106 protein-coding genes and 1 pseudogene (1 of these 107 running past the window's edge) are annotated in these 113828 nt (G+C 70.6%); 75 read left to right on the forward strand and 32 right to left on the reverse strand.

What is annotated here, in order from left to right:
- The first annotated feature begins 69 nt into the window (after positions 1-69).
- From BMW85_RS43645 to BMW85_RS43685, 9 genes are all read left to right on the forward strand, one after another.
- Complete coding sequence (locus BMW85_RS43645) at positions 70-1662, forward strand: IS1182 family transposase (RefSeq protein ID WP_091087748.1); 1593 nt, start codon at positions 70-72, stop codon at positions 1660-1662.
- 122 nt (positions 1663-1784) lie between these two features.
- Entirely contained in the window at positions 1785-2546 is a 762-nt protein-coding gene (locus BMW85_RS43650) for an MOSC domain-containing protein (protein ID WP_245775429.1), read from the forward strand.
- 171 nt (positions 2547-2717) lie between these two features.
- Positions 2718-4028, forward strand: a complete 1311-nt coding sequence (locus tag BMW85_RS43655; protein ID WP_091093411.1) for an ammonium transporter — start codon at positions 2718-2720, stop codon at positions 4026-4028.
- A complete protein-coding gene (locus BMW85_RS43660) occupies positions 4025-4363 on the forward strand; it encodes a P-II family nitrogen regulator (protein ID WP_091093413.1) in 339 nt (112 codons plus the stop codon). The genes BMW85_RS43655 and BMW85_RS43660 overlap by 4 nt, the downstream gene beginning before the upstream one ends.
- A 96-nt stretch (positions 4364-4459) precedes the next feature.
- On the forward strand, positions 4460-6685 hold the full coding sequence (locus BMW85_RS43665; RefSeq protein ID WP_091093415.1) for a [protein-PII] uridylyltransferase: 2226 nt from the start codon (positions 4460-4462) through the stop codon (positions 6683-6685).
- Positions 6686-6833: 148 nt separating this feature from the next.
- On the forward strand, positions 6834-9740 hold the full coding sequence (locus tag BMW85_RS43670) for a sensor histidine kinase (RefSeq protein WP_091093416.1): 2907 nt from the start codon (positions 6834-6836) through the stop codon (positions 9738-9740).
- Positions 9741-9761: 21 nt separating this feature from the next.
- On the forward strand, positions 9762-10184 hold the full coding sequence (locus tag BMW85_RS43675; protein WP_020546575.1) for a roadblock/LC7 domain-containing protein: 423 nt from the start codon (positions 9762-9764) through the stop codon (positions 10182-10184).
- A 26-nt stretch (positions 10185-10210) separates the two neighbouring features.
- The gene (locus BMW85_RS43680) at positions 10211-10573 is read left to right on the forward strand and encodes a DUF742 domain-containing protein (protein WP_091093418.1); all 363 of its coding nucleotides are present in this window, start codon (positions 10211-10213) and stop codon (positions 10571-10573) included.
- Positions 10554-11129 (forward strand): GTP-binding protein, encoded by a 576-nt coding sequence (locus BMW85_RS43685; protein ID WP_051112739.1) that lies wholly within the window; start codon positions 10554-10556, stop codon positions 11127-11129. Before BMW85_RS43680 ends, BMW85_RS43685 begins: the two co-directional genes overlap by 20 nt.
- A gap of 10 nt (positions 11130-11139) precedes the next feature.
- Here BMW85_RS43685 and BMW85_RS43690 read toward each other — a convergent pair whose 3' ends face one another.
- Both BMW85_RS43690 and BMW85_RS43695 read right to left on the reverse strand, forming a co-directional pair.
- Entirely contained in the window at positions 11140-11928 is a 789-nt protein-coding gene (locus BMW85_RS43690) for an ABC transporter permease (protein ID WP_091093420.1), read from the reverse strand.
- Positions 11925-12881 carry an ATP-binding cassette domain-containing protein gene (locus tag BMW85_RS43695; protein ID WP_091093422.1) on the reverse strand — a complete coding sequence of 319 codons (957 nt, stop codon included), beginning with the start codon at positions 12879-12881 and terminating at the stop codon, positions 11925-11927. Before BMW85_RS43695 ends, BMW85_RS43690 begins: the two co-directional genes overlap by 4 nt.
- Positions 12882-12959: 78 nt before the next feature.
- Here BMW85_RS43695 and BMW85_RS43700 point away from each other — a divergent pair, with 78 nt between their 5' ends.
- The gene (locus BMW85_RS43700; RefSeq protein WP_091093423.1) at positions 12960-13724 is read left to right on the forward strand and encodes a TetR/AcrR family transcriptional regulator; all 765 of its coding nucleotides are present in this window, start codon (positions 12960-12962) and stop codon (positions 13722-13724) included.
- Here the strand turns inward: BMW85_RS43700 and betA are convergent.
- From betA to BMW85_RS43725, 5 genes are read right to left on the reverse strand one after another with little or no spacing between them, the layout of a single operon-like run.
- Positions 13717-15342 (reverse strand): choline dehydrogenase, encoded by a 1626-nt coding sequence (gene betA / locus BMW85_RS43705; protein WP_091093425.1) that lies wholly within the window; start codon positions 15340-15342, stop codon positions 13717-13719. The two genes, BMW85_RS43700 and betA, sit on opposite strands and share 8 nt — an antisense overlap.
- Positions 15339-16277: an ABC transporter substrate-binding protein gene (locus BMW85_RS43710; RefSeq protein WP_091093426.1), complete on the reverse strand. Its 939-nt coding sequence runs from the start codon at positions 16275-16277 to the stop codon at positions 15339-15341. Before BMW85_RS43710 ends, betA begins: the two co-directional genes overlap by 4 nt.
- A 49-nt stretch (positions 16278-16326) precedes the next feature.
- The gene (locus BMW85_RS43715) at positions 16327-17298 is read right to left on the reverse strand and encodes an ABC transporter substrate-binding protein (protein WP_091093428.1); all 972 of its coding nucleotides are present in this window, start codon (positions 17296-17298) and stop codon (positions 16327-16329) included.
- On the reverse strand, positions 17295-19211 hold the full coding sequence (locus tag BMW85_RS43720; protein WP_091093429.1) for an ABC transporter permease: 1917 nt from the start codon (positions 19209-19211) through the stop codon (positions 17295-17297). Before BMW85_RS43720 ends, BMW85_RS43715 begins: the two co-directional genes overlap by 4 nt.
- The gene (locus tag BMW85_RS43725; protein ID WP_342743506.1) at positions 19208-20188 is read right to left on the reverse strand and encodes a quaternary amine ABC transporter ATP-binding protein; all 981 of its coding nucleotides are present in this window, start codon (positions 20186-20188) and stop codon (positions 19208-19210) included. The genes BMW85_RS43720 and BMW85_RS43725 overlap by 4 nt, the downstream gene beginning before the upstream one ends.
- A 419-nt stretch (positions 20189-20607) precedes the next feature.
- Between BMW85_RS43725 and BMW85_RS43730 the strand changes: the two genes are divergently transcribed.
- The 4 genes from BMW85_RS43730 to BMW85_RS43745 are packed head-to-tail and all read left to right on the forward strand — an operon-like array spanning position 20608 to position 24600.
- Positions 20608-23253, forward strand: a complete 2646-nt coding sequence (locus BMW85_RS43730) for a sensor histidine kinase (RefSeq protein WP_091093433.1) — start codon at positions 20608-20610, stop codon at positions 23251-23253.
- Positions 23250-23669, forward strand: coding sequence for a roadblock/LC7 domain-containing protein (locus tag BMW85_RS43735; protein WP_091093434.1), 420 nt, complete (start codon positions 23250-23252; stop codon positions 23667-23669). Before BMW85_RS43730 ends, BMW85_RS43735 begins: the two co-directional genes overlap by 4 nt.
- 12 nt (positions 23670-23681) lie before the next feature.
- A complete protein-coding gene (locus BMW85_RS43740; RefSeq protein ID WP_091093436.1) occupies positions 23682-24050 on the forward strand; it encodes a DUF742 domain-containing protein in 369 nt (122 codons plus the stop codon).
- Complete coding sequence (locus BMW85_RS43745; protein WP_091093437.1) at positions 24031-24600, forward strand: GTP-binding protein; 570 nt, start codon at positions 24031-24033, stop codon at positions 24598-24600. Before BMW85_RS43740 ends, BMW85_RS43745 begins: the two co-directional genes overlap by 20 nt.
- A 25-nt stretch (positions 24601-24625) precedes the next feature.
- Here BMW85_RS43745 and BMW85_RS43750 read toward each other — a convergent pair whose 3' ends face one another.
- A complete protein-coding gene (locus tag BMW85_RS43750; RefSeq protein ID WP_091093439.1) occupies positions 24626-25588 on the reverse strand; it encodes an SIS domain-containing protein in 963 nt (320 codons plus the stop codon).
- Positions 25585-26613 carry an aminoglycoside phosphotransferase gene (locus BMW85_RS43755; protein ID WP_143082611.1) on the reverse strand — a complete coding sequence of 343 codons (1029 nt, stop codon included), beginning with the start codon at positions 26611-26613 and terminating at the stop codon, positions 25585-25587. The genes BMW85_RS43750 and BMW85_RS43755 overlap by 4 nt, the downstream gene beginning before the upstream one ends.
- Before the next feature lie 252 nt (positions 26614-26865).
- Here BMW85_RS43755 and BMW85_RS43760 point away from each other — a divergent pair, with 252 nt between their 5' ends.
- The 4 genes from BMW85_RS43760 to BMW85_RS43775 are packed head-to-tail and all read left to right on the forward strand — an operon-like array spanning position 26866 to position 30667.
- Positions 26866-27984: a polyamine ABC transporter substrate-binding protein gene (locus tag BMW85_RS43760; RefSeq protein ID WP_091093441.1), complete on the forward strand. Its 1119-nt coding sequence runs from the start codon at positions 26866-26868 to the stop codon at positions 27982-27984.
- An 8-nt stretch (positions 27985-27992) separates the two neighbouring features.
- A complete protein-coding gene (locus BMW85_RS43765; RefSeq protein ID WP_245775430.1) occupies positions 27993-28859 on the forward strand; it encodes an ABC transporter permease in 867 nt (288 codons plus the stop codon).
- Positions 28852-29631 (forward strand): ABC transporter permease, encoded by a 780-nt coding sequence (locus BMW85_RS43770; RefSeq protein WP_091093445.1) that lies wholly within the window; start codon positions 28852-28854, stop codon positions 29629-29631. The genes BMW85_RS43765 and BMW85_RS43770 overlap by 8 nt, the downstream gene beginning before the upstream one ends.
- Positions 29618-30667, forward strand: a complete 1050-nt coding sequence (locus BMW85_RS43775) for an ABC transporter ATP-binding protein (RefSeq protein WP_091093447.1) — start codon at positions 29618-29620, stop codon at positions 30665-30667. The genes BMW85_RS43770 and BMW85_RS43775 overlap by 14 nt, the downstream gene beginning before the upstream one ends.
- Here BMW85_RS43775 and BMW85_RS43780 read toward each other — a convergent pair.
- Positions 30661-31266 carry a TetR/AcrR family transcriptional regulator gene (locus BMW85_RS43780; protein WP_245775431.1) on the reverse strand — a complete coding sequence of 202 codons (606 nt, stop codon included), beginning with the start codon at positions 31264-31266 and terminating at the stop codon, positions 30661-30663. The genes BMW85_RS43775 and BMW85_RS43780 overlap by 7 nt on opposite strands.
- A gap of 130 nt (positions 31267-31396) precedes the next feature.
- Between BMW85_RS43780 and BMW85_RS43785 the strand changes: the two genes are divergently transcribed.
- From BMW85_RS43785 to BMW85_RS43815, 7 genes are all read left to right on the forward strand, one after another.
- The gene (locus BMW85_RS43785) at positions 31397-32671 is read left to right on the forward strand and encodes a nucleotide disphospho-sugar-binding domain-containing protein (protein WP_091093451.1); all 1275 of its coding nucleotides are present in this window, start codon (positions 31397-31399) and stop codon (positions 32669-32671) included.
- Between the two features lie 14 nt (positions 32672-32685).
- Positions 32686-34083, forward strand: coding sequence for an aminobutyraldehyde dehydrogenase (locus tag BMW85_RS43790; protein WP_091093453.1), 1398 nt, complete (start codon positions 32686-32688; stop codon positions 34081-34083).
- Between the two features lie 252 nt (positions 34084-34335).
- A complete protein-coding gene (locus BMW85_RS43795; RefSeq protein ID WP_177241186.1) occupies positions 34336-37608 on the forward strand; it encodes a sensor histidine kinase in 3273 nt (1090 codons plus the stop codon).
- Positions 37605-38027, forward strand: a complete 423-nt coding sequence (locus BMW85_RS43800; protein WP_020546551.1) for a roadblock/LC7 domain-containing protein — start codon at positions 37605-37607, stop codon at positions 38025-38027. The genes BMW85_RS43795 and BMW85_RS43800 overlap by 4 nt, the downstream gene beginning before the upstream one ends.
- A gap of 23 nt (positions 38028-38050) precedes the next feature.
- Positions 38051-38452 (forward strand): DUF742 domain-containing protein, encoded by a 402-nt coding sequence (locus BMW85_RS43805; protein WP_084685891.1) that lies wholly within the window; start codon positions 38051-38053, stop codon positions 38450-38452.
- On the forward strand, positions 38433-39011 hold the full coding sequence (locus BMW85_RS43810; protein ID WP_091093456.1) for a GTP-binding protein: 579 nt from the start codon (positions 38433-38435) through the stop codon (positions 39009-39011). Before BMW85_RS43805 ends, BMW85_RS43810 begins: the two co-directional genes overlap by 20 nt.
- Positions 39012-39080: 69 nt before the next feature.
- Positions 39081-40532 carry a pyridoxal phosphate-dependent decarboxylase family protein gene (locus BMW85_RS43815; RefSeq protein ID WP_177241187.1) on the forward strand — a complete coding sequence of 484 codons (1452 nt, stop codon included), beginning with the start codon at positions 39081-39083 and terminating at the stop codon, positions 40530-40532.
- Here the strand turns inward: BMW85_RS43815 and BMW85_RS43820 are convergent.
- The 6 genes from BMW85_RS43820 to BMW85_RS43845 all read right to left on the reverse strand — a co-directional run bounded on the left by BMW85_RS43820 (position 40507) and on the right by BMW85_RS43845 (position 46081).
- Complete coding sequence (locus BMW85_RS43820; RefSeq protein ID WP_091093457.1) at positions 40507-41235, reverse strand: SAM-dependent methyltransferase; 729 nt, start codon at positions 41233-41235, stop codon at positions 40507-40509. The two genes, BMW85_RS43815 and BMW85_RS43820, sit on opposite strands and share 26 nt — an antisense overlap.
- Positions 41235-42008, reverse strand: coding sequence for an ABC transporter ATP-binding protein (locus BMW85_RS43825; protein WP_218156199.1), 774 nt, complete (start codon positions 42006-42008; stop codon positions 41235-41237). The genes BMW85_RS43820 and BMW85_RS43825 overlap by 1 nt, the downstream gene beginning before the upstream one ends.
- A gap of 145 nt (positions 42009-42153) precedes the next feature.
- Positions 42154-43389: an FAD-dependent monooxygenase gene (locus BMW85_RS43830; protein ID WP_091093583.1), complete on the reverse strand. Its 1236-nt coding sequence runs from the start codon at positions 43387-43389 to the stop codon at positions 42154-42156.
- Positions 43390-43407: 18 nt separating this feature from the next.
- The gene (locus BMW85_RS43835) at positions 43408-44271 is read right to left on the reverse strand and encodes an ABC transporter permease (RefSeq protein ID WP_245775432.1); all 864 of its coding nucleotides are present in this window, start codon (positions 44269-44271) and stop codon (positions 43408-43410) included.
- Positions 44268-45089 (reverse strand): ABC transporter permease, encoded by an 822-nt coding sequence (locus tag BMW85_RS43840; protein WP_091093460.1) that lies wholly within the window; start codon positions 45087-45089, stop codon positions 44268-44270. Before BMW85_RS43840 ends, BMW85_RS43835 begins: the two co-directional genes overlap by 4 nt.
- Positions 45086-46081, reverse strand: coding sequence for an ABC transporter substrate-binding protein (locus BMW85_RS43845; protein WP_091093462.1), 996 nt, complete (start codon positions 46079-46081; stop codon positions 45086-45088). Before BMW85_RS43845 ends, BMW85_RS43840 begins: the two co-directional genes overlap by 4 nt.
- Before the next feature lie 517 nt (positions 46082-46598).
- Between BMW85_RS43845 and BMW85_RS43850 the strand changes: the two genes are divergently transcribed.
- The 4 genes from BMW85_RS43850 to BMW85_RS43865 are packed head-to-tail and all read left to right on the forward strand — an operon-like array spanning position 46599 to position 50931.
- Positions 46599-49517, forward strand: a complete 2919-nt coding sequence (locus BMW85_RS43850; RefSeq protein ID WP_143082612.1) for a sensor histidine kinase — start codon at positions 46599-46601, stop codon at positions 49515-49517.
- Entirely contained in the window at positions 49514-49936 is a 423-nt protein-coding gene (locus tag BMW85_RS43855) for a roadblock/LC7 domain-containing protein (RefSeq protein WP_091093466.1), read from the forward strand. Before BMW85_RS43850 ends, BMW85_RS43855 begins: the two co-directional genes overlap by 4 nt.
- 4 nt (positions 49937-49940) lie before the next feature.
- On the forward strand, positions 49941-50363 hold the full coding sequence (locus BMW85_RS43860) for a DUF742 domain-containing protein (RefSeq protein ID WP_091093467.1): 423 nt from the start codon (positions 49941-49943) through the stop codon (positions 50361-50363).
- Positions 50344-50931 carry a GTP-binding protein gene (locus tag BMW85_RS43865; RefSeq protein WP_091093469.1) on the forward strand — a complete coding sequence of 196 codons (588 nt, stop codon included), beginning with the start codon at positions 50344-50346 and terminating at the stop codon, positions 50929-50931. The genes BMW85_RS43860 and BMW85_RS43865 overlap by 20 nt, the downstream gene beginning before the upstream one ends.
- Positions 50932-51011: 80 nt before the next feature.
- Here BMW85_RS43865 and BMW85_RS43870 read toward each other — a convergent pair whose 3' ends face one another.
- Genes BMW85_RS43870 through BMW85_RS43885 form a run of 4 tightly spaced genes read right to left on the reverse strand, consistent with a single transcriptional unit; the run spans position 51012 to position 54570 of the window.
- Positions 51012-52016 carry a methyltransferase gene (locus tag BMW85_RS43870; RefSeq protein ID WP_091093470.1) on the reverse strand — a complete coding sequence of 335 codons (1005 nt, stop codon included), beginning with the start codon at positions 52014-52016 and terminating at the stop codon, positions 51012-51014.
- A 15-nt stretch (positions 52017-52031) separates the two neighbouring features.
- Positions 52032-52814, reverse strand: a complete 783-nt coding sequence (locus BMW85_RS43875) for an ABC transporter permease (RefSeq protein WP_091093472.1) — start codon at positions 52812-52814, stop codon at positions 52032-52034.
- Positions 52811-53584, reverse strand: a complete 774-nt coding sequence (locus tag BMW85_RS43880; RefSeq protein WP_091093473.1) for an ABC transporter permease — start codon at positions 53582-53584, stop codon at positions 52811-52813. Before BMW85_RS43880 ends, BMW85_RS43875 begins: the two co-directional genes overlap by 4 nt.
- Positions 53581-54570, reverse strand: a complete 990-nt coding sequence (locus BMW85_RS43885; RefSeq protein ID WP_245775433.1) for an ABC transporter substrate-binding protein — start codon at positions 54568-54570, stop codon at positions 53581-53583. Before BMW85_RS43885 ends, BMW85_RS43880 begins: the two co-directional genes overlap by 4 nt.
- 437 nt (positions 54571-55007) lie before the next feature.
- On the opposite strand from BMW85_RS43885, the gene BMW85_RS43890 reads away from it, so the two are divergent.
- From BMW85_RS43890 to BMW85_RS43975, 19 genes are all read left to right on the forward strand, one after another.
- Positions 55008-57971 (forward strand): sensor histidine kinase, encoded by a 2964-nt coding sequence (locus tag BMW85_RS43890; RefSeq protein WP_177241188.1) that lies wholly within the window; start codon positions 55008-55010, stop codon positions 57969-57971.
- On the forward strand, positions 57968-58390 hold the full coding sequence (locus BMW85_RS43895) for a roadblock/LC7 domain-containing protein (RefSeq protein ID WP_020546542.1): 423 nt from the start codon (positions 57968-57970) through the stop codon (positions 58388-58390). Before BMW85_RS43890 ends, BMW85_RS43895 begins: the two co-directional genes overlap by 4 nt.
- A gap of 4 nt (positions 58391-58394) precedes the next feature.
- Complete coding sequence (locus BMW85_RS43900) at positions 58395-58814, forward strand: DUF742 domain-containing protein (RefSeq protein ID WP_091093476.1); 420 nt, start codon at positions 58395-58397, stop codon at positions 58812-58814.
- 7 nt (positions 58815-58821) lie between these two features.
- The gene (locus tag BMW85_RS43905) at positions 58822-59382 is read left to right on the forward strand and encodes a GTP-binding protein (RefSeq protein WP_091093588.1); all 561 of its coding nucleotides are present in this window, start codon (positions 58822-58824) and stop codon (positions 59380-59382) included.
- Between the two features lie 57 nt (positions 59383-59439).
- Entirely contained in the window at positions 59440-60999 is a 1560-nt protein-coding gene (gene ffh / locus BMW85_RS43910) for a signal recognition particle protein (RefSeq protein WP_091093478.1), read from the forward strand.
- A gap of 219 nt (positions 61000-61218) precedes the next feature.
- A complete protein-coding gene (gene rpsP / locus BMW85_RS43915; protein ID WP_091093480.1) occupies positions 61219-61659 on the forward strand; it encodes a 30S ribosomal protein S16 in 441 nt (146 codons plus the stop codon).
- Between the two features lies 1 nt (position 61660).
- Positions 61661-61906 (forward strand): RNA-binding protein, encoded by a 246-nt coding sequence (locus tag BMW85_RS43920; protein WP_043634919.1) that lies wholly within the window; start codon positions 61661-61663, stop codon positions 61904-61906.
- Positions 61907-61975: 69 nt separating this feature from the next.
- A complete protein-coding gene (gene rimM, locus BMW85_RS43925; RefSeq protein WP_091093482.1) occupies positions 61976-62476 on the forward strand; it encodes a ribosome maturation factor RimM in 501 nt (166 codons plus the stop codon).
- Positions 62476-63255 carry a tRNA (guanosine(37)-N1)-methyltransferase TrmD gene (trmD, locus tag BMW85_RS43930; protein ID WP_091093483.1) on the forward strand — a complete coding sequence of 260 codons (780 nt, stop codon included), beginning with the start codon at positions 62476-62478 and terminating at the stop codon, positions 63253-63255. Before rimM ends, trmD begins: the two co-directional genes overlap by 1 nt.
- A gap of 152 nt (positions 63256-63407) precedes the next feature.
- The gene (gene rplS / locus BMW85_RS43935) at positions 63408-63770 is read left to right on the forward strand and encodes a 50S ribosomal protein L19 (RefSeq protein ID WP_091093485.1); all 363 of its coding nucleotides are present in this window, start codon (positions 63408-63410) and stop codon (positions 63768-63770) included.
- A 148-nt stretch (positions 63771-63918) separates the two neighbouring features.
- The gene (gene lepB, locus BMW85_RS43940; RefSeq protein ID WP_177241189.1) at positions 63919-64779 is read left to right on the forward strand and encodes a signal peptidase I; all 861 of its coding nucleotides are present in this window, start codon (positions 63919-63921) and stop codon (positions 64777-64779) included.
- The gene (lepB, locus tag BMW85_RS43945; protein ID WP_091093487.1) at positions 64779-65372 is read left to right on the forward strand and encodes a signal peptidase I; all 594 of its coding nucleotides are present in this window, start codon (positions 64779-64781) and stop codon (positions 65370-65372) included. The genes lepB (BMW85_RS43940) and lepB (BMW85_RS43945) overlap by 1 nt, the downstream gene beginning before the upstream one ends.
- Positions 65373-65423: 51 nt before the next feature.
- A complete protein-coding gene (locus tag BMW85_RS43950; RefSeq protein WP_091093488.1) occupies positions 65424-66092 on the forward strand; it encodes a ribonuclease HII in 669 nt (222 codons plus the stop codon).
- 39 nt (positions 66093-66131) lie between these two features.
- A complete protein-coding gene (locus BMW85_RS43955) occupies positions 66132-66455 on the forward strand; it encodes a DUF2469 domain-containing protein (protein WP_026215037.1) in 324 nt (107 codons plus the stop codon).
- Positions 66456-66600: 145 nt separating this feature from the next.
- The gene (locus BMW85_RS50085) at positions 66601-66744 is read left to right on the forward strand and encodes a hypothetical protein (RefSeq protein WP_177241190.1); all 144 of its coding nucleotides are present in this window, start codon (positions 66601-66603) and stop codon (positions 66742-66744) included.
- A 647-nt stretch (positions 66745-67391) separates the two neighbouring features.
- Positions 67392-67745 carry a YraN family protein gene (locus BMW85_RS43960; RefSeq protein ID WP_091093490.1) on the forward strand — a complete coding sequence of 118 codons (354 nt, stop codon included), beginning with the start codon at positions 67392-67394 and terminating at the stop codon, positions 67743-67745.
- Entirely contained in the window at positions 67745-69283 is a 1539-nt protein-coding gene (locus tag BMW85_RS43965; protein ID WP_091093492.1) for a YifB family Mg chelatase-like AAA ATPase, read from the forward strand. Before BMW85_RS43960 ends, BMW85_RS43965 begins: the two co-directional genes overlap by 1 nt.
- A gap of 593 nt (positions 69284-69876) precedes the next feature.
- Complete coding sequence (gene dprA / locus BMW85_RS43970; RefSeq protein WP_245775434.1) at positions 69877-71181, forward strand: DNA-processing protein DprA; 1305 nt, start codon at positions 69877-69879, stop codon at positions 71179-71181.
- A gap of 428 nt (positions 71182-71609) precedes the next feature.
- Positions 71610-72491, forward strand: coding sequence for a tyrosine recombinase XerC (locus BMW85_RS43975; RefSeq protein ID WP_218156200.1), 882 nt, complete (start codon positions 71610-71612; stop codon positions 72489-72491).
- A gap of 101 nt (positions 72492-72592) precedes the next feature.
- Here BMW85_RS43975 and BMW85_RS52725 read toward each other — a convergent pair whose 3' ends face one another.
- Positions 72593-73558: a M23 family metallopeptidase gene (locus BMW85_RS52725; protein WP_091093494.1), complete on the reverse strand. Its 966-nt coding sequence runs from the start codon at positions 73556-73558 to the stop codon at positions 72593-72595.
- 444 nt (positions 73559-74002) lie between these two features.
- A complete protein-coding gene (locus tag BMW85_RS43985) occupies positions 74003-75358 on the reverse strand; it encodes an MFS transporter (RefSeq protein ID WP_091093495.1) in 1356 nt (451 codons plus the stop codon).
- A gap of 75 nt (positions 75359-75433) precedes the next feature.
- Between BMW85_RS43985 and BMW85_RS43990 the strand changes: the two genes are divergently transcribed.
- The 6 genes from BMW85_RS43990 to BMW85_RS44015 all read left to right on the forward strand — a co-directional run bounded on the left by BMW85_RS43990 (position 75434) and on the right by BMW85_RS44015 (position 81462).
- Positions 75434-76126 (forward strand): ArsR/SmtB family transcription factor, encoded by a 693-nt coding sequence (locus BMW85_RS43990; protein ID WP_091093497.1) that lies wholly within the window; start codon positions 75434-75436, stop codon positions 76124-76126.
- A gap of 410 nt (positions 76127-76536) precedes the next feature.
- Positions 76537-77472 carry a 30S ribosomal protein S2 gene (gene rpsB, locus BMW85_RS43995; RefSeq protein ID WP_091093498.1) on the forward strand — a complete coding sequence of 312 codons (936 nt, stop codon included), beginning with the start codon at positions 76537-76539 and terminating at the stop codon, positions 77470-77472.
- 715 nt (positions 77473-78187) lie between these two features.
- Positions 78188-79021: a translation elongation factor Ts gene (tsf, locus tag BMW85_RS44000; RefSeq protein WP_091093500.1), complete on the forward strand. Its 834-nt coding sequence runs from the start codon at positions 78188-78190 to the stop codon at positions 79019-79021.
- Positions 79022-79187: 166 nt separating this feature from the next.
- The gene (gene pyrH / locus BMW85_RS44005; RefSeq protein ID WP_218156206.1) at positions 79188-79886 is read left to right on the forward strand and encodes a UMP kinase; all 699 of its coding nucleotides are present in this window, start codon (positions 79188-79190) and stop codon (positions 79884-79886) included.
- A gap of 46 nt (positions 79887-79932) precedes the next feature.
- On the forward strand, positions 79933-80490 hold the full coding sequence (gene frr, locus BMW85_RS44010; protein WP_091093501.1) for a ribosome recycling factor: 558 nt from the start codon (positions 79933-79935) through the stop codon (positions 80488-80490).
- Positions 80491-80622: 132 nt separating this feature from the next.
- Complete coding sequence (locus tag BMW85_RS44015) at positions 80623-81462, forward strand: phosphatidate cytidylyltransferase (RefSeq protein ID WP_245775435.1); 840 nt, start codon at positions 80623-80625, stop codon at positions 81460-81462.
- A gap of 12 nt (positions 81463-81474) precedes the next feature.
- Here the strand turns inward: BMW85_RS44015 and BMW85_RS44020 are convergent, their stop codons facing one another.
- Positions 81475-82494 (reverse strand): suppressor of fused domain protein, encoded by a 1020-nt coding sequence (locus BMW85_RS44020; RefSeq protein WP_245775436.1) that lies wholly within the window; start codon positions 82492-82494, stop codon positions 81475-81477.
- Between the two features lie 118 nt (positions 82495-82612).
- Between BMW85_RS44020 and rlmN the strand changes: the two genes are divergently transcribed.
- Positions 82613-83713: a dual-specificity RNA methyltransferase RlmN gene (rlmN, locus tag BMW85_RS44025; RefSeq protein ID WP_091093504.1), complete on the forward strand. Its 1101-nt coding sequence runs from the start codon at positions 82613-82615 to the stop codon at positions 83711-83713.
- A gap of 21 nt (positions 83714-83734) precedes the next feature.
- Here rlmN and BMW85_RS44030 read toward each other — a convergent pair whose 3' ends face one another.
- Both BMW85_RS44030 and BMW85_RS44035 read right to left on the reverse strand, forming a co-directional pair.
- A complete protein-coding gene (locus tag BMW85_RS44030; protein ID WP_091093506.1) occupies positions 83735-84403 on the reverse strand; it encodes a hypothetical protein in 669 nt (222 codons plus the stop codon).
- Entirely contained in the window at positions 84400-85137 is a 738-nt protein-coding gene (locus BMW85_RS44035; RefSeq protein WP_091093507.1) for an ABC transporter ATP-binding protein, read from the reverse strand. The genes BMW85_RS44030 and BMW85_RS44035 overlap by 4 nt, the downstream gene beginning before the upstream one ends.
- Positions 85138-85190: 53 nt before the next feature.
- On the opposite strand from BMW85_RS44035, the gene BMW85_RS50665 reads away from it, so the two are divergent.
- Both BMW85_RS50665 and BMW85_RS44045 read left to right on the forward strand, forming a co-directional pair.
- On the forward strand, positions 85191-85781 hold the full coding sequence (locus tag BMW85_RS50665; protein ID WP_281249694.1) for a DivIVA domain-containing protein: 591 nt from the start codon (positions 85191-85193) through the stop codon (positions 85779-85781).
- Positions 85778-86260: a GNAT family N-acetyltransferase gene (locus tag BMW85_RS44045; RefSeq protein ID WP_091093510.1), complete on the forward strand. Its 483-nt coding sequence runs from the start codon at positions 85778-85780 to the stop codon at positions 86258-86260. The genes BMW85_RS50665 and BMW85_RS44045 overlap by 4 nt, the downstream gene beginning before the upstream one ends.
- Here the strand turns inward: BMW85_RS44045 and BMW85_RS44050 are convergent.
- The 5 genes from BMW85_RS44050 to iolC all read right to left on the reverse strand — a co-directional run bounded on the left by BMW85_RS44050 (position 86257) and on the right by iolC (position 91975).
- Entirely contained in the window at positions 86257-87333 is a 1077-nt protein-coding gene (locus BMW85_RS44050; RefSeq protein ID WP_245775437.1) for an AI-2E family transporter, read from the reverse strand. The two genes, BMW85_RS44045 and BMW85_RS44050, sit on opposite strands and share 4 nt — an antisense overlap.
- A 79-nt stretch (positions 87334-87412) precedes the next feature.
- Positions 87413-89245 (reverse strand): 3D-(3,5/4)-trihydroxycyclohexane-1,2-dione acylhydrolase (decyclizing), encoded by a 1833-nt coding sequence (gene iolD / locus BMW85_RS44055; RefSeq protein WP_177241191.1) that lies wholly within the window; start codon positions 89243-89245, stop codon positions 87413-87415.
- Positions 89242-90081, reverse strand: coding sequence for a 5-deoxy-glucuronate isomerase (gene iolB, locus BMW85_RS44060; protein WP_091093513.1), 840 nt, complete (start codon positions 90079-90081; stop codon positions 89242-89244). Before iolB ends, iolD begins: the two co-directional genes overlap by 4 nt.
- The gene (locus BMW85_RS44065; protein WP_091093515.1) at positions 90078-90974 is read right to left on the reverse strand and encodes a Cgl0159 family (beta/alpha)8-fold protein; all 897 of its coding nucleotides are present in this window, start codon (positions 90972-90974) and stop codon (positions 90078-90080) included. The genes iolB and BMW85_RS44065 overlap by 4 nt, the downstream gene beginning before the upstream one ends.
- 50 nt (positions 90975-91024) lie before the next feature.
- Positions 91025-91975 (reverse strand): 5-dehydro-2-deoxygluconokinase, encoded by a 951-nt coding sequence (gene iolC, locus BMW85_RS44070; protein WP_091093517.1) that lies wholly within the window; start codon positions 91973-91975, stop codon positions 91025-91027.
- Between the two features lie 213 nt (positions 91976-92188).
- On the opposite strand from iolC, the gene BMW85_RS44075 reads away from it, so the two are divergent.
- Genes BMW85_RS44075 through BMW85_RS44120 form a run of 10 tightly spaced genes read left to right on the forward strand, consistent with a single transcriptional unit; the run spans position 92189 to position 103403 of the window.
- Entirely contained in the window at positions 92189-93562 is a 1374-nt protein-coding gene (locus tag BMW85_RS44075; protein WP_245775438.1) for an extracellular solute-binding protein, read from the forward strand.
- Positions 93537-94472: a carbohydrate ABC transporter permease gene (locus BMW85_RS44080; RefSeq protein WP_218156202.1), complete on the forward strand. Its 936-nt coding sequence runs from the start codon at positions 93537-93539 to the stop codon at positions 94470-94472. Before BMW85_RS44075 ends, BMW85_RS44080 begins: the two co-directional genes overlap by 26 nt.
- Positions 94469-95290 carry a carbohydrate ABC transporter permease gene (locus tag BMW85_RS44085; protein ID WP_091093518.1) on the forward strand — a complete coding sequence of 274 codons (822 nt, stop codon included), beginning with the start codon at positions 94469-94471 and terminating at the stop codon, positions 95288-95290. Before BMW85_RS44080 ends, BMW85_RS44085 begins: the two co-directional genes overlap by 4 nt.
- Positions 95290-96357 (forward strand): ABC transporter ATP-binding protein, encoded by a 1068-nt coding sequence (locus tag BMW85_RS44090; protein ID WP_091093520.1) that lies wholly within the window; start codon positions 95290-95292, stop codon positions 96355-96357. The genes BMW85_RS44085 and BMW85_RS44090 overlap by 1 nt, the downstream gene beginning before the upstream one ends.
- Positions 96354-97532 carry a CehA/McbA family metallohydrolase gene (locus BMW85_RS44095; RefSeq protein ID WP_091093521.1) on the forward strand — a complete coding sequence of 393 codons (1179 nt, stop codon included), beginning with the start codon at positions 96354-96356 and terminating at the stop codon, positions 97530-97532. Before BMW85_RS44090 ends, BMW85_RS44095 begins: the two co-directional genes overlap by 4 nt.
- Entirely contained in the window at positions 97523-98422 is a 900-nt protein-coding gene (locus BMW85_RS44100) for a TIM barrel protein (RefSeq protein WP_245775439.1), read from the forward strand. Before BMW85_RS44095 ends, BMW85_RS44100 begins: the two co-directional genes overlap by 10 nt.
- Positions 98419-99492 carry a Gfo/Idh/MocA family protein gene (locus BMW85_RS44105; protein ID WP_091093524.1) on the forward strand — a complete coding sequence of 358 codons (1074 nt, stop codon included), beginning with the start codon at positions 98419-98421 and terminating at the stop codon, positions 99490-99492. The genes BMW85_RS44100 and BMW85_RS44105 overlap by 4 nt, the downstream gene beginning before the upstream one ends.
- Positions 99489-102242, forward strand: coding sequence for a glycoside hydrolase family 38 N-terminal domain-containing protein (locus BMW85_RS44110; RefSeq protein ID WP_091093526.1), 2754 nt, complete (start codon positions 99489-99491; stop codon positions 102240-102242). Before BMW85_RS44105 ends, BMW85_RS44110 begins: the two co-directional genes overlap by 4 nt.
- 35 nt (positions 102243-102277) lie before the next feature.
- Positions 102278-103120, forward strand: coding sequence for a hypothetical protein (locus tag BMW85_RS44115; RefSeq protein ID WP_143082613.1), 843 nt, complete (start codon positions 102278-102280; stop codon positions 103118-103120).
- Between the two features lie 52 nt (positions 103121-103172).
- Positions 103173-103403: a hypothetical protein gene (locus tag BMW85_RS44120; protein WP_143082614.1), complete on the forward strand. Its 231-nt coding sequence runs from the start codon at positions 103173-103175 to the stop codon at positions 103401-103403.
- Here BMW85_RS44120 and BMW85_RS44125 read toward each other — a convergent pair.
- Positions 103400-104884 (reverse strand): PucR family transcriptional regulator, encoded by a 1485-nt coding sequence (locus BMW85_RS44125; RefSeq protein WP_091093531.1) that lies wholly within the window; start codon positions 104882-104884, stop codon positions 103400-103402. The two genes, BMW85_RS44120 and BMW85_RS44125, sit on opposite strands and share 4 nt — an antisense overlap.
- A gap of 69 nt (positions 104885-104953) precedes the next feature.
- Between BMW85_RS44125 and speB the strand changes: the two genes are divergently transcribed.
- From speB to BMW85_RS52415, 3 genes and pseudogenes are all read left to right on the forward strand, one after another.
- A complete protein-coding gene (gene speB / locus BMW85_RS44130; protein ID WP_091093533.1) occupies positions 104954-105892 on the forward strand; it encodes an agmatinase in 939 nt (312 codons plus the stop codon).
- Entirely contained in the window at positions 105889-107415 is a 1527-nt protein-coding gene (locus BMW85_RS44135; RefSeq protein WP_091093535.1) for a purine-cytosine permease family protein, read from the forward strand. The genes speB and BMW85_RS44135 overlap by 4 nt, the downstream gene beginning before the upstream one ends.
- Before the next feature lie 53 nt (positions 107416-107468).
- Positions 107469-107819: pseudogene (locus BMW85_RS52415) on the forward strand (cyclase family protein); the annotation flags it as partial.
- Between the two features lie 246 nt (positions 107820-108065).
- Here BMW85_RS52415 and BMW85_RS44145 read toward each other — a convergent pair.
- Complete coding sequence (locus tag BMW85_RS44145; protein ID WP_091093536.1) at positions 108066-108557, reverse strand: Lrp/AsnC family transcriptional regulator; 492 nt, start codon at positions 108555-108557, stop codon at positions 108066-108068.
- A gap of 200 nt (positions 108558-108757) precedes the next feature.
- Here BMW85_RS44145 and BMW85_RS44150 point away from each other — a divergent pair, with 200 nt between their 5' ends.
- The 5 genes in view from BMW85_RS44150 to BMW85_RS44170 are tightly spaced (at most 9 nt apart) and all read left to right on the forward strand, a layout consistent with a single transcriptional unit that may run on beyond the window.
- Positions 108758-110191, forward strand: coding sequence for a gamma-aminobutyraldehyde dehydrogenase (locus BMW85_RS44150; RefSeq protein ID WP_091093537.1), 1434 nt, complete (start codon positions 108758-108760; stop codon positions 110189-110191).
- A gap of 5 nt (positions 110192-110196) precedes the next feature.
- The gene (locus BMW85_RS44155; RefSeq protein ID WP_091093539.1) at positions 110197-111258 is read left to right on the forward strand and encodes an ABC transporter ATP-binding protein; all 1062 of its coding nucleotides are present in this window, start codon (positions 110197-110199) and stop codon (positions 111256-111258) included.
- A gap of 9 nt (positions 111259-111267) precedes the next feature.
- Entirely contained in the window at positions 111268-112482 is a 1215-nt protein-coding gene (locus BMW85_RS44160; protein ID WP_091093541.1) for an ABC transporter substrate-binding protein, read from the forward strand.
- Between the two features lie 3 nt (positions 112483-112485).
- Positions 112486-113337, forward strand: coding sequence for an ABC transporter permease (locus BMW85_RS44165; RefSeq protein WP_091093543.1), 852 nt, complete (start codon positions 112486-112488; stop codon positions 113335-113337).
- Positions 113334-113828, forward strand: partial view of an ABC transporter permease gene (locus BMW85_RS44170; protein WP_091093544.1) — the 5' portion only. The gene runs 291 nt beyond the window's last position; only the first 495 of its 786 coding nucleotides appear in the window; its start codon is at positions 113334-113336; the stop codon falls past the right edge of the window. The genes BMW85_RS44165 and BMW85_RS44170 overlap by 4 nt, the downstream gene beginning before the upstream one ends.

Here is a 113828-nt window from a genome sequence, read left to right on the forward strand (position 1 = left end):
CTAGGAGTCCTCTGATGATGTTGCTGGTCGGGGTTCCGATCATGTAGGCCGAGGGTCAGGCTGAACAGCATGATGGGGCATCGTCCCGAACAGCCGGTCGGGCCGGATGTATGGAGCACCTGCCGGGAGTTGATCCCGGCAGGCAGTGTCTACGCTTTCCTGGCCGAACATCGCGATGAGTTGTTTCCCGAGGAGATGTTCGCCGATCTGTATGCCGCGACTGATGGGCGGCCGAGCATCCCGCCGCAGGTGCTGGCGTGTGTGCTGGTGTTACAGGTGTTGCTGCACAGTTCCGATCCCGAAGCCGCGCTGGCGGTGCGCTGTGATCTGCGCTGGAAGGCCGCTTGCGGGCTTGGCCTGCAGGATCGGGGCTTCGACCCCTCGCTGCTGGTGTACTTCCGGCAGCGGCTGCGCAAGTCGGGCGACCCGAATCGGATCTTCGCCCGGGTCAGCCGCCTGGCCGCGGACAGCGGGGCGCTGCGGGCGCGGACGAGGCGGGTGCTGGACTCGGCGGTGCTGGACGACGCGGTCGCGACCCAGGACACCATCACCCAGTTGATCGCGGCGATCCGGCGGGTGAGCAGGCAGGTCCCGGGCGCCGCCCCACTGATCGCCGAACGCTGCCACGCCACCGACTACGACCAGGCGGGCAAACCCGTGATCGCCTGGGACGACGCCAAGGCCCGCCAGGAGCTGGTGTCCGGCCTGGTCACCGACGCGCTCACGGTGGTGAGCGCGTTCGAGACGGCCGCGGTGGCGGGCGAGCTGGAGGAGACGGCAGGCCAGGCCCTGGCGCTGCTGGCGCTGGTGGCCGGCCAGGACGTCGAACCGGCCGAAGGTTCCGACGGCACCGACGGGCGCTGGCGCATCGCCCGCAAGGTCGCCACCGACCGGGTCATCTCCACCGTCGACGCCCAGGCCCGGCACGTGCACAAGACCGTGCATCAGCGTCAGGACGGCTACAAGGCGCACGTCGTGATCGAACCCGATACCGGGCTGTTCACCGGTGTCCGGCTGACCATGGCCACCGGCGCCGGCAACCACGAGGCGGTGGTCGGCGTGGACCTGCTGGCCGATCCGGGCGCCGGTACTGCGGTGTTCGAGGTGCTCGGCGACAGCGCTTACGGCACCGGCGACGCCCGCGCCGCGCTGGCCGCCGCCGGGCACACCCTCATCATCAAGCCCGCACCGCTGCGCCCGGCCGTGGCCGGCGGCTACACCCGCGACGACTTCACCGTCGATGAAGCCGCCGGCACGGTCACCTGCCCGGCCGGGGTGAGCCGGCATATCACCCGCACCCGCCACGCGGTCTTCGGCATCGCCTGCCGCACCTGCCCACTGCGCGAACGCTGCACCACCAGCAAGGACGGCCGAACCCTGCGCCTGCACCCACACGACGCGCTGTTACACCAGGCCCGCCAGGAATGGGCCACCGATCCCGACATGAGAGCCATCTACCGGCAGCACCGGCCCATGGTCGAACGCTCCATCGCCTGGCTGGTCGGCGCGGACGGCGGCGCACGCAGGCTCCGCTACCGCGGCGTCTTACGCAACGACCTGTGGCTTCATCTCAGAGTGGCGGCCTTGAACCTGCGCCGCCTGATCAACCTCGGGCTTGCCGGCGTCCAGGGCCGGTGGACCCTGCAGCCCCACACCGGCTGAACCACCGAATGCGGGGCAACGGCTACACGGCCTGTCGTCCAATGCCTCGATCACCCTGCCAGCCCCACCACCTGCTGTCCATCTCCGAACAACATCTTCAGAAGGCTCCTAGGCTGGGTCGCGTGCACATCCAGACATTGCATCGCTATCCGGTCAAATCGCTGCTCGGGGAGGAGCTCGCGGAGAGCGAGGTGACCGAGCGCGGCCTGGCGGGCGACCGGGCGCGGGCGGTGCTCGACGTGGCCACCGGCAAGATCGCCAGCGCCAAGAACCCCCGGCTCTGGCGCGACCTGCTCACCTTGGACGGCGCGGCGCCGCCCGGCGACGAGGAGCTGTCACGGCTGCTCGGGCGCGAGGTGCGGCTGATCGACGTGCCGCCGGAGGGCGCCGAGCTGGAGCGGTCGGTGCCGGAGCGGGTGCTGGCCGAGGGCATCGCGGCGGAGGTGCCGTACACGGTGGGCACGCTGGGCGCGGGCGCGCCCCCCGGCACGTTCTTCGACTTCGCGCCGATCCACCTGATCACGACCGCCGCCCTGGCCAGGATCGGCGCGCTCGGCCCGCGCGGACGGGTCGAGGCCGCCCGCTACCGGCCCAACCTCGTCATCGCGACCGAGGGAGAGGGCTTCCCCGAGAACGACTGGGTGGGCCGGCGGCTGCTTGTCGGCGCGGACGTGGTGCTGGAGGTCATCGTCGCCAGCCCGCGCTGTGCCGTGCCCACGCTGGCGCACGGCGCGCTGGAGCGCGACCCCGACGCGTTGCGCACGGTCGCCAGGCACAACCGGGTGCCGGTGTTCGGCGCGGACCCGCAGCCCTGCGCCGGCGTGTACGCCCGCGTGGCGCACCCCGGCCGGGTCAGGAAGGGCGACCCCGTACGCCTCGGCTGAGCGCCGCGCGCCGCCGATTGCGCATTCCCCATATGCGACAGGTGCGATGTCCGAAACGCAGCGGAAACACCTGTGTGGCGAGTTTCACAGATGTGAAACACACCTGGTCGTGGCACGAAACCCCGGGCGAACACGCTGTGGCCACACGTCACACGTAAGGAGGGTCGCTTCGTGAAGATCGACGGCGGCACTACTGCCTGGATGATCGTCGCCACCGCCATGGTGTTGCTGATGACTCCCGGCCTCGCGTTCTTCTACGGCGGCATGACCAGGGCGAAGAGCGTCCTGAACATGATGATGATGTCGTTCGGCGCCATCATCACGGTGTCCATCACCTGGATGCTGTTCGGTCACTCGCTCGCGTTCACCGACAACCCCAGCTCGGCACTCAACAACTTCGTCGGCGGATTCGACGCACTGGGTCTGCAGAGCCTGGTGGACACCGCCACCAAGGACGACGGCACCGGCATGCCGAGTCTCATCTTCTCCGCCTTCCAGATGACGTTCGCCATCATCACGGTCGCCCTGATCAGCGGTGCGATCGCGGACCGGGCGAAGTTCGGCGCGTGGATCCTGTTCACCGTCGTGTGGGCCACGGTGGTGTACTTCCCGGTGGCGCACTGGGTCTGGGGCACCGGCTGGCTCAACACCATGGGCATCGAGGACTTCGCGGGCGGCACGGTCGTCCACATCAACGCCGGCGCGGCGGCCCTCGCCCTGGCCCTCGTGATCGGCAAGCGGCAGGGCTGGCGCAAGGAGCCGATGCGGCCGCACAACCTCACCCTGGTCCTGCTCGGCGCGGGCCTGCTGTGGTTCGGCTGGTTCGGCTTCAACGCCGGCTCGGAGCTGGCCGTGGACGGCACCGCCGCCCTGGCCTTCCTCAACACGCAGGTCGCCACCGCGGTCGCGGCCGGCGCCTGGCTCGTGGTCGAGAAGCTGCGCGACGGGCACGCCACCAGCCTCGGCGTCGCCTCCGGCGCGGTCGCCGGCCTGGTCGCCATCACCCCGGCCTGCGGTTTCGTGGACCCGTGGGCCGCGATGCTCATCGGCCTGCTGGCCGGCGCGATCTGCGCCTTCGCCGTCGGCCTGAAGTACAAGCTCGGCTACGACGACTCCCTCGACGTGGTCGGCGTCCACCTGGTGGGCGGCGTGATCGGCGCCGTCGCGCTCGGCTTCCTGGCCGCCTACCCCTTCCTCGACCAGCAGAGCGAGGGCCTGTTCTACGGCGGCGGCTTCGGCCAGCTCGGCCTGCAGGTGCTCGGCCCGATCGCCGTCGGCGGCTACTCCTTCGTCCTCACGTGGATCATCGGCAAGATCATTGACAAGACGGTGGGCTTCCGGGTGCCCGCCGAGAACGAGGTCACCGGCATCGACGTCACCACCCACGCCGAGACCGGGTACGACCTCGGCACGGTCTACGCCTCGGGCGTGGCCTCCTCCAACGGTCCCACGGCTCCCGCTCCCAAGAAGGTGGACGCATGAGGCTCATCACCGCGATCATCAAGCCGTTCAAGCTCGACGACGTCAAGGCCGCGCTGGAGCAGTTCGGCGTCAAGGGGATGACGGTCAGCGAGGCCAGCGGCTACGGCCGCCAGCGCGGCCACACCGAGGTCTACCGCGGCGCCGAATACCAGGTCGACCTGGTGCCCAAGGTGCGCCTGGAAGTCCTCACGGAGGAGGACGACGCCGAGGACGTGATCGACGTCATCGTGAAGGCCGCCCACACCGGCAAGATCGGCGACGGCAAGGTCTGGTCCGTGCCCGTGGACACCGTGATCCGCGTACGCACGGGAGAAAGGGGCCCGGAGGCCCTGTGATGTTCCGGCGGAGCTCCGACAACGGCGTCGGAGCGGAACACAGGGTTAGCCGGGCGCAGCCCGGCAGGCGAGGCACTGAGGTGAGGGGGCACTGAGGTGAGGGGAGAGGCCCGTTCGTACGCCGCGGCCCGCAAGGAGCGGACCGCGGACACCGACCGCTGGCTCAAGGATCTCTTCCGCACGGCGAGCGACGGCGACCACGTCTCACTGGTCGCCGTCGGCAGCCTCGGGAGGGGTGAGCCGGCTCCCGGGAGCGACCTCGACCTGGTCCTGCTCCACAACGGCCGCCCGGACGTCGCCAGGATCGCCGACCGGATCTGGTATCCCATCTGGGACTCCTCGATCGGCCTCGACCACTCGGTCCGCACGGTCGAGGAGGCCGTGGCGGTCGCCCGCCAGGACCTCAAGGCCGTGCTCGGCCTCATCCAGGCCCGCCATGTGGCGGGCGATCCCGAGCTGACCAGGAAGGCCAGGGAGGCGGTGCTCGCCGAGTGGCGGGCCGACTCCCGGCGCCGGCTCGGCGAGCTGCGGGAGGCCGCCGACCAGCGCGCCCAGGTCAGCGGCGAGCTGGCCTTCCTGCTCGAACCCGACCTCAAGGACGGCCGCGGCGGGCTCCGCGACGTCCAGGCCATGCAGGCCGTGGCCGCGGCCTGGGTCGCCTCGGCGCCCGGCCCCCGGGCCCGCGAGGCCCACGAGTTCATCCTCGACGTACGCCACGCGCTGCACGTCGTCACCGCCCGCGGCGCCGACCGGCTGGTCCTGCAGGAGCAGGACGCCGTGGCGGGGCTGCTCGGCCTGCTCGACGCCGAGGCGCTCATGCGCCGCCTCGCCGAGGCCGGCCGCACCGTCTCCCACGCCTTCGACGCGACCTGGCGCACGGTTGACAGGCTCCTGTCAGGGCCGGCCCCGCGAGGCCGCCGCCCGCTCGCCGACGGGGTGGTCGAGCACGGCGGCGAGGTCGTGCTCGCGAGGGGCGTCAACCCGCGTACGGACCCCGTCCTCGTGCTGCGCGCGGCCGCCGCCGCGGCCGACGCCGGGCTGCCGATGGCGCCCGCCACGGTGTCCGTCCTGGCCGCTCAGTCGCCTCCGATGCCGGTGCCGTGGCCCGAGGAGGCCCGTGACGCGCTGGTCTCGATCCTCGGCGCGGGCCGCGCCGCCGTGCCCGTCTGGGAGGAGCTGGACCAGGCCGGGATCATTGTCAAGTTGCTTCCTGACTGGGAGCGCGTACGCCACCGCCCGCAGCGCAACCCGATCCACCGTTTCACCGTCGACCGGCACCTCATCGAGGCCGCCGCCAACGCCGCCGGCCACACCCGTGAGGTCGCCCGCCCCGACCTCCTGCTGATCGCGGCGCTCCTGCACGACGTCGGCAAGGGCTGGCCCGGCGACCACTCGGCGACCGGCGAGGTCGTGGTGCGCGACATCGCCACCCGCATCGGCCTGCCGCCGCAGGACGTCGAGACGCTGGCCACCGTCGTACGCCACCACCTGCTGCTGCCCGAGACCGCCACCCGCCGTGATCTCGACGACCCGGTCACCATCGAGAAGGTGGCCGCCACCGTCGGCAGCCGCGAGGTGCTGGACCTGCTGGCCGCGCTCGCCGTGGCCGACGGCAACGCGACCGGCCCGGCGGCCTGGAACTCCTGGAAGGCGGGGCTCGTCGCCGACCTCGTCCGCCGGGTGAGGTCCGTGCTGTCCGGCTCGCCGCCGCCGCATCCGCCCACCCTGTCGGCCGAGCAGGCCGCGCTGGCCCGGCACGGCGGCGGCGCGGTCCGCGTGGCCGGCGGCAACGTCACCGTCGTCGCCCCCGACCGGGTGGGGCTGCTGTGGAGCGCGGCCGGCGTGCTGTCCGCGCACCGGCTCATCGTGCGCTCCGCCTCGTCGGCCTCCGCCGGCTCCACGGCGGTGATCGAGTTCTCCGTGGTCCCCGAGTACGGCTCCCCTCCCGACCCGGCGACCCTGGAGTCCGATCTCCGTCTCGTCCTTGCCGGCCGTCTTGACATCGAGCAGCGGCTGGCGCGGCGGACGCGGGCCGTGCGCCCGCCCCGCGTACCCGTGGCCCCACCTCGGGTGACGCTGGTCGACGACGCCTCCGCGACGGCCACCGTGGTGGAAGTCAGGGCCCATGACAGGCCGGGGCTGCTGTGGCGGATCGGACGGGCGTTCGGGGAGTGCGGTCTTGACGTCCGGGCCGCTCGCGTGGAGACTCTCGGCGCGGAGGCGGTGGACGTCTTCTATGTGGTTGATCGCGCCGGTCGCCCCCTCAGCGACGACGCGCAGCGGGCACAAGTCCGCGATCACGTGCTCGCCGCACTGCGATAACCGGCAGCAAACGGCTGTCGGTCACCACTGTAACGATTGTGTCCGATTTGCCGGTTGTGACACTTGCTCGGATACCTTGTGGACCGGCTTCATGGTTTGGGCGGCTTTGGAGCCATCACCACGGGATGATTGAGGGGTAGCGGAACCAGTGACTACGGGGAACTCCGTCAGCGGCCCAGCCGCGCCGCGCGAGCGCGGCGGACGGTCGCTGTCGCGCTTCACACTGCGCAACTGGCGCGTGCGCTGGCGCCTCACGGCGCTCATCCTGGTCCCGACCGTGGCCGCCGTCGTGCTGGGCGGCTCCCGCGTGGTCGAGTCGGTGCAGAGCATCTCCGACTACGACCGCACGGCCGCCGCCGCCGAACAGGCCGGCCACATCCGCGACCTGCTGCAGGCGGTCGGGCTGGAGCGTGACACCGCGGGCTGGATCGGGGCCAGCCGCTCGATGAAGAAGACGCTCGCCACGCCGCTCGCCCAGCGCAAGGACGTCGTCGACGGACTGGCCGCCCGGGTGCGGACCGACCTCGACGCCATCGACGACTCCTACGGCCCCCGCGCCCTCAGGGCCGCCGACCGGGCCAAGTCCGTGCTCGCCCGCCTGTCCCGCATCCGCGCCGAGGGCCAGACCAACACCGCCGAGTACGACACCCTGACCGACAGCCTCCTCGCCCTGCACGACGAGCTCGGCCTGCTGTCGGACGACTCCCTGACCGTCGGGCAGTTCCGTGCGCTCAGCGCGCTCGCCGCGGCCAAGGAGGAGGTCTCCCGCCAGCGCGTCCAGCTCCTGCAGGCCAGCTACGACACCGCCAAGGTGGACGCCAAGACGGTCGAGCAGTTCATCACCTCCAACGCCCGTCAGCTCAGCGACATCAGCACCGTCGGCGCCGAGGCCGGCCCCGAGGTCGGCCTCGACCTCTCCAAGTCGCTGGCCGCCAAGCCCGAGTACGTCAACGTCCAGCTCACCAAGTCACGCGCGATCACCCTGGCCAGCGGCCGGGCCCCCGGCGTGCGCATCACCGACAACCTGATCTCCGCCCGCGCCAGCCGGCAGGAGTGGTTCGACCAGAACCAGATCGTGATCGACGTCCTGCACGGCGTCGAGAAGGACCTCGCCGACAAGGTCAACCTGCGCAGCCAGGAGCTGCGCAGCTCCGAGACCCGCAACGCGATCATCGCCGCTGTCATGATCGTAGCGCTACTTCTGCTCGTTCTGCTCCTCACCGTCGCGATCGCCCGCTCCATGGTCACCCCGCTGCGCCGGCTGCGCACCGAGGCGCTGGAGATCGCCGGCTTCCGCCTGCCCGACGTGGTGCGCCAGCTCCGCGTCAACGGCGAGGCCCAGGTCGGCGAGGTACGCCCGATCGCCGTCGAGGGCAACGACGAGATCGGCGAGGTGGCCCGCGCCTTCGACCAGGTGCACCGGCAGGCCGTGCGCCTGGCGGGCGAGGAGGCCGAGCTGCGCGGCAACATCAGCTCGATGTTCGTCAACCTCTCGCGCCGCACGCAGACCCTGGTCGAGCGGCAGATCTCGCTCATCGACGGCCTGGAGAAGGGCGAGCAGGACGGCGCCAGGCTGGCCGACCTGTTCAAGCTCGACCACCTCGCCACCCGCATGCGCCGCAACTCCGAGAACCTGCTGGTCCTCGCCGGCCACGAGGCCACCAGGCGGCGCAGCCAGCCGGCCAAGCTGGTCGACGTCGTACGCGCCGCGCTGTCGGAGGTCGAGGGCTACGAGCGGGTCCAGGTGCGGGTGCACCGCGGCACGTCGGTGCTCGGCAGCTGCGCGAACGACCTCGTCCACCTGGTCGCCGAGCTGGTCGAGAACGCCATCCAGTTCTCCCCGAGCAACGCGCCCGTCGTCGTCACCAGCAGCCCCATCGAGGGCGGCGGCGCGCTGCTGTCGGTGAGCGACACCGGCATCAGCATGACCGAGGAGGAGCTGGCCGAGGCCAACCGCCGCCTCGCCGAGCCGCCGGTCGTGGACGTGTCGGTCTCGCGGCGCATGGGCCTGTTCGTGGTCGGCCGCCTGGCGCTGCGCCACGGCATCCGGGTCCAGCTCAGGAAGGGCGACGGCGCCGGGCTCATCGCGATGGTGCTGCTGCCGCCCGCGCTCATCGCCGACGGCCGCGAGCAGCCGCTGCCGCAGCGGCCCGCCTTCGGCGGCGGCACCGCCCCCGCCCCCGCCGGCCAGGGGTTCGGCGGGCGGCACTCGGGACCGGCGGGCTCGGTCCCCAACGGGACGTTCCGGTCGTTCGGCAGCTTCGAGTCCATGGACGTGCCGCGCGGCCCCGCCCGCCCCGGACCCGCCCCCACCGGTCCTGGCGGGTACGACAGCACGCCCGGCACGCCCAGGCACGCGTTCGGCACGTACGGCTCCGACCCCGCCCAGCCGGGCGTGAACGCCTTCACCGCCGACACCGACGGCGGCTCCTACCGTGGCAGGCCGCCCGGGTCCTTCGACTCCGGCTCCTACCCGTCGTACCCGAACGGCGGCTCCCGGCCGGTCAACGGCGCCCACCACGCATCGGGAAATGGTTCGTTCCAGACGCCGCCGCCCCCCGCTTACCCGACCGACGACGTGCGCAGGGCGGACCTCGCGCCGTCGGTGGACGTGTCGCCGATGGAGCCTGACCAGGAGGAATATCTGCCGATCTTCGCGTCGGTCGAATCCGCCTGGTTCCGCCGCCCGCCGGGCGAGCAAACCCCGGCCCAGCCGGAGACGACGGGTGGGGGTGAGGCCACGCCCGCGCAAGCCGTACCCTCTGGGGAGGAATCGTGGCGAACGGCCGCCGACGCCGGTTGGCAGGCGGCGGCCAAGGCCAGCGAGCCCAGCCTCGGCGGCATCACCGCCGCCGGGCTTCCCAAGCGGACCCCCAAGGCCAACCTGGTGCCCGGCACGGCCGCCCAGCCGTCGCCGGCACAGCAGCAGCAGCGGCAGGCCCCCGCGCCGCCTCCGGTCTCCGCGGACCGGATGCGCAGCCGGATGGCCAGCTTCCAGCAGGGTGTGCGACGGGGCCGCCAGGAAGTACGTCGACAGGAGGAACAGAGTGAGTAAGCGTCCCGCCGGGGAGGATGCGTGACTACGCTGAGCCATGAGGCGCACCGCTTCGACTGGCTGATCACCGACTTCGTACGCAACACGCCCGGGGTCGCGCACGCCGTCGTCGTCTCGGCCGACGGCCTGTGCCTGGCGGCCTCCGAGGGGTTCCCGCCGGACCGGGCCGACCAGCTCGCCGCGGTCTCCGCGGGCCTGCTGAGCCTGACCGTGGGCGCCTCCCGGGTGTTCGAGGGCGGCGCGGTGACGCAGACCGTCGTCGAGATGCAGCGCGGTCTGCTGATCGTCATGGCCATCAGCGACGGGTCGGTCCTGACCGTGCTGGCGGGTCCGGATTGTGACATGGGTTTGGTGGCGTATCAGATGACGCTGCTGGTAGACAGGGCGGGACAGGCGCTCACGCCCGCCCTGCGCGCCGAACTGCAGGCAGCCAGGGCGCGGTGATGTGATGGAACTGATAGGAGCGGGCCGTGTACGGCAGTGACGGGATCGGGGAAGAAGAGCCCCTGTTCCGTCCCTACGCGGTGACGGGCGGTCGTTCCGAGCCGCGGTACCACCTCGCGATGGAGACCCTGATCTCCTCGATGTCGATCCCGGACGCCGAGATGGCTCTGCTCACCCCCGAGCAGGAGGCCATCATGCAGCTCTGCAGGACGTTCCGGTCGGTCGCCGAGATCTCGGCCCTGCTCCGCGTCCCGCTGGGCGTGGCGAGGGTGCTCGTGGCGGACATGTCCGACGAAGGGCTTGTCCGCCTGCACCAGCCACGCCTCCAGCAGGGACAGCCAGACCTCAACATGCTCGAAAGGGTGCTCAGTGGACTACGCAGGCTCTAGCCCCGGCCTCACCTCGACGAAGATCGTCGTGGCCGGGGGCTTCGGCGTCGGCAAGACGACGTTCGTGGGGGCGGTGTCCGAGATCCTCCCGCTCACCACGGAAGCGGTCATGACGGACGCGTCCGCGGGCATCGACGACCTGGGGATGACCCCCAACAAGCAGACCACGACCGTGGCGATGGACTTCGGCCGGCTCTCGCTGGACCGGGACCTGATCCTCTACCTGTTCGGCACGCCCGGACAGCACCGGTTCTGGTTCATGTGGGACGACCTGGTGCGCGGCGCCATCGGGGCCGTGGTGCTGGTGGACACCCGCCGGCTGGCCGACAGCTTCCCCGCCATCGACTACTTCGAGGAGGCGAAGCTGCCGTTCGTCATCGGCATCAACGGCTGGGACGGGCAGTTCGTCCACTCCGACCAGGAGGTCAGGGAGGCGCTGGCGCTCTCGCCGCACACGCCGATCGTCCGCACCGACGCCCGCAACCGCGAGTCGGTCAAGGCGACGCTGATCGCGCTCGTCGAGCACGTCGTACGCCTGCGCGCCGCCGTCCACTGAGCCCCCTGAGTCAACGGTCCAGCAGCCGGTAGCGGCGGACCGACAGGACGAAGAACACGGCGGTGATGGCCACGGGCCACGCCACGGCCATGAGCACCGGGTGCCGCGCCACCCAGGAGTCGCCGCCCCAGCCCGGGTTGCCGAAGAGCTGCCGGGCCGCGGCCACGGTGGACGACAGCGGGTTCCACTCGGCGATCGTGCCCAGCCAGCCCGGCATGGTGCCGGGGGCGACGAAGGCGTTCGACAGGAACCCGACCGGGAACTCCAGGGTCTGGACGGCCACCGCCGCGCCCGGCTCGCGCGCCACCAGCCCCAGGTACATCCCGGCCCACAGCAGCGAGAAGCGCAGGAGCAGCAGCAGGCCCACCGCGCCGAGCGCCCCGCCCGCGCTCGCCGGCCGCCAGCCCACGGCGAGCCCGCAGGCCAGCAGGCCGGCGAGGACCAGCGCCGAGTGGAGCAGGTCGGCGACGGCCCGGCCGATCAGCACGGCCGAGGGCGCCATCGGCAGTGAGCGGAACCGGTCCGTGACGCCCTTGGCGGCGTCGGCCGAGACGGCGACCATGGTGGCGCTCAGGCCGAAGAGCATCGTCATGCCGTACATGCCGGGCATGAGGAAGTCGAAGTAGCCGGCTCCCGGCGGCACCCGTACGGCGCCGCCGAACAGGTAGCCGAAGGCCAGCGTGATCATGATCGGGAAGGTGATCCCGAAGACCACGGTCATCGGCTGGTTGCGCCAGTGGATCAGGTCGCGCCGGGCAACGGTCCAGCCGTCGGCCAGCGCCCATCGCAGCGTGGTCACGCGCGCTCCTCTCCGGCGTGCGCCGGGGTTTCGGTGGCGGTCAGGGTCAGGAAGACCTCGTCCAGGGTCGGCCGGCGTACCGTGATGTCCTCGGCCTCGATCCCGGCCGCGGCCAGCGCGGCCGGGACCTCCGTGAGGGCCTTCACCCGGTCGGCCACGGGCGCGGACACGCGGCGGGCGTCGGGGTCGGACTCCACCGGCCCGCCGGCCGCGCGGGCGGCGATCCCCGCGGCCTCGGCCAGCCGCTCGGGGTCGCGGATCACCACGTCCAGCCGGTCGCCGCCGAGCCGGGACTTCAGCTCGTCCGGCGTGCCCTCGGCCACCACCCGGCCCGCGTCCACGACCGCCACGCGGTCGGCGAGCCGGTCGGCCTCCTCCAGGTATTGGGTGGTCAGCAGGACGGTCGTGCCGCCCGCGACCAGCTCGCGCACCGCGCGCCAGATCTCCGTACGGCTGCGCGGGTCGAGGCCCGTCGTCGGCTCGTCGAGGAACAGCACGGGCGGCGCCAGGATCAGGCTCGCGGCGAGGTCGAGCCGCCGGCGCATGCCGCCCGAGTAGTCCTTGGCCGGGCCGTCGTGCCGCAGCCCGAACCGCTCCAGCAGCTCGCCGGCCCGCGCCCGTGCCGCCGCCGCGCCCAGGTGGTGCAGGCGGCCGAACAGCTCCAGGTTCTGGCGGCCGGTCAGCAGCTCGTCCACGGCGGTGTGCTGGCCGACCAGGCCGATGTTGCGGCGCACCTCGCGCGGCCGGCGCACCACGTCGTGCCCGGCCACCTCGGCCCGGCCGCCCGACGGGCGCAGGAGCGTGGTGAGGATGCGCACGGCCGTGGTCTTGCCGGCGCCGTTGGGGCCGAGCAGGCCGCACACCGTTCCCTCGCCCACGTCCAGGTCGAGGCCGTCCAGGGCGGTTTTAGTGCCGTATGTCTTGCGCAACCCGCGTGCGAGCACCGCCGTCATGCGTTCTCCCTCCGAAACGTACGGTGTACCGTACAAGCTACGACTCGGGAAGGCAACCGTACGGTGTACCGTACAAAGGTGACCGTCGAACATCCGGGAAAGGGCGACCCCGCCCGCAGCCTCGCCCTCCTCTGGCGCACCAGCGAGCGGGCCAGCCGCAAGGGAAAGCCGGAGCTGAGCGTCGAGCGCATCGTGCGCGCCGCGATCGAGGTGGCCGACGCCGAGGGGCTGCAGGCGCTGTCCATGCGCCGCGTGGCCGAGCGGCTGGGCGTCGGGACGATGTCGCTCTACACGTACGTGCCGGGCAAGCCGGAGCTGTTCGACGTCATGCTCGACACGGTCTACGGCGAGACCGCCCGCCCCGACGACGTCCCCGGGGGCTGGCGGGGTCGCCTGGAGCAGATCGCCCGCGAGAACCTCGCGCTCTACCTGCGCCACCCGTGGCTGCTGCAGGTGGCCGCGAGCCGCCCGGTGCTCGGCCCCAACGTGACCGCCAAGTACGACTACGAGCTGCGCGCCGTGGACGGCATCGGCCTCAGCGACGTGGAGATGGACGCGGTGATCACCCTGATCACCGGCTTCGTGCACGGCACGGCCAGGGGCGCGGTGGAGGCGGCCCAGGTCGAGAGCCAGACGGGTCTGACCGACGAGCAGTGGTGGGCCGCGCACGCGCCCTTCTTCGCGCGCATCGCCGACACCGAGCGCTGGCCGGTCGCCACCCGCGTCGGCCAGGCCGCCGGCGAGGCCCAGAACGCCGCCTACAGCCCGGAGCACGCCTTCGAGTTCGGCCTGCAGCGGGTGCTGGACGGCATCCAGGCCCTGGTCGAGCGCCGCACTACGTAGCTCTGTAGAACTCCACCGGCTCGGGCGGCAGCGGGGTGTTGCCGAGGATGAGGTCGGCGGACTTCTCGGCGAGCATCATGACCGGCGCATAGATGTTGCCGTTGGTGACGTAGGGCATGGCGGAGGCGTCCACGACGCGCAGCCCGTCCAGGCCGTGCACGCGCATGGTGTCCGGATCGACCACCGACAGCTCGTCGGTGCCCATCCGGCAGGTGCACGACGGGTGGAGCGCGGTCTCGGCGTCCTTGGCCACCCACCTCAGGATGTCCTCGTCGGTCTCGACCTCGGGGCCGGGGGAGATCTCGCCGCCGTTCAGGCCGTCCCAGGCGGGCTGGGACAGGATGGCCCTGGCGTGCCTGACGGCCTCCACCCACTCGCGGCGGTCCTGCTCGGTGGACAGGTAGTTGAAGCGCAGCGCGGGCTTGACCCTCGGGTCCGCCGAGGTGACGCGGACCGAGCCGCGCGCGTCGGAGTACATCGGGCCGATGTGCACCTGGTAGCCGTGCCCGCCGGCCGGGGCCGAGCCGTCGTAGCGGACCGCGAGCGGCAGGAAGTGGAACATCAGGTTGGGGTAGGCCACGTCCTCGTTGGAGCGGATGAAGCCGCCCGCCTCGAAGTGGTTCGTGGCGCCGGGGCCGCGCCGCAGGAACAGCCAGTCGGCGCCGATGAAGGGCCGCCGCCACAGCTGCAGCGACGGCTGCTGCGACACCGGCCGCAGGCAGGCGTGCTGGACGTAGACCTCCAGGTGGTCCTGGAGGTTCTCGCCGACGCCCGGCAGGTCGTGCACCACGTCGATGCCGAGGGGTTCGAGCAGTGCGCGCGGGCCGACGCCCGAGACCTGGAGGAGCTGCGGGGAGTTGATCGCGCCGCCGCACAGGATCACCTCGCCGGCGTCGATGCGCTCGCCCCCGACCTGTACGCCGACCGCGCGGGTGCCCTCGAAGAGCACCCGCTCGACGAAGGCGCGGGTGCGGACCGTGAGGTTGCGGCGGCGGCGCACCGGATGCAGGTAGGCGCGGGCGGCGCTGAGCCGGCGACCGCGGTGCACGTTGCGGTCGAAGGCGGCGAAGCCCTCCTGGCGGTAGCCGTTGACGTCGTCGGTCAGCGGGTGCCCGGCCTGCTGCACGGCGGCGAAGAACGCCTCGAACAGCGGTCCCTCGGCCGGCCCGCGCTCCAGCTTGAGCGGCCCTTCGCCGCCGCGGTAGTCGGTGCCGGGGTCGGCGAGGCAGCTCTCCATGCGCTTGAAGTAGGGCAGGCAGTGGGCGTAGTCCCAGTGCTTCATGCCGGGGTCGGTCGCCCACCGCTCGTAGTCCAGCGGGTTGCCCCGCTGGAAGATCATCCCGTTGATGCTGCTGGAGCCGCCGAGCACCTTGCCCCGCGCGTGGTAGACGCGCCGGTCGTTCAGGTGCGGCTCCGGCTCGGACTCGTACTTCCAGTCGTAGCGGCTGTTGCCGATGGGGAACATCAGCGCGGCCGGCATGTGGATGAAGACGTCCCACAGGCTGTCGGGGCGCCCGGCCTCCAGCACGAGCACTGACGTGGCGGGGTCGGCGCTGAGCCGGTTGGCCAGGGCGCAACCGGCCGAGCCGCCGCCCACGATGACGAAGTCGAACCTCAACGGGGGATCCAGTCCTTCCACACGATCTTGTTCTGCGCCACCCACTCGGCAGCGGCCTGCTCGGCCGTCTTGCTGTCGTTGATCATGGCGCTCGCGACCCGGTTCTGGTCGTCGTTGGTCCAGGTGAAGTTGCGGACCAGCTCGTAGGCCCGGCCGCCCTTCTCGGCGAAGCTCCGGCTGACGATCTTGTCCAGCAGGTAGGGCGGATAGTCGCAGGCGACCCTGGCCGTGTCGGCGTCGCAGCCGACGGCGTACGCGGGCAGCGCGATCTTGACCAGCTTCACCTTCGTGAACAGCCATTGCGGCTCGTAGAAATACATGAGCAGCGGCGTCCGGTTCTTCGTCGCCTCCTGGGCCGCCTTGATCAACGCGTCCTCGCTGCCCGAGTAGACGACCTTGTAATTCAGGCGGAGGTTGCGCACCAGAGCCTCGTCGTTCGTCACGAACGTCGGGTCGCCGTCGAGGATCTGACCGGCGTTTCCGGTTTTTTCGGTCCGGAAGAGGTTCGCGTACTTATTGAGGTTTCGGTAGTCCGTAATGTCGGGATATTTCTTGGCCATCCACTCGGGGACGTACCACCCGATCACTCCTTTGTTGCCGGTGAGCCCGGCCGACAGCGCGACCTTCTTCTGCTCGATGTACTGCTTCTTCAGGTCGGGATGGCCCCAGTTCTCGATGATGACGTCGACCTTGCCGGTCTCGAAATCACGCCAGGACACTTCCTCTTTCATCTTCCGGGTGTTCACCGTGTAGCCCAGCTCGTGCTCCAGCAGGTGGCCGAGCACGGCGGCCTGGGCCTCGTAGCCCACCCAGGCGTGGATGTCGAGGTTGACGGTCTTCTTGGCGCCGGTGGCGGCGCCGGGCTCCTCGCCGGAGCAGGACGTCAGGAGCAGAACGGCCGCGGCCAGCGGCGCGGCGAGCGTCTTCAAGCGCATGAGAGGTCTCCGGGGCCGCGACCCGCCGAGGGGCCGCGGCCTGAAGGGGTCACTTGGGGATCCAGGCCTGCCACTTGGCGGTGTTGGCCTCGACCCACTTCTTGGCTGCCTGCTCGCCGGTCATGCCGTTGTTGGTCATGTCGTTGGCGACGGCGTTCTGGTCGTCGTTCGTCCAGTTGAAGTTCTTGACCAGCTCGTAGGCCTTGCCGCCGGTGTCGGCGAACTTCTTGCTGACGATCTTGTCGAGGTCCATCTCCGGGTAGTCGCAGGCGACCTTCTTCGGGTCGGCGTCGCAGCCCTCGGTGTACGCGGGCAGGTTCACCCGGACGAGCTGGGTCTTGTTGAACAGCCAGTGCGGGTCCCAGAAGTAGAACAGCAGCGCCTTCTGCTGCTCCTGCGCCTGCTGGGCGCCCTTGATCAGGGCCGCCTCACTGCCGCCCACCACGACCTTGAAGTTCAGCTTGAGGTTCTTGATCAGGGCGTCCTCGTTGCTGACGTACGACGGGTCGCCGAACAGCAGCTGGCCCTTGTCGCCGGACTCGGAGGTCTTGAACAGGTCGGCGTACTTGTTGAGGTTCTTGGAGTCGGTGATGTCTGGGTACTTGTCGGCCATCCACTTCGGGATGTACCACCCGATCACGCCCTTGTTGCCGGTGGAGCCGGCCTCGACCGCGACCTTCTTCTCCTCGATGAACGTCTTCTTCAGGTCGGGGTGGCCCCAGTTCTCGATGATGACGTCGACGCTGCCGTTCTCGAAGCCCTCCCAGGCGAGCTGCTCCTTGATCTCGGGCAGCTCCACGGTGTAGCCGAGCTCGTTCTTCAGCAGGTAGGCCACCACGTTGGCGCTGGCCTCGTACCCGACCCATGGGTTGATCGCGATCTTGACGGTGCCCGCCGAGCTGCTGGAGCCGCCCTGCGGGGCGCCGGCCGAGGCGCTGGGGGAAGACTCGACCGTGGCTCCGCCGCACCCCGCGGCGGCCATTCCAAGAGCGAGCAAGCCTGCGAGCAGGCGGATCTTCATGTGCTTTTCCTTCTGTGGGGGGAAGGGCGCCGGTCAGCGCCCTGCGTGATGCGGTCGAGCATGACTCCGAGCAGCACGGTCGCGACGCCGGCCACGAAGCCCAGCCCGAAGTCGGTGCGCTGGGAGAAGCCGACCACCACGTCGTAGCCGAGCGCCCCCGCCCCGACCAGGCCGCCGACGACCACCATGGCCAGCGTCATGACGATGCCCTGGTTGGCGGCCAGCAGGATCGCTCGCCGGGCCATCGGGAGCTGCACCTTCCACAGGAGCTGGCCCGGGGTGGAGCCGGCCGACACGGCGGCCTCGACGACCTCGGCGGGCACGGCCTTGATGCCGTCCTCCACCAGGCGCACGACGGGCGGCACGGCGTAGATGATCGAGGCGAAGATGGCCGTGAACCTGGTGGTCTCGAACAGCGCCAGCGCGGGCAGCAGGTAGACGAAGGCCGGCATGGTCTGGGCGGCGTCCAGCAGCGGGCGCTGGACGGCGGAGTAGCGCGGCGAGCGGGCCGCGGCCACCCCCAGCAGCAGGCCGATCATGAGGGTGATCAGCACCGCGAGCGCCACCGTGGTCATCGTCTGCATGGCGTGCTCCCACGTGCCGAGCAGCGCGATCGCCAGCAGGCAGCCGAGCGCGGTCAGCGCCGCCCGGGGGCCGCTCACCCGCCAGGCCACGGCCAGCACGGTCAGCGCGACCAGCCACCAGGGGGCCGAGGTGAGCAGCGACTCCAGCGGGTTGAGCAGCAGGACGGAGGTCTGGTCCTTGACGAACGTGGTGACCGGATACCAGCTTGTCTCCGCCCACCGTACGACGGCGTTGATCTCGGCCGTGACGTTGAGCGTCCAGCCCTCCGGCCAGGCGCGCGGCAGCACGGGGATCAGCGCGAGACCGGCCGCGGCCAGCGCGCCCGCGGCGGCGAGGTCGAGCCGGCGCGGCCGGGCGTGCGGGCCGCGGCGGGCGAGCGCCGTCGTCATCCGGTCGAGCACGATCGCCATGACGACGACGGCGACACCGGCCGGCAGCATGATGCCGACCTGGGCCCGCGACAGGCCGCGGATGATGTCGCCGCCGAGCCCGGGGGCGGCGATCAGGTTCGCGATGACGACCATGGACAGGGCCATCATGATGGTCTGGTTGACCGCCAGCGCGATCGTGGGCCGGGCCAGCGGCAGGACGACCTTGAACAGCGTCTGGCGGCCGGTGGCGCCGAGCGACCCCGACGCCTCGACCGCCGTGGGGGAGACCTCGGAGACGGCGAGCGCGGTGATGCGGATGGCCGGCGGGATCGCGTAGATCATCGTGGCGATGGCCCCGGCCGGGGCGCCGATGTGGAAGAACAGCGCGAGCGGGGCCAGGTAGGCGAACGTCGGCATGATCTGCATGACGTCCAGCACCGGCGTGACGGCCCGCCGCACCCGCGCGGACCGGCCCGCCCATACGCCGATCGGGACGCCGATCGCCAGCGACAGCAGCACCGCCACCGCGACCAGGGCGAGCGTCTCCACGCTGGACTGCCAGAGGCCGAGCACGCCGAACGCGCTCACGCCCGCCACCGCGAGCAGCGCGATCCGCCAGCCGCCCGCGAGCCAGGCCAGGCCGCCCAGCACGCCGGTCAGGCCGGGCCAGCCGAGCGCCGTCAGCGCCCCGGAGAACAGGTCGTAGAGCGAGCCCACGAAGAGCCGGATGTAGTTGAGGAAGTAGAGGAACAGCGGGCTCTCGTTGCGATGCTCGTCGATCCACTCGCGCAGCTCGGTGACGGCGAGGAACTGCGGGGCCTCCTTGTCGTGCGGCAGCGTGCCCGTGCCGCGGAACACCAGGTAGGCCACGACGATCAGCGCCGCCACGCCGGCCGGTGCCGCCCAGCGGGGGAGCCTGAGCCTGGAGGGCGCGCCGACCGCGGTGGTGCTGCTCATGCCCCCGCCTTGGCCGGCGTGTCCTGGCCGGACAGGAAGGTCAGCAGGTCCACCCGGTCCACGACGCCGGCCAGCTCACCGCCGTCGACGACCCGGATCGGGCGGGCGGAGGCCGAGGCGACGCCGATGGCGTCCTTGACCAGGGTGGTGGCAGGCAGCTCCGGCCCGTCCAGCGCCTCGCCGGGCTCGGGGGAGCGCATGATCCAGCGCAGGGTCAACACGTGGCTGCGCGGCACGTCGCGGACGAAGTCGGCCACGTAGTCGTCGGCGGGCGCGCCCACCAGCTCCTCGGCCGTGCCGAGCTGCACGATCGAGCCGGCCCGCATGATGGCGATCCGCTCGCCCAGCTTGAGCGCCTCGGACAGGTCGTGGGTGATGAACACCATCGTCTTGCCGACCTCGCGGTGCAGGCGGACGACCTCGGCCTGCATGTCGCGCCTGATGAGCGGGTCGAGCGCGCTGAACGGCTCGTCGAACAGCATCACCTGCGGGTCCACCGCGAGCGCCCTGGCCAGGCCGACGCGCTGCTGCATGCCCCCGGAGAGCTGGTCGGGGTAGGCGTCGGCGTAACCGTCGAGGCCGACGAGGGAGAGGATCTCGCCCGCCCGCGCGTGCCGGTCGGCCTTGGGCGTGCCCTGGATCTCCAGGCCGTAGGCGACGTTGTCGACCACCTTGCGGTGCGGCAGCAGGCCGAAGTGCTGGAAGACCATGCTGACCTGGTGGCGGCGGATCTCGCGGAGCCGGGCGGGCGAGGCGCGGCCGACGTCCTCGCCGCCGATCGTGATCGTGCCCGCGGTGGGCTCGATCAGCCGGGTCAGGCACCGGACCAGGGTGGACTTGCCGCTGCCCGACAGGCCCATGACCACGAAGACCTCGCCGGGGCGTACCTCGAAGCTCACGTCCCGTACCGCGGCGGTGCAGCCGGTCTTCTCACGCAGCGCGGCGGGTTCGAGGTGCCGGTCCTCGCTGTCCAGCACTTTCCGCGCCCTGGAGCCGAAGATCTTCCAAAGGCCCCTGACGCTGATTGCCGCGCTGTCGGGAGAATCCCCCACTACTCGCCCTCCTCGTTTGCCGTCGCTCAACATATGGCGTGTTTAATGCCGATCTCAACGGTGTGACCGTCCGGAGACCCGCGTGCTTCCAGGGCGTTATTGCTTTGAAACGTTCAAACCGCCCATTAGGCGACAGTGGGTGGGTCAAAGGTGCATTTCAGGCTGGACCGGTCCGGAACGTGGAGCTCCAGATTTTGTCGCACGTACCACACAGATAGATTTTTGTCGCGATATGTTTGGGTAGCTTACCTGCCACGTGATGTGTTCCAATTACCGGCACTTGCTGATTTCCTCAGGGGACACAGGCCCCCCCTTATACGCCGATTCGGGCGAGGTGCGTTCCGGTGACTACACAGCTGGGCCAGAGGAGGCAGACCGGCGAAGGCAACTGGCGGCTGCGCAACTGGCGGGTACGGGCACGGCTCGTGGCGCTCATCCTCATCCCCACGGCCGCCGCCGTCCTGCTGGGCGGCATCCAGGTGCTGGCATCCACCTCCGCGGCCGGCGACTACGCCAGGACGAACCAGTTCGCCCGGCTGTCGGAGGAACTGGGCGCGCTCACCCACGCCGTCTCCGGCGAACGGGCCAGGATGTCCTGGTACATCGCCCGCAACCGGCCCGCCAGCGTGCTCAGCGACGTCCAGAACCAGATGGACGAGAGCGACCTCGCGGCCAGGGACGTACGCGCCATCGCCCGCGAGCTCCTCGGCGAGGTCACCGGCCGCACCGCCGACCAGCTCGAACAGCTGCTCAACCGGCTCGACGACCTCATCGCGCTGCGCAAGCAGGCCCTGGAGGCCAACCTGCTGCCCGGCCCCGCCGTCGAGCTCTACACCACGGTCATCGACGACCTGCTCGCGACGCACAACGAGCTGATCAAGGGCAGCTCGGACGACGAGCTGTTCCGCCAGACCCGCATGCTCGACGCGCTCGCCCGGGTCAAGGAGAGCGTCGCCTACCAACAGGCCCTGGTGACCGTCGTGCTCACCGAAGGGGCCTTCGACCCCGACCAACTGGAACGTTTCCTCGGCCAGCAGGCCGGCGAGGCCGCCGAGCGCAGGGCCTTCGCCGCCGAGGCCACCGCCGCCGAACGCCGCTTCTTCGACGAGACCGTCAACGGCAACGTCGCCGAGCGCATGTTGTTCCTGCGCGAGCTGGTGCTCATCAGGTCCACGAGCGGCCTGCCGCTCCGCGGCCTGGACCTGTCCAAGAAGGACGACGCCAGGGAGTGGTTCGAGGCGTCGAAGGCCGTCGTGGACGCCATACGCAAGGTCGAGGAGCGCCAGGCCGCCGGCATCCTCGCCCGCAGCGAGCAGCTCAGCGACGCCGAGCGCCGCAGCGCCTACGTCGTCGCGGCCGCCGTGCTCGCCCTGCTGGTGGCCGTGCTGCTGGTCACCACCGGCGTGGCCCGCTCCATGGTGCGGCCGCTGCGCCGGCTGCGCAGCGAGGCCCTGGAGATCGCCGGACACCGGCTGCCCGCCTTCGTCCAGCACCTGCGCGAGTCCAGGGACGGCGCGATCGAGGCCGAGGTCCCGCCCATCGGCATCTTCACCAAGGACGAGGTGGGCGAGCTCGCCCGCGCCTTCGACGAGGTGCACCGCGAGGCCGTACGGCTGGCCGGCGACGAGGCCCGGCTGCGTTCCAACGTCAACGCCATGTTCGTCAACCTGTCGCGGCGCAGCCAGACCCTGGTCGAGCGGCAGCTCACGCTCATCGAGAAGCTGGAGCGCGGCGAGCGCGACGACACCCGGCTGGCCGACCTGTTCAAGCTCGACCACCTCGCCACCCGCATGCGCCGCAACAGCGAGAACCTGCTGGTCCTCGCCGGGCAGGAGGCCGCGCGCAAGTGGAGCGAGCCGGTCGAGATCATGGACATCGTGCGCGCCGCGCTCGGCGAGGTCGAGAGCTACGACCGGGTCAGCATCCAGGTGCAGTCGGACGTCGCCATCGCCGGACAGGCCGTCACCGACGTCGTGCACCTGCTCGCCGAGCTGGTCGAGAACGCGGTGTCGTTCTCGTCCCGCGACACCAAGGTGATCATCTCCAGCAGCCGCATCGACGGCGGCTCGCTGCTGCTGTCGGTCACCGACAACGGCATCAGCATGACCCAGGAGGAGCTGGCCGAGGCCAACCACCGGCTGGCCAACCCGCCCGTCGTGGACGTGTCGGTGTCGCGGCGCATGGGCCTGTTCGTGGTCGGGCGGCTGGCGCTGCGGCACAACATCCGGGTGCAGCTGCGCCGCCAGGACGTCGGCGGGCTGACCGCGATGGTGCTCGTCCCGCCGATGCTGCTCACGGCGGTGAACGGCGCGCTGCCCGGTCACCCGCAGCAGGGGCAGCCGCCGATGGCCGCCATGCCCTCCCGCCCGTCGATGGCGTCGATCCCGCCCGCACCGGCCGCGCCGCCCTCGTCGCCGGCGCCGTGGCAGCCCGCGGCGGCCCCGGCGGCGCCCTTCGCCGGGCATCCGTCGTTCGACGCGGCGCCGGTCGAGTCGTCGTCCTGGTTCAGCTCGCCGCACACCGGCACAGGCAACGGCACAGGCAACGGCACCGGCAACGGCTCGGCGTCGCTGGAGGCGCCGCACGTGACGGGGTCGTACCCGTCGTTCGCCACGCCGCTGCCGTCGTACCCGGCCGAGCCGTCCAAGGACGAGTTCCTGCCGATCTTCGCCTCGGTCGAGGACGAGAGCAGCTGGTTCAGCAAGCCCGCGCCCACCGCCGACCACCGGGAACGCGACCCCGGCTGGTCCTCGCCCGCCGACACCGGCTGGCAGGCCGCCAGCACCGCAGCCGAGCCCGTTCAGGGCGGGACCACGAGCTCCGGCTTGCCGAAGCGCACGCCGAGAGCGAATCTGGTACCGGGCACCGCGAACCCCCAACCGCCGCCCGCTCCCGCTCCTCCGCTGTCCCCCGACCGGTTGCGCAGCAGACTGGCCAGCTACCAGCAGGGCGTGCGCAAGGGCCGGTCCGAGCTTGAGGAGGACTCATGAAGGAGCTGAGTCAAGCTGCCAGGGACATGAACTGGCTGGTGAGCAGCTTCGTCGACGAGGTGCCCGGCGTCGCGCACGCCGTGGTCGTCTCCGCCGACGGCCTGCCCATGGCGTTCTCCCGGGGGTTCCCGAAGGACCGCGCCGACCAGCTCGCCGCCATCGCCGCCGGCCTGGTCAGCCTCACGGCGGGCTCGGCCCGCGTGTTCGAGGGCGGCGGCGTGACCCAGACCCTGGTCGAGATGGAACGCGGCCTGCTGCTGGTCATGTCCATCAGCGACGGCTCGTCGCTGGCGGTGCTGGCCGCGCCCGACTGCGACATGGGGCTGGTGGCTTACCAGATGACGATCCTGGTCGAGCGCGCGGGACAGGTGCTCACGCCCGCGGTGCGGGCGGAGCTGTCCGGGCGTCCGTGGTAGGGGGAGGCGATCGTGGCATCGTGGCACAACGGTGAGGCCGAGCCCGAGCGCAGCTCGCTGGTGCGGATGTACGCTCTCACGGGCGGCCGCACCACCCCGCGCAGCGCTCTGGCGATGGAGGCGCTCGTGTCCTCTGCCACGTCGGCGCAGCTCGGCCCCAGCTATCCCCGCGAACATCGGGCGATCAGCGAGCTGTGCCGCCAGGTAAGATCCGTTGCGGAGATCTCGGCTCTGCTGAGTGTTCCGCTCGGCGTGGCCCGGGTGCTGGTCGCCGACATGGAGGCGGACGGTCTGGTCCGCGTCTACCAGCCGCAGCTTGAGGCGGGCCTGCCGGATCGCGGCCTGCTCGAAAGGGTTCTCAGTGGACTTCGCAGGCTCTGACGCCGGGCTCACCTCGACGAAGATCGTGGTGGCCGGCGGGTTCGGGGTGGGCAAGACCACGTTCGTCGGCGCGGTCTCGGAGATCATGCCGCTCACCACCGAAGCGGTGATGACCGAGGCGTCGCAGGGCATCGACGATCTGGCGCACACCCCTGGCAAGACCACCACCACGGTGGCCATGGACTTCGGCCGGCTCTCGCTGGACCGGGACCTGATCCTCTACCTGTTCGGCACGCCGGGACAGCACCGGTTCTGGTTCATGTGGGACGACCTCGTGCGCGGCGCCATCGGCGCGGTCGTGCTGGTCGACTCGCTGCGCCTGGCCGACGCCTTCCCCGCCGTCGACTACTTCGAGGAGGCGGGGATCCCGTTCGTCGTGGGGCTCAACGGCTGGAACGGCGAGTTCCCGCACGTCGAGCACGAGGTGCGGGAGGCGCTGACGCTCTCGGCGCACGTGCCGATCGTGCGCACCGACGCGCGCGAGCGGCAGGCGGTCAAGAGCACCCTGATCACGCTGGTCGAGCACGCCCTCGCCGCCCGCGCCCGCTGACCATCCCCGCACTACGCCCGCCGTACTATGACTGGGCCGCCCACCAGTAGGCCGCGACCAGCTCGGCCACCAGCGTCTCGGTGAGCAGCGCCACGTCCGGGTCGTCGTCGTGCGCGTAGCGGACGGTGGCCGCGGCGTCCTTGATCTCGGCGCCGACGCTCACCACCGTGGAGCCGCGCTGGCGCACCCAGTCCATGGCCTGCTCGTCGTACCGGGAGCCGGGGAAGAGCAGGGCGCGGTAGTCGAGGGTCTTGGTGAGGTAGACGTCCACGTGCGACCAGTCGCCGCTCTCGCAGGCGTCGGCCGGGCGGCGCGGGCCCTCCCGCAGCATGAGCGCCGACTGCTCGGCCGACGACAGCCGCTCGGCGGGGGCGACCGTGTAGACGCCGTGCGGGCCGTCCAGCAGCTCCATGGTCAGCGGCAGCCATTCGTCCCTGCGGTCGAGCAGGTCGGCGGTGGCCTCGGCGGTGCGGCCGAGCAGCCCGGCCAGGTCCAGAGGCCGCCCGGTGAGCCGGCTCTCCAGCGCCAGCAGCAGCGCCAGGGTGTGCTGGAAGGTGCGGCAGGCCACGCCGCCGCGCTCCTCGCCGGCGTGCATGGGGATGGTCGCGCGGGCCTGCCCGGCGAGGGCGGAGTCCGGCCGGTTGGTGAGGGCCGCGACGAAGGCCGGGCCGCCGGCGTAGCGGTCCACGGCGTCCAGGGTCTCCCTGCTGCCACCGGTGGCCGAGATCGGGATCACCAGGGTGTCCGGCGTGGCCGGGTACGTCGCCGCCGCCGAGGCGTAGTCGGCGTAGGCGTCCACGCCGGCGGCGCGCAGGCGCAGAGCCGCGACCCCGGCCGCGTACCGGGAGCTGCCCATGCCGAGGAACAGCACCCGGCGCGGGTCCGCGGGCAGCTCCGCGAAGGGGTCGGCGGCGGCGAGCGCGGTGGCCAGGTCGGCCAGGGCGGCGGGCTTGGACTCCAGGTCGGACAGGTAGAGCTCGGCATTCACGACGGGTTCTCCTCGGTGTACCAGGTGCGCAGGACGCCCATGGGGGCGTAGCGCCAGCGGGGCAGGTGCCGGGCGGCGTAGATCAGCTCGCGGCACTCCTGCTCGATCTCGAACGGGCGGATCAGGCCCTCGTCCAGCAGGTCGGGTCGGCCGCGCGCGGCCAGGCGGGCGCGGTAGGCGGCGAGCAGGCCCGCGCGGGCGCGACCGGCCCAGTCGGCGGCCCGCTCGGGCGGCGTGCCGCGGCGCTTGATCGCGACCTGGGCCACGTGCTCCAGGCTGGTGGTGAGCTGGGCGACGTCGCGGGCGGCCGGCTGGCAGGGGTCGGCGTCGGTCACCGTGGGGTTGCCGTCGAAGTCGATGACCGCGTAGCCGTCGCGCCACCGGAGTATCTGGCCCACGTGCAGGTCGCCGTGGATGCGGATGAGGGGCGAGGCGATGGGGGCGTCGAGGGGTTCGAGCTCGTGCCTGAGCCGGTCGGCGCGGGCGGCCAGCCACTGCCCGTCCTCGCCGTCGGTGAGCTCCAGCGCCTCGGCCAGCGCTCCCGCGGCCCGTACGGCGGCGGCCGACGGCAGCTCGGCCGCCGCGGCGGTGGGGAGGGTGGACAGGGCGAGGTGCAGGTCGGCGGCCAGGCGGCCGAGGTCGGCGGCGAACGCCGTGTCACCCGCCTCGGCCTCGTCCACGCACCACTCCCAGCCGTCCCTGGCCTCGGGAAGATAGCCGGTGGCGAGGGCGAGCAGGCACTCCCGGCCGTCGACAGGGCCGGTCAGGGCCGCGTAAGGAGGAGCTGTGTCGTTGAACCCGGCCTCAACGAGGTGGGAGAGGATCTCCGGGGTGGGATGGGGCAGCGGTACGGGTGGGGTCAGCCACTTCACGACCACTTTTTCGGCCACCACCACCGAGTAGTTCGTCTGGTCCACGTGGGGGCCGAAGTCCCGTTCACGCGGGACCCCGATGTGCAGACGTGCCGGGTCGTGCGAGAGGGTTGGCAGCGGCAGGAACCTGCGCACGCCGAAAGGCGGCGGCACCTCCCCCTCCAACACCGTGAGAAGCGCGGCGGTGAGCCCGCGGTCTCGTGCGGTAAGTGGTTTCTCACCGAGAGAGACCAACCGCTGCGCTATTGAATCCCAATTCAACTGGTAGACCAAACTTCCAGGTAGCAATGTGGTGAAAAGTCTTGCTCATGTTGATTCGTGCTGCAACACTCCTACCCTGGTCTGCTGTGTCCGGTAAGGTCGCGCGACCCCTCGTACATCGCACATCAAGAAGGAGTAGCGGCCGTGTCCCGTATCCGGTTCACCCGTCGTCTTCCGGCTGCCGTCGCGGCGGCCGGCCTCGCGCTTGCCGTCGCGGCGTGCGGCGGTGAGTCGTCGAACAGCTCAGACGGCGCGACCGCGGCGGCTGCAGAGGAGCTCAAGCCCAACGCCGACCTGTCGAAGCAGTCGCTCCAGGTCACTGTATGGGACGGTTACACCCCGAAGGAGCTGCCCGAGAAGGCCAAGGAGAAGCTCAAGGTCTCCGAGGTCAAGGTGGGCCTGCACGCCACCAACGAGGAGGCGATGGCCAAGCTGACCGCCTCCGGCGACAGCGGCATCGACGTGGCCTTCGTCTCCGGCCAGTACGCCCAGGCGCTCAACGAGCAGGGCCTGCTGGAGCCGATTCACGCCGAGCTGGTCCCCAACCTGGCCAACCTCTACCCGGAGGCCGGCCAGCTCTCCTACGACAAGGGCAACAAGTACTCGGTGCCCTACACCTGGGGCACCACCGGCATCTGCTACCGGACCGACCTGGTGAAGAGCGTGCCCACCAGTTGGAACGATCTCCTCAAGCCCCCGGCCTGGGCCGACAAGAAGGTCACCATGATGACCACCGAGCGCTGGCTGGCCCTGCCCGCGCTCAAGCTCCTCGGCTACTCGGTCAACACCGACAAGGACGAGGAGATCGCCAAGGCCAAGGAGCTGCTGCTGGCCGCCAAGCCGCACTTGCTCGCCTACGACGACACGACGTTCGGCGACAAGCTCGTCTCCGGCGAGGCCGTTATGGTCGAGGCGTGGGACGGCTGGTGCCCGACCACCGAGAAGAACATCAAGTTCGCGGTGCCGAAGGAGGGCAGCGACCTCTGGGTGGACACCATGGTGATCATGAAGTCCTCCAAGAACAAGGAGGCCGCGCACGCCCTGATCAACTACATCCTCGACCCCGAGATCCACAGCTGGGCCGCCGAGAACATCAACTACAAGGTGCCGAACAAGGCCGCCATGGAGCGCGTCAAGGCTCCCGAGGGCTCGCTGCTCGGCATCAAGCCGGCGGAGCTGCTCGACGGTGAGTCGATCATCGACCTCGGCCAGGCGTCCACCAAGTACACCCGGCTTTCCAGCGAAGTCACGGCGCAGTCGTAGTCAGTGCAGTGAAGTCTGAGGCAAAGGCCCGGCCGGCGCCCCGCGTGCGGGGCCGCCGGCTGGGCGCATTCGTTTTCCTGTCACCAGGGCTGACATACCTGGTGGTGCTGCTGCTCGTGCCGCTGGGCCTGGTGCTGAGCTACACGGTCTTCCAGCGCGGGCGCTTCGGCGGCGTGGTGTACGAGTTCACCACCGAGAACTTCACCCGCCTGATCGACCCGCTCTACCTCGGCGTGGTCGGCAACTCCCTGCGCATCGCGGCCCTCACGACGCTGATCGCGCTGCTGATCGGCTATCCGACGGCCTACCTGATCGCGCAGCTTCCCTCCAGGTGGAAGACGCTCGCGCTGGTCGCGGTCGTGCTGCCGTTCTGGACGAACTTCATCATCCGGGTCTACGCCTGGATCATGCTGCTGAGCGGGCCGGGGCTGGTCAACAGCGCGCTCGGCAAGCTCGGGCTGGGGCCGTACGAGCTGCTCTACCACGAGGGGACGATCGTCACCGGGTTGCTGTACTCGTACCTGCCGCTCATGGTGCTGCCGTTGTACTCCGCGATCGAACGGCTGGACCCGCAGCTGCGCGAGGCGTCGGCCAACCTGGGCGCCTCGGCGTTCACCACGTTCCGCAAGGTGACGCTGCCGCTCAGCGTGCCGGGCGTGCTGACCGGCTGCCTGTTCGTGTTCGTGCCGAGCTTCGGCAACTTCGTCATCCCCGAGATGCTCGGCGGCAGCAAGTCGACCATGGTGGGCAACCTCATCCGCGACCAGTTCCTCAAGGCGCGCGACTGGCCGTTCGGCTCGACGCTGGCGCTGGCGCTCATCGCGGTGCTGGTCGCGCTGCTGATCGTGCAGGCATGGGCGGCCCGCCGTGCGTAGGTCCAAGCTGCTCTACGTGCCGTTCTGGGCCACCTACGTCTTCCTCTACCTGCCGATCCTCGTGCTGGTCGTGATGTCGTTCAACTCCGGCGACTCGGCCTACACCTACGAGGGCTTCAGCCTCAAGTGGTACGGCGAGCTGGCCGGCGACGAGCGCATCAGGACCGGCGTGGTCAACACGCTCGTCGTGGCCGCGGGCTCCACCGTCATCGCCACCGTGCTCGGCACCCTGCTCGCGGTCGGCCTGGCCCGCTACACCAGGTCGAAGACGCTCGACGCGCTCGCGCTGATGCCGGCCGTGCTGCCCGACCTGGTGCTCGCCATCGGGCTGCTGGTGTTCTACAGCGCCATCCAGCTCACGCTCGGCCTGTACTCGGTGACGCTCGCGCACGCGCTGTTCTCGATGGCGTTCGTCGCGGCGGTGGTGCGCACCCGGCTCACGGGCGCCGACACCTCGCTGGAGGAGGCCTCGCGCGACCTCGGGGCCGGGCCGGTCGTCACCTTCATGAAGGTCACGCTGCCGCAGCTCACGCCCGGGATCGTGGCCGGGGCGCTGCTGGCGTTCACGTTGTCGCTGGACGAGTTCGTGATCGCCTTCTTCACGATCGGGAACGCCGAGCCGACGCTGCCGATCGTCATCTACTCAATGGTTCGTTTCGGGGTGACCCCGAAGATCAACGCGCTGGCCGCGATCCTGCTCCTGGTGAGTTTCACCGCGGTGATCGCCGGTCAGCGGATGACCAGGATCGGGGAGTCACGTGCTCAAGATTGACGGCGTCAGCCGCAGCTTCGGCAGCGTCACCGCGCTGGACGACGTCTCGCTCCAGATCGAGCAGGGCGAGTTCTTCGCCCTGCTCGGCCCCTCGGGCTGCGGCAAGACCACGCTGCTGCGCATCATCGCCGGGTTCGAGACGCCCGACAGCGGGCGGGTCTCGCTCGACGGCGAGGACCTGCTGTCCAAGGCGCCCAACCGGCGGCCGATCAGCCTCATGTTCCAGTCGTACGCGCTGTTCCCGCACATGACCGTGGCCAAGAACGTGGCCTACGGGCTGGAGCGCGAGCGCCTGCCGCGTCAGGAGATCAAGCAGCGGGTCGGCGAGGTGCTGGAGACGGTCGGGCTGTCGGCGCACGCCGGCCGCAAGCCCGCGCAGCTCTCCGGCGGCCAGCGGCAGCGGGTGGCGCTGGCGCGTTCCATCGTCAAGCGGCCTCGCCTGCTGCTGCTCGACGAGCCGCTGTCGGCCCTGGACAAGAAGGTCCGCGCCGACATGCAGCTCGAACTGAAGCGGCTGCAGCACGAGGTCGGCATCACCTTCGTGGTCGTCACGCACGACCAGGAGGAGGCGATGTCGCTGGCCGACCGCATCGCGGTGTTCGACACGGGCCAGGTGCGCCAGGTGGACGCGCCCGTGACGCTCTACGAGCGGCCGAGTACGCCGTTCGTGGCCGACTTCGTCGGCGCCAACAACCTGTTCCGCGGCCTCGCCACCGGCCTCGACGCGCTGCGCAGCGAGGACTTCGGGATGCTGGCGGGCACCCCGCTGGAGGAGCTGGCGGCGGACACGCCCGCGCTGCTCGCGGTGCGGCCCGAGCGGATCGAGCTGGCCGACGAGAACGCCGTCAGGGGCATGGCGGGCACCGTGGTGGACGTCAGCTTCTACGGCGGCGTCTCGCACGTCTCCGTGGACGTCCCCGGGCACCCCAAGCCCGTCCTGGCGGCCGTTCAGGGGGCCGGGACGGTGAAGCCCGGGGCCGAGGTCAAGGTGCGCTGGAACGCTGAGGACGCCGTCATCATGGCGGATCCTCAGTGAGAAAGATCATTGCCGGTCGCCGCCCGCGCGTACGACAGGATCAGCTCCGCGGCCTCCGCGGGCCCGATCACCGGGTGCCGGGCGGTGATGCGGTAGCCGTAGGCGTCCTCCAGCGCCACCAGGTTGCGCGCGATCGACAGCGAGTCGGCGGCCAGGGTGAAGACGCCCAGCGCCGCCCCGGTGTCGAGGATCGCCTGGTACATCGACACCTGGCGGTCGTAGAGCGAGGTGAGCAGGACGCCGTAGACGCGGTTGCGGCCGGCGGCGCCGCCCAGCTCGTTGAGCAGGCGCACGTCGGGGTCGAGCGGCCCGGTCGGCAGCCCGGAGCGGATCGTGACGACCAGTTTCTCGGCCGGGTCGGTGAAGTCGGCGAGGCGGCGCAGGCGCAGCTCGTAGAAACGTTCCATGCCGGCGTGCTGCGCCTCGACCAGCAACTCGCCGAGGTCGGGGTAGTGGTAGAGCACGGCGCCGGAGGTGAGCCCCGCCTCCTCCGCGACGTGCGAGAGCTGCACGCCGTCGACGCCGTGGCGGATGATGGCTTTGCGCGCCGCCTCGATCAAGTCGATGCGCCGGTCACTCCGGCTTTTACGCTGAGCCACCCTCACCACCTTCACTCGTTGGGCTTCCGTTCAGTTAGCCGTGACCATAGTGCCCGTTACTTGACCATCACGCCAGCCACGTTTTTGAATTAGCCTTCAACTCTCTGAAACCCCCTCTCCCGGAGTTCCGATGTCACTCACGTTCCTGTTCATGCCGGAAAGCGCGTACGGCCCGACCAACAACTCCATCGGGATCGGCGACATTCTGCGCCGTCGTGGCCACCGCGTCGTCTTCGCCGCCGAGTCGTCCTGGAAGGGCAAGCTGGAGGCTCTGGGCTTCGAGGAGGACCTGGTCGACCTCGCCCCGCCGCCCGAGAACCCCGACGAGCAGGACGCCGGACAGTTCTGGAAGGACTTCATCCGCGACACGGCCCCGGAGTACCGCAAGAGCACCAAGGAGCAGCTCGACACGGTCACCAAGCCGATCTGGGGTGAGCTCATCGACGGCGCGAAGTACTGCGAGCCGCAGCTGAAGGCCATCATAGAGCGAGTGAACCCGGACGTGATCATCGAGGACAACGTGATCACCTTCCCGGCGCTCCTGACGACGGGCAAGAAGTTCGTCAGGATCGTCTCCTGCCAGCCGCTGGAGGTGCGCGGCGCCGACGTCCCGCCGGTCTTCTCGGGCCTGCCCGCCGACGACCGCAGCGAGTGGGACGACTTCCGCGCCGAGTACGACCGCACCCACCGCGAGCTGTGGAGCGCCTACAACGAGTGGTGCGTCGAGCAGGGCACGGCCCCGCTGCCCGACCTCGACTTCATCCACGAGGGCGACCTCAACCTCTACGTCTACCCGGAGATCCTCGACTACGTCGACCGCCGCCCGCTGGGCCCGTCGTGGCACCGCCTCGACTCCTCGGTGCGCGAGACCGACGAGGACTTCACGCTGCCCTTCGAGCGCCGTCCGGACGCCGCGCTGATCTACTTCTCGCTCGGCTCGCTCGGCTCGGCCGACGTCGGCCTGATGCAGCGGGTGATCGACGTGCTGGCCACCACGCCGCACCAGTACATCGTCTCCATGGGCCCGCTGCACGAGGAGATCAAGCTCGCCGACAACATGTGGGGCGCGGAGTTCCTGCCACAGACTAAGATCGTCCCTCAGTGCGATCTGGTCATCACGCACGGCGGCAACAACACGACCACCGAGGCTCTGCACTTCGGCAAGCCCATGATCGTGCTGCCGCTGTTCTGGGACCAGTACGACAACGCCCAGCGGGTCTCCGAGCTGGGCTACGGTGTCAGGCTTTCGACCTACACCTTCGAGGACGACGAACTCACGGGGGCGATCGCCCGGCTGCTCGGCGACACCGAGCTGCGGGAGCGGCTCGCCGCCGCGGGCGAGGAGATCCGGCGTCGCGACGGCCTGCGCAAGGCCGCGGACCTGATCGAGCAGCTCGGCCAGTAAGGACATGACCTTCCATGCGTGAACTGATCAACCCCGCCACCGGGCTCCCGTGCGCCGAAATCGCGGACACGCCGGTGGAGGGCGTGGCGCCGGCCGTGACGGCCGCCCGTGCCGCCTACGCCGAGTGGTCCGAGACCACCCCGGCCGAGCGCGCCAGGCTGCTGCTGCGGCTGGCCGACCTCGTCGAGGCCGACGCCGAGGAGCTGACGAGGCTCGAGGTGGAGGAGACCGGCAAGCCCGCGGCGGTCTTCCGCGACGGCGAGCTGCCGTTCGCGGTGGACAACCTGCGCTTCTTCGCCGGGGCCGCCCGCTCGCTGGACGGCTCGGGCGCCGGGGTGTTCAGCTCCGGCTACACCTCGGTCATGCTGCGCCGCCCCGTCGGGGTGGTGGGGTCGATCTCGCCATGGAACTTCCCGTTCATCATGGCCGTGTGGAAGGTCGGGCCCGCGGTGGCCGCGGGCAACGCCGTGGTGATCAAGCCGGCGCCGCAGACGCCGCGCACGACGCTGCGCCTGGCCGAGCTGTTCGCCAAGGCGGGCGCTCCCGAGGGGCTCGTCCAGGCGGTGACCGGCGGCGCCGAGGTCGGCCAGGCGCTGGTCACCGACCCGGGCGTGGACATGGTCAGCGTCACCGGCTCCACGGAGACCGGCCGGGCGGTGATGACCGGCGCGGCGGCCACGCTCAAGCGGGTTCACCTGGAGCTGGGCGGCAAGGCGCCGGCGCTGGTCTTCGCGGACGCCGACCTGGCGGAGATGGCCCACGGCGTGGCGATGGGGGCGACGTACAACACCGGGCAGGACTGCACCGCGGCCACCCGGGTCTACCTCGCCCGCGAGATCTACGACGACGCCGTGGAGGCGCTTCGGGCAACTCTTGCCGAAATCTCCTACGGCGACCCCTGGGACCCGGCCACGGACATCGGCCCGCTGATCTCCGCGGCGCACCGGGAGCGCGTGCACGGCTTCGTGGAGCGTTCCGGCGGCCGGGTGCGGCACGGCGGCGCCGTGCCCGAGGGGCCCGGCTTCTACTACCCGCCCACCCTTGTGACGGATGTCGCACAGGACAGCGAGATGGTCCAGGGCGAGCTTTTCGGTCCGGTGCTCGTGGCGCTGCCGTTCGACGGCGAGGACGAGGCGGTCCGGCTGGCCAACGACACCCGCTACGGGCTCGCCTCGTCGGTGTGGTCGCGGGACGTCTCGCGGGCGCTGCGCGTGGCGCACCGCCTCGACGTGGGGGTGACCTGGGTCAACGATCACCTGCCCATCGCCAGCGAGGCGCCGCACGGCGGGGTGAAGGGCAGCGGGTTCGGCAAGGACATGAGCCAGGAGGCGGTCCTGGAGTATTCGGTGACGCGGCACCTGATGGTGAAGCACGCGGCACCCGCCGAGCGGGATTCGTTCCGGCCCGCTTGAAAACGTGTACGGCGAAATGCACCCTAAAGCTGTGCTTTGGGCGTGTTTGATGGGATATGTCTGGTTGGCCGATCTGGTACGGACTGTGTTCCAATTACCCAGCCGGACGGAATCCCATGCGCCACACGCGTGTCTGATTTCTTTCGAGCACGTACCGGCGAGAGGTTGCGAGAGTCAGTGAGGACGGAAAACCCCAGGCATACGAAGTCGGGGGAGTACACAGGCGGCAGGTTCCGGCTGGCTAACTGGCGTGTGCGCTCCAGGCTGGTCGCTCTGATCCTCATCCCCACGGTCGTGGGCGTGCTCCTCGCCGGCATCCAGCTTGCCGACGCCATCGGGACCAGCGCCGAGTACCGGCGTCTGACCCAGGTCGCCGAGCTGGTCCAGAAGGTCGGCGCGCTCAACCACGAGCTCGCCAAGGAGCGCACACTCACGGCGTGGGCCGTCGCCACGGGCAACCGGGCCGGCCGCACGCTGCAGCTGAAGAACCAGCGCCAGACCACGGACAAGGTCAAGGCGCAGGTGCTCACCGCCGCCAAGGCCATCGACGACTCCCACACCAGCCGCGTCCGCGAGGGTGTGTCGGAGATGTCCCGCTGGCTCGACGGTCTCGACAGCCTCCGGGAGTCGATGGTCGGGAACGTTCCGCCGCAGGCCTCCATCCGGACCTACACCACCATGATCGGCATCTTCTCGTCGATCCAGGCGGGTCTGGCCGACGGCGTCAACGACGACCGCCTCCAGAGGGACATCGCGGCGCTCGGCTCGCTGCAGTCGATGAAGGAGGAGGTCTCGCGCCAGCAGATCATGCTGATCGTGGCGCTGGCCGAGCGGAAGCTGGACGGCGAGGCCCTGACCGAGTTCCTGGGCTCCTGGGACAAGCAGCAGGCCACCCTGGCCTCCTTCGAGGCCGAGGCGTCCGCCGAGGACCTCAAGGCCTACCACCAGAGCGTCAGAGGCCAGCAGATCGACCGCGCCGACTCCATGCGCCAGCGCGCGCTCGCCCAGATGCGCGAGTACAACAAGATCGGCGACCTCGACGTCACCACCCACCGCGACCTGAACAACTGGTACGACAGCACCACGCTGACCGCCAACGCCATGCGCAAGGTCGAGGACAACCTGGCCACGAAGATCGTGACCCGGACCCGTGAGCTGAGCGACGACGAGCAGCGCAACGCCATCATCTCCGGCGCGATGATCCTCGTGCTGCTGCTCCTGGTCCTGGTCATCACCACCCGCGTGGCCGGTTCGCTGGTCCGCCCGCTGCGCAGGCTCCGCGCCGAGGCGCTGCAGGTGGCCACCACCCGGCTGCCCGAGACGGTCCGCGTGCTGCGCGAGTCCGGCGAGGGCGCGCAGGTGCCGGAGGTCCCGTCCATCGGCATCAACACCCGGGACGAGATCGGGGAAGTGGCGCGGGCCTTCGACGAGGTCCACCGCGAGGCGATCCGGCTGGCCGGCGACGAGGCCAAGCTGCGCGCCAACGTCAACTCCATGTTCGTCAACCTCTCCCGCCGCAGCCAGACGCTGGTCGAACGGCAGCTCCAGCTCATCGAAGGTCTGGAGCAGGGCGAGGAGGACGAGCAGCGACTGGCCAACCTGTTCCGCCTCGACCACCTCGCCACCCGCATGCGGCGCAACAGCGAGAACCTCCTGGTCCTCGCCGGCCAGGAGGCCGCGCGCAAGTGGAGCGAGCCGGTGCCGCTGGTCGACATCGCCCGTGCCTCGCTGTCGGAGGTCGAGAACTACGAGCGGGTCCAGATCTCGATCGCGTCCAGCACGCTGATCGTCGGCCCGGCCGTCACCGACGCCGTCCACCTGCTCGCCGAGCTGATCGAGAACGCCATCTCGTTCTCCCCGCGCGAGAGCAAGGTCACCGTGACCAGCACCCCCGCCGAGGGCGGCGTCCTGATCACCATCAACGACCAGGGCATCGGCATGAGCCAGGAGGAGCTGGGCGAGGCCAACTGGCGCCTGGCCAACCCGCCGGTCGTGGACGTGTCGGTGTCGCGGCGCATGGGCCTGTTCGTGGTCGGCCGCCTGGCGCTGCGCCACGGCATCCGGGTCCAGCTCAGCCAGCGCGAGAACGGCGGCCTGAGCGCTCTGGTGATGATGCCCGACATGCTCATCAGCGGCGGCGCCGGGGTGCCCCAGCAGGGCGGCCAGTACGAGGCGTTCACCTCGTTCGACCCGAGCATGTTCAACCAGCCCTCGGCCAACGGCACGCAGTCCGCCGCCAACCAGGTGCTCGACACCGAGTGGCCGGGCTCGCTGCCCGCGCCCGGCAGCACCGGCACGAGCTGGCCGTCCTTCGGCGAGCAGCCGTCGTTCGACCCGTCCGCCTCCGACCAGCCCTCCTTCGACCAGGCGCCGTTCGGCCAGCCCCGCTTCGGCGAGCAGCAGCCGGCCGCCTTCGGCGGCGACCGGCCCGGCCCGTTCGACCACGCGGGCTTCGACCAGCCGCCGGTGGCGACGCCGGGCGGCCCGGGTGTGGACGAGCAGCGCTGGCCGTCGTTCGCCGAGGAGCCTCCGCCCGCCGCGCGGCAGGAGGAGCAGCGCTGGTACTCCGACGAGACCGCCCGCTGGCCGTCGTTCGCCGAGGAGCAGCCTCCCGCGCAGCAGCAGCCGCCGCAGCAGCAGTCGTTCGCCGACAACCGCTGGCCGTCCTTCGCCGAGCAGCCGCCGCCGCTCGCGCCGGGCGACGAGCCGCGCTGGCCGTCCTTCGCGACCGAGCCGCCGAAGGAACAGCCGGACGACGCGTCCCGCTGGACCTCCTTCGCCGACCCGCTGCCGCGCAGGGGCCTGTTCGAGTCGGTCGACCGGCCGCGGCCGGCCTTCGGCCCCGACTACGTCTCGCCCTTCGACGAGGACCCCAAGCCCGCCGACCGCTACGAGCAGAACGGGCACTCCGGCCTCGGGGCCTTCAGCGCCGGCAACTACACCTCCCAGGACATGACCGGCCCGCTGCCGGTCGTGCGCAACTCGCCGCTGGAGGAGCAGAGCGAGGAGTTCCTGCCGATCTTCTCGTCGGTCGGCTCCGACTGGTTCCGCCGGCCCGAGCCCGAGCAGGTCAGGCAGCGCCTCGAACCGGTGGAGGACGAGCCCGAGGTCACCGCCGTGCACCCGGCCATCCCCGCCGACGCCACCGCGCCGCCACCAGCCGCGCCGCCCGCGCCGGCCGCCACGCCGCCGGCCGCGAGCGCGTCCAGGGCGTCGGGGCTGCCGCAGCGCCGGCCTGGCGCGTCGGGGGCGGGCGCGACCTGGTCCTCGCCCGCGGACGCCGGTTTCCAGGCCGCACAGGCCGCCGCGCAGCCGCAGCAGTCCGGTACGACGAGCTCCGGCCTGCCGCGCCGCGTGCCCAAGGCGAACCTGGTGCCCGGCACGGCCAGCCTCGCCGAGCCCCAGCCGACGTCTCCGCCGCCACAGATCTCGCCCGAGCGGTTGCGCAGCCGGCTCTCCAGCTTCCAGCAGGGTGTCCGGCAGGGCCGAGCGTTCACCCGCGGAGAGAATGAGGAGGACAAATGAGAGAGATGAGCCAGGGAGCGCGCGGCATCAGCTGGCTGATCACTGACTTCGTGAACAATGTGCCCGGAGTGGCGCACACGGTCGTGGTCTCGTCGGACGGTCTGCCGCTCGCGTACTCGGAGGGTTTCCCGAAGGACCGGGCCGACCAGCTCGCGGCCGTCGCCTCCGGTGTGATCAGCCTGACTCAGGGCGCCGCCCGGGTCTTCGAGGGCGGTATGGTGACCCAGACCGTCATCGAGATGCAGCGCGGGCTGTTGATGATCATGTCCATCAGTGATGGGTCCTGCTTGGCCGTCCTGGCCGCTCCCGACTGTGACATGGGGCTGGTGGCTTACCAGATGACCCTGCTGGTCGAGCGGGCCGGGCAGGTGCTGACGCCGGCCGTACGCGCTGAACTGCAGGCGGCCCGTCCCCGCTAGCCTGGGGGCGTCGACAGGAGATCATGGTGACAGGTCAGGGTTGGGCTGGTGATAGCACTCCGCCGCATCCGGCGGCGCCACAGTCGCGCAAGAGCTCGTTGGTGCGGCCGTACGCCGTCACCGGCGGGCGCACTGCGCCACGGATGAAGTTCGCCATGGAGGCGTTGGTGTCCTCCGTGACGTCGGAATACCAAGACATTTCCCTACTAAGTCCGGAGTATCAGGCGATCATCCAACTGACTCGTAACGTTCGGTCGGTTGCTGAGATCTCCGCCCTTTTACGCCAGCCCCTTGGAGTGGTCCGGGTGCTGATCGCCGATATGGCGTCGGAGGGCCTGATCCGCGTGCACCAGCCTGCGCTGGAGGCGGGAAAGCCGGACCTCAACTTGCTCGAAAGGGTGCTCAGTGGACTTCGAAGGCTCTAGCCCCGGCCTCACCTCGACGAAGATCGTCGTGGCAGGGGGCTTCGGCGTTGGCAAGACGACGTTCGTGGGTGCGGTCTCGGAGATCCTCCCCCTCACCACGGAAGCCGTCATGACGGACGCGTCCGCCCACGTGGACGACGTCTCGCTGACGCCGAACAAGACGACCACGACCGTGGCGATGGACTTCGGCCGCGTCTCGCTGGACCGTGACCTGATCCTCTATCTGTTCGGCACGCCGGGCCAGCACCGGTTCTGGTTCATGTGGGACGACCTGGTGCGCGGCGCGATCGGCGCGATCGTGCTGGTCGACACCCGCCGCCTGGCCGACAGCTTCCCCGCCATCGACTACTTCGAAGAGGCGAAGCTGCCGTTCGTCATCGGCATCAACGGCTGGGACGGGCAGTTCGCCCACCAGGAGGAGGAGATCCGCGAGGCGCTGTCCATCGGCGGCCGCACCCCGATCGTGCGGCTGGACGCCCGGCAGCGCGAGTCGGTCAAGGCGACCCTGATCACCCTCGTGGAGCACGCCCTGACCCGCCACATGCACGAGCCGGTATAACCCGGCGTCGTGGACGCCGTCCGGGTGTGGATCCCCGGGCGGCGCCCCTGACGATGACAGGATGCCGGCATGCCGCACGCGACCCCGTACCCACTCGAACCCGGCCCCGAGCAGACCCGTGAGATGGGCGAGGCCGCGCTGGCCCTCGTCGAGGACTTCCTGCGCGAGCTGCCGGACCTGCCCGCCCTCGCCGCGACGGACGCCGCCCTGCTCGCCGGCCTGCGGGAGCCGGCCCCCGAGCACGGCAGCCCTCTGCCCGCCCTGCTGCGGACGGTGGCCGCGGCGGCCAGGCAGGGCGGGGCGAGCGCGGGGCCGGGCTACCTGGCGTACGTGCCGGGCGGCGGGCTGTACGCCGCCGCCCTGGCCGACTTCATGGCCGCCGCGCTCAACAAGTACGTGACGGTCTGGGACCTCGCGCCCGCCTGCGCCCAGATGGAGGCCACCGCCGTCCGCTGGCTGGGCGACCTGTTCGGCCATCCGGCCGGGGCGCGCGGCATCCTGACCTCCGGCGGCTCGATGGCCAACTTCTCGGCGATCGTCACGGCGCGCACGGCGCTGCTCGGCGAGCGCTTCCTCGACGGCGTCCTCTACGTCACCGACCAGACGCACGCCTCCTCCGCCAAGGCCGCCCTGCTGGCCGGCTTCCCCAGGGCGAACCTCCGCACCGTGCCCACGCTGCCGTCCCTCGCCATGGACCCGGCCGCGCTGACCGGCCTGATCGCGGCGGACCGGGCGGCGGGCCTGCGCCCGTTCCTCGTGATCGGCAGCGCGGGGACGACGAACACCGGCGCCGTGGACCCTCTGGCGGAGCTGGCCGGCATCGCCGAGGCCGAAGGGCTCTGGTTCCACGTGGACGCCGCCTACGGCGGGCCGTTCCAGCTCACGGCGCGCGGCCGGGCCCTCATGGACGGCATCGAGCGGGCCGACTCGATCACGCTCGACCCGCACAAGGCGATGTTCCTGCCGTACGGCATCGGGGCGCTGCTGGTCAGCGACGGGGCGCGGCTGCGCGCGGCGCACCACCTGGGCGCCGACTACCTCCAGGACCTCGCCGCGGAGGAGGAGATCCCCAACTTCACCGAGTACTCACCCGAGCTCACCCGCGGCTTCCGCGGCCTCCGGCTGTGGCTGCCGGTCAAGCTGCACGGCCTCGCCGCCTTCCGCGAGGCGCTGGACGAGAAGCTGGACCTGGCCTGCGTGGTGCGCGACGCGCTGGTGGAGTCGGGGTTCGAGGTGCCGTGGGAGCCTCGGCTCACCACCGTGGCCTTCCGCTGGGTCCCCGAGCGCGGCGACGCCGACGCCTTCAACGCCCGCCTGCTGCGCCGGATCAACGCCGCCGGGCGGGTGCTGCTGTCGAGCACCACGATCGGCGGCCGGTACATGATCCGGGTGTGCGTCGTGAGCCACCGCACCCACCGCGACCGGATCGACGAGGCCGTCGCCGCCATCCGCACCGCCTGCGCGCGGCTGTGCGAGGAGGAGGACGCCCGCCCGGTCAGGAGCGGCGCAGCAGGAGCGTGACGAAGCCGAGCAGGTCGCGGTAGCCGCCGAGCCACATGTCGCGGTGCTCCCGCGCCGCCCGCAGCGCCTCGTCGCCGTCGGGGCCGGGGTGCTCGGCGGCCCAGCGGGCCAGGCTGCCGGTCCAGGAGAACTCGTAGTCGTCCCATTCGGCCCGGTCACTGACGTGGGCGTGAACGGTGAGCCAGCCGCCCGACTCGGCCTCCGCGATCGTGCCCGCGAGGTCGGGGAAGACGCCGATCTCCGCGGCCAGCTCGGGCGTCGGCGGGCGCTCCCAGAACCCCTCGCCCACCAGCGCCAGCCCGCCGGGGCGGACGAACCGGGCGAGCGCCTCGGTCGTCCCCTTCAGCCCGCCGAAGGCGTGCGTCGAGCCGACGGCGAGCACCAGGTCGTACGGCTCCCCGGCGGGGAAGTCGCCGGCGTCGGCGAGCCGCGCCGTGAACCGGCCGGCCAGGCCGCGGGCCGCGGCGTCGCGCTCGGCGGCGTCCAGGGCGTGCGGGGAGAGGTCCACGCCTTCGGCGACGGCCGACGGCACCAGCTCCAGAACCCGGAGCGCCCACGCGCCCGGCCCGCAGCCGAGGTCGAGGACGCGGGCGCCCTCCGGCAGCGCCGCGCGCCGCACCAGGCGGTCGAGCGAGACGTCGGAGACGGGCGCCGCGACCGGGTGGTCGGTGTGCGCGATGGCGCTGATGAGCTGCCGGTCCATCAGACGACCGCGGCGTGCCCTCGGACCAGGCGGCCCACCTCGGCACGCAGGTGCACGAAGTCGGGGTGCTCGCGGGTGGTGATCTGGTCGCGCGGCTCGGGCAGGTCGACCTTGAGGTCGCCGACGACGTGCGCCGGCGCCTTGGACAGCACCACCACGCGGTCGCCGACGTAGACGCTCTCGTCGATGTCGTGCGTGATGAGCACGATCGTCATCTGGTGGTGGCCGCGCACCTTGAGCACCAGGTCCTCAAGGTCTTCCCTGGTCTGCGCGTCCACCGAGCCGAACGGCTCGTCCATGAGCATGAGCGTCGGCCGGTAGGCGAGCGCCCGCGCGATCGCGACCCGCTGCTGCATGCCGCCCGAGAGCTGGAACGGGTATTTGCGCTCGGCCCCGGACAGACCGACCGACTCCAGCGCCTCCATGGCGGCCTCGCGGCGGGCCTTCTTGTCCATGCCCCTGCGGCGCAGCGGCAGCGCGACGTTGTCGGCGACCGACATCCAGGGGAACAGCGAGCGGCTGTAGTCCTGGAACACCACGGCGAGGTTGTCGGGGGTCTGGCGCACGAGGTTGCCCTCGACCTTGACCTGGCCGCCGGTCGGGCTGATGAGCCCGGCGATCGAGCGCAGCAGCGTGGACTTCCCGCAGCCCGACGGCCCCACGATGCACAGCAGCTCGCCCTCGGCGACGCTCAGGTTGAGACCTTCGATGGCCCGGTGCTCGTTGGGGGTGCCGGCGCCGTACACATGGGAGAGATTGTCTATCTCGAGCAATGTGCTTCCTAGGGGGGCGAGACCGCGGAGGAGGACCGCGACTCCGGAAGGGTCGGAACTCGACTCTAGCGGAGCGGGCAAAGCTGGAGGAGTCGGTCAGGTAAACCTCTTCCGGGCGTGATCTTACTCGGGGAGACCCGGACTGTCATGGCGCACGTACGCTCCACGACTCCCGCTCGTTGAGCGCCCGCACGTCGGCGTCCGAGATGGCCCGCTGCGCCGCCGCCATGGCGGCCAGTTCGGCCTCCGTCAGCACGTCCGCGACGTCGCGGAAGCCGTCAGGCGCCCGCTCGGTCACCAGGGCGATCGTCTCCTCGACGGGCAGCGACCGGTGCGCGCGCACCAGGGCCGAGGTGGGCGGAAGGCGTTCGTCCTCGTACGCGCTCAGCGCCTCGGCCGGATCGTCGTACGAGGCCAGGCACCGGGCCAGCACCCGGGCGTCGAGCACGGCCTGGGAGCCGCCGTTCGAGCCGATCGGGTACATCGGGTGGGCGGCGTCGCCGAGCAGCGTCACCCGTCCCTCGCCCCAGCGCGGCAGCGGCTCCCTGTCGACCATCGGGTATTCGAGGATGCGGACGGTGGCGGCGAGCAGGGCCCGGATGTCGGCGGGGGCGTAGGCCCAGCGCGCGAAGTGCGGCGCCACGTCGGACAGCCGGCCCTCCCGGCTCCAGTCGGCGGCGGCGACCTGGCCGGGCTCGGCCACCTTCACCTCGGCCACCCAGTTGACCAGCCGGGGGTTGGCCGCCGAGATGTGGTAGGTGACGAACTTGCCGGCCGTGTTGGAGCCGCCGACCAGCACCGTCGCGCCGTCGAGTATGGGGTCGGCCTCGGCGACGCCGCGCCACATCCTGATGCCCGCCCACAGCAGCGGATCCCCGGCCGGGTGCAGCCGGGCCCGCACCGCCGACTGCACGCCGTCGGCGCCGACGAGCACGTCCACCCGCTCGCGCAGCACCTGCCCGTCCGCCCGGCGCAGCGTGACGAGCACGCCGTCGCCGTCCTGCGCGCAGTCCTCGAAGCGCACCCCCGTGCGCACCGGGACGCCGCACTCCTCGACCGCGGTGAGCAGCGCGAGCTGCAGCTCGCCGCGGTGGATGCTGTATTGAGGCCACCGGTAGCCGGCCGCGCGCCCGCGCGGCAGCGCCAGGATGACGTTGCCGTGCCGGTCGGCGAAGGTCATGGAGCTGGTCTCGACGCCGAGCGCCGCCAGGCGGCCGGCCAGCCCCAGCTCGGTCAGCTCGCGTACGGCGTGCGGCTGCAGGTTGATGCCGACGCCGAGCGGTCTGATTGTCCGCGCGGCCTCCACGACCACGCATTCCAGCCCGGCCGCGGCCAGGCTCAACGCGGTGGCGAGTCCTCCGACTCCGCCGCCCACGACCATGATCTTCACCGTTGCCCCCTAACCAACGGGCTCCTGCGCCGCGCGGTGCCAGCCGAGCACACGCCGCTCCACGACGAGGAACACCTCGTTCAGCAGATAACCGAGCACCCCGAGCAGCACGATCGCGGCCCACATGGCGGGCAGGTCGAACATCGAGTACGCCTCCGTGAGCTGGAACCCGATCCCGTTGGTGGTGCCCGGCAGCAGCTCGGAGAAGACCATGACGATGAGCGAGAGCGACAGCGCGAGCCGCAGCCCGGCGAACATCTTGGGCAGCGCCGACGGCAGCACCACCAGCCACAGCCGCTCGGCCCGCGAGAGCCGGAACACCTGGCAGGTCTGCAGGTGCAGCGGCTCCACCGCGCGGGCGCCGTCGGCGGTGTTGAGCAGCACCGGCCACACGATGCTGAACATGATGAACGCGAGCTGCATGCGCAGCCCGAACCCGAACACCACCAGGAACACCGTGACCAGCGCGGGCGGCGGCACGGCCCGCAGGAACTGCAGCACCCCGTCGAGGTAGTCGTAGACGCGGGCCGACAGCCCCACCGCCAGCCCCAGCACGACCCCGGCCAGCGCGCCCCCGGCGAACCCGACGGCCATCCTGCCCAGGCTGGGCAGGATGTTCTGGACGGCGACGTCGCTCAGGAACAGCCGCTGCGGCGGCCCCGAGAACCACATCGCCTGCATCCGCGTCACGATCGTGCCGGGCGTGGGGAAGAACGCGCTGCCCGCGACCCTGGTCGCCACCTCCCACAGCAGCACCAGCACGGCGAGCACGAGCCAGCGGAACGCGGTCGTCCGCACGCCTCTCCGCCGGGCGGCGGCCCGGGGCCGCCGGGCGACGCGCGCCGGCGCGGCTACCTCGGCTGTCGCTTTCACGTCTGCTCTCCCAACCGGGCGTGGTGCCAGCGGAACGCGCGCCGCTCGAAGGCGACCAGCAGGGCGTTCACCGCCACGCCGAACAGCCCGACCCAGCACACCCCGGCCAGGATGTCGGTCATGCGGGCGGGCACCGCGATGCCGGCGAAGTAGATGAACACGCCCATGCCCTCGCCCCGGCCGGCCACGATCTCGGTGCTGACGGTCAGGATCAGCGCGATCCCCGCGGCCAGCCGGACGCCGGTCGTGATGAACGGTGCCGAGGAGGGCAGCGAGACGCGCAGCAGCACCGACAGCGGGCCGAAGCCGTACGACCTGAGCGACTCCTTGGCCAGCGGGTCCACGCCCCGGAGGCCGTACATCGTGTTGTAGAGGATCGGCCACAGCGAGGCGTAGACCACCAGCGAGATCCGTAGTTGCAGGCCGGTGCCGATGACGAGGGCCACCAGCGGGATCAGCGCGACCGACGGGATCGGCCGCAGGAACTCCACGACCGAGCGGGTGGCGGCGTCCACGACGGGGACGCTGCCGAGCAGCAGCCCGAGCGGCACCGCGGCGACCGCCGCAAGACCGAGCCCGACGGCCCAGGCGAGCAGGCTGGTCAGGGCGTGCGCGCGGAAGGCGGGATCGAGCGCGAGCGTCCCCATCCGGGCGACGATCTCCGTCGCGGGCGGCAGGAACTCGCGGTCGGCCAGGCCGGTGCGGCTGACCAGCTCGATCAGGGCGGCGAAGGCGAGGGCCCCGACCGCCCGCCGCGACCACCGTACGGTGGCGCGGGCCGGACGGCCGGGGGCCAGGGCGGTGGCGGTCACGCTCACCCGGACGTGGTCGGGGACATGAGCGTCTTGACCTCGATCGCCTTGGTCAGCCAGCGGGCCTCCAGCATCCAGTCGGCCACCCGTTGCAGCCGCACCGGGTTGTCGCTGCTGGAGAAGTAGGGGAAGGTGACCGTGGCCGCGGTGGCCGCGTCGATCTGGGTGAAGGTCGGCAGCACCTTGGAGACGACCTCGCGGTTGTTCTCCATGAGCTTGGCCGCGTTGTGGATGGCCCGTTGGAAGGCCGCCGCGACGTGCGGGTTCTTGTCGTACCACTCCTGGGTGCTGACGTAGCCGGAGATCGGGAACTCGGCGGCGGGGCCGGAGGCCGGGTCGAGGATCTTGCGGGCTCCCATGGTGGAGGTGGCCGCGGTGACCATCGGCTCGCCGAGGTAGGCGGCGTCGATCTGGCCGCCCTTCCACGAGGGCATGATGTTCTGGAACGTCACCTGCACGTACTTGATGGACGCCGGGTCCACGTTGTTGGCCTTGAGCACCTGCGTGAGGGCCAGCTCCTGGAAGTTGTGCAGGACGTTGACGTTGATCGTCTTGCCTTCGAGGTCCTTGGGCGTCTTGATGGGCGAGGTGGGCAGCACCATGATGCTGAGCGAGTCGGGGGCCGCGCGTGAGCCCTCGGCCAGGATGCGCAGCTTGAGCGTGCCCTTGTCCTGGGCCTGGAACATCGACACGTAGTTGCCGAACATCGCGTCGATCTCGCCGTTGAGCATCATGGGGATGGCCTCGGGCGCGGCCTGGACCACCTGCGGGGTGACCTCCAAGCCCTCCTTCTCGAAGAGCCCCTGGTCGATGGCGACGTAGAGGGCGGCGCTGTCGATGGCCGGCAGGGTGGCGACCTTGATCTTGGTCTTCTCCAGGCCGCCACTGGCGGCGGCCGGTGGGGCGCTGGCGGTCGTGCCGCCGCCTGAGCTGCAGGCTGCGGCGAGGGTCAAAGCGAATCCGATGATGGCGGCCCTGGCGGGACGGCCAAGCCTCATGTCAGGGACTCCCTTCAGATGGAGCCAGGGGGGACCGGGCGGCTTTCTGCTGCCGGCGGCTCTTGCGCCTGACGCGCAACAGGGCTCGACCGTAGCACCAAATTAGTGGTCATTATCGAGAAGATAACACTTGTGGTTGCAATGTCTGCTTGCCGCTATATCGTGAAAATTTGACGACCGGTAAGTAACTAGAGGTTTGTCCAGTTTGGGAATGGAGGTGTGAACGAGACCGACGTTACTGGCGTGGCGGTTCTGATGAAACCCCTATGGGTGAGGAAGAGGCCCGTGGGGCGATCTCTTACACCTTGTTTCCGCAGATAGACGGCTGTTTACCGATTCTGGCGTAATTTTCGGACACTCAGGGACAAACTTCTCGATCGAGCACGATCAGTGGTTGGCCACCACCGGCCCATGTGCTCAAATGACGCTTATCTTGACGTACTAAATTGCCCCAACGCGCATTTACCTGCAGGGTCACCGAGAATTCCCCTCCCGGGGCGAGAGGTTGCGAAGGCAAGTGAGAACGCAGAGCGCTGAAGCTTCCGCCGACCGCGAGCCGCACGCGCACCAGAAGCAGCGCCAGAAGCAACGGCCGGCCAAACCCTCCTCACGCAGGTTCGGGCTGGGCAACTGGCACGTGCGGTCGCGCCTCATCGCGCTGATCGTCGTTCCCACGGCCGTGGCCGTGGGGCTCGGCGGGCTCAGCGTGATCACCTCGCTCAACGACGCCAACACCTACCAGACCCTCCGGCAGGTCGCCGAGTTCAGCGAGCAACTCGGGGCCGTCACCCACGAGCTCGCCTTCGAACGCGACGAGACCGCGCTGTTCATCGCCCAGGGCCGGCCAGGCAGCCGCGAGGCGCAGCTCCAGACCACCTACAGCGGCGTGGACGCGCTGATCGACGAGGCCAAGGAGCGGGGACAGGCCATCGCCGACACGCACGGCGACTCCGTGCGACCGGTGCTGCGCCGTCTGGAGGAGATCCCGACGCTGCGCGCCACCGCCGTCAAGGGCAAGATCCAGCCGCTGCCGATGATCGACAAGTACTCCCAGATCATCTCCGCGCTCCTGCAGTTCCACGACCAGGTCGGCCAGGTCGCGGTGGACGACCAGGTCAACCACAGCGCGAGCGCGATGGCCGCCATCGCGAGGGCGAAGGAGCAGGCGTCCAAGCAGCGCGGCATCCTCGCCAGTGCCCTGGACAAGAAGTCCTTCGACAGCGGCGAGCTGGACGCGCTGACCGACGCCAAGGCGCGCGAGGAGAGCGAGGAGACCCTCTTCGCCACGCTGGCCAACCTCGACCAGCTGGAGCTCTACCGCAACATCGTGGTCGGCCGCGACGTGGACCAGACCGACCTGTTCCGGCTGCGCGCCATGGCGCAGGCGTCCGAGGGCAAGGAGCTGAGCATCGGCGCCTCGCCCAGCAGGGACGTCACCACCTGGTTCGACGTCAGCACCGGCAAGATCGACGCCCTGCGTGAGGTGGAGAAGGACCTCGCCTCCTCGGTGATCCTGCGCGCCCGCGGCCTGGAGGAGGGCGCCAACCGCGCGGCGATGATCTCCGGCGGCCTCATCCTGCTCCTGCTGCTCGTCGTGGTGGCGATCATCTCGCTCATCGCCCGCTCGCTCATCCGGCCGCTGCGACGGCTGCGCCGCGAGGCGCTCGACATCGCCGGGCAGCGCCTGCCGGAGACGGTGAAGGCCCTGCGCGAGAGCACCGACGGCAGCCCCGGCCCGGTCGCCCCGATCAGCGTCGACACGCACGACGAGATCGGCGAGGTCGCGCGGGCCTTCGACGAGGTCCACCGCGAGGCGGTCCGCCTGGCCGGCGAGGAGGCCCGGCTGCGCAGCAACGTCAACGCGATGTTCGTGAACCTCTCGCGCCGCAGTCAGACGCTGGTCGAGCGGCAGATCACCTTGATCGACGGTCTGGAGCAGGGCGAGCAGGACGAGCAGCGGCTCGGGAACCTGTTCAAGCTGGACCATCTGGCGACCCGTATGCGGCGCAACAGTGAGAACCTGCTGGTGCTCGCCGGTCAGGAGCCGCCGCGCCGCTGGAGCCAGCCGGTCAAGCTGGTCGACGTGGCCCGCGCCTCCCTGTCGGAGGTCGAGAACTACGAACGGGTCGTGCTCCAGGTGCCCGACGGCGTCTCCGTCGCCGGCCAGGCCGTCAACGACGTCATCCACCTGCTCGCCGAGCTGGTGGAGAACGCGCTGTCGTTCTCGCCGCGCGAGACCCGGGTGACGGTCTCCGGCAGCCGCATCGACGGCGGCGGCGTGATGCTGTCGATCACCGACTCCGGCATCGGCATGACCCAGGACGAGCTGATCCAGGCCAACGACCGGCTGACCGACGCGCCCTCCGTGGACGTGTCGGTCTCCCGGCGGATGGGCCTGTTCGTGGTCGCCCGCCTGGCCCACCGGCACGGCATCCGCGTACAGCTCCGCCCGCACGCCTCCGGCGGGCTGACCGCCATGGTGCTCATCCCCGAGAACATGCTGGGGACCCAGGCCCCGGCGCACGCGGCGGGGATGCCGTCGTTCTCCGGCAACCAGCCGCCGTCGTACAACCCGCCGCCGGCCTTCGACCAGCCGTCCTTCGGCCAGCCCTCCTCGGGGCACCCGTCCTTCGGCCAGCCGTACGAGCGGCCGCCCGCCTTCTCCGGCACGGGCGGCGGGGGAGGGGACGAGCCCTACTCGGGCCCGCACCCGGCCCCGCCCGCCATCGACTGGCCGCAGCCGCCCGCCCAGCTCGGCCCCGGCCACCCGTCCTTCCCCTCCGGCCCTTCGGGCCCCGAGAACAACGGCTGGCCGAACACGCCGGGCTGGCAGCCCGACGCCGCCTCCTGGTCGGCTCCGGAACCGCACGGCTTCGACGCCTCCGACGTCTGGTCCCCGCCCCGGACCTCCGCGTGGAACGGCGGCGGCCTGCCCAGACGGCCCACGCCCCCGCAGCCGCCGCCCGGCGGCTGGAGCGGCGACACGATGCCGCCGCAGCGTCCCGGGTTCGAGTTCACCGACGACTCCGGGGACACCGGCCCCATACCGGCGGTCCCTCCCGCGGCCGGCGGGGACGACTACTTACCGATCTTCGCCGCGGTCGAGTCCGCCTGGTTCGGCCGCGACAAGACGTGGAGCAGCAGCAAGGCGGACGAGGGATGGAACGCTGCGGAGGCCGTGGTGGAACCGGTACGTGACGGATCGACGGCCGCCGGCCTGCCCAAGCGGGTGCCCAAGGCCAACCTGGTGCCCGGCTCGGCGGGCACCACGGCCGCGCCCAAGGGCGTGACGCCGATGCCGTCGGTCTCGCCCGACCGGGTCCGCAACCGCCTGTCCAGCTTCCAGCAGGGTTACCGGGCGGCGCGGGACGACATCACCGAGGGCAAGGCGTTCTCCGCCGGCTCGCGGAACGACGAAAGGGAGGAGGGCGCGTGAACGACCTGAGCCACGCGGCACGCGGGGTGGATTGGTTGATCACCGACTTCGTCAGCACGGTCCCGGGTGTCGCGCACGCGGTGGTCGTCTCCTCGGACGGGTTGCCGCTGGCCGCCTCGTCAGGTTTCCCGGCGGATCGCGCCGACCAGCTGGCGGCGATCGCGTCGGGTCTGGTGAGCCTGACGCAGGGTGCGGCCAGGGTGTTCGAGGGCGGTGCGGTCAACCAGACGATCGTGGAGATGCAGCGCGGGCTGATGCTGATCATGTCGATCAGTGATGGTTCGTGCCTGGCGGTGCTGGCCGCCCCGGACTGTGACATGGGTCTGGTGGCGTACCAGATGACGCTGATGGTCGAGCGCGCGGGCCAGGTGCTGACCCCGGCTGTGCGCGCGGAGCTGCGTGCCAGCCAGACCAGGTGATGGAATGACGGATCCCAGATGGAACAGCGGCGGTTGGGCGCCCGAGTCGCAGCCCCAGTCCCAGCCCCAGCCGCAGCTGAACCCGGACCCCGCGTCGCCCGTCCGCCCCTACGCCGTGACAGGCGGGCGGACGGCGCCGCGGGTCAAGCTGGCGATGGAGGCCCTGGTGTCCTCGGCGACCGCCGAGCACCGGGAGTTCTCGCATATCACGCCGGAGTACCAGGCGATCAGCCAACTGTGCCGGCAGGTCCGGTCCGTCGCGGAGGTCTCCGCCCTTCTCCGGATCCCCCTAGGCGTGGTCCGCGTGCTGATCGCTGACATGGCGGCCGAGGGCCTGGTCCGCGTGCACCAGCCACAGCTGGAGGACGCCGGCCGGCCCGATGTGAACTTGCTCGAAAGGGTGCTCAGTGGACTTCGCAGGCTCTAGCCCCGGACTCACCTCGACGAAGATCGTCGTGGCCGGCGGCTTCGGGGTGGGCAAGACGACGTTCGTCGGCGCGGTGTCGGAGATCATGCCGCTGACCACGGAAGCCGTCATGACCGACGCCTCCGCCGGCATCGACGACCTCGGCATGACCCCGCTGAAGTCGACCACGACCGTGGCCATGGACTTCGGCCGCGTCTCGCTGGATCGCGACCTGATCCTCTACCTGTTCGGCACGCCCGGACAGCACCGGTTCTGGTTCATGTGGGACGACCTCGTACGCGGCGCCATCGGCGCGGTCGTGCTGGTGGACACCCGCCGCCTGGCCGACAGCTTCCCCGCCATCGACTACTTCGAAGAGGCGCAGCTGCCGTTCATCGTGGGCATCAACGGCTGGGACGGACAGTACCCGCACAGCGACGGCGAGGTCCGTGACGCCCTCACCCTGGCCCCGCACATCCCCATGGTGCGGCTCGACGCGCGCAAGAAGGACTCCGTCAAGAACACGCTGATCGAGCTGGTCGAGCACGCCCTCTCGGTACGGATGGCCGTGCCGGGCTGGGGCGGCTGACCCCGCCGCCCCGCTCTCCGTTGCGTCCTGCCGCCGCGACGGAGAGCGGCGGCAGGCGGCAGGCTCGGAGCGGGCATACTTCAGACGGGCAGGGCTTCGATGAGGCTCGCGCCGGAGCCCAGGTCGACGACCTCGGAGAGGGCCAGGCCCGCCCGGCGGAGCAGCGCGGCGTACTCCTCACGGGTACGCTCCGCGCCCCCGTTGAAGATCGCCAGCATCCGCAGGTCGATGTCCTTGCCCAGGTGCGGCGCCGCGTCGTCGGGCAGCACCACCTCCAGCACGAGCACCCGCCCGTCCGGGCTCATGGCGCGCCGGATGTTGCCGAGAATGGTGACGGCGTCGTCGTCGTCCCAGTTGTGCAGGACGCTGGCCAGCAGGTAGACGTCGCCGCCGGCCGGGACCGCGGTGAAGAAGTCGCCGGTGACGACCTCCGTCCGGCCGGCCAGCCCCTCCTCGGCGAAGGTCCGCTCCGCGTGCGCGGTGACGTGCCCGAGGTCGAGCAGGACGCCGCGCATCTGCGGGTTGGCGTGCAGGACCGAGGCCAGGATGTGCCCCTTGCCGCCGGCCACGTCCACCATCGTCGCCTCAGGCGGGAAGGCGTACGCCTTGGCCAGGCCCTCGATGAAGGGCAGGGCCCGGCGCCTCATGTAGTCGTCGAACATGCTGCCGAGCGCCGGATCGGAGCCCAGGCGGTCGTAGAGGTGGCCGTACCGTTTCACGAAGGCCGAGCTGCCCTCGCGGACCGTGGCGGGGAGCAGGCCCATGGCGTACCAGAAGCTCTCCTCGCCGAGCATCCTGATCGACGAGCGGACCGAGTCGGGCACGTCGGAGCGGAGCGCGGTGCCTCGGGGGGCGAGGTCGTAGGCGTCCGGCCCGGCCGGGCGGAGCAGGTCCATGGCGGCCAGCTCGCGCAGGACCCGGCGCAGCGCGGGCGCGTCGGCCTCGCAGCGCCGGGCCAGCTCGGCGGTGCCGAGCGGGCCGTCCGCCAGGTGGTCGGCCACGCCCAGCTCCGCCATGGTGACCAGGGCCGCCAGCCGGGAGATGTCGCCTACGGCTCCCCAGAGAAGCTCGTCGGAATGCGGCATACGTCCTTCCAGATGTCAGGTCGCGTTGCGGGTGGCCTGCCGGTGCCAGACGAGCAGACGCCGCTCGACCAGCACGAACAGGGAGTTCACGAGATAGCCGAGCACGCCGAGCAGCACGATCGCGGCCCACACCCCGGCGCCGTCGAAGCTGCGCTGGGCCTGCAGCAGCTGGTAGCCGATGCCGTCGGTGCTGCCGAACAGCTCCGAGATGACCATGAGGATCAGCGCCAGCGACAGGCTCAGCCGCAGCCCCGCGAAGATCTTCGGCGAGGCCGCGGGCAGCACCACCAGCCGCAGGTACTGCTGCTTGGACAGGTTGAAGACCGTGGCCGTCTCGGTGTAGGTGCGGTCCACCGCACGTACGCCGTCGATCGAGTTGAGCAGCACCGGCCAGATCACGCCGAACACGATCGCCGCCAGCATCATCGGCAGGCTCGCCTGGAACAGCACGATGAAGACCGGCAGCAGCAGCGGCGGCGGGATCGCCCGGCCGAACTCGATCAGCGGGTCCACGTAGTCGGTCGCCGTGCGCGAGCGGCCGAGCAGCACGCCCGCGACGATGCCCAGCAGCGCGGCGATGACCCAGCCGCTGAACATCCGGGCGAGGCTCGGCAGCAGGTTCTCCAGCGCGTCGTCCGTCAGGAAGAGACGGGAGGCCGGGCCGGAGAACCACAGCTCGTACATCCGCACGACGATCGTCGTGGGCGGCGGGAAGTCGGTGTCCTCCACCGCGCGGGCGATGAGCTCCCACGCGACGAGCACGACTGGGATGACCCAGAGCCGGGCGAGTGCCTTCACGACTGCGCTCCCGTCCGCATGCGGTGCCAGTGGAACAGGCGGCGCTCGCCGGCCATCAGCACCAGGTTGGCGGCCACGCCGAACAGCCCGGCCCAGACGGTCGCGGCCATCATGAGGTCCATGCGGTTGCCGCTGCCGGCCTGGATCACGTACACGCCGATGCCGGCGACGCCGCCCGCGACCAGCTCGGCGCTCACGGCGAGGACCAGCGCGATGCCGGCCGCGATGCGCACGCCGGTGGCCATGAACGGGGCCGCGCTCGGCACGCTCACACGCGAGAGCACCGCGAGCGGGCCGAAGCCGAAGCTGCGCAGGGACTCCTTGGCCACCGGGTCCACGTCGTGCATGCCGTAGAGGGTGTTGATGAGGATCGGCCACAGGGAGGCGTACACGATCACCGAGACCTTCATCATCTCGTCCACCGGGATGAGCAGGATGGCGAGCGGGATGATGGCGACCGAGGGGATCGGGCGCAGGAACTCCAGTACGGGCCGGATGGCGCGCTCCACCGGCGGCAACGAGCCCAGCAGCACACCGAGCGGCACCGCGACGCAGATCGCGATCAGCAGGCCGAGCGCCCAGTTGGCGAGGGTCGCCCCGACTCCGGCGAGGAAGTCGGGGTCCGCCAGGAGGCGCCCGGTTTCGAGCAGGATGGTCGACGGGGGAGGGAAGTCCATGTCATCGCCGATGCCGTAGCGGATGACCAGCTCCCCGACGACGAAGAACCCCGCGGCGCCGGCGGCGCCGCGGAGCAGGCGAGCACCGGTCATCCGCTTGAGGCGGGCGCCGCGATCACGGACTTCACGTCGAGCGGGCTCTTGAGGTAGCCGTACTCGAGCATGAGGTCGGCCACCTTCTGGAGGCGGTTCGCGTTGAGCTCACTCGGATAGGTGCCGAGCGTGATCACGGACGCCGTCTTGGCGTCGATCTTGGTGTACTTCGGCAGCATGGCCTCGATCTCCTTGCGGTCGCTGGAGGCGAGCTGCTGGGCCTTGGCGATGGCGCGCTGGAAGGCGGCGAGCGTCTTCGGGTACTTCTGCACCCACTCCTCGCTGGCCATCCAGCCGGCGATCGGCAGGTCCTCGGTCTGGCCGGTGATGGTGTCGGCCAGCTTGCGGAAGCCGTTGGCGCTCTGGTTGGCGGTGATGAACGGCTCGGTGATCCAGCCCGCGTCCGCCTGGCCCGCCTTGATCGCGTTGCCCATCTCGGGGAACGGCTTCTCCGCGAACTTCACGTCGTCCTTGGAGAGACCCGCGACCTTGAGCTGCGTCTCGACCGCGAGAGTGGCGACATTGTTCAGGTTGTTGACGAAAATCGTCTTGCCCTTGAGGTCGGCCACCGTCTTGATGGGCGAGTCGCCCGGCACCATGATGACGAAGCAGTTCGCGCCGGCCTGGTACATGTCGGCGACGAGCTTGATCTTCTTGCCTCCGGCAACGGCCGCGAAGGTCGAGACATAGTTCGTCTGCGAGATGTCGAGCTGGCCGCTCTCGATCATCGGGACGGCCACGGCGCCACCGGTGATCGGCGTGGGCTCGACGGTCAGGCCCTCTTCCTTGAAGAAGCCCTTGGCCTGCGCGATGTAAACCGATACAGGGTCAGGGATCGGAAGAGCACCGACCTTAATGGTGGTTTTCTCCAAGCCCTTGCTGTTGGCTGAGGTGGCGCCGCCGTCGTCGGATCCGCCGCAGCCGGCAAGCGTCAGAGCGACTGTGACGCCGAGTGCGACGGCGTAACAGCGCAGTTTGCGTGTCATGGGGGGGTTCTCCTACCAGGGGGGAAGCTTCTGGAGATCGGCACAGGATACCGGGCGTGAAGCGTAGCGGAAGGGAACGCCGAAGGTCGGCGCAATGCCGCGTATATGCTGTTTATCTGTCAAATAAGACTGTAAACGGCTATAGATGTAAATATGGGGATAAAGACCGTTTATGGGTCGAATGTCCGGATTGATGCGCCGGTTGCGCTCCGTGGTCGAGAGCTTGCCATGTGAACAATGTGTGATCTGGAACGGTTGAAAACTGGCGATACGTTGGCCTAAGTATGAGGTTTGTGCTCAAATTGGGCCTCGAACTTGCCTGCGATCACTCGTCCGAGAGACGAAGCCGCTGAGACCCCCACAAAGCAGGCCATGGCGAGAGGTTGCCACCAGTGAGGACATCAACGACCGAAACCGGTCGTGGTAGGGCCCCGGACGTGCCCGAAAAGCCAGTGGGCGGCGAGGTGCCAGAGGTTCAGCTGCCCAAGTCGGGCAGCCCGCTCGCGCTGCGCAACTGGCGGGTACGAACCCGCCTTATCGCCCTCATCGCCGTCCCCACGCTCGTGGCCGTCGTGCTGGGCGCGCTCCGCGTCACCAGCTCGATCGGCAGCGCCCAGCAGTACCAGGTCGTCGGCGAGGTCAACACGCTCGTCACGCAGGTGGGCGAGCTCGTCCGCGACCTCGGACTCGAGCGCGACCTGGCCAGCCGCTTCGTCGCCTCCGGCCGCTCCGGCGGCGAGAAGGACCGGCTGGCCGGCCAGCAGCGCATCGTCGACGTCAGCGTGGGCCGTGTGCTGTCCAGCGCGAAGACCACCGAGGACTCCCTGTCGGAGATCGGCCGCCGGTCCCTCGACCGCATCACGACCCGGCTCTCCCAGCTCCGCTCGCTGCGTGACACGGCGATCAATTCGCACCTCCCGCCCCTGCCGACGATGGAGAAGTACTCCGAGACCATCGCCGAGCTGCTGCAGCTCTACGACGAGCTGGCCCAGGGCGCCGCGGACGAGCAGCTGATCTCCACCAGCGCCGCCCTGCGCGCCATCGCGCGCGCCGAGGAGGAGGCGTCCAAGCAGCGCGCCCTGCTGGCGATCGCGCTGGAGCGCGGGTCGTTCGAGGAGACCGAGTTCAACGCCTTCCTCGACGCCGGGTCGAAGCGCAACAGCGAGCGGGCGGCCTTCCGCTCCGCCGCCACCCTCCAGCAGCGGCAGATGTTCGACGACACCGTCGCGAACACCAAGATCGGCCGCGCCGAGTTCTACATCGACCGCGCCGTCCTGCTGCACAACAACGCCGTCGGCGTCGCCAGCAGCAACAACGTCACCGGCACCCGCTACCTGCGCCGGCTCGACACCAGCAGCAACGACGACGCCGGCCGCTGGTTCGACTCCATCTCCGACACCGTCGACCGCCTCCACCAGGTGCAGAAGAACCTGGGCGTGCAGGTCGCCACCCGCTCCACCGACGTCGCGAGCGCCGACAGGCAGACCGCCGCGATCAACATCGCGATCGTGGTCGGCCTGCTGATCCTGGTCCTCGTGATCACCGCCATCATGGCGGGCTCGCTGGTCCGGCCGCTGCGCCGGCTGCGCGGCGACGCGCTCAAGATCGCCGGTCAGACCCTGCCCGACCTGGTCCGCCAGCTCCGCGAGACGGACGTCAGCCCCGACAAGCTCCGCGTGCCGCCCATCGAGATCAACTCCAAGGACGAGATCGGTGAAGTGGCGCGGGCCTTCGACGAGGTCCACCGCGAGGCGGTCCGCCTGGCGGGCGAGGAGTCCAAGCTGCGGGCCAACGTCAACGCGATGTTCGTGAACCTGTCCCGCCGCAGTCAGACGCTGGTGGAGCGGCAGATCACCCTGATCGATGGTCTGGAGCAGGGCGAACAGGACGAGCAGCGGCTCGGGAACCTGTTCAAGCTGGACCATCTGGCGACCCGTATGCGGCGCAACAGCGAGAACCTGCTGGTGCTCGCCGGCCAGGAGCCGCCGCGCCGCTGGAGCCAGCCGGTCAAGCTGGTCGACGTCGCCCGCGCCTCTCTCTCCGAGGTCGAGAACTACGAACGGGTCGTGCTGGAGGTGCCCGAGGGCGTCTCCATCGCGGGCCAGGCCGTCAACGACGTCATCCACCTGCTCGCCGAGCTGATCGAGAACGCGCTGTCGTTCTCGCCGCGCGAGACCCGCGTCCCCGTCTCCGGCAGCCGGATCGACGGCGGCGGCATCATGCTCTCGATCAGCGACTCCGGCATCGGCATGACGGGCGAGGAGCTGGCCCAGGCCAACGACCGGCTCACCAACGCCCCCACCGTGGACGTGTCGGTCTCCCGCCGCATGGGCCTGTTCGTGGTCGCCCGCCTGGCCCACCGCCACGGCATCCGCGTGCAGCTGCGCCCGCACGGCTCCGGCGGCCTGACCGCCATGGTCCTCATCCCCGAGTCGCTGCTCGGCGCGCAGGCCCCCTCGTACGCCGGCTCCGCCACGCCCGCCACCGCGGGTGCCGGGCAGCCGTCCCGCGAGGAGGCGTTCCCGTCGCCGCAGCCCGCGGGCGCCGGCTGGCCGGCCTCGTCCTACCAGCTCGGCCCCGGGCATCCTTCGTACCCGTCGTACCCGTCGACGGAGTCCACCGCGGCCGGCTCCCCGTGGGCCTCGGCGCCGCAGTGGCCCTCGGACACCGGCACGGGCAACGGCGCGGGCAACGGCATGGGCGGTGGCGTCGGAGCCGGTGCGGGAAGCGGTTCGGGAGCCGGCACCGGCAACTGGATGGCGAACAACTCCGCGCCCTCCTCGGACGTGTGGGTCTCCTCGCGCGGCCCGGCGACCGGCGAGACCACGGCGCTGCCCCGCCGGGGCGCCGCCCCGCCGCCGGAGGAGCCCTCGCCCTGGACCCGCGCTCCCGCCGAGGAGCCGAGCCCGTGGACCCGCCCCGCCGGGCGGCCGTCCGGCGGTGCCGCGCCGTCCTTCGACTTCCCCGAGACCGAGTCCGCCGCCACGGGTCCCATCCCCGTGGTCAAGCCGGCCACGTCCGGGGACGAGTACCTGCCGATCTTCGCCTCCGTCGAGTCCGCCTGGTTCGACAACGGCGGCGAGGCCAACGCGGCCACCTGGGGCTCCAGCAAGGCCGACGAGGGCTGGAGCGCGGCCAAGGCCGTGGTCGAGCCCGTACGCGACGGGGCGACGGCCGCCGGCCTGCCCAAGCGGGTGCCCAAGGCCAACCTGGTCCCCGGCTCGGCCGACACCGTCTCGGCCCCGAAGGGCGTCGCGCCCATGCCCGCCGTCTCGCCGGACCGGGTGCGCAGCCGCCTGTCCAGCTTCCAGCAGGGCTTCCGGGCCGCACGCGATGACATCAGCGAGGGCAGGACGTACGGGTCCGGCCCCAGGAGTGACAGCAGGGAGGAGGGCGCGTGAACGACCTGAGCCACGCGGCACGCGGGGTGGATTGGTTGATCACCGACTTCGTCAGCACGGTCCCGGGTGTCGCGCACGCGGTGGTCGTCTCCTCGGACGGGTTGCCGCTGGCCGCCTCGTCAGGTTTCCCGGCGGATCGCGCCGACCAGCTGGCGGCGATCGCGTCGGGTCTGGTGAGCCTGACGCAGGGTGCGGCCAGGGTGTTCGAGGGCGGTGCGGTCAACCAGACGATCGTTGAGATGCAGCGCGGGCTGATGCTGATCATGTCGATCAGTGACGGCTCGTGCCTGGCGGTGCTGGCCGCCCCGGACTGCGACATGGGTCTGGTGGCGTACCAGATGACGCTGATGGTCGACCGCGCCGGGCAGGTGCTGACCCCGGCTGTGCGCGCGGAGCTGCGTGCCAGCCAGACCAGGTGATGGAATGACGGATCCCAGATGGAACAGCGGCGGGTGGAACAGCGGCGGCTGGGAGCCCCCGCCGCCGCCTCAGCCCACTGCCGCCGACCCGGCCTCACCGGTACGCCCGTACGCCGTCACCGGCGGGCGGACCGCACCGAAGGTCAAGCTGGCGATGGAGGCCCTGGTGTCCTCGGCGACCGCCGAGCACCGGGAGTTCTCCCACATCACGCCGGAGTACAAGGCGATCAGCCAGCTCTGCCTGCAGGTGAGGTCGGTGGCGGAGGTCTCCGCGCTGCTGCGGATGCCGCTCGGCGTGGCGCGTGTTCTGATCGCTGACATGGCGGCCGAGGGCCTCGTGCGGGTGCACCAGCCGCAGCTCGAGGCGGGTAGGCCGGACGTCAACCTGCTGGAAAGGGTGCTCAGTGGACTTCGCAGGCTCTAGCCCCGGCCTGACCTCGACGAAGATCGTCGTGGCCGGGGGCTTCGGGGTGGGCAAGACGACGTTCGTCGGCGCGGTGTCGGAGATCATGCCGTTGACGACCGAGGCCGTCATGACCGACGCCTCGGCGGGGATCGACGACCTGGGCATGACCCCGCTGAAGTCGACCACGACCGTGGCCATGGACTTCGGCCGTGTCTCGCTGGACCGTGACCTGATCCTCTATCTGTTCGGCACGCCCGGACAGCACCGGTTCTGGTTCATGTGGGACGACCTCGTACGCGGCGCCATCGGCGCGGTCGTGCTGGTGGACACCCGCCGCCTGGCCGACAGCTTCCCCGCCATCGACTACTTCGAAGAGGCGCAGCTGCCGTTCATCGTGGGCATCAACGGCTGGGACGGCCAATACCTCCACAACGACGGCGAGGTCCGCGACGCCCTCACCCTGGCCCCGCACATCCCCATGGTGCGGCTCGACGCGCGCTCGAAGGACTCCGTCAAGGGCGCTCTGATCAACCTCGTCGAGCACGCTCTCACCGTTCGCATGGCCGTGCCAGGCTGGAGCGGCTAGGGAAGCGGATAGGCTGGAGTCTTAGACGTTCATTCGCTTCGAGGACTGGCCAACCACGTGTTCGAGACGCTTTCCGACCGCCTCACATCGGTTTTCTCCTCCCTTCGATCCAAGGGCCGGCTGTCCGATGCCGACATCGACGCCACCACCCGGGAGATCCGCATCGCCCTGCTGGAGGCCGATGTCGCGCTCCCGGTGGTCAAGGCGTTCGTAGCCCAGGTCAAGGAGCGCGCCCGCGGGGCCGAGGTGTCCCAGGCGCTCAACCCGGCGCAGCAGGTCGTCAAGATCGTCAATGACGAGCTGATCGAGATCCTCGGCGGCGAGACCCGCCGGCTCCGCCTCGCCAAGACGCCGCCCACCGTCATCATGCTGGCGGGTCTCCAGGGCGCGGGCAAGACGACCCTGGCGGGCAAGCTGGCCAGGTGGCTGCGCGATCAGGGCCACGTGCCCATGCTGGTCGCCGCCGACCTGCAGCGGCCCAACGCCGTCCAGCAGCTCCAGGTCGTCGGCGAGCGCGCCGGCGTCGCCGTCTACGCGCCCGAGCCGGGCAACGGCGTCGGCGACCCGGTCGGCGTGGCCCGCCACTCGATCGACGAGGCCAAGCGGCTGCAGCACGACATCGTCATCATCGACACGGCCGGCCGCCTCGGCATCGACCAGGAGATGATGAAGCAGGCCGCCGACATCCGCGACGCGGTGCGGCCCGACGAGGTCCTGTTCGTCGTCGACGCCATGATCGGCCAGGACGCCGTCACCACGGCGCAGGCGTTCATGGAGGGCGTCGGCTTCGACGGCGTCGTGCTCACCAAGCTCGACGGCGACGCCCGCGGCGGCGCGGCCCTGTCGGTGCGGCACATCACCGGCCGGCCGATCATGTTCGCCTCCACCGGCGAGAAACTGGAAGACTTCGACGCCTTCCACCCCGACCGGATGGCCTCCCGCATCCTCGACATGGGTGACATCCTCACCCTGATCGAGCAGGCCCAGAAGACGTTCGACGAGGAGCAGGCCGCCAAGATGGCGGGCAAGCTCACCTCGGGCGAGAACTTCACGCTGGAGGACTTCCTCGAGCAGATGATGATGGTCCAGAAGATGGGCCCCATCAAGAACCTGCTCGGCATGATGCCCGGCATGGGCCAGATGCGCGACCAGCTCAACTCCATCGACGACCGCGACCTCGACCGCATCGCCGCGATCATCCGCTCGATGACCCCGGCCGAGCGTCAGGACCCGAAGATCCTCAACGGTTCCCGCCGCGCCCGCATCGCGGCCGGCTCCGGCGTCACGGTCAGCGCGGTCAGCAACCTCGTCACCCGCTTCTTCGAGGCCCAGAAGATGATGAAGCGGGTCGCGGGCGGCATGGGCCTGCCCGGCATGCCGGGCGGCCGGGGCAAGGCGGCCAAGGCACAGAAGAAGAACAAGAAGGGCCGGCGCGTCAGCGGCGACCCGCGCAAGGCGGCGCTGGAGAAGTCGTCGTCGGGCGCGGGTGCTGGCGACGGCCAGGCGCAGCCCAAGCAGGGCGGCATGCTGGGCAACCTGCACGGCAAGCTGCCCCCGGGCATCGAGCTGCCGCCCGGCTTCGACCCGTCCAAGCTGAAGCTGCCCGGCCAGAACTGACACCGGGTCGCCTCGTTGCCGAGGCTTTGCGGGTGTGACTCCGCGGGGTGTCGTGGACAGTGACGGCGATCTGGCACAATTGCATGTTGGAACATCGTGTTCAGGTGGGCGCCCTCTCACCGACCCGCTGATCACGCCTGTCCCTGGAGCGTCGTCCTGTCGTGCCCCACTCGGCGCGGCGCCGCTCACCCACGCTCTAATGCAGGAGAGACCACACCCGTGGCAGTCAAGATCAAGCTCAAGCGGCTCGGCATGATCCGCAACGCTCAATACCGCATCGTCGTCGCCGACAGCCGCACCAAGCGTGACGGCCGGGCGATCGAGGAGATCGGCCTGTACCACCCGAAGGACGACCCTTCGCGCATCGAGATCAACGCCGAGCGTGCGGCCTACTGGCTGGGGGTCGGCGCCCAGCCGACCGAGCCGGTGCTCAAGCTGCTCAAGCTCACCGGTGACTGGCAGAAGTTCAAGGGCGAGCCCGCCCCGGCGCCGCTCAAGGTCGCCGAGCCCAAGCCCGACCGGCACGCCATCTACGAGGCCGCGGCCAAGGAGGCCCTGTCCGGTGGCGACACCGGCACGGCCGCCACCACGCCGCGCAAGTCCAAGAAGAAGGACGAGTCCGAGGCCCCCGCCGAGACCCCGACCGAGGGCGAGGGCTGACGTGCTCGAGGAGGCCCTCGAGCACCTCGTGAAGGGCATCGTCGAACATCCCGACGATGTCCGGGTCCGCGCACGCCGCATCCGCAGCGGGCGCGTCCTGGAGGTCCGGGTGCACCCCGAGGACCTGGGCAAGGTCATCGGACGCGGCGGGCGCACCGCCAAGGCGCTGCGCACGGTCGTCAACGCCCTGGCCGACGGGAAGTACGTGCGGGTCGATCTGCTCGACCTGCACGAGGCAGTCCGTTAGCGTCAGGTTTTCCGCGCCCTCACCGGTTCGCCGCCGGTGGGGGCGCTCCGCGTTAGAAAGGGCACGTTCGTGCAGTTGGTCGTCGGCCGGATAGGCCGTCCGCACGGGGTACGCGGCGAGGTCACCGTAGAGGTGCGCACCGACGAGCCCGAGCGGCGCTTCGCCGTCGGGGCGTCGATCGCCACCGACCCGGCCGGCTCCGGGCCCCTCGTCGTCGCCGGGCGCCGCTGGCACAAGGGCATCCTGCTGGTGATGTTCGAGGGCGTCACGGACCGCGACGTCGCCGAGGACCTCCGGGGCACCATGCTCGTCATCGACTCGGCCGAGGTCGAGCCCACCGGCGACCCCGACGAGTTCCACGACCACCAGCTCATCGGCCTGGCCGTCGAGACGGTCGCCGGCGAGCCCGTGGGTGAGGTGGAGGACGTCCTGCACCACGGCCAGGACCTCCTCGTGGTCCGCCGCGAGGGGCAGGACGAGGCGCTCATCCCGTTCGTCAAGGCCCTGGTGCCCGAGGTCGACCTGGCCGGCGGCCGGCTGGTGGTCGATCCGCCGGAGGGGCTGCTCTGATGCGGCTCGACATCATCTCGATCTTCCCCGAGTACTTCGCGCCGCTCGACGTCTCGCTGATCGGCAAGGCGCGTGAGCGCGGCACTCTCGACGTACGGGTCCACCAGCTGCGCGACTGGACCCACGACGTGCACAAGACCGTGGACGACACGCCCTACGGCGGCGGCCCCGGCATGGTCATGAAGCCCGAGGTGTGGGGCGAGGCGATCGACGCGGTGATCGGTGACGGCGCGCCGCGGCTGGTCGTACCGACGCCGAGCGGGCGGCCGTTCACCCAGGAGCTGGCGCAGGAGCTGGCCGGGGAGCCATGGCTGCTGTTCGCCTGCGGCCGTTACGAGGGCATCGACTCCCGCGTCATGGCCGAGTACGGCGATCGGCTGCGCGTCGACGAGGTCAGCATCGGCGACTACGTGCTGGCCGGCGGCGAGGTCGCGGTGCTGGTCATGGTGGAGGCCGTCGGCCGGCTGCTGCCCGGCGTGCTGGGCAACGCCCAGTCGGCCGTCGACGACTCCTTCGCCCCTGGCTCCATGCGCAACCTCGTCGAGGGCCCCGTCTACACCAAGCCGCCGGTCTGGCGCGGCCACGAGGTGCCGGCCGTGCTGCTGTCCGGGCATCACGGCAAGGTCGCCAGGTGGCGGCGGGACGAGGCGCTGCGGCGTACCGTGCGCAACCGGCCCGACCTCGCGGCGGAGCTCGACCCGGAGACGCTCGACAAGCACGACAGGAAGCTGCTTGAGGAGCTGTCGTTTCGCGCCGAACGGGAAGATGTGGCAAACTGAATCGCTGCCCAACTCAGGTTGGTCGCTAGCGCGTGCCCGGAGTCCGATCCGGGTCCACCGAAGACAGCAGGCGTGTCCGCTTCGCTGCCGCGCTCGTCAGAGCCCGGCCGAGTGGACCTCCGCGTGCCCCCGAACTTTGAGGAATGACTCTCATGCACACGAAGATCCAGGAGCTCGACAAGGCCGGCCTGCGCGACGACGTGCCGAACTTCCGCCCCGGTGACACGCTCGAGGTCCACGTACGCGTCGTCGAGGGCAACCGGTCCCGCATCCAGGTCTTCAAGGGCTTCGTGCTGCGCCGGCAGGGCAGCGGCGCCCGCGAGACCTTCACCGTCCGCAAGGTCAGCTACGGCGTCGGCGTCGAGCGCACCTTCCCGGTGCACAGCCCGGTGATCGAGAAGATCGTGCTCGTCACCCGTGGCGACGTGCGCCGCGCCAAGCTCTACTACATGCGCGACCTGCGCGGCAAGGCCGCCCGCATCCGCGAGAAGCGCGAGACCACGGCCGCCAAGTAAGCGCCCTTCGTCTCTTCCGTGGCCCGTGCCCTTGTGGCACGGGCTTTCGGTTTTTACGGCGGCGTTTCTTTTATGTGGAGCGACCCGTGCGTGGGTGTAACGTCGGTCGAGGCTTGTCGAGCCCGCACATCATCTAGGCTCGTCAGCGATGACTAGCGAGAGCCAGGAGCCCGGCGCGTCGCGCCGCCCTGTCGAGGACGAGGTGGACGTGGTCGCGGAAGAGACGCAGCAATCGGCCAAGGGCGGAAAGAAGGACAAGAAGGGGTCGTTCTGGAAAGAACTTCCCGTTCTGGTAGTAGTGGCCCTGGTGCTCGCCCTGATCATCAAGACGTTCGTGGTGCAGGCGTTCTACATTCCGTCGGAGTCGATGGAGAACACCCTGCTCAAGAACGACCGGGTGCTGGTCAACAAGCTCGTCTACCACACGCGTGACATCGAGCGGGGCGACGTCGTGGTCTTCTCCGGCGTCGACTCCTGGGACGGCGAGTTCCAGATGGAGGAGCCGTCCAACCCGGTCGAGGGGTTCTTCCGGTGGGTCGGCACGGCCTTCGGCATCGTGCCCGGCGAGAAGGACTACATCAAGCGCGTCATCGGCGTCGGCGGCGACCACGTCAAGTGCTGCGACTCCAAGGGCCGCATCACGATCAACGGCACGCCCATCGACGAGGAGAGCTACCTCTACCCGGGCAACGTGCCGTCCGACCGGTTCTTCGACGTCACCGTGCCCCCAGGGCGGCTGTGGGTCATGGGCGACCACCGGTCGGTGTCGCTCGACTCACGCTCCCACACGGGCGACCCCGGCGGCGGCTCCATCCCCGAGAGCCAGGTCATCGGACGGGCCTTCGTCATCGTCTGGCCCTTCGACCGGGCCCGCGTGCTGGAGATCCCCGACACCTTCGCGCAGTCCTCGCTCCAGGCGCTGGGCGGGGCGGTCCCGTTGGTCGCCGGGTTCGGGCTGGCCGTACCCTTGGTCGTGGTCCGTCGGCGCCGGCGCATGAGGACGCGTTGATGGCCGTCACCAAGAAGGCGGAGGGTGTGGGAAAAGAGAAGAAGAAGGGCGGCTTCCGCGAGACGCTGCTGCTGCTGATCCTCGGCGTGGGGATCGCGCTGCTGCTGCAGGCGTTCGTGGTCGGCTCGTTCTACATCCCCTCGCAGTCCATGGAGAACACGCTGCTCATCAACGACCGCGTGTTCGTCAACAAGCTCTCCGGCAAGCCGGAGCGCGGCGACATCGTGGTGTTCAAGGGCTGGAACGGCGAGGACACCATCAAGCGCGTCATCGGCGTCGGCGGCGACCACGTCAAGTGCTGCGACTCCAAGAAGCGCATCACGGTCAACGACACGGCGCTGGACGAGACGTCCTACCTCTATCCCGGCGATTTCGCTTCCGGCGATAAATTCGACGTCACGGTGCCGGCCGGAAAGCTGTGGCTGATGGGCGACCACCGCAGCGCCTCGGCCGACTCGCGGGCCCACATGGAGGAGCCCGGGAAGGGCTTCATCTCGGAGAACGACGTCATCGGCAAGGCCGTGGTGCGCTACTGGCCGCTGTCGCGGGGCTACTTGTTCGCCCGTCCCGACACTTTCGACAAAATCAAGTAGACGGACTTTCGGTCGCGGGTTGCGGCGAATGGGGCGTACGCTGCCTGTGTCATGACAGTTGCGTTCCGCCCTCGACCGAGCGTCGTCCGGCGCGATTCCGGACTCTACGCCTACGAACGGGCACTGGCCCGCCGCGGCCTCACCCCGATCGCCGGCGTCGACGAGGCCGGCCGTGGCGCCTGCGCCGGCCCGCTCGTGGTGGCGGCCGTCGTCCTGCGCAGGCAGATCGACGGCCTCGGCGACTCCAAGCTCCTGACCCCGGCCGTGCGCGAACACCTCTACGAGCGCATCCTGCGCGTCTCCCACGTAGGCGTAGTGATCATCCCGCCGGGGGAGATCGATGCCAAAGGTCTTCACAAGTGCAACGTCTCGGGAATGCGGCGAGCGGTCGCGCAGTTGCCCTGTGACCCGGAGTACATCCTGACGGACGGTTTCCGGGTGCCGGGGCTGCCGGCGCCGTCACTGGCCGTGTGGAAGGGGGACCAGGTGGCCGCGTGCGTGGCGGCCGCGTCCATCGTGGCCAAGGTGACGAGGGACCGGCTGATGGTGACGCTCGACGAGCGCTACCCGCAGTACGGTTTCGCCGAGCACAAGGGGTACGTGACGCCGCGACATCGGCTGGCGCTGTCGGCGTACGGCCCGTGCCCGGACCACCGTTACTCCTTCGTCACGGTGGCCAGGGAGATGGGTGAGAATGAAATGGGGGCCGGGGTTGCCTGAGCAGGCAAACCGGGGGACCGGTACGACAGGAGGACCGCGATGAGCGCAGAGGATCTCGAAAAGTACGAAACCGAGATGGAGCTGCAGCTTTACCGCGAATACCGCGATGTCGTCGGATTGTTCACATATGTTGTGGAGACCGAGCGGCGGTTCTATCTGACCAACTCGGTCGACCTCGACGTCCGCACCGCCGAGAACGGCGACGTGTTCTTCGACGTGAAGATGCAGGACGCCTGGGTGTGGGACATGTATCGGCCGGCGCGGTTCGTGAAGAACGTGCGGGTGGTCACGTTCAAGGATGTGAACGTGGAAGAACTGGCCAAGGCCGATCTCGAGATGCCGAAGGAAGGGTTCTCCGGGTAGCCGGGGCCGATCGGCTGGCCGACTGGTGCGGGGGTGGTGTCCGCCTCGCGCTGTAAGCGTGCATGTGGTTGTCGGCCTCGTCGCGCCCTTGGTCGGCGCTGTTCTGAAGCGGGGGGACGGGACGCCGCCGCACAGTCGGGTCCCGATGCCGACCCTCACCTTCGATCCCGCCCGCGACGTCGCCCTCAATCCCGCCTGCGACGTCGCCCTCGATTCCGCACGCGGCTTCGACCCTGAGTCTGCCCGCGGCTTCGCCCTCGGTCCCGCACGCGACGTCACCTCCGCCTGACGCCACCTATCGCCTTACGTCGCGATGGTACGCGCGTGGGGCTGTCGGCCTCGTCGAAAGCCGATCCGGCACCGGCATCCTTGGTCGGCGGCTCCAATCGGCCTTTGCTTCCGCCTTTGAGCCCTGAACCGGGGTGGTGTCCGCCTCGCGACACCATCGCGGAATCCGTACACCCTTGGGCCCCAGCCCGCGTGTCTCGCGTCGCCTGACTCTCGCGCGCGCCCTCGTTCTCCAGCCCCAGCGTCTCCTGTCGGCGCGCCCTCGAATGCCGCCCGAGCTGTCAGCGCGGCGCGAGCATCCAGGAAGCAGTTCCGTCGCCAGCCCTGTGCATCGCACTTCCAGCGTCGCTTCTGCGCCAGGTCAGCATGCTTGCCGCCCTTTGCTCCCGTCACTACGGCCGTGGAGGCGTGCTCCTGACCGCGCTATGGACCCATCACTCTCGGCCGGTACGGCACGACCCCCCATCCTTCGACCACCCGTCGGCGCAGCAGTCTCCTCGAAGGCCCACTGGCCGCCCCGTCATCCACAGCCAGCAGGACGCTGCACTCTCTATCCCCAGAACCCTGCTCGGCCGCACGACCCCCACCCCGCCTCCGCCAAAGTCGAGCCCGACGCATCCAAGCAACACCCTCGGACGGAGGCACCGCATGGCCAAGAAGGACGAACTCGGCAAACAGGGCGAGCAACTGGCTGCGATCTACCTCGAAGCCAAAGGCATGAGAATCATCGACCGAAATTGGCGCTGCCGCCACGGCGAAATAGACATCCTCGCCGAAGACGGCCCCACGCTCGTCGTCGTCGAGGTCAAGACCCGCTCCAGCCGATCCCACGGCACGGCCCTGGAGTCGGTGGACCGCAGAAAGCTCTCCAAACTCCGCACGCTCGCCGCCAAGTGGCTGTCCGCCCAGGCCCGCGCCTTCGACTCCGTACGAGTGGACGTCATCGCCATAGAACGCTTCGCCGGCGACTTCGCCCTGCGCCACATCCGGGGAGTGATCTGATGGCCGTGGCGCGCACCCGCAGCGTGGCCCTGGTCGGCGTGATGGGCCGTACGGTGGAGATCGAGGCCGACGTGGGCAACGGCCTGGCCGGCATCCACCTGATCGGCCTGCCCGACACGGCGCTGAGCGAGGCCCGTGACCGAGTGAGATCCGCGGTCGTCAACAGCAGATACCCGTGGCCCGACGCCCGCATCATCGTCAGCCTGTTCCCGGCCACTCTCCCCAAACGAGGCTCGCAATTCGATCTCGCCATAGCGATGGCCATCCTGGGAGCCGCGGGCGTGGTTCCGGCCGAGCGCATCGCGGACCCGTTCTTCCTGGGTGAGCTGGGCCTCGACGGCCGCATCAGACCGGTACGCGGCGTCCTGCCCGCCGTCCTCGGCGCCGCGAACCACGGAGACGCCACGATCGTGGTCCCCTCAGCCAACTCCGCGGAGGCGTCCCTGGTCCCTGACGTCAAGGTGATCCCGATGGCGAGCCTGCGCCAACTGGTCGAGTGGCTGCGCCAGGGCCGCGAGGAGGCGCCCGAGCCCGGGCCGGAAGAGTTCACCGAGCCCAGGACTCCGGCCACGAGCCCCGCCCTGGACCTGGCGGACGTCGTCGGCCAGCCGGTAGCCCGCCGCGCTCTCGAAGTGTGCGCCGCGGGCGGCCACAACCTGTGGATGCTCGGTCCGCCGGGCACCGGCAAGACCATGCTGGCCGAACGCCTCCCCACCCTCCTGCCCGACCTGGAGCTCGACCACGCACTGGAGGTGACCGCCATTCACTCGGTCGCGGGCATCCTGCCGCCCAGCGCGCCCATGCTGAGCCGCCCGCCGTTCGTGGCTCCGCACCACACGGCCACCTCTGCAGCGATCATCGGGGGCGGCAGCGCGTTCGTACGTCCCGGAGCGGTCTCCCTGGCCCACAGAGGCGTCCTCTTCATGGACGAGGCTCCCGAATATCCGCGCCATGTCCTCGACGCGCTACGCCAGCCCTTGGAATCCGGCCGCGTCACGGTGTCACGATCGGCCGGCTCGGTCACGTTCCCGGCCCGATTCATGCTCGTCCTGGCGGCGAACCCGTGTCCCTGCTCCCAGAGCGACGACCAAGGCGAGACCTGCAAGTGCTCCCCGACCGCGAGACGCCGCTATCTCGGCAGGCTCTCGGGCCCGCTCCTTGACCGCGTCGACATGAAGGTCACCGTCGCCCGCGCGTCAAGGCGCGAGCTGCTGGCCGACCGCCAGTTCACCGAATCGAGCGCGACGGTGGCCGAACGCGTGCTCGCGGCTCGCGACCGCGCCGCCAAGCGCCTCAGCGGCACCCCTTGGCGTACCAACGCCGAGGTCCCCTCGTCCGTCCTGCACAGCGACTACCGTCCGCCACCCAAGGCGATGAAGCCCATGACCGCCTGCCTGGATTCAGGCACCCTGACCGCCCGTGGCCTCGACCGGGCTGTCCGCGTCTCCTGGACCTTGGCCGACCTGGCCGACAAGGACAGCCCTGGGGAAGACGAAACAACCACCGCCCTCCACTTCTGGCTCGGAGCGACCTCCTGATGCACAACACCTCCTGCACCCCGCCCCGCCCCCTCCACGCGCAGTGGCCCGTGATCGCAGCCCACCCCACCCAGCCGACCGCCTGGCCTCAGGAGACGCTGCCGGTCCGACCGGCCCCTTCCTTCGAGCCACCCACCGTCCGGCGCACGCCGAGCATCCGATCAACATCGTCCGAAAACGCCCGGCCACCAGCTCCACCGGCCGCATCCACATCAGAGCCGGCAAGGCCCTCCCAACAACCGCCTCCCGGTGACGTCACCACGAAGCGCCTCCCACAGAGCACCCACCAGCGCGCACCTGCACCAGCGCCACGGCAGGCATGTGACCCGACACGACCCCTCACGCCAGGAGACCAGCCACCACCAGGGCCGACCCCTGCTCCACCAACGCCCGTTCCGTCGAGCACATCGGCCACATCTCTCACGATTGCCACATCCGGCTCGTCATCCGCCACATCAGCGCTGTCCGCCATATCAGCGCCATCTGCCAGATCCGCGCCGTCGGCTAGATCCGCGCCATGCGCCACATCCGCTCGATCCGAGCACGCAGCTCGCGCCGCGCTGATGCGCGCCGCGGACGTAGGCGACCCAATCATGGGCCGTCTGGTGGCGGGCTACGGAGCGGCCACGGCGGCGGACGCAATCCGCGCCCGCTCCCTCCCGCCCGAGTTCATCGAACAGGAGACGACGGGACGAGACCGCCCCCGTGGCGAGCTGACAGCCCGTCTGAACGCCTGGCACGCCCGCTTGGCTGCCTCCAACCCGGCTGCTGACATCGAGAACGGCGAAAGGGCCGGCGCCCGCCTCATCGTCCCAGGCGACGCCGAATGGCCCACCCAGCTCGACCAACTCGGCCCGAGCCGTCCCCTCGGTCTCTGGCTGCGCGGCGCGGTCGACCTCCGCTTCTCCTGCCTCAAGTCCGTGGCGCTGGTAGGCGCTCGCTCCGCGACCGCGTACGGCATGCACACAGCGGCGGAGTTCGGCGTTGGCCTCGGCGAGTCCGGCTGGACGGTCGTGTCGGGCGGCGCCTTCGGCGTGGACAGCGCCGCGCACAGGGGAGCGCTGACCGCCGGAGCCCCGACCGTCGTCGTGCTGGCTTGCGGTGTCGACATCTGCTACCCCAGCAGTCACGACATCCTGTTCGCCAAAATCAGAGACCAGGGGGTGATCGTGAGCGAATGCCCACCAGGAACGCACCCCACCCGAGCTCGCTTCCTCATCAGAAACCGCCTGATCGCAGCTCTGTCGCGAGGCACCGTGGTGGTGGAAGCCGCCCTGCGCAGCGGCGCCCTCAACACCGCCACCCACGCCCTGACGCTCAACCGGCACCTGGCCGCCGTACCCGGCCCCATCACCTCCCGCCTGTCGGACGGATGCCACCGCCTCCTCCGCGAACGCAAGGCGGTGTGCGTCACCTCCCCTGAAGAGGTCATCGACCTCGTCGGCGTGATGGGCGACGACCTGGTCTCACATCCCCGCACCCCGGCGGTCGCGCGAGACAGGCTCAACGACGTGACAAAGAGGGTGCTGGACGCCGTACCGACTCGAAAAGGCGCTGGTCCGGCTTCGATAGCGGTCGCGGCCGGGGTGGACTTGAGCGTCGCCCTCAGCGCCCTGGGCGGCCTTGCCGCCGCCGGCTACATCGAACGCTCCGCAGGTGGTTGGCGCCTCCGCAAACAAGCGACCTCCTACCGCAAGGCACCTGACTCCGCGGCCCTCGAACCCCCGCACATCGACATCGACGCCGATCCATCCCAGGACCCGCCCTTCCCGGACGAGGACGACCTCGTACGCCGCGAACACAACCTCCCCGCTCCCGACGAGGTTCCTCAGAGTTCCGCACGCCCTGCAAGACAAACGAACCCGAACAACACACAGCTCCACCAAGGAACACTCTGAACGGAAGGTGACCGGCAAGAGTCCGGCCGCCAGCCTGGCCTGGCCACGCGCTGCGTAGCCGACAAGCACGAAACCGTGATCGGGAGCGGAGCAGGAGCAGCCTGAGGCGAGGGACAGCGACATAGGCCACGCCGTCACCATCGACGAGCTGCCAGCTACGAAGGGCCCAGTCCGCGCGGACAGAACAAGTCCGCGCGGCAGGCTGTCCTCCGGCGTCCACCGCAGAGGTATGTGCGGTGGCGGTGGCGAGTGGGTGCGCGGGTGTGCGTTGGTGGGTTGCTGGCTTCGGTCGCCGTCACTGGCCGGGATGTACGTGCGAAGCGGGTGGTGGTGAGGGGAGCTGACGTTGTGGGCGTGTGGCAGGTGGGTTTGGGGGCGGCTTCGGGTGGCACGATCGATTGTGGTTACTGCGGCCGGGAGGGGTGGGTTTGGGGAGGGACGAGGTTCTTGGGGCGTTCGGGCGCTACCTGCGGTTCGAGCGGGATCTTTCGCCGCATACGGTGCGGGCCTATCTGACTGATGTCAGCAGCTTGCTCGATCACCTGACTGGTTCCATTGAGGACCTTGATATCGCGGTGCTGCGGGAGTGGCTGGCCGAACAGCATGATGCTGGGAAAGCGCGCGCGACTTTGGCGCGGCGGGCGGCCTGTGCTCGGACTTTCACCGCCTACTGTCACCGGCAGGGGTGGTTGGACGCGGATCCCGGATTGTTGTTGGGGAGCGCCAAGGCGCCGCGGGACTTGCCGGCGGTGCTCGATCAGGAACAGGCGCAGGAAGTCATGAATTCGGCCCCCGGCGTGGAGCCCAAGGAACTCCGCGATCGGGCGATTCTTGAGCTGTTGTACGCCACTGGTGTCCGGGTGAGTGAGCTGTGCGGGCTCGATGTGGATGACGTGGATCGGGATCGGCACGTTGTTCGCGTCATGGGAAAGGGGCGCAAGGAGCGTTCAGTGCCGTTCGGGTTGCCTGCGCTGCGAGCGCTGGACCAGTGGTGCATTCACGGGCGGGCACTCTGGGTGCGGGCGGGTTCGGGGCCGGCGCTCTTTCTCGGGGTACGGGGAGGGCGCATCGACGCGGGGACGGTTCGGCGGGTGGTGCACGCGGCGTTGGCGCAGGTTGAAGGTGCTCCCGACATGGGACCGCACGGGCTGCGGCACAGCGCGGCTACTCATCTGCTGGAGGGCGGGGCGGATCTGCGAAGTGTGCAGGAGCTCCTTGGGCATGCGTCGTTGAACAGCACACAGATTTATACCCATGTCTCGATCGAGCGGTTGCGGGCGGCGTACAAGCAAGCTCATCCCAGGGCGTGACTGACGCCATCGTTGTGTTGGTGTGGTTCGGACTCGCTGCTTTGAGAATTCAGTGGCGTATGGCGAGTGGGTGTGAGTCGCTTGCGGCCTTACGACGAGGGCTAGGTGGTTGGGCCCTTGCGATGCTTGCTGCTGCCTCTTATTACGGCGGTTGCCTCACTGTTTTTGCGATGCCGGCCACTGGTAGGGCGGGGTGGTCGGCTGTTTGAGGTGCGACGGTGGTGCAGTCCGATGATCAGGAGAAGCGCGGTGAGTATGGCGACGGGCAGTGAGATCGCGGTCGGAGCGGTGGTGGGTGAAGTCGAGTTGCTCAGGAGGTAGTTGTGCGGGCGCATGCCCTCGAGTGGTGGCGGGTGAGGGTGTTTGGATTTGCCGTGCGTTCGAACTCGGGCGAGGGGTTGTGGCGGGGTGGTGCTGAGCCTTTTCGAGGGGGTGATGGCCTGGGACGGTGCGGGCCAGAAAGGGAGGAGGCGAACGGGGGCCTGGCCGAGGAGGAGAAGAGGGTTCAGGTAGCGGGAATCGCGTAGGAGGCCCCAGTGGAGGCAGGACTCAGGGCAGTGCGGGCTGGAGGTTTGGAGGAGGCCCAATTCGGTGCCGGGGGTGACGGGCTGGCCTCGTTTCACGGCGGGGATGACCGGAAGGTACGTGGTCCGCAGGCCGCCCTCATGGTCGATCGTCACCACGCCCTTTCCTCCCACCGGACCGGCGAAGCGGACCGTGCCGGCGCCCGCGGCCAGGACAGGTGTGGAGGGCGGCGCCGCCAGGTCGATGCCGCGATGACCGGCCAGCCAGCGTTCCGGAGGCGGGGTGAAGTGGCGCAGGACGCGAGGGTGGCCGTCCAGGGGCCAGCGCCAGGCCGGAGGTGGAGCCTTGGCCGACGGTGAGGCTCTGGCAGGGGGAGCGGTCAGGGTGATGAGCGTGGTTGCCAGGACCGGGGCTACGAGCGTGGTCGTCAGAAGCAGGGGGAGGAGAGCGGAGATGTTATGGAAGCGCGGAGAGCGGGCTTCGTGCGGGGTGGGGGGAAGGCGGATGGGGGAAGCCTGGTCGCCTTTGGAGTGAGAGCGCATGGCGGGAGTTTCCGCCAGGGGGCGGCGGGGGCGTGGCGGCGAACGGCGTTCTGTGGATGAAGGTGCTCACGGCCCGCCGTGGTTGTGGATGCGGGGCTCGGGTGGTCTGGTGAGCTGGCGGACGGGCGGCTCGCGTCTGGTGCGCTGGTGGATGTGAGACTCGCGTTTGCTGCGCTGGTGGACGTGAGGTTGGCGTTTGCTGCGCTGGTGCGCGTGCGGCTCGCGTCGGCTGCATAGGCCGACGTGGGACTCGTGGTCTGCTGCATCGGTGGATGGGGGCCGTGTCTGCTGCAGGTGTCGGGGCCTTCGGCGTGGACAGCGCCGCACACAGGGGAGCGGTGTGTGGGTTCGCGTCCGCCGGACTGTCGGAGGGAGGTGCTTGGATCTCTGTGGTGGCGGTCGGCGGATCTTCGTTCTCGCGGCCGAGGAGTACGGGGCGGGTGGTCAGGGCCAGAGGTGGCGTTTTGTGGAGATGAGGTGGCGGGTGAGGGCGTGGGGGTCCGGGCTTGGGCTGAGGGCGGGCGTGGGGTGAGGGCGTCCGGGGGTGCGGGGGCGTAGGGGGGAGAGCCAGATCCAGAACGTCGTCAGGGCCATGCCGGCGGCGCACAGCAGGATCACCGGGCGCAGGCCGATGTGGTCGGCGACGACACCGCCCGCCAGGCCGCCCAGCGCCAGGACGCCCTGAACGGCGAAGGTCATGGTGGCGTTCACGCGGCCGCGCAGCTCTTGAGGGGTCTCGCGGAGGGTGATGACGCCCAGGCACGTGGAGAAGGCGACCACGATGCCGCCCGTCATGAGACCGACGATGGTCATCGCGGTGACGTTCCACCAGAGGGGGCCGTTCAGGAGGCCGGCCGTCAGGACCTCGAAGGGGAAGAAGATCACGGTGACGAGCAGGATGCGGTTCTCGCCGTAGCGTTTTGTCAGGCGGGTGGTGAGCCAGGCGCCCACCAGGCCGCCCACGCCGCCCATCGCGATGAGGATGCCGATCAGGCCCTTGGGGATGCCCAGGGTGTTGACCATGTACAGGATGTAGACGGCCACGTACGCCATCGCGAAGAAGTTGATCGTCACACCGGCGCCGAGGAGGGCGCGCAGGGTGGGGTGGGTGAGGACGGAGCGAAGGCCCTCGGTGACGTCGCGCCACATGCCGCGGGAGGGGGCGGGCTCGTTCCGTTCTTCCGTACGGATGGAGCGGAGGAGCAGGGCGGAGGCCAGGAACGACATCGCCTCCGCGAGGACGGCCAGCGGCGCCGTGAAGAACTGGACGAGGAGACCGGCGAGGCTCGGGCCGCCGACCGAGGCCACTGAGTGGCATGCCTGGAGACCGGCCATCGCCTCGACGCGCTGAGTGGGCGGGACGGTTCCGGCGACGTACGAGAAGTTCGCGGACTTGAACAGCACCGCCGCCGTGCCGATGACCAGGGCCACCACGAGGAGCCACGGGACGCTCAGCAGACCGAGGAGCCAGGCCAGCGGGACCGACGCGGCGGCGGCGCAGGCCGCGAGCTCGCAGGCGATCATCAGCGGGCGGTGGCGGACGAGGCGGTCGACGATCGCGCCGGCCTGCAGGCCGAACAGGAGCGCCGGGAGCGGGGCGGCGGCGGTCAGCAGACCCATCTCCGTCGGGCTGGCGGTGAGCAGCGTGACGGCCGTCAGGGGGATGGCCAGCTTGGAGACCTCGGACCCCGTGATCGAGATCGTGCGCGAGGTCCAGAGGAGGCGGTAGTCGCGCTGCCTGCGCAGGGGCGGAGGTGCCGGCAGGGGCGAGGCAGACGCAGTCTGAAGGGTTTGCTTCATATTTATGAAGGTATCCCTTCAGAGTTCTGAAAGCAACGTTTCAGAGTTTGAACGTGGGCCGGGTACCTTGGGCGCATGACTGCGGACTTCGACGGGCTCAGCGACCCCAAAGCGATGAGGGCGCTGGCCCATCCCGCGCGGTTGCAGATCCTCAACCGGCTCGGGGTGGAGGAGAGCGCGACCGCCACCGAGGTGGCGGAGATCGCCGGCATCACGCCCAGCGCCGCGAGCTATCACCTGCGGATGCTGGCCAAGTACGGGTTCGTGGAGGACGCGCCGCCCAGGGGCGACGGGCGGGAGCGGCTGTGGCGGACCGTCGGCAAGCCGCTGAGCGTGGGATTGCTGCCCGAGGACCAACCGGAGGTGCGGGACGCCAAGGTGGCGCTGATGGCGGCGTTCCGGCGGGAGGCGAACCAGGAAGCCGACCGGGCCCTGGCCAGCGTCGAGACGGAGCCGGAGGAATGGCGGGACGCGACGGTGTTTGACCGGACGCGGGTGAAGGTCACCGCCGAGGAGCTGACGGGGCTCTATAAGGCGATCCGGGAGCTGATCGAGCCGTATGCCGTACGGAGGCGGGAGAAAACCGGGGTGCCGGACGGGGCCAGGGCCGCCGAGGTGCAGGTCAACCTGTTCCCCGTGATCACGAGGCCGGTTCCCGGGCTGCCGACTGAGGACCACGGGCTCGCGCAACGCGGCGCTGAGGCGGAACAGGCGGAGAGGGAGGCGAAGGGGGCGAAGGGGGGGAGCGGAGAGGGCTCGCAGGGGTGAGGCGTCTCCGCGTGGGCCCCAGGAAGGTTCCTGGGATGTCGAGGGAAGCCAGGGGAGGTGCAGGGGGTCCGCGGTGAGTCGGGAGGCTTTCCCGGGGAGTGCGGGGAGGGGGCTCTCCGGGGAGTGCGGGGAGAGGGCTCTCCCGGGAGCGAGGGGAGAGGGCTTCCCTCGGAGTGGTGGTGGGCGTTTGACCTCCGGCGGTCAGGCAGGGGCGGTGTGCAAGGTAGACTTTTCGGTGGCCTGTAGCCACAGGCCGACTTCGCATGCCCCATTGCGGACCGCCCCATCGGTCCGGGCCCAGTGCCCGGCTGGAGCGGGTTCGGGGCATCAGGGCGGCAGACAACGCGCTGCCGCGGCACAACCGAGAACCGCGCCCATCCGCAGGGCGCCCAGACCTGGAGGACCAGCAGATGGCCCCCGTCGTCACCATGCGACAGCTGCTCGAAAGCGGCGTTCACTTCGGTCACCAGACCCGGCGCTGGAACCCGAAGATGAAGCGCTTCATCTTCACCGAGCGCAACGGCATCTACATCATCGACCTGCAGAAGTCGCTCTCCTACATCGACCGCGCCTACGACTTCGTCAAGGAGACGGTCGCCCACGGCGGCACGATCCTGTTCATCGGCACGAAGAAGCAGGCTCAGGAGGCCATTTCCGAGCAGGCCGCCCGCGTCGGCATGCCGTATGTCAACCAGCGCTGGCTGGGCGGCATGCTCACCAACTTCTCCACCGTGCACAAGCGGCTGCAGCGTCTGAAGGAGCTCGAGGAGCTCGACTTCGACAACGTCGCCGCGTCGGGGCTCACCAAGAAGGAGCTCCTCATGCGCCGTCGCGAGAAGGACAAGCTCGAGCGCACGCTCGGCGGCATCCGTGACATGGGCCGCGTGCCCAGCGCGGTGTGGGTCGTCGACACCAAGAAGGAGCACATCGCGATCAGCGAGGCCAAGAAGCTTGGCATCCCTGTCGTCGCGATCCTCGACACCAACTGCGACCCCGACGAGGTCGACTACCCGATCCCGGGCAACGACGACGCCATCCGCGCCGTCGGCCTGCTGACCAGGGTCGTCGCCGACGGTGTCGCCGCCGGTCTCATGGCCCGCTCCGGCGCCGCTCGCGGCGACGAGAAGCCCGCTGCCGCCGAGCCGCTGGCCGAGTGGGAGCGTGAGCTCATCGAGCAGGGCACCGGCGCCGCCGAGGCTCCTGCCGCTGAGGCCCCGGCTGCCGAGGCTCCGGCTGCCGAGGCGCCCGCCGCTGAGGCTCCTGCCGCCGAGGAGAGCGCTCCGGCTGCCGAGGAGAGCGCTCCGGCTGCTCCGGCTGCCGAGGGCGACGCCGAGCAGCAGGCCTGACCCGCACGTAACGCACGGCACAGGCGCGAGGCTGGGCACGGGTGTGGATGGTGACGGTCTTCGCCGCCGCCGCTTCGGGGGCGGTGCGGCCGTCGCCTCTCGCTCGGGTGAAGGCCCCGGTCCGGGGTTCGGGCTGAGGCTCGGTGCTCGGGCTCAGGGCCGGTGTTCGGGGTTCGGGCTGAGGCTTGAGGTTCGGGCGAGGGCTCGGGCTTATGGGCTCATGTCGGGGCGCGGGCACGATGGCTTGGGCCAGGGGTGATCCCCGGGCTCGGGTCAGCTGACATCTGAATCACGGTGCACTACCGACCGGCGGTCCGCTGTACGGCGAACCAGGAGCTGCTGGTCCTGCGCAGGCGGCCGGGAGGTCGGCTGGGGCTGCTGACCGGAGCTTCGCAGCCGGGGCTTCCCGGCTGGGGACTAGCGGTCGGGGGTGGGCATGGGGCCAGGGCGGTACGGCGAGGCGAGGCTGGGCAGTATGGCAGCGAAGCAGCCGCGACCAGCTCAGCCCCGACGCCGAACGGCCGGCGCCCACCAGGCCCGGCGTCCGCGCCCGGAGGCCGGACCGGGACGCAAGAGCAGCGCGAAGGCTCCTGTACGGCCCGTACGGCACGCGCCCGCCGTACCGACGACAAAGGGCGGACGGACCGATCTCGGCCCATCCGACCACGATGACGACCACGATGACGACGACGAAATCCCACGAGGAAAAAGAGCAATGGCTTCCGTGAACATGGCCGACGTCAAGCGGCTTCGCGAGATCACCGCTGCCGGCATGATGGACTGCAAGAAGGCGCTTGAGGAGGCCGAGGGCGACTTCGACCGCGCCGTCGAGCTGCTGCGCCTCAAGGGCGCCAAGGACGTGGGCAAGCGTGAGGCCCGCACCGCCTCCAACGGCCTGGTCGCGCTCAAGCAGGACGGCGACTCGGTCGCCGCGCTGCTGGAGCTCAACTGCGAGACCGACTTCGTGGCCAAGGGCGAGCGTTTCCAGGACCTGGCGTCCCAGGTCGTGGCGCACATCCTCGAGACCAAGCCGGCCGACGTGGCCACGCTGCTGGAGTCCTCCTTCGGCGGCAAGCCCGTCAAGCAGCACCTGGACGAGGCCAACGCCGCGCTGGGCGAGAAGATCGAGATTCGCCGTTTCCAGGTTCTCGAGGGCGGCTACATCGGCGCCTACATGCACAAGACCGACCCGGCGCTGCCGCCGGCCGTCGGCGTGCTGGTGCAGCTCGACAAGCCGAACGCCGAGGTCGCCAAGGACATCGCGCAGCACGCCGCGGCGATGGCCCCGCAGTACCTCAAGGCCGACACCGTGCCGTCCGAGGTCGTCGAGAAGGAGCGCAAGCTCTTCGAGGAGATGACCCGCGAGGAGGGCAAGCCCGAGGCCGCCATCGGCAAGATCGTCGACGGCCGCCTCAACGGCTGGTACCGCGACTTCACGCTGCTCCAGCAGGCGTTCGTGAAGGACAACAAGAAGAGCGTCGGCAAGTACGCCGAGGAGAACGGCGTCGAAGTCCTCGCCTTTGTCCGTTTCAAGGTCGGTCAGGCTTAGGCTTAGGCAAGCCACCATCAGGCACGCCACGAAGCCAGGATCGATCCACCGAATGAAGGAGGCCGCCGCCGTGCAGGACCACCGGGAGTCAGCCCACGAATCCACACGGACGGCGGCCGACTCATCTCCACATCCGCCCACCAACCATCTGAGGTGGAAGCGGGTGATGCTGAAGCTGTCGGGCGAGGCGTTCGCCGGCAGCGAGCCGCTGGGCATCGACCCGACGGTCGTCGACCATCTCGCCGACTCGATCGCCGAGGCGGTCAAGGAGGGCGTGCAGGTCGCCGTCGTGGTCGGCGGCGGCAACATGTTCCGCGGCGCCACCCTGTCGCAGGGAGGCATCGACCGCGCCCGCGCCGACTACATGGGCATGCTGGGCACGGTCATCAACTGCCTGGCCCTGCAGGACTTCCTGGAGCGCAGGGGCGTAGAGACCCGCGTGCAGACCGCCATCACGATGCAGCAGGTCGCCGAGCCGTTCCTGCCGCGCCGCGCGATCCGGCACCTGGAGAAGGGCCGCGTCGTGATCTTCGGCGCCGGGCTCGGCTCGCCCTACTTCTCCACCGACACCGCCGCGTCACAGCGCGCCCTGGAGATCGGCGCCGAGGCGCTGCTGAAGGGTACGCAGGTGGACGGCATCTACGACTCCGACCCGCGCAAGAACCCGGACGCGGTCCGGTTCGACCACCTCGACTACGGCGAGGTGCTGCTGCGTGACCTCGCGGTCATGGACGCCACCGCGATCAGCCTGTGCAAGGACAACGACCTGCCGATCGTGGTCTTCGACCTGATGGGCGAGGGCAACATCCTGCGCGCGGTACGCGGTGAGAAAATCGGCACGCTGGTGAGTCCCGCGGGGAAATGACGGAGCGAGCCCGACACCGCCAGCAAGAAGACGACAGGGAGCCGCTGTGATCGACGAAACCCTCCTCGAAGCCGAGGAAAAAATGGACAAGGCCGTCTCGGTCGCGAAGGAGGACTTCGCGACCATCCGGACGGGCCGGGTCACGCCCGCGATGTTCAACAAGATCAGCGCCGAGTACTACGGCACGCCGACGCCGATCCAGCAGCTGGCGTCGTTCCACGTGCCCGAGGCGCGCATGGTGCTCATCCAGCCCTACGACAAGAGCTCGATGGGCGCGATCGAGAAGGCCATCCGTGACTCCGACCTCGGTGTCAACCCCACCGACGACGGCCAGGTCATCCGCGTGACGTTCCCCGAGCTGTCGGAGGAGCGCCGCAAGGAGTACATCAAGGTCGCCAGGAACAAGGGCGAGCAGGCGAAGGTCTCCATCCGCAACATCCGCCGCTCCGCCAAGGACGTCCTGGACAAGCTGGTCAAGGACGGCGAGGCGGGCGAGGACGAGGTCCGGCGCGCCGAGAAGGAGCTGGACGACCTGACCCAGAAGCACGTCGCCAAGATCGACGAGCTGCTCAAGCACAAGGAAGCCGAGCTGCTCGAAGTCTGAGCGGCGCGCCCGGCACGGATCGCCCCCCGGCGACCCGTACGGCGGCCGCCCCCGGGTGGTCCGCCGGGTCAGCGGGTCTTGCCCTACGGCCCTCGCCCCCCGGCGAGGGCCGTGGCCCTATGGAGAGTTGCAGTGGAAGAACGTACGGCCGGCACCAGCCCGAGCGGCGGCAGCCGTACCGGGAGGAACCTGCCCGCCGCGATCGCCGTCGGCGTGATCCTGGGGGCGCTCGTCCTCGGGACGATCTACACGATCAAGGAGCTGTTCCTGCTGGTCGTGGTCGGCGCGGTCGGCGTCGGCGTGCTGGAGCTGGTCAAGGCCTTCGCGCTGCGCGAGATCAAGGTCCCGGCCGTGCCGGTGCTGGCGGGGCTCGTGGCGATGCAGGCGGGCGCCTACTGGGGCGGGCCGGTGTGGTTGCTGGCGGGCTTCGCGGTGTTCGCGTTCGTGCTGCTCACCTGGCGGATGTTCAGTGACGGCACCGACGGCTACGTACGCGACGCGACGGCGTCGGTGTTCACGCTCTTCTATCCGGCGATGCTGGCCGCGTTCGTGCCGCTGCTGCTGCGGGAGGAGGACGGCGCCCACCGGGTGCTGATCTTCATCGCGGTGACCGTGGCCAGCGACATCGGCGGCTACGCCGCGGGCGTGCTGTTCGGCCGGCACCGGATGACGGTCATCAGCCCGAAGAAGACCTGGGAGGGCTTCGCCGGGTCGGTCGTGGCGTGTACGGCGGTCGGTGCGTGGCTGGTGACGTGGCTGCTCGGCGGGGCGCTCTGGCAGGGCGCGCTGATCGGGGCCCTGGGCGCGCTGCTGGCGACGATGGGCGACCTGATCGAGTCGATGATCAAGCGGGATCTCGGCATCAAGGACCTCGGCACGATCCTGCCGGGGCACGGCGGGCTGATGGACCGGCTGGACTCCCTGGTCACGACGCTGGTGCCGGTCTGGCTGCTGCTGACGCTGTTCTTCTGAGCTCCGAAGCCGTCAGTCGTGGGTGTCCAGGGTCTCGGCGGTGACCGGCGTCAGCCAGAGCCACCGGACCGCCTCACCCCCAAACGCGAATCCTGACATGTCGGGCATGTGGGGGGCGTCGGCCAGCATCAGCACCCCCGAGTACCTCGGCCCCAGCGGGAACGTCTCCGGTTCGTGATACCACCTGGCGGTGTGCGCGTGCCCCAGCCAGGTGACCGAGTGCCACGGATACTGCGCCAGCCACACCAGGAGCAGCGCCGCGTCCCTCGGGTCCTCGCGGGTGGCCACGGCCAGCTCGATCCTGGCGTACGCGCCGGGCTTGTCGATCCACTGCTCGACCGTGGGCATGCGCTGGCAGCTCATCCCGACCGTGGACAGCACGCTGTAGTCGCGCTTGCCGTGCGGCGGCCGCTCGGTGATGCCGACCGTGGGCAGCCGCTCGCCGCTCGCGTCCCAGTAGCGTCCGGCCGGGCCGAGCACCCGGTCCAGGTGCCCCATCACGAACTGCTGGAACGACGGCCACGACCCCTCGCTGTGCCGCCAGCGCCAGTACGAGCGGGCGTTGGCGATCCGGGGTTCGAGCCCTTCCAGCGCCTCCGACAGCGTCCAGGCGAACGGCGACTCGCCCACCGCGTCCCGGGCATATCCGGGCATGCCGCGGCTCATGTCGGCCCAGCCGGGGATGACCGCGAGCAGGTCGTCGTCCTCGTACAGCGCGACGCCGTCGCCCTCCTCGAACCACAGCGCGCTGAGCTGCCCCAGCGGGCGGCGGCCCTCCGGGCGCAGCGTGTTGGGCCGGGGCATGAGCGGCGGCAGGCCCGAGTTGATCCTCGCGAGGTCCACGACCGCCGGGGCGGGCCGGTGGTTGGCCAGCCAGACGGCGCCGTGGACGGTGCCGTCGGGCGAGCACAGGTAAGCTACCGAGGCGTCCTCGTCCCGTTCGACGACGAGCGTGCGGCTTCCGTACGGGTTGCCGACGGCGAGAACCACCTCGGCGCCACTCTCCCCGGACGCCGACCGAAAAATCGCCATACGTGTGCACTGTAGATCCGGCGGAGACCATGACGCGAGCCGTACGCTGACCAGGAATGCCACCTCCGTCCCCAACGTTGATTACCCTGGTCCCCATACCCGAAGCAAAGGCAGCAACGTGTCCCAGCCCCCAGGTCAGCTCACCTTTGTCGCGCCGCGACGGGCCAAGCCCGCCCGGCACCTGGCCGACCTGCCGATGCCCGAGCGGCGGGCCGCGGTGACCGAGCTGGGCGAGAAGGCGTTCCGCGCCGACCAGCTCTCGCGCCACTACTTCGAACGGCTCACGACGGACGTCTCCGCGATGACCGACCTGCCCGCCGCCGCCCGCGAGAAGCTGTCCGCGCTGCTGCCGACCCTGCTCACCCCGGTGCGCGAGCTGGCCACCGACGGCGGCACCACCCGCAAGACGCTGTGGCGGCTCTTCGACGGGGCGCTGGTCGAGTCGGTGCTCATGCGCTACCCCGACCGGGTCACGATGTGCGTGTCGTCGCAGGCCGGCTGCGGCATGAACTGCCCGTTCTGCGCCACCGGACAGGCGGGCCTGACCCGCAACATGTCCACCGCCGAGATCGTCGAGCAGGTCGTGGCGGGCGCGCGGGCGCTGGCGGCCGGCGAGGTGCCGGGCGGTCCCGGGCGGGTCAGCAACGTCGTGTTCATGGGCATGGGCGAGCCGCTGGCCAACTACAAGCAGGTGATCGGCGCGGTCCGGCGGCTGGTCGAGCCGGCTCCGCACGGGCTCGGCATCTCGGCGCGCGGCGTGACGGTCTCCACCGTCGGCCTGGTGCCGGCCATCGGCAAGCTCGCCGACGAGGGGCTGCCGGTCACGCTGGCGCTGTCGCTGCACGCGCCCGACGACGAGCTGCGTGACACGCTGGTGCCGATCAACACCCGGTGGAAGGTGGCCGAGGTGCTGGACGCCGCGTGGGCGTACGCGGCGCGGACGAAGCGGCGGGTCTCCATCGAGTACGCGCTGATCAAGGACATCAACGACCAGGAGTGGCGGGCCGACCTGCTCGGCAAGCTGGTCAAGAACAAACTGGTGCACGTCAACCTGATCCCGCTCAACCCGACGCCGGGCTCCAAGTGGACCGCGTCGCGGCCGGAGGACGAGCGGGCGTTCGTGCGGCGGCTGCAGTTCCACGGCGTGCCGGTGACCGTGCGCGACACGCGCGGGCGGGAGATCGACGGCGCCTGCGGCCAGCTCGCCGCGGCCGAATAGCCCGGCGACCGCCCGGGGCTGTCAGTGCCTCAGGCGGCGCCAGGCATACAGCGTCAGGGCGAGCACGCACCACGCGAGCGAGACGGCGGCCAGCTCCGGAAAGCGGGCGACCAGGTCGCCGTCGTTGGCCGCGCGCATCCACACCACCAGCGGCACCGTCAGCCAGTACGCCGGCGAGGCGCTGATCAGCAGCATCAGCAGGAACCCGAGGACCAGCCCCATGATCGACAGGGCGGGCGAGCGGACGACGGCCCGGCTGGTGAGCGCGCCCAGCGCGGTCCCGGTCAGCGCCGCGAGGCCGTGCATCGCCACGCCGGTGGCGAGCACGCCGGGCGAGGGCCGCGCGCTCGTGCCGAGCAGCAGCGCCGCGGCCAGTCCCACGGCGGCGAGCGCCCCGCAGGTCACCAGCGCCGCCACCAGGCCCGCCACCAGCTCCCTGCCCCGCCCGCCCACGGTCACCGCCGACAGCTCGCGCTGCCGGTCGGGCTCGGTGTCCAGCAGGCTCCTCGCGGACCAGGCCAGCACGGGGACGATCAGTACGGCGGCGTCGGCCAGCACGCCCGCCTCCTCGCCGCGCGGCGCCCGGCTGCTGTGCAGGACCGCCAGCAGGGCGAGGGCCAGCAGCAGGCTCTGGAAGACGCGGTGCGAGCGGACGTAGGCGGCCAGCCGGAACACGGTGAGCGCGGTCATCGGGCGGACTCCTCGATCTCGCGGGCCGGGTAGCCCTCGCCGCGCATCCGGGCGAGGAAGCGGGGCAGCTCGCCGGCGGGCACCTGTACGGTCACGGTGACCAGCTCGTCCGGGACCGGCACCGGCGGGGGAGCGGGTGAGGAGGGCTCGTCGAGCCCGCCGTCGGCGACCGTCCAGTGCCGGAGCGCCGGTAACGCGCGCAGGCCGCCCTGGTGGTCGCTGACGACGACGATGCCGCCCCGGCCGGCCACCTCCGTCGCGAGGTCCGGCAGCACCGCGCGGGTGGCGGCGTCGAGGCCGGCGAACGGCTCGTCCATGATCAGCAGCCCGGGGTCGGCCATCAGCGCCTGCGCCAGCCCCACCTTGTGCCCGCCGCCCTTCGACAGCTCGCCGAGCGGGGTGGCCAGCAGGTGCTCCATGTGCAGCCGTTCGGCCCACGGCTCCCATCGGGCCCCGCCGCGCATCCGGGAGACGTGCCGCAGGTAGGCCGCCACCGTGAACGGCTGCCCCGTGGGAAACCGGTCCGGGGCGAACCCGACCACCGCCGGCCGCCCGCCGATCGTCCCCTTCGTGGGCCGGGTCAGACCGGCCAGCAGCCGCAGCAGAGTGGACTTGCCCGCGCCGTTCACGCCGGTCAGCTCGACGATGTCGCCGGGTGCGAGCTCGGCGTCGGCCCCCTGGATGACGAAGGGGTCACGCCGTCGGTAGCGGAAAGAGACCTTGGACAGTCGCATGGTGGCTGTAACGGTATATGTCGGGGTGCCTGGCCGGGATAAAGAGCATCACAATGGAGGCACCCCCAGCACGACTCAAGAGGAGTGTGAGCTTGAACCGCTTTCCGCGCGTCATGGGTATGCGTTCAGGCTATGACCCGGCCGAAGTCGACGCCCTGATCGGCCGCATCGAGGCCACCCTGGGCCGGGGTCCCCGCACGTACGAGCCGATCACCGCCGACGAGGTGCGCTCGGCCACCTTCCGCGCCAAACGCGGCGGCTACCAGGAGACGGCGGTCGACTTCGCCCTGGAGGCGTTCGTGGTGGCGCTGGAGACGCAGGCCAAGTGGCCGGTCCGGCTGGCACTCGCCGAGCCGACCGGCGAGCTGCTGCGCGAGGAGTGGTTCGAGACCCAGGCGGCCCGGGTCGAGCGGGTCGCCTTCCGCTCGGGCCGCATGGGCACCGGCTACAACGAGGACGAGGTGGACGCCTTCCTCGACCGCATCGTGGCCACCCTGCGCGGCACGACCGACTTCCCGGTGACGGCGAAGGAGGTGCGGGAGGCGCGGTTCTCGGCCGTGCTGGTGCGTTCGGGCTACCTCATGGCCGACGTCGACTCCTTCCTCGCCGGCATCGCCGACGTGCTGGAGCAGCGGCGCGCATGAGCCTGTCCGTACGCCCTGCCGGGCCGGCCGACCTGGAGACCGTGTCGGCGGTGCTGCGGGAGAGCTGGGGCGGCACCACGCTCGTCGCCATGGGCCGGGGCGAGCTGGTGGACGCCGCCGCCCAGCCCGCTTTCGTGGCCGAGCTCGACGGCGAGCCGGCCGGCGTCGTCACCTACAGGGAGCGGGACGGCGCGGTGGAGATCATCACGCTCGACGCCGTGCTGCCCGGCAAGGGGGTGGGCCGGGCGCTGCTCGACGCGGTCCGGGCGGCGGCCGTCGAGCGGGGCGCGGCCAGGCTGTGGCTGATCACCACCAACGACAACACCAGAGCTCTGCGCTTCTACCAGCGTTACGGCTTCGACCTCGTGGCCCTGCACCGCGACGGCGTGGAGCGGGCGAGGAGGCTGAAGCCGTCCATCCCGCGCGAGGCCGACGGCATCCCCATCAGGCACGAGCTGGAGCTGGAGCTCCCGCTCTAGGCGCCCTGCGGAGGAGCTTGCGGGGGAGTTCGCGGAGAAGGGCCGGGAGGAGACGGCGGGGGCCGTTCCGGCGGAGCAGGCGGCTCGGCCGGGTGCTCGTCCTGGCGGTGCACCAGCGCCACGAGCACCGAGGTGACCGGCGCGGCGAGGAACGCCCCGACGATCCCGGCGACCACGCTGCCCACCGCGATCGCCACCAGGATGACCGCGCCGGGCAGTTCGAGCGCCTTGCCGTAGATCTGCGGCGCGAGCACGTGCCCTTCGAGCTGCTGCACCGCGATGGTCACCGCGACCACGATGAGCGCCACCAGCCAGCCCTTGGCGACCAGCGCCACCACGGCCGCGAGCAGCCCGGCCAGGAACGCCCCCACCACCGGCAGGAACGCTCCGATGAACGTCAGCACCGCGAGCGGCAGCGCCATCGGCACGCCGAGGATCCACAGCGCGAGGCCGATGAAGAGCCCGTCCACCGCGCCCACGATCGCGATGCCGCGGATGTAGCGGCTGATCACCGAGAAGATCAGCTCGCCGGCCCACATCAGCCGCCCCCTGGCCGTGAGGGGGGCGAGACTCACCAGCCAGCGGAACAGGTGGTCGCCGCTGTGCAGGAAGTACACCGACAGGATCACCGCCAGCACCGCGCCGACCACGATCTCGCCGGCGGTCTTGACCCCGGCCAGCGCGCCGGTGGTGATCGTCCGGCCCTGGCCGGACAGCCAGTCGGTGGCCTGCTTGAGGAGCTGCCGGTCGTTGATGCCGAACCCGGCGAGGAAGGTGTGCAGGTCGTTGAGCACCTTGCCGACGCTGGCCTGCATCTCCGTCACGCTCTCCGCCGTGGGCGGCACGAGCAGCGCGATGAGCGCCGCCGCCATCACCAGCGCGGTGACGAAGACGATCGCGGTGGCGAGGGCGCGGTTGAAGCCGTGCCGCCAGAGCCGGCGGGCGGCCGGCGCGAGCAGCGCCGTCAGGAACACGCCGATGACGACCGAGATCGCGACCGTCGCCACCTTGGTGAGGCAGAAGCCGACCACGGCGATCACGCCGGCCCATCCCAGCAAGCGCCACGGCCTCATCCACTGCTCCCTGATCTGGCCCCCTCAACAGCCCGGAGAGGGGGCCTACCCGGCACCGTGCCGGACAATCCTCAGGGGATCAGGAAGGACCGAGGTGGAGGTGCTGCCCGCGTTTGGCGGCGGCGTACTCGTCCCGGATCTCCTGCGGCGGGCCGACCTGCGCCACGGGCACGTCCCACCACGCCTGCGACGAGGGCACGTCGTCGGCCAGCCGGTCGGTGCGTACGTGGATCACCGTCGTCACGTCGCCCGCCCGCGCCGCGTCGAGCGCCTTGCGCAGGTCGGCGACCGTCTCGGCGCGGACCACGGACGCGCCCAGGCTGGCCGCGTTGGCGGCGAGGTCGACCGGGAGCGGGCCGCCGTCGCGGGCGGTGTAGGCGGTGCCGAGCCGCCGCGCGCCGACGCTCTCCGACAGCCGCCCGATGGAGGCGAAGCCGGAGTTGTCCACGAGCACCACGGTCAGCTTGATCCCCTCGGCCACCGCGGTGACCAGCTCCTGCGCCATCATCAGGTACGACCCGTCGCCGACCAGCACGAACACCTCGCGCTCCGGCGCCGCCAGCTTCACACCGAGCCCGCCGGCGATCTCGTAGCCCATGCACGAGTAGCCGTACTCGACGTGGTAGCTGCCAGGACCGCTCGGCCGCCACAGCTTGTGCAGGTCGCCGGGCATCGAACCGGCCGCGCACACCACCACGCCGTCCTCGCCCGCGGCGGCGTTGACCGCGCCGATCACGGCGGCCTGGGACGGCGGGGTGCCCTCCAGCGCGTACGCCGCGTCCACGGCCGCGTCCCACTCGCGGATCAGCTCGCCCGCCCGCTCGCCGAGCGCGGCCGGGGCGCGCCAGCTCCCCAGCGCGCCGGCCAGGTCCGCCAGGCCCTCGCAGGCGTCGGCGACGAGCTGGAGGCCCGACAGCTTGGCCGCGTCGAAGCCGGTGATGTTGACGTTGACGAAGGCCGCGTCCGGGGCGAAGAGGGTGCGCGAGGCGGTGGTGAAGTCGCTGTAGCGGGTGCCGACGCCGATGATCACGTCCGCCTCGCGGGCCAGCGCGTTGGCCGCCGTGGTGCCGGTCGCGCCGACCGCGCCGAGGGCGAGCGGGTGCCCGTGCGGCAGCGCCCCCTTGCCGGCCTGCGTCTCGGCCACCGGTACGCCGAACCGCTCGGCGAAGGCCCGCAGCTCGTCCGCGGCCTCGCTGTGCAGCACGCCGCCGCCCGCCACGATCAACGGCCGCTCGGCCGCGCGCAGGCGTTCGGCGGCCCGCGCCAGGGCGGCCCGCTCGGGGCGGGGTCGCGGGACGTGCCAGACCCGGCGGGCGAACAGCTCGTCTGGCCAGTCGTACGCCTCGGCCTGCACGTCCTGGGGCAGCGCGAGCGTCACCGCGCCGGTCTCGGCCGGGTCGGTGAGCACCCGCATGGCCGCGAGCAGCGCGGACGGGAGCTGCTCTGGCCGGTTGATCCGGTCCCAGTAGCGGGAGACCGGCCTGAGGCAGTCGTTGACGGACACGTCGTAGGAGCGCTGGTCCTCCAGCTCCTGCAGCAGAGGGCTCGCCACCCGGGTGGCGAAGATGTCGCCGGGCAGCAGCAGCACCGGGAGCCGGTTGATGGTGGCGCCCGCCGCGCCGGTGACCATGTTGGTCGCGCCGGGCCCGATCGAGGTGGTGCAGGCGAGCGTGGCCAGCCGGTTGCTCGCGCGGGCATAGCCGGCCGCCGTGTGCACCATGGCCTGCTCGTTGCGGCTCAGCAGGTAAGGCAACTCGTGGTCGTCCGCGAGGGCCTGCCCGATGCCCGCCACGTTGCCGTGGCCGAAGATGCCCACGCAGCCGGCGAAGAAGCGGCGCTCCACGCCGTCACGCTCGCTCCACTGCCGCGCCAGGAAACGCACGACGGCCTGCGCGACGGTCAACCGGGTCATGAGGTCCTCCCGAAGGGCAGTCTGGGGTCGATGCGCTGCCCCTCCCACGAGGAGCGGATCCAGGCGTGGCGCGGATCGTCGCAGAACGCCATCGACCGCTCCTCGGCCGGACCGGCCAGCACGTTCAGGTAGTAGAGGTCGTAGCCGGGCGCGGCCATGGAGGGGCCGTGGTAGCCGTGGGGGACCAGGACGACGTCGCCGGAGGAGACCTCGGCGAGGGTGTCGATCCGCCCCCCTTCAGAGGAGTAGACCCGCTGGTAGCCGAGCCCTTGGTCGGCGACCTCGAAGTAGTAGATCTCCTCCAGCACGGCCTCACCCGGGTTGGGGGTGTCGTGCTTGTGCGGCGGGTACGACGACCAGTTGCCCGACGGCGTCAGCACCTCCACCGCCATGAGCTTGTGGCAGTCGAAGACGCCGGGTGCGCAGAAGTTGTTGACCTGGCGGCTGGCCTGGCCGGCGCCGCGCAGTTCGACCGGCACCTCGGCCGCCGCGACGTACCGGGCGGGAAGGGCCTCGGTGGCGCGGGCGGAGGGCAGCGCGATCCGCCCCGCCCCCTCGATGGTGACCTCCGTGCCGATCGGCACGTACACGAAGTCGGACGGCCCGTCGAAGACCGAAGGCCGCCCCGCCAGCTCGAACCTGTCGCCGGGCAGGCGCACCGAGCACGAGCCCGCCAGCGGGAGGACCAGCAGCTCCTCCTCGCCGGTGGAGAACGTCACCGGGGCGTCGGTCAGGTCGAGGATCCGCAGGCCGGAGTAGGTCCAGCCGGCCTGGTCCGGGGTGACCTCCACCGACCAGGGGCCGTTCGCGGTCTTGCCGTACGGAAGATGGGTCATGCGCGTGCCTCTCGCACCAGGGCCGCGGCGCCGTCCACCGCGGCGGCCACGTCGTCGTCCGGAGGGTAGAGCAGGGCCCGGCCGACCACGAGCCCGCGTACGCCGGGCAGGCGCAGCGCGCGGTCCCAGTCGGCGAGCGCGGCGTCGATGTCCGGCGGGTCGCCGCCGAGCAGCAGCGCGGGCAGCGTGGTGGCGGCCATCACCCGCTCCATCTCGGCGATCGCGGGGATCTTCAGCCAGGTGTAGGCCGAGGTCGTGCCGAGGGCCTGGGCGATGCTGATCGCCTTGATCACCGCCTCGGGGGACAGGTCGTTGCGCAGGGCTCCCGACTCGGTGCGCAGCGACCAGAACGGCTCCACCATGGCCACCAGCCGGCGCCTGGCCAGCTCGCTCACCGCGCGGGCGCAGGACTCCAGGGTGTTGACGGTGTTGTGGTCGGCGGGGTCGATGCGGCAGAGCATCTTGCCGCCGTCGAGCCGCATGGCGTCGATGGCGCCGGCGTCGAAGCCGGTGAAGCGGTCGTCCAGCTCGAACACCGAGCCCTGGAGGCCGCCCCGGTTCATCGAGCCGAAGGCCAGCTTGCCCTCCAGCGCGCCCAGCAGCAGCAGGTCCTCCAGCACGTCGGGGGCGGCCAGGATGCCGTCCACGCCGGGCCGCGACAGCGCGGTGCGCAGCCGGTCGAGCAGGTCGGCGCGGCTCGCCATGGCCAGCGGGCGGTCGCGTACGGCCAGGGCGCCGCGGGCCGGATGGTCGGCGGCGATGATGAGCAGGCGCTCGTCGTCGCCGGGCAGCCCGCGCCGCCGCCTGCGGGCCGCGGCCTCGGCGATCTCCTCGGGGCGGGTGGCCCGGATGCGGGTGAGCTGCTCGTAACCGCCGACGGCGGGGCCATCCACAGCGGGCCCATTCACGGCGGGCCCATCAACGGCAGGCAGGGTGACGTCGCTCACGAGGTCACCCCGTTCAGCAGCTCCTCCACCTCGGCGGTCGTGGGCATGGCGTCGGCGCAGGCCAGCCGGGCGGCCACGAAGGCGCCCGCGGCGTTGGCGAAGCGGATGGTGCGCTCCAGCGGCCAGTCGTTCAGCAGCCCCAGGCAGAGCGCGCCGCCGAAGGCGTCTCCCGCGCCGATGCCGTTGACCACGCTCACCTCGACCGGCTTGACCAGGCAGCTCTCCTCGCGGGTGCGGGCGTGGACCCCTTCGGGGCCGAGTTTCACGATCGCGACCCGCGCCCCTGCGGCCAGCAGCGCCTCGGCCGCGGCCTCGGGCTCGCGTACGCCGACCGCTGTCTCGACCTCCTCCAGGTTGCCGACGGCGACGTCCGCGTACGGCAGCATGCGCGCCGCCATCGCGCGGGCGGCCTCCCGCGAGGGCCACAGCGAGGCCCGGTAGTCGAGGTCGAACACGGTCCAGCCGTCACTCCGGGCCTCGCGGCGGGCGGCCAGCGCGGCGGCGTGCGCCTCGGCGCTCGGCTCCTTGCTGAGCCCGGTCAGCGAGAACCAGAACATCCGGGCCGCGCCGATCGCCTCCAGGTCGAGGGAGCCGGCGGTGAGGCGCAGGTCGGGTGGATGCTCGCCGCGGTAGAAGTAGATGGGGAAGTGGTCGGGCGGGAAGATCTCGCAGAACGTGACCGGCGTCGGCGCCTCGGGGTAGGTCGCCACATACCTGTCGTCGACGCCGAATCCGCGGATCGCCCGCCGTACGTACTCACCGAAGGGATCGTCGCCCACGCCGGTGATCACCGCGGAGCGCAGCCCGTGGCGGGCGGCCGCGACGGCCACGTTGGTCGGGCTGCCGCCGAGGAACTTGCCGAAAGTCTCGACGTCGGCCAGCCCGACGCCGGTCTGCAGCGGGTAGACGTCGACGCCGCAGCGGCCGATCGTGATCAGGTCGTACAACGCACCTCCTGAAGGGGAGCTTACCTTCGACACTATGGCATATTGTCAGGACATATAGATGTCCGCCACGTTACTCGGCCGGCTACCGGATGCAAGGGTAGGAAGACCGACATATCTCTGAAACATGGCAAGAGCTTTACGTCATCTGCATGTCATGACATATTGGCTTTCGGCCCACCTCCTCAAGGAACGTGTCGGAGGGTTTGCATGGCAATGCGGAAGTTCGCTGTGGTCATAGCCGCGGCCGGCCTCGGGCTCGCCGCCTGCGGCCAGTCCTCGGGTGGCGGCAGCGGCGACACCATAGAGTTGACGATCGCCCAGAACGCCATCGCCGGCGGCAAGAACGCGGCGGCGGCCGGCTTCGTGGCCGACTGGGTGATCCCGAAGTTCGAGGCCGCCCAGAAGGCCAAGGGGAAGGACGTCAAGGTCAAGTTCGTCCCCAGCGGCGTCGACGACGAGCAGTACAAGACCAAGCTCTCCCTGGACCTCAAGTCCGGCAAGGGCGCGGACGTGATCGACATCGACGGCATCTGGGCCGGCGAGTTCGCCCAGGCCGGCTACATCAAGCCGCTGGCCGACGTCGTGGGCCCCGAGGCCGAGAGCTGGGACGGCTGGTCGCAGATCCCGGAGTCGGTGCAGGGGCTGGCCACGTACGAGGGCAAGAAGTACGCCCTGCCGGTCGGCACCGACGGCCGCGTGCTCTACTTCAACAAGACGCTGTTCCAGAAGGCGGGCCTGCCCGCCGACTGGCAGCCGAAGAGCTGGCAGGAGATCCTCGACGCCGGCACCAAGCTCAAGTCCTCCGGCGTGCCGGTGCCGATCCAGATCAACGCCGGCACCGCGATGGGCGAGGCCACCTCGATGCAGGGCGTGCTGCCGCTGCTCGCCGGGGCGGGCGGCCAGGTCGAGCAGGACGGCAAGTGGACCGGCGCCGCGCAGCCGCTCAAGGACGCGCTCGGCCTCTACCAGAAGATCTACGGCGGCGGCCTCGGCGACCCCAAGCTCCAGCAGGAGGCCAAGGGCCGCGACAAGTCGTTCCAGCAGTTCGCCGAGGGCAAGATCGGCATCCTCATGGAGGGCGACTACTTCTGGCGCGGCGTGGTCAACCCGGCCACCGGCGTCGCTCCCATGAAGGACCGCGACCAGAACGTCGGCTACGCGCTGATCCCCGCCATCGAGCCCGGCAAGGGCATCCGCGGCCAGGACTTCGTCAGCATGTCCGGCGGCGCGCTGCGCACGGTCAACCCCAACAGCAAGCATCCGAAGGAAGCCTTCGAGCTGCTGGCCTTCACGCTCTCCCCTGAGGCGCTGAAGGAGGAGACCAAGGACGGCAACGTGCGCATCACCCCGCGCACCGACGTCAACAAGGAGATCCTGGCCGGGCAGCCGCTGCTGACGTTCATCTCGGAGAAGGTGCTGCCGCTGACGGCCTACCGGCCGCCGGTCGCGGTCTACCCGCAGGTGTCGGTGGCGCTCCAGGAGGCCACCGCCGCGGTCGTCGGCGGCACCGCCCCCGACCAGGCGGCGGCCGACTACCAGAAGAAGCTCGAAGGAATCGTCGGTGGCGCAGGCAATATCGCCTCCTGAGGTGATCGACGGCGACCCGTCAGGCCGCCGCGGCGGGTACAGCTCCGACGCGGCGGGCCTCGGCAGGCTGCGCGCGGGGGCCTTCGTGGCCCCCGCACTCCTGCTGATCGCGGCGTTCCTCGTCTTCCCCGCGCTCTGGGTGCTCTACCTGGGGCTGACCAACTACCGTCTCACCGGCGCCGCGGCGGCCGAGCCGCAGTTCGTGGGGCTGGACAACTTCCTGGACGCGGTCGCCAACCCGACGTTCTGGAACTCCACCTGGCTCACCCTGCAGTTCGTGCTCGGCTCGGCCGTCATCGGCCAGGTCGTGCTCGGCTTCACCATCGCCTGGGTGCTGCGCGACCGGCGCGGGCCGCTCAAGCGGCTGGTCGAGGGCCTGGTCATCCTGGCCTGGATCCTGCCGAGCGCCGTGGTGTCGTTCCTGTGGGTGGCGCTGCTCGACCGCGACGGCGGCACGCTCAACGCGCTGCTCGGCATCCCGGGCTTCGCGTGGCTGCTCGACCACCCGATGTTGTCGATCATCATCTTCAACACCTGGCGCGGCACGGCGTTCTCGATGATGTTGTACGGCGCCGCACTCGGCAACGTCCCGCCCTCGCACCTGGAGAGCGCCCGCCTGGCCGGCGCCTCCGGCTGGCAGCAGCTCCGCGACGTGGTCTTCCCGCACATCCGCGGCCACATCCTGACGAACCTGCTGCTGATCAGCCTGTGGACGTTCAACGACTTCAGCCCGTTCCTGCTCACGGCGGGCGGACCCGACGGCCGGTCCGAGGTGCTGGCCGTGCACGTCTACAAGGTCGCGCTGCAGAGCGGCGAGCTGGGCTACGGGGCCGCGGTCTCCACGATCATCCTGCTCATCAACCTGGTCGTGGCGGTGTTCTACCTGCGGCTGCTCAGGAGCAAGAAATGACGCCCCGCTTCGTCCTGGGCCGGATCGGCTTCTACACGCTGATCGCGGTGCTGCTGGCGTTCTTCACGATCCCGCTGCTGTGGCTGGTGACCGCGCCGTTCACCTCCGACCCCACCTACGAGGTGCGGATGCCGGACTTCACCTGGGAGAACTTCCAGGCGGTCCTGGAGCATCCGTACGCGCTGCCGTCGCTGTGGAACTCGCTGGTGCTGTCGGTGGGGACGGCGCTGCTGGTCGTGGTGATGGCGGCGCTGGCGGCGTACGCGCTGAGCCGGGTGCGGCTGCCGGGGCGCGACGCGCTGCTCTACGCGCTGCTGCTGCTGTCGTCGATCATCACCGGGACCGCGGCCATGGTGCCGCTGTTCCAGCTCGCCGTGGAGCTCAACCTCATCGACTCGCAGCTCGGGCTGATCCTCATCCTGACCGGCGGGCTGCTGCCGGCGGCGATCTTCATGCTCAAGGACTTCATGGACTCCACGCCGAAGTCGTACGAGGAGTCCGCGCGGGTCTTCGGCGCCTCGCCGCTGCAGATCGTGCGGCACGTGGTCGTCCCCCTGGTGCGGCCGGGGCTGGCGACCATCGCCGTGTGGTCGATCGCCAACGTGTGGGGGAACTTCCTCATGCCGTACCTGCTGCTGAGCGACGTGGAGAAGCAGCCGGCGGCGGTGATCACGTACACGCTGTACACCGAGGGCGGGCAGGCCAACCTGCGCATGCTGTCCACGTTCGGGCTGCTCTACTCGGTCCCCGTGGTGCTCATGTACCTGTTCGTCAGCAAGAAATACGGCTTCCGCTTCCACGGAGGGATCAAGCGCTAATGGCCGCCATCGAACTACGCGGGCTGACGAAGGTCTACCCGGGCGGAGTGAAAGCGCTCGACGCGCTCGACCTGGTCATCCCCGACGGCGAGTTCTTCGCGCTGCTCGGGCCCTCCGGTTGCGGCAAGACCACGCTGCTGCGCACGATCGCCGGGCTGGAGGCCGCTTCCGGCGGGTCCGTGCTCATCGGCGAGCGCGACGTCACCGGCACCCAGCCGGGCGGGCGCGACGTGGCCATGGTCTTCCAGGACTACGCGCTGTTCCCGCACATGGACGTCACCGACAACATCGCCTACCCGCTGCGGATCAAGAAGGTCGACAAGGCCACGCGCCGCGACAAGGCCGCCGAGGTCGGGGCGCGGCTCGGGCTGGAGCAGCTGATGGACCGGCGGCCCGGCCAGCTCTCCGGCGGCCAGCAGCAGCGGGTCGCGCTGGCGCGGGTCATGGCCACGCAGGCGCAGGCGTTCCTGTTCGACGAGCCGCTGTCCAACCTGGACGCCCGGCTGCGGCTGGAGGCGCGTACGTTCCTGAAGAAGCTGCAGCGCGAGCTCGGCGTCACCACCGTCTTCGTCACCCACGACCAGGCCGAGGCCCTCGCCATGGCCGACCGGATGGCCGTGATGGAAGCGGGACACATCCGGCAGATCGGCACACCGGCCGAGGTGTTCCGGCGGCCCGTCAACACGTTCGTGGCCGGCTTCATCGGCTCCACACCGATGAATCTGCTCGACGGGCTCGTCCGAGGTGACACGCTGGAGGTGGCAGGCTGCAAGGTGGCCGTCCCCGCCCTCGCGGAGGGCCGGCTGAGCGACGGAGAGAAGATCGTGTACGGCGTCCGCCCCGAGTACATGACCTACTCGGACGAGCCCGCGGAGGGCGGAATAGGCGGGAAGGTGGCCATCGTGGAGAACCTCGGCGCCTCCCACCTGGTGACGCTCGACGTCAACGACGTGATCGTGCAGGCCGTCGTGCCCGAGGGCAGCGAGCCCGCCGTCGGCGACGACGGCTACGCCGTGCCCAGGAGCGATCGCGCGCTGGTCTACCGGGACGGGGAGCTGGTGTCATGAGAGGCCACTGGAGTCTGGACGACCGGCTGGAGCGGATCCTGCGCGAGGTGCCCTTCGAGGTCCCGCCCGGCACCGCCGCCGTCACCGTCCGGCTGTCGTACGACCGCGCGCAGGGCGTGCTCGACCTGGGCTGCGGCGCGCCCGACGGCTTCCGCGGCTGGTCGGGCGGCGCGCGCGACACCTACACGATCACCCCGTCGTGGGCCACCCCCGGCTACCTGCCAGGCGAGCCCGAGCCCGGCACCTGGCACGTGTGGCTGCGGCTGCACCGCATCCCGCCGCAGGGCCTCGATTTCACCCTGGAGATCGAGACCTCCGGCACGGTCCCGCCCGAGCCGGTCGTCGAGGAGCCGCCGCACGGCGAGCGCCCGCCGAGGCGCGACATCCCAGGCGTCGACGGCCTGAGCTGGTACGCCGGCGACTTCCACGCCCACACCGTGCACAGCGACGGCGCGCTCAGCATCGCCGAGCTGGCCGAGCTGGCCCACGGGCGCGGGCTCGACTTCCTGGCCGTCACCGACCACAACACCGTGAGCCACCACCCCTGGCTCGCCAAGGTGGGCCGGGGCGTCACGCTCATCCCCGGCCAGGAGGTCACCACCGACCGCGGCCACGCCAACGTCTTCGGCGACGTCGGCTGGGTCGACTTCCGCGAGCCCGCCGACTCCTGGGCCGAGCACGCCGAGCGGGCCGGCGGCATCATGTCGGTCAACCACCCGCTCGGCGGCGACTGCGCCTGGCTGCTGCCGCTCGACGGGCGCACCCGGCACGCCGAGGTGTGGCACTCGGGCTGGTGGGACCGCCGCTGGGGCGCCCCGATCGCCTGGGCGCAGTCCTGGCGCGACGACGTGATCGCGATCGGCGGCAGCGACTTCCACCGCCCCGGCTCCGACGGGCTGCCCGGCGAGCCCACGACCTGGGTGCTGGCCGAGGACCCCGGCACGGTGCTCGACGGGGTGCGCGCCGGGCGCGTGGCGATCTCCGCGGGCCCGGACGCGCCGCTGCTGCTGCGGCTGGGCGACGAACTGCTGGCGCTCGACGCCGACGGGCTGGTCCTGGTCCGGCCCACCGGCGAGCGTCAGGTGATCCGCGGTGACCGGGTGCTGGTGCGCGGCATGGACGGGCCGCACCGGCTGGAGACGTACGAGAACGAGGTGATGGGGCTGTGCCAGTAGTGAAGGTCGCGAACGCGCCGGTGAGCTTCGGGGTGTTCGAGCTGAGCGACGCGCCGCCGCCGCTCGGGCCCGACGCCATGGTCCAGGCGCTGGCCGGGGCCGGGTACGAAGGCATCGACTCCGGGCCGATCGGCTACCTCGGCACCGGCTCCGAGCTGGCCGACCGGCTGGCCGGCAGCGGGCTGCTGCTCGCGGGCGGCTGGGTGGACCTGCGCTACGGCGACGCCGAGGCGTACGCGCGGGGGTTGCCCGCGCTGGAGGCGGCGCTGGACGTCTTCGCCGCCGCGCCCCCCGCGCCCGACGGCTTCGCGCCCCGGCCCACGCTGGCCTGCTCGGGCTCGGCGGAGCGGTTCGCGCGGCCCGGCGGGAGCGTTCCAGGGCTCGCGGCGGGGGAGTGGCCGGCCTACGCCGCCCGCGTGCAGGAGGCCGCCGACCGCTGCCGCGAGCGCGGCCTCGAACCCGCCTTCCACCACCACCTCGGCACCTACGTCGAGACGCCCGACGACGTCGAGCGGCTGCTGGAGCTGACCGACGTCCAGCTCTGCCTGGACACCGGCCACCTGCTGCTGGCCGGCGGCGACCCCGTGACCGCGCTGCGCGCCTGGGCCGGCCGGGTCGGCCACGTGCACATCAAGGACGGCGACACCAAGATCCTGGCCGCCGCCCTCGCCGACGGCGTCGACCTGCGCGAGCTCATGGGCCGCGGCGGCTTCGCGCCGCTCGGCGAGGGCGAGCTCGACCTGCCCGGCGTCGTGCGCACGCTGGACGAGATCGGCTACTCGGGCTGGGTCGTCATCGAGCAGGACACCCTCCCGGGCCGGCGCACCGTCGAGCAGAACATCGCCGACCAGGCCGCCAACCGCCACAAGCTGAAGGAACTGGGACTGTGAGAATCGCGCTCATCGGATGCGGCGCCGTCACGCAGGCGGTGTACGTGCCGCTGCTGTCCAGGCGCCGCGACCTGTTCGAGGTGGCCGCCGTCTGCGACCTGTCGCGCACGCTGGCCGACGCCGTCGGCGACCGGCTCGGCGCGCCCGGCCGCTACACCGCGCTGGAGGACATGCTCGACGCGGGCGGTTTCGAGGCCGTGCTCGTGCTCGCCTCGGGCTCCCACGGCGAGACCGTGCGCCGCGCGCTCGCCGCCGGCTACGCCGTGCTGTGCGAGAAGCCGCTCGCGCTCACCCGCGCCGAGGTGGCCGCGCTGCCCGAGGGGCGGCTCATGGTCGGCTACATGAAGCAGTACGACCCCGCCGTACGCCGGGCCGAGGAGCTGCTGGCCGAGCTGGGCGGCCCCGGAGCGGTGCGCGCCGTCGAGGTGACCGTGCTGCACCCGAGCGCGCAGTCGCAGCTCGCCTTCGCCAACCTCACCCAGGCCCGCGACGTGGACGCCGGCCTGCTCGACTCCCTGCGGGCCGCCGAGCGCGAGCTGGCGATCGCCGCGGTGGGCGAGTCCGAGCCGGTGCGCGACCTGTACGGCATCTCACTCGGCTCGATCTGCCACGACCTGTCGCTGCTGCGCAGGTTCACCGGCTCGCCGGCGGAGATCTCGCACGTCGAGACCTGGGGGCCCGCGCCCGGCTCTGTGGAGATCTCCGGTGCGCTTCCCGTACGGGGCCGCTTCTCCATCCGCTGGCACTACCTGGAGGACTACCCGGCCTACCGGGAGACGGTGGCCGTCCACCACGACGCCGGCACACTGGAGCTGGTCTTCCCCGCGCCCTACCTGATGAACGCCCCCACCACGCTCACCGTCGTGTCGGGAGCCGAGAGCCGCAACGAGTACCGCGACGTCACCGAGGCGTTCGAGGTGCAGCTCGCCGCCTTCCACGCCTTCGTCAACGACGGCAAACCGCCGCTCACCGACGCCGGGGGCGCGCTGGAGGACATCGTCACCGCGCAGCGCATCGCCGCGCGTTACGCCGCGCAGCATGGTCTGCCGATCGGAGGAGAGGCCGCGTGAGCGCGGAGATCGTGCCTACGGAGATCGTCGTCGTCCCGCACACCCATTGGGACCGCGAGTGGTACGAACCGTTCCAGCGGTTCCGGCTGCGCCTGGTGGCGCTGCTGGACGAGGTGCTCGACACGATGGAACGCGAGCCCGGCTACCACTTCACCCTCGACGGCCAGCTCGCCTGCGTGGACGACTACCTGGAGGTGCGGCCGGAGAACCGCGACCGGATCGCCGCCCTGGTCGAGTCGGGACGGCTCGCGATCGGGCCGTGGCAGATCCTGCTGGACGAGTTCCTGTGCTCGGGCGAGAACATCGTCCGCAACCTCGAACTCGGCATGGACCGGGCCGACAAGCTGGGCGGCGCGATGCCGGTCGGCTACCTGCCCGACATGTTCGGCCACACCGCCCAGATGCCGCAGATCCTGCGCAAGGCCGGGCTGCTGCACGCCTGCGTCTACCGGGGCGTGCCGTCCTCCGTCACCACCGACGCCTTCGCCTGGGTCGCCCCCGACGGCACCGCCATCCGCACCCAATACCTCCCGGCCGGCGGCTACGGCAACGGCGCCCACCTGTTCCACGACCCCGACGGGCTGGCCGAGCGGGCGGCGACGTTCGTCACCACCATGCGCCGCTGGCACGGGCCCGAGGGGTCGCTGCTCGCGATGTACGGCACCGACCACTCCGCGCCGGTGCGCGGCCTGCCCGACATGGTGGCCGCGATCGGCGCCCGCATGGACACCCTGTCCGGCTACGTCGGCGCGTACTCCGGCGACGTGACGGGCCTGCCCGCCGTGCCCGGCGAGCTCCGCTCCCACGCCCGCGCCAACATCCTGCCCGGCGTCATCTCCATCCGCCCCCACCTCAAGCAGGCCATGGGCCGCGCCGAGCGCATGGTCGAGCGCTACGCCGAGCCGTTCGCCGCGCTCTGGGGCGGCGAGTGGCCCGGCCGCTTCCTCGACATGGCCTGGTGGCGGCTCGTGGACGCCAGCGGCCACGACTCGGTGACCGGCTGCGGCGTGGACGAGACCGCCCAGCAGGTGGCCGCCCGCATCGCCGAGGCCGAACACCTCGGCCAGGCCGTACGCGACATGGTGACCGCCCGCCTCGCCGCCACCGTGCCCACGGAGGGCACCCTCGTGGTCAACCCCACGCCCGCCGCCCGCACCGGCGTCGTCCTCCTGGACGTCGCCGGCCTTGACCCCCTCATGGACCACTCCGGCGCGGTCGTCCCCGTCCAGCCCCTGGAGTACGCCCCCACGCTCCTGCTCGACGAGGAGATGGACCCCGCCACGGCCCTCACCTTCGTCCACGGCACCGAGCTGTACGGCCAGCACATCACCGGCTGGTCCGTCGAGGACGGCGTACTGACCTTCACCGTGGCCCGCACCACCACGCTCGCCTTCGACGTCGCCGACCTCCGTGACGCCCTCGACGGCGTCACCCGCGTCCGCATCGAGGCCGAGCCCCGCCGCACGGTCGCCGCCCTGGTCCAGGTCCCGCCGCTCGGCCACACCAGCGTGCGCCCCGAGCCGCACGCCCAGGTGTTCACCGCGCCCGCCCCTGGCGACGACGAGGAGACCGGCATCCACGACCCGGCGTGCTGGCTCGCCTCCGACGTCGCCCCCCTCCCCGCGCGCGGCGACGAGGAGATCCTCGACAACGGGCTGCTCCGCGTCACCATCGCCGCCGACGGCACGCTGACGCTCGTCGGCGCGGACGGCACCACCGTCACCGGCGCGGGCCGCATCGTGGACGGCGGCGACGTCGGCGACACCTACAACTACGCGCCGCCCGCTCACGACCTGCTCGTCTCCGAACCGGTCGCGGTCGAGACCGAGCTCATCCACACGGGGCCGCTGGTGGCCGTGGTGGAGGTGCGCAGGACGTACGAGTGGCCGGCCGCGGGCGACGGCATCCCCGAGACCCCCGAGCTCCCGGCCCGGTCGCGGACCTTCCGCCTGGAGCGGACCGTCGTCACCACCCGGGTCGAACTCCGCTCCGGCGAGCCCTTCGTCCGGCTCCGGCTCGACTTCGACAACCGCTGCGACGACCACCGCGTCCGCTTCCACGTGCCCCTGCCGGAGGCGGCCACGGAGTCCCACGCCGAAGGCCAGTTCGCGGTCGTCACCCGCGGGCTGAGCGCCGAGGCCGGCTGCGGCGAGACCCCGCTGCCCACCTTCCCCGCCTCCTCCTGGGTGGCCGCGGGCGGCGCCGCCGTGCTGCTGGAGCACGTCACCGAGTACGAGCTGACCGGTGACGGCGAACTCGCCCTGACCCTGCTCCGCTCGGCCGGCTACCTCTCACGCAACCGCAACGCCCTCCGCCCCGAGCCCGCCGGCCCTCAGCTCCCGACCCCGGCCGCGCAGTCGCGCGGGCTGCGCTCGCTCAACCTCGCGCTGATGCCGTGCGCGTCCTGGCAGCAGGCGCCGCCCGCCGCCGAGGTCTTCCGCCACGACCTGGTGACCGTCGCGGGCACCGGCGAGCCGTCACTGCCGCTGCCGGAGCCGGCGTACGGGCTGTCGGTGACGGGCGAGGGCGTGACCATGACCTCGCTGCGGATGCGCGACGACTGGCACGAGCTGCGCGTCGTCGCCCTCACCCCGGACGCCACCGAGGCGGTCGTCACGGGCGGCCTCACCGAGGCCCGCCACGCCGACCTCCGCGGCCGCCCCGGCGACCCCCTGCCGGTGACCGACGGCACGCTCCGGCTTCCCCTGAACCCCTGGGAGATCGCCACCATCCAGTTTCGCAAACTCTGAGTAACGAATCGAACGCGAGTAGTAATGTTCGCGGCATGGTCACGTCGCAACACGAAGGTCTGACCAAGGTCGCGACCTTTCAACCGGATCACACCCGACATATGCTGCTCGCGCTGTTCGACCTGCCTATCCCGAAGTCGGGCGAGGGCCGCCTCGCCTCGCCCGACCTCTCGGAGGCGGACCCGGCGGTGTGCCGGGCCGACGGCGCCCTGCTCTACGGAGACGGCGAGGACAAGTTCGGCATCGTCATCGAGACGCAGCGCGGCCTCGACAAGGAGAAGCCCTACACCTGGCTGGAGTACATCGCGAACTTCCGCTCCCGCGAGAAGTGCCCGGTGTGCCTGATCGTCATCTGCCCCAAGCGCAATGTCGCGCGCTGGGCGCTGCAGGTCATCGCGACCGGGCACCCCGGCCTCGAACTGACGCCCCTGGTCATCCACTCGGGCAACACGCCCGTCATCACGGACGTCGATTGCGCCAGGGAGAACATCGGGCTGGCGGTCATGTCCGCCGTCATCCAGAGCGAGGATCCCCGCTTCGAGGCCGTCATCTCCGCAGTTGAGAAGGCACTGGACTACCTCGATCCGAAAATCGCCGAGCGGTACGCTCGCTACATCACTGTGTCACTGGAAGGTGACGCACAGAGAGAGTGGGACAGAAGGATGAAGGCGATGACGTATCCGTACATGGGCGAGTACGGCGAGAGCCTGATCGCCAAGGGCAAGGTTGATTCCATCTTCCTGATTCTCGAGGGACGCGGAATTCCGGTGTCCGATGAGGTGCGGGGTCAGATCCTCGCCTGTAGCGACAAGGACACCCTCGACGCCTGGGTGCTGCGGGCGCTCACCATCGAGACGGCAGAGGCCCTCTTTGACTGACTTCGCCACAACCGGAGGGCACGAGCGGGATCAGGGGACGACGTATCCGTACATGGGCGAGTACGCCGAAAGCCTGATCGCCAAGGGAAGGGCCAAGAGCAAGGCCGCGGGGACGGCGAGAGCGATCGTCGTGATGCTTGAGGGGCGCGGGCTTTCGGTGTCCGACGAGGTGCGGAATCGGGTCCTTTCCTGCGAGGATCAGGACACCCTCGACGCCTGGGTGCTGCGGGCGATCACCGTCGAGACGGCGGAGGCACTCTTCGACCGATCTCGCGCGTCCTAGCCGAAGAGGCCGAGTTGGCGGGCGGCGCGGAGGGCGAGCCAGACCTCGGCGAAGGCGCCGCTTGACGACAGGTCGCGGCCGGTGAGCGCGGCGAAGCGGCGCAGCCGGTAGGACAGCGTGTTGGGGTGGATGTGCAGGGCCGCGGCGGCGTCGTCCGTGTGCCGGTTGTGCTCCATCCACACCCGTACGGTCGCCAGCAGGCGCGAGTCGTGGGCGGCGTCGTAGGCCACCACCTCGCCGAGGACGTGGTCCACCAGGGCGCGCAGGGTCGCGGCGTCGTCAGGGAGCCAGCGGCCGGTGGTGTCCTCGCCATAGTGGACCAGGGGCTTGCCGGATTCGGCGGCGTGCGAGGCGGCCCAGACGGCCTCGCGTTGCGGCAGGCGCAGTGACGCGCCGGCCGGGAACGGATGGCTGGCCCCGGCGCGGGCGTCGGGCACGGCGGCGACGGCGGGGCCGGCCGCGGGCGGTCCCAGCACATAGTGGTCGTCGCCGCGGCGCAGCATCAGATGGGGCAGCTCGTCCAGGGCGCGGCGCAGCGCGTCGTCGGGGGCGTCGCGGACGACCAGCAGGACCAGGTCGGCGTCGAGGCCGAGGCGGGTCAGGCGGCGGCGGGCGGCCGGCGGGTCCAGGACGTCCTGGAGCAGCTCGGCCAGCGTCTCGGCGCCCTCGCGGCGGAGCGTCTCGCGTTCGTTGCGGGCCATGGCCACCTGCAGCGCCGCGACCGTGGCGATGTGCTGGACGACGGCGAGCCCGGCCGGGCGGGCGCCCTCGCGTTCGAAGGCGACGAGGAAACCGGCGGGGCCGCCCGGGGCCGAGACCGGCAGGGCGAAGCCGCCGGGGATGGTGGGCGGCGCGTCCGGCTCGGCGGGCAGGACGTCCAGGCTGGGCGGCACCGGCACCCCCTTGAGCAGCGGCCGGCCCTGCGGCGTGCACAGGTGGACGTCGTAGCCGGACAGCCGTTCGAGGCGTTTGAAGAGGGTCGCGGTGTCGAGGTCCTCGGCGGCGAGCCAGCGCAGCGCGCCGAAGACCTGGAGCTGCGCGCCGAGGCGGTGGTTGGCGTCCTCCTGCAGCGCCGCCGCCACCTCCTGCGAGATCGCGATGAACGGCACCGCCAGCGGCACCTCCAGCACCGGGATGCCCCGCTCCTCGGCCGCCTCGAAGAAGGCCGGGTGCAGTGGCGGCACGTGGAGCCCGGCGGACAGGGCGAGGGCCGAGACGCCGGCGTCGTCGAGGCGGCGCAGGTAGGCGCGCTGCCGGGCGGCCGAACGGGGCAGGCCGAGCCCGGTCGTCAGGATGACCTCGGCGCCGAGCAGCCAGGGCGTCGGGTCGTCGAGCTCGCTGACGTGCGCCCACGACACCGACCGCGACAGGCCCGCCTCCCCGGCCAGGAGCCGGAGCTGCAGGGCCGGCGAGCGGAGGAGGTCCTCGACGGTGATCTTGTGGTCCGGGCGTTCAGGGACCGGGCGTTTGTGTTCCGGCACAACACACACCGTAATACTTCGTGGGCACTACAATTGCCGCAGGTCAGAGGCATGACGAACACTGTCGGCATGACTATCGGCCCCGTCGACTCCTCCCGGGTCCCGCGTTTCGCCGGGCCCGCCACCTTCGCCCGCCTGCCCCGCCTCGACCAGGTGGAGCGGGCCGACGTCGCGGTCGTGGGCGTGCCGTTCGACAGCGGCGTGTCCTACCGGCCGGGCGCCAGGTTCGGTCCCGCCGCCGTCCGGGAGGCCTCCCGGCTGCTGCGGCCCTACCACCCGGGGCTCGACGTGTCGCCGTTCGAGCAGGTGCAGGTGGCCGACGCCGGTGACATCGCGGCCAACCCGTTCGACATCGGCGCGGCGATCGAGGCGATCGAGGAGGTGGCGGGCTCGATCGACGCCCGGCTCGTCACCATCGGCGGCGACCACACCATCGCGCTGCCGCTGCTGCGGGCCGCCGCGCGGAAGCACGGCCCGGTCGCGTTGCTGCACTTCGACGCGCATCTCGACACCTGGGACACCTACTTCGGCGCGGAGTACACGCACGGCACGCCGTTCCGGCGGGCCGTGGAGGAGGGGCTGGTCGATACCGAGGCGCTGAGCCACGTCGGCACCCGCGGCCCCCTCTACGGCAAGAAGGACCTCGAGGACGACCGGCGGCTCGGGTTCGGCATCCTGACCGCCGCCGACGTGCTGCGGCGGGGTCTGGACGAGGTCGTCGACGTGCTGCGGCAGCGCATCGGCGAGCGTCCTCTGTACGTCTCGGTCGACATCGACGTGCTCGACCCCGCCCACGCCCCCGGCACCGGCACCCCGGAAGCCGGCGGGCTGACAAGCCGCGAGTTGCTGGAGATCCTGCGCGGACTCGCCGGTTGCGACCTGATCGGGGCCGACGTCGTCGAAGTGGCCCCGGCCTACGACCACGCGGAGATCACCTCGGTCGCCGCCTCCCACGTGGCCTACGACCTCGTCAGCTTGCTGGCGTTGCGGCAGGAGAACCAGACATGAGCAACACCCTCACCGAGATCGAGACCTATGGGGTCGAGCGCATCCCGGACGTCGACCGTACGGCGCGTCCGCTCGACCTGTTCCGGGTGGCCTTCGGCGGCGCGAACACGTTCGCGACCTGCGTGCTGGGGTCCTTCCCCATCCTGTTCGGCCTGTCGTTCTGGCAGGGCCTGGCGGCGACCGTGCTCGGGCTGGTGGTGGGGGCGCTGATCCTGGCGCCGCTGTCGCTGTTCGGGCCGCTCAACGGCACCAACAACGCCGTGTCGTCCTCGGCCCACCTGGGCGTGCACGGGCGGGTCGTGGGCTCGTTCCTGGCGCTGCTGACCGCGATCGCGTTCTTCTCGATCTCGGTGTGGTCGTCGGGGGACGCGCTCGTGGGCGGCGCGCACCGGCTGGTCGGGCTGCCGGACACCGAGGTGTCGTACGCGATCGCGTACGGCATCTTCGCCGCGCTCGTGCTGGTCGTCTGCGTGTACGGCTTCCGCTTCATGCTGTTCGTCAACAAGATCGCGGTCGCGGCGGCGTCGCTGCTGTTCGTGCTGGGGATCTTCGCCTTCGCCGGCGACTTCGACCCGTCCTACCCGGGCACGCTCGCGGCCGGTGACCCGCTGTTCTGGCCGTCGTTCATCGGCGCGGCGCTCATCGTGCTGTCGAACCCGGTCTCCTTCGGCGCCTTCCTCGGCGACTGGTCGCGGTACATCCCGGCGGGCACGCCGCGCCGGAAGGTGATGACGGCCGCGTTCATGTCGCAGATCGCCACGATCCTGCCGTTCTTCTTCGGCCTGTCCACCGCCTCGATCATCGCGTCCAAGGCGGCGCAGTACGTGGACCCGGCCGCCCCCAACTACGTCGGCGGCCTGCTGGCGATCTCGCCCGCGTGGTACTTCATCCCGGTCTGCCTGATCGCGCTCATCGGCGGCATGTCCACGGGCAGCACCTCCCTCTACGGCACCGGCCTGGACTTCTCCAGCGTCTTCCCGCGTTTCAGTCGCGTGAAGGCCACGCTCTTCATCGGTACGCTGTCGATCATGTTCATCTTCGTCGGCCGCTTCGCCGCGAACCTGACGCAGAGCATCTCGACGTTCGCGACACTGATCATCACCTGCACCGCCCCGTGGATGGTGATCATGATGCTCGGCTACGTCACGCGGCGCGGCTGGTACGACCCCGACGCCCTGCAGGTCTTCAACCGGCGCCAGCGCGGCGGCCGCTACTGGTTCACCCACGGCTGGAACTGGCGGGGCATGTCCGCCTGGCTGGCCTCGGCGCTGCTGGCGCTGTCGTTCGTCAACCTGCCGGGGCAGTTCGTCGGCCCGCTCGGTGAGCTGGCCGGCGGCGTGGACATCTCGCTGCCTGTCGGCCTGGCCGTCGCCGCGCTGCTCTACCTGACGCTGCTGACCGCCTTCCCCGAGCCGCGCGAGGTCTACGGGCCGCAGGGACCGCGCCTGGTCCGCGCGGCCGACACCCCGGTGCCGCCGATCGTCGACGTGCGGCCGGCGGCCACGGAGCCGGTCGCCCCGTGACGGAGTTCGACGCTACGGAGCTGGTGGACCTGTCGGTGCCGGTCGAGACCGGGATGCCCGTCTATCCGGGCGACCCCGAGGTCTCGATCGGCCCGGCGCTCACCGTGGCCCGCGACGGCGTCAACGTGCTGGCCGTCCACATGGGTTCCCAGTCGGGCACCCATGTGGACGCGCCGTACCACTTCGGCGACGCGCTGCCCACGCTGGACGACCTGCCGCTGGACCGGTTCGCCGGCCCGGCGACGGTGGTGGACGCCCGGGGCCTCGCGCCCCGGGCGGCCATCGGCGCGGCGGCCTTCCGCGAGGTGCGGGCGGGCACGATCGTGCTGGTCGCCACCGGCTGGTCGGCGCACTGGGGCACCGCCGCCTACCTGGAGCACCCCTACCTGTCGGAGGAGGCGGCGGAGCTGCTGGTGGAGCGGGGCGTCCGGACGGTCGGGATCGACGCGCTGAGCGTGGACCCCACGCCGGCCGCCGACTTCCCCGCCCATCGGGTGCTGTGCGGCGCGCACGCCGTCATCGCCGAGAACCTGACCGGTCTCGGCGGCCTGCTCCGGGCGCAGGAGAGCGGCCGGCCGGTCGAGGTGTCACTGTTCCCGATCCGGCTGGCCGGGGCGGACGGCGCTCCCGTCCGCGGTGGCCCGGCTGGGTCAGCGAGTGCCCCAGGAGTAGGACTGTTTGCGCAGCTTCAGGTACACGAACGACTCCGTGGCCCGTACGGCGGGGATGGCGCGGATCTTGCTGAGGATCTCCAGCAGGTGACCGTCGCCCTCGCACACCACCTCGACGATGACGTCGAACGAGCCCGCGGTGAGCACGACGTAGTCGATCTCGTCGATCGCGGCCAGCTCGTCGGCGACCGAGTCCAGGTCGCCTTCACAGTTGACCCCGATCATCGCCTGCCGGGGGAAGCCCAGGGTGAGGGGGTCGGTCACCGCGACGATCTGCATGACTCCGGCCTCCTGTAACCGCTGCACGCGCTGGCGTACGGCGGCCTCCGAGAGCCCGACTGCCTTGCCGATCGCCGCGTACGGCATCCGCCCGTCCCCTTGGAGCTGCTCGATGATCTGCTTTGACAGCTCGTCGAGCACGACGGGACCCTGGGCCGGATTGCTGCGGCGGACGCGGGGCGGCGACGTCATCGAAGGGAATCCTCCTAGCGGTCCGGCGTTACGGGGGCGTTCCCGCTTGATTGCCGTCCTGGTGCGACATGTTGTCAGTTCCTGGCGGTCTGTCAAGCGAATTCGTAGCAATTTGGTATCTTCACCACGAAATCCCTTGTCCGGATGCTTCCACTCTGTAAGAGTCGCGGCATCTTCAGCCACCTCACGAGGAGGTCACCTTGACCACCCGTCTGCAGAACTTCGTCAACGGGGAGTTCGTGGACGCCAAGAGCGGCCGATTCTCCGACATCATCGATCCCTGCACGGGCGAGGCGTACGTCCAAGCCCCGATCTCCGGCATCGAGGACGTCGACGCCGCCTACGCCGCCGCGTCCGCCGCGTTCGACTCGTGGGGCAGGACCACGCCGGGCGAGCGGGCCAACCTGCTGCTGAAGGTCGCCGACGCCATCGAGGCGCGGGCCGACGAGATCAACGAGGCCGAGTGCCGCAACACCGGCAAGCCGCGCGCCCGCATGGCGGAGGACGAGACCCCGGTCGCCGCCGACCACTTCCGCTTCTTCGCCGGCGCGGCCCGCACGCTGGAGGGCCCGACGGCCGGTGAGTTCCTCGCCGAGCACACGAGCGTCATCCGGCACGAGCCGATCGGCGTCATCGGCCAGGTCACGCCCTGGAACTACCCGATGATGATGGCGGTCTGGAAGATCGCCCCGGCGCTCGCGGCGGGCAACACGATCGTGCTCAAGCCGTCCGACACCACCCCGGTCTCCACGCTCAAGCTCGCCGAGATCCTCGGCGAGGTGCTGCCCGCCGGCGTCTTCAACGTCGTCACCGGCGACCGCGAGACCGGCGCCCTCGTCGTCGGCCACCCGGCCGCGTCCATGGTCGCGATCACCGGCTCGGTCGGCGCGGGCATGTCGGTCGCCAAGAGCGCCGCCGACGACCTCAAGCGGGTGCACCTGGAGCTCGGCGGCAAGGCGCCGGTCGTGGTCTTCGAGGACGTCAAGGACCTCGCCAAGGCCGCCGCCGACATCGCCACGGCCGGCCTCTACAACGCCGGCCAGGACTGCACGGCCGCCTGCCGGGTGCTCGTGCAGGAGAGCGTGCACGACGAGTTCGTGGCCGCGCTGACCGAGGCCGCCGCGGCCACCGTCACCGGCGACCTGTCGAACGAGGACGCGCTCTACGGCCCGGTCAACAACGAGGGCCAGCTCGCCCGCGTCCAGGGCTTCATCGACCGGGTCCCGGCGCACGCCAAGGTGCTCACCGGCGGCCACCGCGTCGGCGACCGGGGCTACTTCTTCGCCCCCACCGTCGTGGACGGTCTCCGTCAGGACGACGAGATGGTGCAGAACGAGGTCTTCGGCCCGGTCATCACCGTCCAGACCTTCACCGACGAGGCCGACGCGCTGGCCAAGGCCAACGACGTCAGGTATGGCCTGAGCGGCTCGGTCTGGACCTCCGACCACGGCCGCGCGATGCGGATGTCCAACCGCCTCGACTTCGGTGTCGTCTGGGTCAACACGCACATCCCGTTCGTCTCCGAGATGCCGCACGGCGGCTTCAAGCACTCCGGCTACGGCAAGGACCTGTCGGTCTTCGGCCTGCACGACTACACGAGGGTCAAGCACGTCATGCACTACATCGGTGAATAGCGCTGATGACCAGCGCCATCGAGCTTGAGGACGTCGTCAAGGAATACCACGCGCACGGCGAGCTCGTCCGTGCCGTCAAGGGCGTCTCGCTGGACATCGAGGAGGGGGAGTTCTTCTCCCTCCTCGGCCCGTCCGGCTGCGGCAAGACCACGACCATGCGGATGATCGCCGGCTTCGAGGCGCCGTCCAAGGGGCTGGTCAAACTGCACGGCCAGGACGTCACGAACGTCCCGCCCAACAAGCGCGACGTCAACATGGTCTTCCAGTCCTACGCGCTCTTCCCGCACATGAGCGTCTGGGACAACGTGGCCTTCGGGCTGAAGCAGCGCAAGACGCCGCAGGAGGAGATCCGGCGGCGGGTCGGCGAGATCCTGGAGATCGTCGACCTGGTCGGCAGGGAGAAGCGCCGGCCGCGCGAGATGTCCGGCGGCCAGCAGCAGCGGGTGGCGCTGGCCAGGGCGCTGGTCAACCGGCCGCGGGCCCTGCTGCTCGACGAGCCGCTCGGCGCGCTCGACCTCAAGCTGCGCCAGGCCATGCAGATCGAGCTCAAGCGCATCCAGCGCGAGGTCGGCATCACGTTCGTGTACGTGACGCACGACCAGAGCGAGGCGCTGACCATGAGCGACCGCATCGCGGTCATGAACGACGGCCTGGTCGAGCAGCTCGGCGGGCCGCGGGAGATCTACGAGCGGCCGGCGACGCCCTTCGTGGCCGGCTTCATCGGGACCTCCAACCTGCTCACCGGGACCGCCAGTGCCGGCGAGCTGAAGATCGGCGACGGTCGCGTGCTGGTGCCCGGCCGGGACGGCGAGGTGACGGTCACCGTACGCCCCGAGAAGATCACCATCGGCACGGACGCCCCGGAGTCGGGCCTCAGCGCGCTGGCCGGCACCGTCTCCGAGGTGGTCTACCTCGGCACCTACAACAGCTACGCCGTACGCCTCGCCGACGGGGCCGAGATGACGGTGTTCCAGCAGAACGCCCACGACGCGACGGCCACGGCGGAGCGGGGCGACTCCGTGTGGCTGTCCTGGCAGGCGCAGCACTCGTACGTGATTGGAAGTTGATAGCAGGCCATGAACCCCCGTCCCCCTCTCCCTCGCCACGGACTGCCGCGCCGTGAGGCGTTCCGGCTCGCGGGCCTGTCGGCCGCCGGTCTCGCGCTCGCCGCCTGCGGCGTGCAGGGCCAGAAGGCCGCGCCGCCCAAGGCCGACGAGGTCCAGGACTTCTGGTCCAAGCAGACCAAGCACGGCAAGGTGGTCTTCGCCAACTGGCCGGAGTACATGCCCGAGGACAAGGGCCCGCTGGAGAAGTTCGCCAAGGACACGGGCATCTCCTACGAGTACAAAGAGGTCATCCAGGAGAACGCGGACTTCTTCGGCAAGGCCGATCCCGTCCTCCGCGCCGGCCAGCCGCTCGGCTACGACGTCGTCGTCATGACCAACGGCATCCAGCTCCAGCACATGATCGAGCTGGGCTACTGCGTGCCGCTCGACCACTCCAAGCTGCCGAACTTCGCGGCCAACGCCGGCCAGAAGTACAAGGAACGCGCCTACGACCCCGGCAACAAGTACACCGTGCCCTACAGCTCGGGCGTGACCGGGATCGCGTACAACACGAAGTACGTCAAGGACGACATCACCAGCATCCAGTCCCTGTTCGACCCGAAGTACAAGGGCCGGGTCGGCATGATGGCCGACGCGCAGGAGATCGGGAACTTCGGGATGTTCGCCCTCGGCATCGACCCGGAGAAGTCGACCGAGGCCGACTGGAAGAAGGCCGGCGAGAAGCTCAAGGAGCAGCGCGACAACGGCCTGGTGCGCAAGTACTACGACCAGAGCTACATCGACGCCGTGGCCAAGGGCGACATCTGGCTGTCCATGGCCTGGTCGGGCGACGTCTTCCAGCGCCAGCTCGCGGGCGAGCCGGTCGCGTTCGTGGTGCCCGAGGAGGGCGGCACGATCTGGACCGACAACATGCTCATCCCCAAGGGCGCCGCCAACCCGCTGGACGCGCTGATGCTGATGGACTACCTCTACCAGCCGGCCGTGGCCGCCGAGCTGGATGAGTTCATCCAGTTCGTCACCCCCGTCCCGGCGGTGCAGGACCTGCTGCGGGAGAAGGCGAAGACCGCCAAGGGCGAGGACAAGAAGGCGCTGGAGCAGATGGCCGACAGCCCGCTCATGTTCCCGACCGAGGCCGACTACGCCCGGCTGCGCGGCTACACGCCGCTCGACAACAAGCAGCAGCAGGTCTTCAACCCGATCTTCCAGTCCGTCACCCAGGCCTAGACGATGCGGCGGCTCACCCCCTACCTGCTGGCGCTGCCGGGCTGGATGTGGCTGGCGATCTTCCTGGTCGTGCCCATGGCGGCCATGGCGTCGGTGTCGCTGCAGACCGGCAACGCCATCGACGGCTACGCGATGACGTTCTCCGTCTCCAACTACACCGACGCGCTCGGTCGCTACAGCACCCAGCTCGTCCGGTCCCTGCTGTACGGCGGGATGGCGACGGTGGCGATGCTGGCCATCGGCTATCCGGTGGCGTACTGGATCGCCTTCAAGGGCGGCCGGCGCAAGTCGGTCTACCTGTTCCTGCTCCTGCTGCCGTTCTTCGTGTCGTTCGTGCTGCGGACGATCTCGTGGAACTTCCTGCTGGCGGACAACGGCATCCTGTTCGGCACGCTGAAGGGCTGGGGGCTGCTGCCCGCCGACTTCCACGTCCTGGCCACCACGTTCGCGGTGGTGGGGGGACTGACCTACAACTGGCTGCCGTTCATGATCCTGCCGATCTACGTGGCCTTGGAGCGCGTGGACCCGCGGGTGGTGGAGGCGGCCCAGGACCTCTACGCCACCCGCGCCGCGGCCTTCCGCCGGGTGGTGCTGCCGCTGTCGCTGCCCGGGGTGTTCGCCGGGGTGCTGATGACGTTCGTGCCCGCCACGGCGGACCCGGTCAACGCGGCCATCCTCGGCGGCACCGCCAACACCATGATCGGCAACATCATCCAGACCGAGTACCTCACCAACCTCGACTACCCGACGGCCTCGGCGCTGTCGTTCACGTTGATGGCGGTGCTGCTCGTGGGCATCTTCGTCTACGCCCGCGTGCTCGGCACGGAGAACGTCCTCGAGGCGGCGGCCCGATGAGGGGCATCCGCACGGGCGACCGGCTGCTGCACATCTGGACCTGGCTCGTCATCGTGTGGCTGTCGTCACCGATCGCGGTGATGATCCTGTTCGGCTTCAACGACAAGCAGAGCAAGTCCAACACCACCTGGCAGGGGTTCACCCTCCGCTGGTACAAAGAGCTGTTCGACATCGCCGACCTGACCACGGCGCTGAGGAACACGCTGGTCGTCGCGGTCGTCAGCACGGCCGTCACGGTCGTGATCGGCACCATGCTGGGCCTCGCGCTCGGCCGGCACCGCTTCCGCGGCCTCGGCGCCACGAACTTCCTCGTCTTCGCCGCCATCTCCACGCCCGAGCTGGTCATGGGCGCCTCGCTGCTGTCGCTGTTCGTCTCGGGGAACGTGCCGCGCGACTCCGTCACGATCATCGTCGCGCACGTGCTGTTCTCGCTGTCCTTCGTGGTCGTCACCGTACGGGCGCGGGTCGTCGGGCTCGACCCGTCGCTGGAG

The sequence above is a fragment of the Nonomuraea wenchangensis genome (assembly GCF_900111685.1).
In the GTDB taxonomy this organism is placed as follows: domain Bacteria; phylum Actinomycetota; class Actinomycetes; order Streptosporangiales; family Streptosporangiaceae; genus Nonomuraea; species Nonomuraea wenchangensis.

What these genes read in the sequence shown, in the direction of transcription:
- BMW85_RS43645 (WP_091087748.1), top strand. Translation starts at nt 70, where the DNA reads ATGATGGGGCATCGTCCCGAACAGCCGGTCGGGCCGGATGTATGGAGC.
- BMW85_RS43660 (WP_091093413.1), top strand. Translation starts at nt 4,025, where the DNA reads ATGAGGCTCATCACCGCGATCATCAAGCCGTTCAAGCTCGACGACGTC.
- BMW85_RS43695 (WP_091093422.1), bottom strand. Translation starts at nt 12,881, where the DNA reads ATGACGGCGGTGCTCGCACGCGGGTTGCGCAAGACATACGGCACTAAA.
- BMW85_RS43710 (WP_091093426.1), bottom strand. Translation starts at nt 16,277, where the DNA reads ATGCGCTTGAAGACGCTCGCCGCGCCGCTGGCCGCGGCCGTTCTGCTC.
- BMW85_RS43715 (WP_091093428.1), bottom strand. Translation starts at nt 17,298, where the DNA reads ATGAAGATCCGCCTGCTCGCAGGCTTGCTCGCTCTTGGAATGGCCGCC.
- BMW85_RS43720 (WP_091093429.1), bottom strand. Translation starts at nt 19,211, where the DNA reads ATGAGCAGCACCACCGCGGTCGGCGCGCCCTCCAGGCTCAGGCTCCCC.
- BMW85_RS43735 (WP_091093434.1), top strand. Translation starts at nt 23,250, where the DNA reads ATGAAGGAGCTGAGTCAAGCTGCCAGGGACATGAACTGGCTGGTGAGC.
- BMW85_RS43785 (WP_091093451.1), top strand. Translation starts at nt 31,397, where the DNA reads ATGTCACTCACGTTCCTGTTCATGCCGGAAAGCGCGTACGGCCCGACC.
- BMW85_RS43790 (WP_091093453.1), top strand. Translation starts at nt 32,686, where the DNA reads ATGCGTGAACTGATCAACCCCGCCACCGGGCTCCCGTGCGCCGAAATC.
- BMW85_RS43800 (WP_020546551.1), top strand. Translation starts at nt 37,605, where the DNA reads ATGAGAGAGATGAGCCAGGGAGCGCGCGGCATCAGCTGGCTGATCACT.
- BMW85_RS43805 (WP_084685891.1), top strand. Translation starts at nt 38,051, where the DNA reads ATGGTGACAGGTCAGGGTTGGGCTGGTGATAGCACTCCGCCGCATCCG.
- BMW85_RS43815 (WP_177241187.1), top strand. Translation starts at nt 39,081, where the DNA reads ATGCCGCACGCGACCCCGTACCCACTCGAACCCGGCCCCGAGCAGACC.
- BMW85_RS43820 (WP_091093457.1), bottom strand. Translation starts at nt 41,235, where the DNA reads ATGGACCGGCAGCTCATCAGCGCCATCGCGCACACCGACCACCCGGTC.
- BMW85_RS43830 (WP_091093583.1), bottom strand. Translation starts at nt 43,389, where the DNA reads ATGGTCGTGGGCGGCGGAGTCGGAGGACTCGCCACCGCGTTGAGCCTG.
- BMW85_RS43845 (WP_091093462.1), bottom strand. Translation starts at nt 46,081, where the DNA reads ATGAGGCTTGGCCGTCCCGCCAGGGCCGCCATCATCGGATTCGCTTTG.
- BMW85_RS43860 (WP_091093467.1), top strand. Translation starts at nt 49,941, where the DNA reads ATGACGGATCCCAGATGGAACAGCGGCGGTTGGGCGCCCGAGTCGCAG.
- BMW85_RS43870 (WP_091093470.1), bottom strand. Translation starts at nt 52,016, where the DNA reads ATGCCGCATTCCGACGAGCTTCTCTGGGGAGCCGTAGGCGACATCTCC.
- BMW85_RS43880 (WP_091093473.1), bottom strand. Translation starts at nt 53,584, where the DNA reads ATGACCGGTGCTCGCCTGCTCCGCGGCGCCGCCGGCGCCGCGGGGTTC.
- BMW85_RS43885 (WP_245775433.1), bottom strand. Translation starts at nt 54,570, where the DNA reads ATGACACGCAAACTGCGCTGTTACGCCGTCGCACTCGGCGTCACAGTC.
- BMW85_RS43900 (WP_091093476.1), top strand. Translation starts at nt 58,395, where the DNA reads ATGACGGATCCCAGATGGAACAGCGGCGGGTGGAACAGCGGCGGCTGG.
- trmD (WP_091093483.1), top strand. Translation starts at nt 62,476, where the DNA reads ATGCGGCTCGACATCATCTCGATCTTCCCCGAGTACTTCGCGCCGCTC.
- rplS (WP_091093485.1), top strand. Translation starts at nt 63,408, where the DNA reads ATGCACACGAAGATCCAGGAGCTCGACAAGGCCGGCCTGCGCGACGAC.
- lepB (WP_177241189.1), top strand. Translation starts at nt 63,919, where the DNA reads ATGACTAGCGAGAGCCAGGAGCCCGGCGCGTCGCGCCGCCCTGTCGAG.
- lepB (WP_091093487.1), top strand. Translation starts at nt 64,779, where the DNA reads ATGGCCGTCACCAAGAAGGCGGAGGGTGTGGGAAAAGAGAAGAAGAAG.
- BMW85_RS43950 (WP_091093488.1), top strand. Translation starts at nt 65,424, where the DNA reads ATGACAGTTGCGTTCCGCCCTCGACCGAGCGTCGTCCGGCGCGATTCC.
- BMW85_RS43955 (WP_026215037.1), top strand. Translation starts at nt 66,132, where the DNA reads ATGAGCGCAGAGGATCTCGAAAAGTACGAAACCGAGATGGAGCTGCAG.
- BMW85_RS50085 (WP_177241190.1), top strand. Translation starts at nt 66,601, where the DNA reads ATGCCGACCCTCACCTTCGATCCCGCCCGCGACGTCGCCCTCAATCCC.
- BMW85_RS43960 (WP_091093490.1), top strand. Translation starts at nt 67,392, where the DNA reads ATGGCCAAGAAGGACGAACTCGGCAAACAGGGCGAGCAACTGGCTGCG.
- BMW85_RS43965 (WP_091093492.1), top strand. Translation starts at nt 67,745, where the DNA reads ATGGCCGTGGCGCGCACCCGCAGCGTGGCCCTGGTCGGCGTGATGGGC.
- dprA (WP_245775434.1), top strand. Translation starts at nt 69,877, where the DNA reads ATGGGCCGTCTGGTGGCGGGCTACGGAGCGGCCACGGCGGCGGACGCA.
- BMW85_RS52725 (WP_091093494.1), bottom strand. Translation starts at nt 73,558, where the DNA reads ATGCGCTCTCACTCCAAAGGCGACCAGGCTTCCCCCATCCGCCTTCCC.
- BMW85_RS43985 (WP_091093495.1), bottom strand. Translation starts at nt 75,358, where the DNA reads ATGAAGCAAACCCTTCAGACTGCGTCTGCCTCGCCCCTGCCGGCACCT.
- BMW85_RS43990 (WP_091093497.1), top strand. Translation starts at nt 75,434, where the DNA reads ATGACTGCGGACTTCGACGGGCTCAGCGACCCCAAAGCGATGAGGGCG.
- rpsB (WP_091093498.1), top strand. Translation starts at nt 76,537, where the DNA reads ATGGCCCCCGTCGTCACCATGCGACAGCTGCTCGAAAGCGGCGTTCAC.
- tsf (WP_091093500.1), top strand. Translation starts at nt 78,188, where the DNA reads ATGGCTTCCGTGAACATGGCCGACGTCAAGCGGCTTCGCGAGATCACC.
- pyrH (WP_218156206.1), top strand. Translation starts at nt 79,188, where the DNA reads ATGCTGAAGCTGTCGGGCGAGGCGTTCGCCGGCAGCGAGCCGCTGGGC.
- BMW85_RS44020 (WP_245775436.1), bottom strand. Translation starts at nt 82,494, where the DNA reads ATGGCGATTTTTCGGTCGGCGTCCGGGGAGAGTGGCGCCGAGGTGGTT.
- BMW85_RS44030 (WP_091093506.1), bottom strand. Translation starts at nt 84,403, where the DNA reads ATGACCGCGCTCACCGTGTTCCGGCTGGCCGCCTACGTCCGCTCGCAC.
- BMW85_RS44035 (WP_091093507.1), bottom strand. Translation starts at nt 85,137, where the DNA reads ATGCGACTGTCCAAGGTCTCTTTCCGCTACCGACGGCGTGACCCCTTC.
- BMW85_RS50665 (WP_281249694.1), top strand. Translation starts at nt 85,191, where the DNA reads ATGGAGGCACCCCCAGCACGACTCAAGAGGAGTGTGAGCTTGAACCGC.
- BMW85_RS44045 (WP_091093510.1), top strand. Translation starts at nt 85,778, where the DNA reads ATGAGCCTGTCCGTACGCCCTGCCGGGCCGGCCGACCTGGAGACCGTG.
- BMW85_RS44050 (WP_245775437.1), bottom strand. Translation starts at nt 87,333, where the DNA reads ATGAGGCCGTGGCGCTTGCTGGGATGGGCCGGCGTGATCGCCGTGGTC.
- iolD (WP_177241191.1), bottom strand. Translation starts at nt 89,245, where the DNA reads ATGACCCGGTTGACCGTCGCGCAGGCCGTCGTGCGTTTCCTGGCGCGG.
- iolB (WP_091093513.1), bottom strand. Translation starts at nt 90,081, where the DNA reads ATGACCCATCTTCCGTACGGCAAGACCGCGAACGGCCCCTGGTCGGTG.
- BMW85_RS44075 (WP_245775438.1), top strand. Translation starts at nt 92,189, where the DNA reads ATGCGGAAGTTCGCTGTGGTCATAGCCGCGGCCGGCCTCGGGCTCGCC.
- BMW85_RS44085 (WP_091093518.1), top strand. Translation starts at nt 94,469, where the DNA reads ATGACGCCCCGCTTCGTCCTGGGCCGGATCGGCTTCTACACGCTGATC.
- BMW85_RS44090 (WP_091093520.1), top strand. Translation starts at nt 95,290, where the DNA reads ATGGCCGCCATCGAACTACGCGGGCTGACGAAGGTCTACCCGGGCGGA.
- BMW85_RS44095 (WP_091093521.1), top strand. Translation starts at nt 96,354, where the DNA reads ATGAGAGGCCACTGGAGTCTGGACGACCGGCTGGAGCGGATCCTGCGC.
- BMW85_RS44115 (WP_143082613.1), top strand. Translation starts at nt 102,278, where the DNA reads ATGGTCACGTCGCAACACGAAGGTCTGACCAAGGTCGCGACCTTTCAA.
- BMW85_RS44120 (WP_143082614.1), top strand. Translation starts at nt 103,173, where the DNA reads ATGGGCGAGTACGCCGAAAGCCTGATCGCCAAGGGAAGGGCCAAGAGC.
- speB (WP_091093533.1), top strand. Translation starts at nt 104,954, where the DNA reads ATGACTATCGGCCCCGTCGACTCCTCCCGGGTCCCGCGTTTCGCCGGG.
- BMW85_RS44135 (WP_091093535.1), top strand. Translation starts at nt 105,889, where the DNA reads ATGAGCAACACCCTCACCGAGATCGAGACCTATGGGGTCGAGCGCATC.
- BMW85_RS44145 (WP_091093536.1), bottom strand. Translation starts at nt 108,557, where the DNA reads ATGACGTCGCCGCCCCGCGTCCGCCGCAGCAATCCGGCCCAGGGTCCC.
- BMW85_RS44155 (WP_091093539.1), top strand. Translation starts at nt 110,197, where the DNA reads ATGACCAGCGCCATCGAGCTTGAGGACGTCGTCAAGGAATACCACGCG.
- BMW85_RS44160 (WP_091093541.1), top strand. Translation starts at nt 111,268, where the DNA reads ATGAACCCCCGTCCCCCTCTCCCTCGCCACGGACTGCCGCGCCGTGAG.
- BMW85_RS44165 (WP_091093543.1), top strand. Translation starts at nt 112,486, where the DNA reads ATGCGGCGGCTCACCCCCTACCTGCTGGCGCTGCCGGGCTGGATGTGG.